At 67.4% G+C, this 114955-nt stretch carries 103 protein-coding genes, 3 tRNA genes and 1 pseudogene (1 of these 107 cut by a window edge); 64 read left to right on the forward strand and 43 right to left on the reverse strand.

What is annotated here, in order from left to right:
- Positions 1-529: 529 nt before the first annotated feature.
- Positions 530-1147 (reverse strand): TetR/AcrR family transcriptional regulator, encoded by a 618-nt coding sequence (locus AC50X6_RS02140; protein WP_494964682.1) that lies wholly within the window; start codon positions 1145-1147, stop codon positions 530-532.
- A 105-nt stretch (positions 1148-1252) separates the two neighbouring features.
- Between AC50X6_RS02140 and sigK the strand changes: the two genes are divergently transcribed.
- Entirely contained in the window at positions 1253-1942 is a 690-nt protein-coding gene (sigK, locus tag AC50X6_RS02145; protein ID WP_494964683.1) for an ECF RNA polymerase sigma factor SigK, read from the forward strand.
- 16 nt (positions 1943-1958) lie between these two features.
- On the opposite strand, the gene AC50X6_RS02150 is transcribed toward sigK, so the two are convergent.
- Both AC50X6_RS02150 and AC50X6_RS02155 read right to left on the reverse strand, forming a co-directional pair.
- Positions 1959-2387, reverse strand: a complete 429-nt coding sequence (locus tag AC50X6_RS02150; RefSeq protein ID WP_326965978.1) for a hypothetical protein — start codon at positions 2385-2387, stop codon at positions 1959-1961.
- 14 nt (positions 2388-2401) lie between these two features.
- On the reverse strand, positions 2402-3073 hold the full coding sequence (locus AC50X6_RS02155; RefSeq protein WP_494964684.1) for a trimeric intracellular cation channel family protein: 672 nt from the start codon (positions 3071-3073) through the stop codon (positions 2402-2404).
- A gap of 62 nt (positions 3074-3135) precedes the next feature.
- On the opposite strand from AC50X6_RS02155, the gene AC50X6_RS02160 reads away from it, so the two are divergent.
- The 12 genes from AC50X6_RS02160 (at position 3136) to AC50X6_RS02215 (ending at position 13698) form a co-directional block, all read left to right on the forward strand.
- A complete protein-coding gene (locus AC50X6_RS02160) occupies positions 3136-3870 on the forward strand; it encodes a sirohydrochlorin chelatase (RefSeq protein ID WP_494964685.1) in 735 nt (244 codons plus the stop codon).
- A 142-nt stretch (positions 3871-4012) separates the two neighbouring features.
- The gene (locus AC50X6_RS02165; protein WP_494964686.1) at positions 4013-5758 is read left to right on the forward strand and encodes a nitrite/sulfite reductase; all 1746 of its coding nucleotides are present in this window, start codon (positions 4013-4015) and stop codon (positions 5756-5758) included.
- Positions 5755-6486 (forward strand): phosphoadenylyl-sulfate reductase, encoded by a 732-nt coding sequence (locus AC50X6_RS02170; protein ID WP_494964687.1) that lies wholly within the window; start codon positions 5755-5757, stop codon positions 6484-6486. The genes AC50X6_RS02165 and AC50X6_RS02170 overlap by 4 nt, the downstream gene beginning before the upstream one ends.
- Positions 6483-7598: a sulfate adenylyltransferase subunit CysD gene (gene cysD, locus AC50X6_RS02175; protein ID WP_494964688.1), complete on the forward strand. Its 1116-nt coding sequence runs from the start codon at positions 6483-6485 to the stop codon at positions 7596-7598. Before AC50X6_RS02170 ends, cysD begins: the two co-directional genes overlap by 4 nt.
- Positions 7598-9034 carry a sulfate adenylyltransferase subunit 1 gene (locus tag AC50X6_RS02180; RefSeq protein ID WP_494964689.1) on the forward strand — a complete coding sequence of 479 codons (1437 nt, stop codon included), beginning with the start codon at positions 7598-7600 and terminating at the stop codon, positions 9032-9034. Before cysD ends, AC50X6_RS02180 begins: the two co-directional genes overlap by 1 nt.
- A 54-nt stretch (positions 9035-9088) precedes the next feature.
- Positions 9089-9388 carry a hypothetical protein gene (locus AC50X6_RS02185; protein ID WP_494964690.1) on the forward strand — a complete coding sequence of 100 codons (300 nt, stop codon included), beginning with the start codon at positions 9089-9091 and terminating at the stop codon, positions 9386-9388.
- A 9-nt stretch (positions 9389-9397) separates the two neighbouring features.
- Positions 9398-9532: a hypothetical protein gene (locus tag AC50X6_RS02190; RefSeq protein WP_494964691.1), complete on the forward strand. Its 135-nt coding sequence runs from the start codon at positions 9398-9400 to the stop codon at positions 9530-9532.
- A gap of 30 nt (positions 9533-9562) precedes the next feature.
- Complete coding sequence (locus AC50X6_RS02195; RefSeq protein WP_494964692.1) at positions 9563-9757, forward strand: hypothetical protein; 195 nt, start codon at positions 9563-9565, stop codon at positions 9755-9757.
- Between the two features lie 112 nt (positions 9758-9869).
- Positions 9870-10670 (forward strand): PIG-L deacetylase family protein, encoded by an 801-nt coding sequence (locus AC50X6_RS02200; protein WP_494964693.1) that lies wholly within the window; start codon positions 9870-9872, stop codon positions 10668-10670.
- A gap of 142 nt (positions 10671-10812) precedes the next feature.
- A complete protein-coding gene (locus tag AC50X6_RS02205) occupies positions 10813-12003 on the forward strand; it encodes an ABC transporter substrate-binding protein (RefSeq protein WP_494964694.1) in 1191 nt (396 codons plus the stop codon).
- 44 nt (positions 12004-12047) lie between these two features.
- The gene (locus tag AC50X6_RS02210) at positions 12048-12773 is read left to right on the forward strand and encodes an ABC transporter ATP-binding protein (protein WP_494964695.1); all 726 of its coding nucleotides are present in this window, start codon (positions 12048-12050) and stop codon (positions 12771-12773) included.
- Positions 12763-13698, forward strand: a complete 936-nt coding sequence (locus AC50X6_RS02215) for an ABC transporter permease (RefSeq protein ID WP_494964696.1) — start codon at positions 12763-12765, stop codon at positions 13696-13698. The genes AC50X6_RS02210 and AC50X6_RS02215 overlap by 11 nt, the downstream gene beginning before the upstream one ends.
- A 96-nt stretch (positions 13699-13794) precedes the next feature.
- On the opposite strand, the gene AC50X6_RS02220 is transcribed toward AC50X6_RS02215, so the two are convergent.
- Positions 13795-13986 carry a hypothetical protein gene (locus AC50X6_RS02220; protein WP_494964930.1) on the reverse strand — a complete coding sequence of 64 codons (192 nt, stop codon included), beginning with the start codon at positions 13984-13986 and terminating at the stop codon, positions 13795-13797.
- On the opposite strand from AC50X6_RS02220, the pseudogene AC50X6_RS02225 reads away from it, so the two are divergent.
- The 6 genes and pseudogenes from AC50X6_RS02225 to AC50X6_RS02250 all read left to right on the forward strand — a co-directional run.
- Positions 13967-14290: pseudogene (locus tag AC50X6_RS02225) on the forward strand (aldehyde dehydrogenase family protein); the annotation flags it as partial. The gene AC50X6_RS02220 and the pseudogene AC50X6_RS02225 overlap by 20 nt on opposite strands.
- Positions 14290-14988, forward strand: coding sequence for an SDR family oxidoreductase (locus tag AC50X6_RS02230; RefSeq protein WP_494964697.1), 699 nt, complete (start codon positions 14290-14292; stop codon positions 14986-14988). The pseudogene AC50X6_RS02225 and the gene AC50X6_RS02230, both read left to right, overlap by 1 nt.
- 130 nt (positions 14989-15118) lie before the next feature.
- Positions 15119-15415, forward strand: a complete 297-nt coding sequence (locus AC50X6_RS02235; protein WP_494964698.1) for a putative quinol monooxygenase — start codon at positions 15119-15121, stop codon at positions 15413-15415.
- A 191-nt stretch (positions 15416-15606) separates the two neighbouring features.
- Positions 15607-16908 carry a uroporphyrinogen-III C-methyltransferase gene (gene cobA / locus AC50X6_RS02240; RefSeq protein ID WP_494964699.1) on the forward strand — a complete coding sequence of 434 codons (1302 nt, stop codon included), beginning with the start codon at positions 15607-15609 and terminating at the stop codon, positions 16906-16908.
- Between the two features lie 68 nt (positions 16909-16976).
- A complete protein-coding gene (locus AC50X6_RS02245; RefSeq protein ID WP_494964700.1) occupies positions 16977-18446 on the forward strand; it encodes an FAD-dependent oxidoreductase in 1470 nt (489 codons plus the stop codon).
- Positions 18447-18630: 184 nt separating this feature from the next.
- Positions 18631-19167 carry a hypothetical protein gene (locus tag AC50X6_RS02250; RefSeq protein ID WP_494964701.1) on the forward strand — a complete coding sequence of 179 codons (537 nt, stop codon included), beginning with the start codon at positions 18631-18633 and terminating at the stop codon, positions 19165-19167.
- Positions 19168-19272: 105 nt separating this feature from the next.
- On the opposite strand, the gene AC50X6_RS02255 is transcribed toward AC50X6_RS02250, so the two are convergent.
- The 9 genes from AC50X6_RS02255 to AC50X6_RS02295 all read right to left on the reverse strand — a co-directional run bounded on the left by AC50X6_RS02255 (position 19273) and on the right by AC50X6_RS02295 (position 37002).
- Positions 19273-19953, reverse strand: coding sequence for a FadR/GntR family transcriptional regulator (locus AC50X6_RS02255; protein ID WP_494964702.1), 681 nt, complete (start codon positions 19951-19953; stop codon positions 19273-19275).
- Entirely contained in the window at positions 19950-21218 is a 1269-nt protein-coding gene (locus tag AC50X6_RS02260; RefSeq protein WP_494964703.1) for an MFS transporter, read from the reverse strand. The genes AC50X6_RS02255 and AC50X6_RS02260 overlap by 4 nt, the downstream gene beginning before the upstream one ends.
- Complete coding sequence (locus AC50X6_RS02265) at positions 21202-22083, reverse strand: 4'-phosphopantetheinyl transferase family protein (protein ID WP_494964704.1); 882 nt, start codon at positions 22081-22083, stop codon at positions 21202-21204. Before AC50X6_RS02265 ends, AC50X6_RS02260 begins: the two co-directional genes overlap by 17 nt.
- Positions 22080-22880, reverse strand: coding sequence for an ABC transporter permease (locus AC50X6_RS02270; RefSeq protein ID WP_494964705.1), 801 nt, complete (start codon positions 22878-22880; stop codon positions 22080-22082). Before AC50X6_RS02270 ends, AC50X6_RS02265 begins: the two co-directional genes overlap by 4 nt.
- Positions 22877-23875 carry an ATP-binding cassette domain-containing protein gene (locus AC50X6_RS02275; RefSeq protein WP_494964706.1) on the reverse strand — a complete coding sequence of 333 codons (999 nt, stop codon included), beginning with the start codon at positions 23873-23875 and terminating at the stop codon, positions 22877-22879. Before AC50X6_RS02275 ends, AC50X6_RS02270 begins: the two co-directional genes overlap by 4 nt.
- Positions 23872-24084: an MbtH family protein gene (locus tag AC50X6_RS02280; RefSeq protein ID WP_326965958.1), complete on the reverse strand. Its 213-nt coding sequence runs from the start codon at positions 24082-24084 to the stop codon at positions 23872-23874. Before AC50X6_RS02280 ends, AC50X6_RS02275 begins: the two co-directional genes overlap by 4 nt.
- A 73-nt stretch (positions 24085-24157) precedes the next feature.
- Positions 24158-34924 (reverse strand): amino acid adenylation domain-containing protein, encoded by a 10767-nt coding sequence (locus AC50X6_RS02285; RefSeq protein WP_494964707.1) that lies wholly within the window; start codon positions 34922-34924, stop codon positions 24158-24160.
- 177 nt (positions 34925-35101) lie between these two features.
- Entirely contained in the window at positions 35102-35377 is a 276-nt protein-coding gene (locus AC50X6_RS02290; RefSeq protein ID WP_494964708.1) for a hypothetical protein, read from the reverse strand.
- Between the two features lie 182 nt (positions 35378-35559).
- On the reverse strand, positions 35560-37002 hold the full coding sequence (locus tag AC50X6_RS02295; protein ID WP_494964709.1) for a PucR family transcriptional regulator: 1443 nt from the start codon (positions 37000-37002) through the stop codon (positions 35560-35562).
- Positions 37003-37143: 141 nt separating this feature from the next.
- Here AC50X6_RS02295 and AC50X6_RS02300 point away from each other — a divergent pair, with 141 nt between their 5' ends.
- The 3 genes from AC50X6_RS02300 to AC50X6_RS02310 all read left to right on the forward strand — a co-directional run bounded on the left by AC50X6_RS02300 (position 37144) and on the right by AC50X6_RS02310 (position 41211).
- Positions 37144-38574, forward strand: coding sequence for a gamma-aminobutyraldehyde dehydrogenase (locus AC50X6_RS02300; RefSeq protein ID WP_494964710.1), 1431 nt, complete (start codon positions 37144-37146; stop codon positions 38572-38574).
- Between the two features lie 81 nt (positions 38575-38655).
- Entirely contained in the window at positions 38656-40020 is a 1365-nt protein-coding gene (gene gabT, locus AC50X6_RS02305) for a 4-aminobutyrate--2-oxoglutarate transaminase (RefSeq protein WP_494964711.1), read from the forward strand.
- Positions 40021-40338: 318 nt separating this feature from the next.
- Positions 40339-41211 (forward strand): universal stress protein, encoded by an 873-nt coding sequence (locus tag AC50X6_RS02310; protein WP_494964712.1) that lies wholly within the window; start codon positions 40339-40341, stop codon positions 41209-41211.
- A 116-nt stretch (positions 41212-41327) separates the two neighbouring features.
- On the opposite strand, the gene AC50X6_RS02315 is transcribed toward AC50X6_RS02310, so the two are convergent.
- The 4 genes from AC50X6_RS02315 to rarD all read right to left on the reverse strand — a co-directional run bounded on the left by AC50X6_RS02315 (position 41328) and on the right by rarD (position 45327).
- On the reverse strand, positions 41328-42146 hold the full coding sequence (locus AC50X6_RS02315; RefSeq protein ID WP_494964713.1) for a class I SAM-dependent methyltransferase: 819 nt from the start codon (positions 42144-42146) through the stop codon (positions 41328-41330).
- A complete protein-coding gene (locus AC50X6_RS02320; RefSeq protein ID WP_494964714.1) occupies positions 42143-43741 on the reverse strand; it encodes a putative bifunctional diguanylate cyclase/phosphodiesterase in 1599 nt (532 codons plus the stop codon). The genes AC50X6_RS02315 and AC50X6_RS02320 overlap by 4 nt, the downstream gene beginning before the upstream one ends.
- Positions 43728-44132 carry a DUF7793 family protein gene (locus tag AC50X6_RS02325; protein WP_494964920.1) on the reverse strand — a complete coding sequence of 135 codons (405 nt, stop codon included), beginning with the start codon at positions 44130-44132 and terminating at the stop codon, positions 43728-43730. The genes AC50X6_RS02320 and AC50X6_RS02325 overlap by 14 nt, the downstream gene beginning before the upstream one ends.
- A gap of 115 nt (positions 44133-44247) precedes the next feature.
- Positions 44248-45327 (reverse strand): EamA family transporter RarD, encoded by a 1080-nt coding sequence (rarD, locus tag AC50X6_RS02330; protein ID WP_494964715.1) that lies wholly within the window; start codon positions 45325-45327, stop codon positions 44248-44250.
- Positions 45328-45514: 187 nt separating this feature from the next.
- Here rarD and AC50X6_RS02335 point away from each other — a divergent pair, with 187 nt between their 5' ends.
- The 6 genes from AC50X6_RS02335 to AC50X6_RS02360 all read left to right on the forward strand — a co-directional run bounded on the left by AC50X6_RS02335 (position 45515) and on the right by AC50X6_RS02360 (position 53832).
- Positions 45515-46993: an FAD-dependent oxidoreductase gene (locus tag AC50X6_RS02335; RefSeq protein ID WP_494964716.1), complete on the forward strand. Its 1479-nt coding sequence runs from the start codon at positions 45515-45517 to the stop codon at positions 46991-46993.
- Positions 46994-47419: 426 nt separating this feature from the next.
- On the forward strand, positions 47420-48808 hold the full coding sequence (locus AC50X6_RS02340; protein ID WP_494964717.1) for a GAF domain-containing protein: 1389 nt from the start codon (positions 47420-47422) through the stop codon (positions 48806-48808).
- A gap of 147 nt (positions 48809-48955) precedes the next feature.
- A complete protein-coding gene (exaC, locus tag AC50X6_RS02345; protein WP_494964718.1) occupies positions 48956-50479 on the forward strand; it encodes an acetaldehyde dehydrogenase ExaC in 1524 nt (507 codons plus the stop codon).
- Between the two features lie 163 nt (positions 50480-50642).
- Positions 50643-51653, forward strand: coding sequence for an alcohol dehydrogenase AdhP (gene adhP / locus AC50X6_RS02350; RefSeq protein ID WP_326966047.1), 1011 nt, complete (start codon positions 50643-50645; stop codon positions 51651-51653).
- A 38-nt stretch (positions 51654-51691) separates the two neighbouring features.
- The gene (locus AC50X6_RS02355; protein ID WP_494964719.1) at positions 51692-52099 is read left to right on the forward strand and encodes a DUF779 domain-containing protein; all 408 of its coding nucleotides are present in this window, start codon (positions 51692-51694) and stop codon (positions 52097-52099) included.
- Positions 52100-52263: 164 nt separating this feature from the next.
- A complete protein-coding gene (locus AC50X6_RS02360; protein ID WP_494964720.1) occupies positions 52264-53832 on the forward strand; it encodes an amino acid permease in 1569 nt (522 codons plus the stop codon).
- Positions 53833-53843: 11 nt separating this feature from the next.
- On the opposite strand, the gene AC50X6_RS02365 is transcribed toward AC50X6_RS02360, so the two are convergent.
- From AC50X6_RS02365 to AC50X6_RS02380, 4 genes are all read right to left on the reverse strand, one after another.
- On the reverse strand, positions 53844-55379 hold the full coding sequence (locus tag AC50X6_RS02365; RefSeq protein WP_494964921.1) for an HNH endonuclease: 1536 nt from the start codon (positions 55377-55379) through the stop codon (positions 53844-53846).
- Positions 55380-55516: 137 nt separating this feature from the next.
- Complete coding sequence (locus AC50X6_RS02370) at positions 55517-56152, reverse strand: DUF2461 domain-containing protein (RefSeq protein WP_494964721.1); 636 nt, start codon at positions 56150-56152, stop codon at positions 55517-55519.
- A gap of 123 nt (positions 56153-56275) precedes the next feature.
- Positions 56276-57796 carry a catalase gene (locus AC50X6_RS02375; protein WP_494964722.1) on the reverse strand — a complete coding sequence of 507 codons (1521 nt, stop codon included), beginning with the start codon at positions 57794-57796 and terminating at the stop codon, positions 56276-56278.
- A 16-nt stretch (positions 57797-57812) separates the two neighbouring features.
- Positions 57813-58289: a Fur family transcriptional regulator gene (locus AC50X6_RS02380; protein ID WP_494964723.1), complete on the reverse strand. Its 477-nt coding sequence runs from the start codon at positions 58287-58289 to the stop codon at positions 57813-57815.
- 121 nt (positions 58290-58410) lie between these two features.
- On the opposite strand from AC50X6_RS02380, the gene AC50X6_RS02385 reads away from it, so the two are divergent.
- On the forward strand, positions 58411-59682 hold the full coding sequence (locus AC50X6_RS02385; RefSeq protein WP_494964724.1) for an MFS transporter: 1272 nt from the start codon (positions 58411-58413) through the stop codon (positions 59680-59682).
- A gap of 333 nt (positions 59683-60015) precedes the next feature.
- On the opposite strand, the gene AC50X6_RS02390 is transcribed toward AC50X6_RS02385, so the two are convergent.
- Both AC50X6_RS02390 and AC50X6_RS02395 read right to left on the reverse strand, forming a co-directional pair.
- Positions 60016-60507: a YajQ family cyclic di-GMP-binding protein gene (locus AC50X6_RS02390; RefSeq protein ID WP_326968650.1), complete on the reverse strand. Its 492-nt coding sequence runs from the start codon at positions 60505-60507 to the stop codon at positions 60016-60018.
- 234 nt (positions 60508-60741) lie between these two features.
- Positions 60742-60948 carry a hypothetical protein gene (locus AC50X6_RS02395; protein WP_494964725.1) on the reverse strand — a complete coding sequence of 69 codons (207 nt, stop codon included), beginning with the start codon at positions 60946-60948 and terminating at the stop codon, positions 60742-60744.
- Between the two features lie 365 nt (positions 60949-61313).
- On the opposite strand from AC50X6_RS02395, the gene AC50X6_RS02400 reads away from it, so the two are divergent.
- The 13 genes from AC50X6_RS02400 to AC50X6_RS02460 all read left to right on the forward strand — a co-directional run bounded on the left by AC50X6_RS02400 (position 61314) and on the right by AC50X6_RS02460 (position 74740).
- Positions 61314-61970, forward strand: coding sequence for a GtrA family protein (locus AC50X6_RS02400; protein ID WP_494964726.1), 657 nt, complete (start codon positions 61314-61316; stop codon positions 61968-61970).
- A gap of 124 nt (positions 61971-62094) precedes the next feature.
- Positions 62095-63249 (forward strand): glycosyltransferase family 2 protein, encoded by a 1155-nt coding sequence (locus tag AC50X6_RS02405; RefSeq protein WP_494964727.1) that lies wholly within the window; start codon positions 62095-62097, stop codon positions 63247-63249.
- A gap of 34 nt (positions 63250-63283) precedes the next feature.
- Positions 63284-63439, forward strand: coding sequence for a hypothetical protein (locus tag AC50X6_RS02410; protein WP_494964728.1), 156 nt, complete (start codon positions 63284-63286; stop codon positions 63437-63439).
- Positions 63436-64227 (forward strand): polysaccharide deacetylase family protein, encoded by a 792-nt coding sequence (locus tag AC50X6_RS02415; protein ID WP_494964729.1) that lies wholly within the window; start codon positions 63436-63438, stop codon positions 64225-64227. Before AC50X6_RS02410 ends, AC50X6_RS02415 begins: the two co-directional genes overlap by 4 nt.
- Entirely contained in the window at positions 64224-65690 is a 1467-nt protein-coding gene (locus AC50X6_RS02420; protein ID WP_494964730.1) for an ArnT family glycosyltransferase, read from the forward strand. The genes AC50X6_RS02415 and AC50X6_RS02420 overlap by 4 nt, the downstream gene beginning before the upstream one ends.
- A gap of 28 nt (positions 65691-65718) precedes the next feature.
- On the forward strand, positions 65719-68391 hold the full coding sequence (locus tag AC50X6_RS02425) for a galactose oxidase early set domain-containing protein (RefSeq protein ID WP_494964731.1): 2673 nt from the start codon (positions 65719-65721) through the stop codon (positions 68389-68391).
- Positions 68388-68906 carry a hypothetical protein gene (locus AC50X6_RS02430; protein ID WP_494964732.1) on the forward strand — a complete coding sequence of 173 codons (519 nt, stop codon included), beginning with the start codon at positions 68388-68390 and terminating at the stop codon, positions 68904-68906. The genes AC50X6_RS02425 and AC50X6_RS02430 overlap by 4 nt, the downstream gene beginning before the upstream one ends.
- Before the next feature lie 232 nt (positions 68907-69138).
- Entirely contained in the window at positions 69139-71166 is a 2028-nt protein-coding gene (locus AC50X6_RS02435; protein WP_494964733.1) for a hypothetical protein, read from the forward strand.
- Positions 71167-71181: 15 nt separating this feature from the next.
- The gene (locus AC50X6_RS02440) at positions 71182-71442 is read left to right on the forward strand and encodes a hypothetical protein (protein WP_494964734.1); all 261 of its coding nucleotides are present in this window, start codon (positions 71182-71184) and stop codon (positions 71440-71442) included.
- 193 nt (positions 71443-71635) lie between these two features.
- Positions 71636-71717, forward strand: a tRNA-Tyr gene (locus AC50X6_RS02445).
- Between the two features lie 251 nt (positions 71718-71968).
- Positions 71969-73330, forward strand: coding sequence for a hemolysin family protein (locus tag AC50X6_RS02450; protein ID WP_494964735.1), 1362 nt, complete (start codon positions 71969-71971; stop codon positions 73328-73330).
- On the forward strand, positions 73323-74363 hold the full coding sequence (locus AC50X6_RS02455; protein ID WP_494964736.1) for a hemolysin family protein: 1041 nt from the start codon (positions 73323-73325) through the stop codon (positions 74361-74363). The genes AC50X6_RS02450 and AC50X6_RS02455 overlap by 8 nt, the downstream gene beginning before the upstream one ends.
- Positions 74364-74518: 155 nt before the next feature.
- Positions 74519-74740 (forward strand): hypothetical protein, encoded by a 222-nt coding sequence (locus AC50X6_RS02460; protein ID WP_494964737.1) that lies wholly within the window; start codon positions 74519-74521, stop codon positions 74738-74740.
- Between the two features lie 105 nt (positions 74741-74845).
- On the opposite strand, the gene AC50X6_RS02465 is transcribed toward AC50X6_RS02460, so the two are convergent.
- The 8 genes from AC50X6_RS02465 to AC50X6_RS02500 form a co-directional block, all read right to left on the reverse strand.
- A complete protein-coding gene (locus AC50X6_RS02465) occupies positions 74846-77068 on the reverse strand; it encodes an FtsX-like permease family protein (RefSeq protein WP_494964738.1) in 2223 nt (740 codons plus the stop codon).
- An 8-nt stretch (positions 77069-77076) separates the two neighbouring features.
- Positions 77077-77790 (reverse strand): ABC transporter ATP-binding protein, encoded by a 714-nt coding sequence (locus tag AC50X6_RS02470; protein ID WP_494964739.1) that lies wholly within the window; start codon positions 77788-77790, stop codon positions 77077-77079.
- The gene (locus tag AC50X6_RS02475) at positions 77787-78314 is read right to left on the reverse strand and encodes a PadR family transcriptional regulator (RefSeq protein WP_494964740.1); all 528 of its coding nucleotides are present in this window, start codon (positions 78312-78314) and stop codon (positions 77787-77789) included. Before AC50X6_RS02475 ends, AC50X6_RS02470 begins: the two co-directional genes overlap by 4 nt.
- Positions 78315-78472: 158 nt before the next feature.
- Positions 78473-78733: a hypothetical protein gene (locus AC50X6_RS02480; protein ID WP_494964741.1), complete on the reverse strand. Its 261-nt coding sequence runs from the start codon at positions 78731-78733 to the stop codon at positions 78473-78475.
- Positions 78734-78797: 64 nt separating this feature from the next.
- Entirely contained in the window at positions 78798-79628 is an 831-nt protein-coding gene (locus AC50X6_RS02485) for a carbohydrate ABC transporter permease (RefSeq protein WP_494964742.1), read from the reverse strand.
- Positions 79629-79726: 98 nt separating this feature from the next.
- A complete protein-coding gene (locus AC50X6_RS02490; RefSeq protein WP_326968657.1) occupies positions 79727-80821 on the reverse strand; it encodes a carbohydrate ABC transporter permease in 1095 nt (364 codons plus the stop codon).
- Positions 80818-82068 (reverse strand): sugar ABC transporter substrate-binding protein, encoded by a 1251-nt coding sequence (locus AC50X6_RS02495; RefSeq protein WP_494964743.1) that lies wholly within the window; start codon positions 82066-82068, stop codon positions 80818-80820. The genes AC50X6_RS02490 and AC50X6_RS02495 overlap by 4 nt, the downstream gene beginning before the upstream one ends.
- A gap of 106 nt (positions 82069-82174) precedes the next feature.
- Positions 82175-83224, reverse strand: coding sequence for a LacI family DNA-binding transcriptional regulator (locus AC50X6_RS02500; protein ID WP_494964744.1), 1050 nt, complete (start codon positions 83222-83224; stop codon positions 82175-82177).
- Between the two features lie 197 nt (positions 83225-83421).
- On the opposite strand from AC50X6_RS02500, the gene AC50X6_RS02505 reads away from it, so the two are divergent.
- Positions 83422-85452, forward strand: coding sequence for a glycogen debranching N-terminal domain-containing protein (locus tag AC50X6_RS02505; RefSeq protein ID WP_494964745.1), 2031 nt, complete (start codon positions 83422-83424; stop codon positions 85450-85452).
- Positions 85453-85474: 22 nt separating this feature from the next.
- Here the strand turns inward: AC50X6_RS02505 and AC50X6_RS02510 are convergent, their stop codons facing one another.
- Positions 85475-86164: a haloacid dehalogenase type II gene (locus AC50X6_RS02510; RefSeq protein ID WP_494964746.1), complete on the reverse strand. Its 690-nt coding sequence runs from the start codon at positions 86162-86164 to the stop codon at positions 85475-85477.
- A gap of 149 nt (positions 86165-86313) precedes the next feature.
- Between AC50X6_RS02510 and AC50X6_RS02515 the strand changes: the two genes are divergently transcribed.
- A complete protein-coding gene (locus AC50X6_RS02515; protein ID WP_494964747.1) occupies positions 86314-86742 on the forward strand; it encodes a MarR family winged helix-turn-helix transcriptional regulator in 429 nt (142 codons plus the stop codon).
- A 42-nt stretch (positions 86743-86784) separates the two neighbouring features.
- On the opposite strand, the gene AC50X6_RS02520 is transcribed toward AC50X6_RS02515, so the two are convergent.
- Entirely contained in the window at positions 86785-87051 is a 267-nt protein-coding gene (locus AC50X6_RS02520; protein WP_326968663.1) for a hypothetical protein, read from the reverse strand.
- A gap of 172 nt (positions 87052-87223) precedes the next feature.
- On the opposite strand from AC50X6_RS02520, the gene AC50X6_RS02525 reads away from it, so the two are divergent.
- Together AC50X6_RS02525 and AC50X6_RS02530 are read left to right on the forward strand one after the other, a co-directional pair.
- On the forward strand, positions 87224-87400 hold the full coding sequence (locus tag AC50X6_RS02525) for a DUF1059 domain-containing protein (RefSeq protein WP_494964748.1): 177 nt from the start codon (positions 87224-87226) through the stop codon (positions 87398-87400).
- Between the two features lie 68 nt (positions 87401-87468).
- Positions 87469-88551: an EAL domain-containing protein gene (locus tag AC50X6_RS02530; protein WP_494964749.1), complete on the forward strand. Its 1083-nt coding sequence runs from the start codon at positions 87469-87471 to the stop codon at positions 88549-88551.
- A 67-nt stretch (positions 88552-88618) separates the two neighbouring features.
- On the opposite strand, the gene AC50X6_RS02535 is transcribed toward AC50X6_RS02530, so the two are convergent.
- Entirely contained in the window at positions 88619-89095 is a 477-nt protein-coding gene (locus AC50X6_RS02535; protein ID WP_494964750.1) for a DUF4188 domain-containing protein, read from the reverse strand.
- 72 nt (positions 89096-89167) lie between these two features.
- On the opposite strand from AC50X6_RS02535, the gene AC50X6_RS02540 reads away from it, so the two are divergent.
- From AC50X6_RS02540 to AC50X6_RS02550, 3 genes are all read left to right on the forward strand, one after another.
- Positions 89168-89806, forward strand: a complete 639-nt coding sequence (locus AC50X6_RS02540) for a MerR family transcriptional regulator (protein ID WP_494964751.1) — start codon at positions 89168-89170, stop codon at positions 89804-89806.
- A 155-nt stretch (positions 89807-89961) separates the two neighbouring features.
- A complete protein-coding gene (locus tag AC50X6_RS02545) occupies positions 89962-90318 on the forward strand; it encodes a GNAT family N-acetyltransferase (protein WP_494964752.1) in 357 nt (118 codons plus the stop codon).
- Positions 90315-90719: a VOC family protein gene (locus AC50X6_RS02550; RefSeq protein ID WP_494964753.1), complete on the forward strand. Its 405-nt coding sequence runs from the start codon at positions 90315-90317 to the stop codon at positions 90717-90719. Before AC50X6_RS02545 ends, AC50X6_RS02550 begins: the two co-directional genes overlap by 4 nt.
- Before the next feature lie 70 nt (positions 90720-90789).
- On the opposite strand, the gene AC50X6_RS02555 is transcribed toward AC50X6_RS02550, so the two are convergent.
- Positions 90790-91278 carry a GNAT family N-acetyltransferase gene (locus tag AC50X6_RS02555; RefSeq protein WP_494964754.1) on the reverse strand — a complete coding sequence of 163 codons (489 nt, stop codon included), beginning with the start codon at positions 91276-91278 and terminating at the stop codon, positions 90790-90792.
- Positions 91279-91415: 137 nt separating this feature from the next.
- Here AC50X6_RS02555 and AC50X6_RS02560 point away from each other — a divergent pair, with 137 nt between their 5' ends.
- Positions 91416-91961 carry an acyl-CoA thioesterase gene (locus tag AC50X6_RS02560; protein ID WP_494964755.1) on the forward strand — a complete coding sequence of 182 codons (546 nt, stop codon included), beginning with the start codon at positions 91416-91418 and terminating at the stop codon, positions 91959-91961.
- A 68-nt stretch (positions 91962-92029) separates the two neighbouring features.
- Here the strand turns inward: AC50X6_RS02560 and AC50X6_RS02565 are convergent, their stop codons facing one another.
- Both AC50X6_RS02565 and AC50X6_RS02570 read right to left on the reverse strand, forming a co-directional pair.
- Entirely contained in the window at positions 92030-92830 is an 801-nt protein-coding gene (locus AC50X6_RS02565) for an ABC transporter permease subunit (protein ID WP_494964756.1), read from the reverse strand.
- The gene (locus tag AC50X6_RS02570; protein ID WP_494964757.1) at positions 92827-93789 is read right to left on the reverse strand and encodes an ABC transporter ATP-binding protein; all 963 of its coding nucleotides are present in this window, start codon (positions 93787-93789) and stop codon (positions 92827-92829) included. Before AC50X6_RS02570 ends, AC50X6_RS02565 begins: the two co-directional genes overlap by 4 nt.
- 189 nt (positions 93790-93978) lie before the next feature.
- Between AC50X6_RS02570 and trxA the strand changes: the two genes are divergently transcribed.
- Positions 93979-94392 carry a thioredoxin gene (trxA, locus tag AC50X6_RS02575; protein ID WP_494964758.1) on the forward strand — a complete coding sequence of 138 codons (414 nt, stop codon included), beginning with the start codon at positions 93979-93981 and terminating at the stop codon, positions 94390-94392.
- Positions 94393-94530: 138 nt separating this feature from the next.
- On the opposite strand, the gene AC50X6_RS02580 is transcribed toward trxA, so the two are convergent.
- Positions 94531-94809 carry a putative quinol monooxygenase gene (locus tag AC50X6_RS02580; RefSeq protein WP_494964759.1) on the reverse strand — a complete coding sequence of 93 codons (279 nt, stop codon included), beginning with the start codon at positions 94807-94809 and terminating at the stop codon, positions 94531-94533.
- Between the two features lie 101 nt (positions 94810-94910).
- Between AC50X6_RS02580 and AC50X6_RS02585 the strand changes: the two genes are divergently transcribed.
- Together AC50X6_RS02585 and AC50X6_RS02590 are read left to right on the forward strand one after the other, a co-directional pair.
- Positions 94911-96587, forward strand: a complete 1677-nt coding sequence (locus tag AC50X6_RS02585; protein WP_494964760.1) for an AMP-binding protein — start codon at positions 94911-94913, stop codon at positions 96585-96587.
- A 145-nt stretch (positions 96588-96732) separates the two neighbouring features.
- Positions 96733-97653, forward strand: coding sequence for a putative endonuclease domain-containing protein (locus tag AC50X6_RS02590; RefSeq protein WP_494964761.1), 921 nt, complete (start codon positions 96733-96735; stop codon positions 97651-97653).
- 94 nt (positions 97654-97747) lie between these two features.
- On the opposite strand, the gene AC50X6_RS02595 is transcribed toward AC50X6_RS02590, so the two are convergent.
- Positions 97748-98728 (reverse strand): DNA-3-methyladenine glycosylase family protein, encoded by a 981-nt coding sequence (locus tag AC50X6_RS02595; RefSeq protein ID WP_494964762.1) that lies wholly within the window; start codon positions 98726-98728, stop codon positions 97748-97750.
- Between the two features lie 172 nt (positions 98729-98900).
- On the opposite strand from AC50X6_RS02595, the gene AC50X6_RS02600 reads away from it, so the two are divergent.
- The 6 genes from AC50X6_RS02600 to AC50X6_RS02625 all read left to right on the forward strand — a co-directional run bounded on the left by AC50X6_RS02600 (position 98901) and on the right by AC50X6_RS02625 (position 105881).
- Positions 98901-99341, forward strand: coding sequence for a VOC family protein (locus AC50X6_RS02600; RefSeq protein WP_494964763.1), 441 nt, complete (start codon positions 98901-98903; stop codon positions 99339-99341).
- Positions 99342-99401: 60 nt separating this feature from the next.
- Positions 99402-100787 (forward strand): cystathionine beta-synthase, encoded by a 1386-nt coding sequence (locus tag AC50X6_RS02605; RefSeq protein ID WP_494964764.1) that lies wholly within the window; start codon positions 99402-99404, stop codon positions 100785-100787.
- A gap of 58 nt (positions 100788-100845) precedes the next feature.
- Positions 100846-102096: a cystathionine gamma-synthase gene (locus tag AC50X6_RS02610; protein ID WP_494964765.1), complete on the forward strand. Its 1251-nt coding sequence runs from the start codon at positions 100846-100848 to the stop codon at positions 102094-102096.
- Positions 102097-102102: 6 nt separating this feature from the next.
- On the forward strand, positions 102103-103380 hold the full coding sequence (locus tag AC50X6_RS02615) for a glycosyltransferase 87 family protein (RefSeq protein ID WP_494964766.1): 1278 nt from the start codon (positions 102103-102105) through the stop codon (positions 103378-103380).
- Between the two features lie 261 nt (positions 103381-103641).
- Positions 103642-105087 (forward strand): glycosyltransferase 87 family protein, encoded by a 1446-nt coding sequence (locus AC50X6_RS02620; protein WP_494964767.1) that lies wholly within the window; start codon positions 103642-103644, stop codon positions 105085-105087.
- A complete protein-coding gene (locus AC50X6_RS02625; RefSeq protein WP_494964768.1) occupies positions 105084-105881 on the forward strand; it encodes an SDR family oxidoreductase in 798 nt (265 codons plus the stop codon). The genes AC50X6_RS02620 and AC50X6_RS02625 overlap by 4 nt, the downstream gene beginning before the upstream one ends.
- A 54-nt stretch (positions 105882-105935) precedes the next feature.
- Here the strand turns inward: AC50X6_RS02625 and AC50X6_RS02630 are convergent, their stop codons facing one another.
- The 3 genes from AC50X6_RS02630 to AC50X6_RS02640 are packed head-to-tail and all read right to left on the reverse strand — an operon-like array spanning position 105936 to position 109359.
- Positions 105936-107462, reverse strand: coding sequence for an APC family permease (locus tag AC50X6_RS02630; RefSeq protein ID WP_494964769.1), 1527 nt, complete (start codon positions 107460-107462; stop codon positions 105936-105938).
- On the reverse strand, positions 107459-108676 hold the full coding sequence (locus AC50X6_RS02635; RefSeq protein WP_494964770.1) for a glutathionylspermidine synthase family protein: 1218 nt from the start codon (positions 108674-108676) through the stop codon (positions 107459-107461). Before AC50X6_RS02635 ends, AC50X6_RS02630 begins: the two co-directional genes overlap by 4 nt.
- 2 nt (positions 108677-108678) lie before the next feature.
- Entirely contained in the window at positions 108679-109359 is a 681-nt protein-coding gene (locus tag AC50X6_RS02640; protein WP_494964771.1) for a Tat pathway signal protein, read from the reverse strand.
- Positions 109360-109507: 148 nt separating this feature from the next.
- Here AC50X6_RS02640 and AC50X6_RS02645 point away from each other — a divergent pair, with 148 nt between their 5' ends.
- The 5 genes from AC50X6_RS02645 (at position 109508) to AC50X6_RS02665 (ending at position 114189) form a co-directional block, all read left to right on the forward strand.
- Entirely contained in the window at positions 109508-110161 is a 654-nt protein-coding gene (locus AC50X6_RS02645) for an MOSC domain-containing protein (RefSeq protein WP_494964772.1), read from the forward strand.
- 535 nt (positions 110162-110696) lie between these two features.
- Complete coding sequence (locus tag AC50X6_RS02650) at positions 110697-112928, forward strand: DEAD/DEAH box helicase (protein ID WP_494964773.1); 2232 nt, start codon at positions 110697-110699, stop codon at positions 112926-112928.
- 243 nt (positions 112929-113171) lie between these two features.
- A tRNA-Thr gene (locus AC50X6_RS02655) sits at positions 113172-113243 on the forward strand.
- A gap of 63 nt (positions 113244-113306) precedes the next feature.
- Positions 113307-113383: transfer RNA gene (locus AC50X6_RS02660), tRNA-Met, on the forward strand.
- Between the two features lie 143 nt (positions 113384-113526).
- Complete coding sequence (locus tag AC50X6_RS02665) at positions 113527-114189, forward strand: SDR family oxidoreductase (RefSeq protein ID WP_494964774.1); 663 nt, start codon at positions 113527-113529, stop codon at positions 114187-114189.
- 458 nt (positions 114190-114647) lie between these two features.
- On the opposite strand, the gene AC50X6_RS02670 is transcribed toward AC50X6_RS02665, so the two are convergent.
- Positions 114648-114955 carry the 3' end of an FG-GAP-like repeat-containing protein gene (locus AC50X6_RS02670; RefSeq protein WP_494964775.1) on the reverse strand. 2221 nt of this gene lie beyond the right edge of the window, so the window shows 308 of its 2529 coding nt (coding positions 2222-2529); the start codon falls outside the window, past its right edge; the stop codon is at positions 114648-114650.

Raw genomic sequence — 114955 nt, forward strand, 5'->3', positions numbered from 1 at the left:
CGGAGGACCAGGTTCTTCCCTCAAAGACGCTTTTTTCCTCAAGGAAGAACTGTTGATCGATGGTGTTTCCATGTGTGTCGCAATTCCCGTTCATAGGGGGTGTTGCAACGATCACTAGAACTCGCCGAAACAGGGCACAATGACACTATGTCCACCCGCTGGCCCCAGCGCGGGGCATGTCCCTTTGGGCGGGTGTCCAGTCCGCGGGGGACATGCCCATTCTTCGGACCCGAAACAGGGCACAATGACACTATGTCCACCCGCTGGCCCCAGCGCGGGGCACGTCCCGGGGTCCGGCCACCGCGCCCAGACCCCCGACGAACTAGCGAAAATGCCAGCTAGCGGCTCTCAGCCCGGGCTCATCCGCTTAAACGGAATGGCCCCGGTTCCTCACAACGTTACGAGTCATCCGTTGTGTCGAACCGGGGCCATTTCTCCGTTCGCATCAGATCCACCGGAGGCATTTAGTGAACCCATGAATGAGACTATGACAAAATTGTCATGTTGTCTACAGGGCAGAGCTGGAACTTCACAAAGGCTGTGACGGAAGGGCGGCTGAGATGAGGACTTCTGCCGCCGCGCGCGCGTGCCGGGCCGGTTCCACGGTGCCTAAGATGGCCGCCGTACTGATGGCGCCCTCGGCCAGAATGGCAAGCTGCGGCGCGAGGCCGGGCGGCGCCCCCGCCTCGGAGGCGAGTGAGAAGACGAACTCCTGGAAGCCGGCCTTCTGCTCCCGGGCGATTTCGGCCACGCGCCCCGATGTGACGCCAAGCTCGCCGAAGGAATTGATGAACGCGCACCCACGGAAGCCCTCGGAGGCGAACCAGCCGGCCAGGAAGTCGTAGATTGCCAGCAGCCGTTCCCTCGGCTCGACGGCCGCATCAACCGCAGCGCCGATGCCGGCAGACCACGCACGCCGCCAATCGAGCAGGACCGCCTCCACGATGGCATCCTTCGACGGAAAGAGGCGGTACAGCCGCTTGAGCGGGATCCCCGATGCCGTCCGCAACTCGTCCATCCCCACAGCATGGATGCCCCGGGCATAGAAGAGGCCGGCTGCTGCCTCGATCACCCGGGCCCTTGCTGCGAGATCCGCCGCCGACGCCGGCAGCCCAGCGGCCGCGACGATGGTTGCGGGATTGGTCATTCCTGATTTCCTCCAGGTCCGGTTTGCGTGGATAACGTTCGTTCTCTATGTTAGTTCATAGGCCTGAGAACGTGCGTTCTCGCCGGTTCCTGAAGCGAGGGCACGATGAACACTTTTGAACTGGACAGGCCGGCCCCGCCGGCGGCAGCCGGGCACCCTGTAGACCTCGACGCCACGGCCGGACACTCCGACGCCGGAGACAAAGAAGCGGGGCACCCGGACGCTGGCGCCGCGTTCGACGCCGATCTCGAGCAGGAAGTCCTCGCCGGGCTCCTCCAGTCCACCGCGCAGGGCGATCAGGATTCCTTCACGGACTTCTACCGGCGGACCTCGGCCCGGGTCTACGGACTGGTGCGCAGGGTCCTGGTGGATCCGGGGCTCAGCGAAGAGGTCACCCAGGAGATTTTCTTGGGCGTCTGGCAGGATGCCGGCAAATTCGACCACGCGCTCGGCAGCCCGTTGGGATGGCTCATGACTATCGCACACCGGCGGGCCGTGGACAGGGTCAGGTCATACCAAAGCAGCACAAACCGCGACGAACGCTGGGCCGCGGCTTCGCACGTTGTTACCCATGACGAGGTGGCCGAGACCGTCGCGGGAAGGATCGAATCCCGAGCCCTGCTGGCGTCCATATCCGCGCTGCCTGCGCTCCAGCGCGAATCGATCGCGCTGGCCTACTTCGGCTGCCTGACGTACCGGGAAGTTGCCGAACGGCTGGCGGCCCCCTTGCCGACGGTCAAGTCCAGAATCAGGGATGGCCTGCGGCTGCTGCGCGTCGAGCTGGAAACTGCTTGAACCGGGCAGGGACGGCCTAGTCCTCTTCTTCGTCGTTGAAGGCCCACTCGAACATGTCGAAGACAAACTCGGAGAAGGTTCCTTCTTCGCTCTTCCACTGGCCACGGGAGTTGTTGCGGCGCCACACAATGGGGTCCGGGACGCTGAGGTCGCCCACGCGGAAGCCCCAGGTGAACTGTTCTTCCTCGTCCTCAAGGAACATCAGGAAGCCCTCGTCATCAACTTCGAGCTCTTCGGGATCCCAGAAGTAGTGGTAGGCCTCCATGAGGTCTTCGCAGCCACCAAGGGCCACATAGAATTCGCGCAATACCAGCGGGACCTGGAACTGGTGCTCGGCGAGGGCCGCATCCAGCTCGCCTGCCGGCAGCCCGTCATCTTCCTGCCATTCGTCTTCGAGATACTTCGGAACAAGCGCGCGGAATTTCTCGAGGAACATGTCAGTCATGGGTCTTATCCTAACTAATCCTTGGCTCCACTTTCCGCCGTGTCCAGTCCCAGGCGGTGCCAGCCGCGGACCGCCAGCGGAACGTGCCAGTGGCGCCGCCAGGCGGTGACGCGGAATGCGAAAACGACGGCGGCCACGGCGCCTGCAGTCACCGCGTTGAAGGTCCCGGTGACGGACAGTAGTACCGTCAGGGCCGCCCCGGCGAACGCCGGCAGCGCATAGAGGTCCTTCGGATCGAACAGCTGAGGCACCTCATTGGCGGTGATGTCCCGCAACAGGCCGCCGCCCACCGCCGTCGTGACCCCGAGGAGTACCGCCGCAATCGGGTGCATCCCGGCGGACAGCGCCGTGAGGGTGCCGGTGATGCAGAACAGCGCCAGGCCGCCGGCGTCGAAGAGGACCAGCAGAGAGGTGTAGCGCTGGAAGCTCGAGAACAGGAAATACACGAGCACCGCGGCGAGCAGCGGAGGCGCCAGGTACGCCGGGTTGGTGAAGGCCGCGGGCGGGCCGGCGTTGATGATGATGTCGCGGATGACGCCGCCGCCCAGGCTGACCACCGAGGCCAGAAGCAGGGAACCGATGATGTCGAACTGTTTCCGCGCCGCGAGGAGGGAGCCGGAGACCGCGAAGAAGAACACACCCGCCAGGTCCAGCCAGACCAGGACAAGGCTAAAGGAAAAAGTCATGAAACGTCCCGGATCGATAGCAAGGGGGCGGATAGGGCGGCTCCAAGGCTACGCTAACGGCTATGAATAGCCCCATCCTGATCGCCTGCGCCCACGGAACCTCCAGTGCCCTCGGTGCCGCGGAGGTCAACGCCCTCCGTGACGGGATCGCCGCCCTGCGGCCCGGACTCGACGTCCGCGGGGCCTACGTCGACGTGCAGGACCCCGATCTGCCCGCCGTGGTGGCGGGGCTCCAGGCGGGGCTCCCGGCGGCGCTCCCGGCGGGGGAGACCGCCGTCGTCGTGCCGCTGCTGCTGAGCGTCGGCTACCACGTCAAGGTGGACATCGCCCGGGCCGTCAAGAGCCGGCCCGGCACCCTCGCGGCTGCCCCGCTGGGGCCTGATCCGCGGCTGGCGGCCCTGCTGGACCAGCGGCTGCGGGAGGCCGGCGTGATCGACAGCGACAACGTGATCCTCGCCGCCGCCGGTTCCTCGGACCCCACCGCCGCGCAGAACGTGGAGGAGCTTGCCGACCAGCTGCGGGCACTGCGGCCCAACCGGATCATTGCGGCGTACGGCGCCTCGGCCAAGCCTTCGGTGCAGGACGCCGTGCACGCAGTGCGCGAGGAGGGCGCGCTGGTGGCCGCAGGCCCGCAAGGCCGGGTGGTCATCGCCTCCTACTTGCTGGCCCACGGATTCTTTCACGACCAGCTGGCCGAGGCCGGCGCGGACCTCGTCACGGCACCCCTGCTGCCCTCCCCGGTCCTCGCCGAGATCGCGCTGGAGCGCTTCGACACAGCACTGGCGGCGCGGGGCTGAACTGGGTCCAGACGAGGAAAATCATGCACAGCGGCCGCGCCGGATCAAGGCCCGCCGACGCTTCGTGACGAAATGTTGCCCTCGGTGACCCCGCGTTTCTGACCCTTTGTGACGGCACTACGGCCCGCCCTACAGTCGATCCATGACTGATACAGCTCTAGCCGGAGCGTCCCCGGACCAGGCTGCCGCAGGCCGCGCCAAACGACCCGCCCGCCCCGCCGCAAAGCCGCACGGGCAGTGGAAGGTGGACGGAACCGCCCCGCTGAACGCCAATGAAACCTGGAAGCAGGAGGACAACGGGCTGAACGTCCGCGAGCGTATCGAGTCGGTTTACGCCAAGCACGGCTTCGACTCGATCGAGAGTACTGACCTGCACGGGCGCTTCCGCTGGTGGGGGCTCTACACCCAGCGCAAGCCCGGGATCGACGGCGGCAAGACCGCCACCCTGGAGCCGCACGAGCTGGAAGACAAGTACTTCATGCTGCGGGTGAGGATCGACGGCGGCGCCCTTACCACCGGGCAGCTGCGCGTCATCGGCCAGATCTCCGTGGACTTCGCCCGCGGCTCGGCCGACCTCACCGACCGGCAGAACATCCAGCTGCACTGGATCCGGGTCGAGGACATGCCGGAGATCTGGCGCCGCCTCGAATCCGTGGGCCTCTCCACCACCGAAGCCTGCGGCGACGTACCCCGCGTCATCCTTGGCTCCCCGGTTGCCGGCATCGCCAAGGACGAGATTATCGACCCCACGCCGCTGATCCACGAACTCGCCGCACGCTTTATTGGCGACCCGGAACTGGCCAACCTGCCGCGCAAATTCAAGACCGCCATCACCGGCCACCCCAGCCAGGACGTGGTCCACGAGATCAACGACATCGGCCTCGTGGGGATGGTCCACCCCGAACTCGGCATCGGTTACGACCTCTGGGTGGGCGGCGCGCTTTCCACCAACCCGATGCTGGGCAAACGGCTCGGCGCATTCGTGAAGCCGGACCAGGCGGCCGACGTCTGGCTCGGCGTCACCAGCATCTTCCGCGACTACGGTTACCGGCGGATGCGCACCAAGGCCCGGCTGAAGTTCCTGCTGGCCGACTGGGGGACAGAGAAGTTCCGCCAGGTCCTCGAGGACGAATACCTCGGCTACACACTCGACGACGGCCCCGCCGCGCCCAAACCCTCCAGCCCGGGTGACCACATCGGCGTGCACGAACAGAAGGATGGCAAGTTCTTCATCGGCGCCACGCCGGTGGCCGGCCGGCTCTCCGGCAGCCAGCTCGTGACGCTCGCCGCCACCCTGGAAGCCCGCGGCTCACAGCGGCTGCGGACCACCCCGCACCAGAAGCTGGTAATCCTCGACGTGCCCAAGGACCAGGTGGAACCGCTCGTGGCCGAACTCGACGCCCTGGGCCTCTCCGCCCGCCCGTCCGTGTTCCGCCGCGGCACCATCGCCTGCACCGGCATCGAATACTGCAAACTCGCCATTGTCGAAACCAAGGTCACCGCAGCCACCGCCGTCGCCGAGCTGGAACGCCGGCTCGCCGACCTGGTGGAGTCCCAGCAGCTGCCGCAGGCACTGTCCCTGCACATCAACGGCTGCCCCAACTCCTGCGCCCGCATCCAGACCGCGGACATCGGCCTCAAGGGCATGATGCTGCCCACGCCCGACGGCGACCCCACCCCGGGTTTCCAGGTCCACCTCGGCGGCGGGCTGGCTTCCCTCGACCGCGAGGAAGCGGGCCTCGGGCGCACCGTCCGCGGCCTTAAAGTCACGGCGGGGGAGCTGCCCGACTATGTGGAACGCGTGGTCCGGAAGTTTGTGGCCGACCGCACCGAAGGCCAGACCTTCGCCGAATGGGCCTTCGCCGCCGAGGAGAGTGATCTGCAGTGAGCAAGCACGCTTTGGGGATTGACCCGGTCCTCCGCACCCACGACGAGCTCAAGGTGATCGCCGAGGCCGGCGCCGCCGAGCTGGGCTGGGACGCCCCGGCCCGCGAAGTGATCGCCTGGGTGGCCCGCAACTTCGACCTGCCCGCCGTCGCCGTCGCCTGCTCCATGGCGGACGCCGTCCTGCCGGCGCTCGTCGCGGACCAGCTTCCCGGCGTCGACGTCCTGTTCCTGGAGACCGGCTACCACTTCCCCGAAACCTATGCCACGCGCGACGACGTGGCCGCGAACCTCCGCGTCAACGTGGTCGATGTGCTCCCGGAGAACACTGTGGAGCAGCAGGACAGGCTCCTCGGCAAGGACCTCTTCGCCCGCGACCCCGCCCAATGCTGCGCGCTGCGCAAGGTGGCGCCGCTGCGCCGCACCCTGGCGGGTTACGAACTCTGGTTCACCGGGGTCCGCCGCGATGAGGCTCCCACCCGTACCAACACCCCGCTGGTCACCTGGGACGACACCAACGGCCTGGTCAAGGTCAACCCGGTGGCGGCCTGGAGCTTCGACCAGCTGGTCCAGTACTCCGACGACAGTCTCCTGCCCGTCAACCCGCTGCTCGCCCAGGGCTACCCCTCCATTGGCTGCCAGCCCTGCACCCGCAAGGTGGCGCCGGGCGACGACGCCCGCGCCGGCCGCTGGGCAGGAACCGACAAGACAGAATGCGGGCTACACATATGAGCAATGTTGAGACTTTCGTGGCCGTCGACCCCGATGCCGCCCGCGCAGCAGATGCCGCACGCGTCACCCCCGCCTCCGCAGCAGATGCCGCCCCCGCCCCTTTCACGACCGAGGAACTGGAGCTGTCTGTGCAGAATCTTGACGCTGGTTCTCCGAAAGCGGCGCATCGCGCGAGCGAGGAACGAGCGAGTGTGTCTAAGCCGCGTGGAGAAGCAGTGGCAAGGCTCTCCAGCCTGGACACGCTGGAGTCCGAGGCGATTCATATCATCCGGGAGGTTGTTGCCGAGTTCGAGAGGCCGGCGCTGCTGTTTTCCGGCGGCAAGGATTCCGTGGTGATGCTGCACCTGGCCACCAAGGCGTTCTGGCCGGGCAGGGTGCCGTTCCTGGTGCTGCACGTGGATACCGGGCACAATTTTCCCGAGGTCATCGAATTCCGCGACCGGACGGTGGAGCGGTTGGGCCTGAAGCTCGTCGTCGGCTCCGTGCAGGAGTTCATCGATTCCGGCGAGCTGGCCGAGCGCGCCGACGGCACCCGCAACCCGCTCCAGACCGTACCGCTGCTGGACGCGATCCGGCGCAACACGTTCGACGCCGTCTTCGGCGGCGGCCGCCGGGACGAGGACAAGGCGCGGGCGAAGGAACGCATCCTGAGCCTGCGCGACGAGTTCGGCCAGTGGGATCCGCGAAACCAGCGCCCGGAGCTGTGGAATCTCTACAACGGCCGGCACACCGTGGGCCAGCACGTCCGCGCCTTCCCGATCAGCAACTGGACCGAGCTGGACATCTGGCGCTACATCGAGCGCGAGGGCATCGAACTGCCCGGCCTCTACTACGCCCACCGCCGTGAGGTTTTTGCCCGCGACGGCATGTGGCGCGCAGTCGGCGAGGTCTCCCGGCCCCGCGACAACGAACCGGTCACTACTAAGACCGTCCGCTACCGGACCGTCGGCGACATGTCCTGCACCGGCGCCGTCGAATCCGCCGCCGCCACCGTGCGCGACGTCGTGATTGAAGTTGCCGCCTCCACCATCACCGAACGTGGCGCCACCCGGGCCGATGACCGCATCTCCGAGGCAGCCATGGAAGACCGCAAGAAGGACGGGTATTTCTAATGAGCACCGACACTTTGCTTCCCGCCGCTGACCTGGATGTCCTCGCCCACGCTTCCCTGTTCCGTTTCGCCACCGCCGGATCGGTCGACGACGGTAAATCCACCCTGGTGGGCCGGCTCCTGCACGACTCCAAGGCGATCCTCGCCGACCAGCTCGACGCCGTCGCCCGCACCTCGGCGGACCGCGGCTTCGGCGGTTCCGCTGGCGGGATCGACCTCGCCCTGCTGACCGACGGCCTGCGCGCCGAGCGGGAACAGGGCATCACCATTGACGTCGCCTACCGCTACTTCGCCACGGACCGGCGCAGCTTCATCCTCGCGGACTGCCCCGGGCATGTGCAGTACACCAAGAACACGGTGACCGGCGCGTCCACTGCGGACGCCGTCGTCGTGCTCATTGACGCCCGCAAGGGTGTCCTGGAGCAGACCCGCCGGCACCTGTCCGTGCTGGCGCTGCTGCGTGTGGCGCACGTGATTGTGGCCGTGAACAAGATCGACCTGGTGGACTTCAGCGAGGCCGTGTTCCGCGGGATTGAAGCGGATGTGCAGGAGGTGGGCCGGGAGCTGGGGCTGGGCCGTGACGATTTAAATGCGGGCGGGGTCACTGACCTGCTGGTGGTTCCGGTGTCCGCGCTCGACGGCGACAACGTGGTGGACCGCTCGGACCGCACACCCTGGTACGGCGGGCCGGCCCTGCTCGAAGTCCTCGAGACCCTGCCGGCCGCGGACGAACTCGACAGCCACCTGGAGGGCTTCCGCTTCCCTGTCCAGCTGGTCATCCGGCCGCAGGGCGCGCTGGCGCCGGACGCGATTGCCTGCGGGCTCGACGCCGAGGCGTACCGCGACTACCGCGCCTACGCCGGTCAGATCACCGAGGGCTCGGTGAAACTCGGGGATAAGGTCAGCGTCCTGACCCCGGGCCAGGCCCCGCGCACCACGACGGTGACCGGCATCGACTTCGCGGGTTCCGAACTCGGCGAGGCGATGGCCCCGCAGTCCGTGGCCCTGCGCCTCGCCGGGGAGTTCGACGTCGCCCGCGGTGACACCATCGCGGCGGCCGGGCCCGCCGGCGGCACAGTACCGGAGGCCTCGGCGGACCTGTACGCCGCGTTGTGCTGGCTTTCGCCGAAGCCGCTCCGCGAGGGCGCCAAGGTGCTGGTCAAGCACGGAACCCGCACGGTCCAGGCGCTGGTCCGGAACGTGACGGGAAAGCTGGACCTCGCCACCTTCAGGCTGGAGCCCAGCTCCACCCTGGCGCTCAACGACATCGGCCACGCCCAGCTGCGGCTCGCCGCGCCGCTGCCGGTGGAGAACTACCTGCACCACCGCCGCACCGGCGCGTTCCTGGTGATTGATCCGCTGGACGGCAACACCCTCGCCGCAGGCCTGGTCAAGGACCACCCCGGCGATCACGAGGACGAGCGCTACTCGATCTGAGGCAGCTGCGCGCTGGCTCTGGGCTTCGCCGCCGGCGTGCGGCACGATGACGGCATGCTAGAGGATGCTCCCTCGCCGGCAGTTTCGGCGGAGCCCCAGTTTCAGAGCCTGCCGCAGGGGCAGGCCACCTCGGTGCGGGCGCAACTTCTCGCCACGGAGCATTGGAGTCTGCTCGCGTCGCGAAGCACCACCCAGAGCGAGGTCCTCACGCGCATCAGCATGTTTCTCACCCTCACGTCGGCCGCACTAGTCAGCCTTGCGCTGGTGGGGCAGACGACGGGATTTTCCGGTGCCTTTCCCGTGTTCGCGATCGCCGTTCTCGGCTTCGTCATCCTGGTCGGCATCCTGACGTAGGTACGCGTCATGAACGTGGCCATTGAGGACCTGATGTATGTGCTCGCAATGAACAGGCTCCGGGGCGCCTACGTCGAGCTCGACCCCGGAATCGGCCGATACCTGATGGTTTCCCACCACGACGACCGGGCAGGTTCGGAATAGACGTACTACTTCCTCGGCAAGCGAACCAACATGAGCCAGGTTCTCGGAAGGGGCGTGGTCTTCATCGCGGCTGTGAACTCGGCCATGGTCGGTCTGCTGATCGCAGCGATCGCAGGAATCCTCTCCGCACCGCTTCCGGTTTCCGTCGTCTTGGGCGTGGTCTTCGGGATCGGCTATTTTGCTATCGCGTTCTTGCGCGGAGGCCGGCGTTATTTCGGCGTCTGAAAGGCCTACACGCGGGCGTTCCCGTCGCCGTCCTCATCGCAGGACCCTTGATCGGACGAGGAGGTGGCGGCCGACCGTTGACCGGCTGTCTAACCGCTGCTATACCGGGGTCATGGACCCCGAATCCAACCTTTCCGTTGCTCTAATCGTCGCCCACCCCGACGACGACGCGTACGGAATGGCGGGTTCGGTGGCCCTGCATGCCCGTAATCCGAACTTCCGCTTCATTCTTATTCACGCGACAGACGGAGACGCCGGCGAAGTCGCCCCGGGGGTTGAAATCACGGCTGGGACGCTGGGGGAGGTTCGGCGCCGAGAAGATGAAGCAGCCTGGCGGGCGCATGGCCGTCCGCCGGAGCGACATGAATGGCTCGGTTACCCAGACGGAAGGCTCGCGACGGTGCCTTTCGAGGACCTCGTGGGGAGGATTTCCAACATCCTGCAAGCGGAACGGCCGCAAGTGGTGTGTACCTTCGGCCCGGACGGAATCACCGGGCATCCGGACCACATCACGGTGGGCTGCGCAACCGATGAGGCCTTCACCCGCCTACGCAATAAGGGCGGTCCGGGCATGGAACGGCTGCTGCACGGCGGCCTGCGCGAATCCACCTTTCTGCGCTGGAATACGTTGCGGCGCGCGCACGGACTGGAGCCCTGGAACCCTGAGCGCATCTACCACCTCCGCCCCGTCCCGGACCACGCCATCGGGGTCGAAGTGGACACACGGCCCGTGGCCACACAGGTACTGGCAGGCCTGCTGGAACACCGCAGCCAGCGGCACGTCCTTTTCGCCGGGACCCTCAACAGGGAACAACAACTGCGCGTGCTCGGCCGGGAATCATACGTAATGGTTTGGCCGGTCCGAACCGCTGGAGAACCGTTGCTCGCGGACATCTTCGAGGGGCTCGGTTGACCAGCCCTGCGGCAGGCCACGCGCCGCGCGCCGGAGCGGTTCCGTGCACGGGAACCCGCGGAATATGACGTCGCGTGAACCCTTGTGACCCCCGGTTTCCCGGCCATTGAGCCCGGCTCCTGACGCTCCCTATGGTGAATGAATGACCACGTCATCCACTCCCGTACCCCCGAAACCCGGCCCGGGCCCCGGCACCCGACCCGGCACCACGCGCATCGTCGCCGGGGAGCCGGCCAGGCCCAGGCGCACGCTGGAGATCAGCCTGGCCGCCGGCCTTGTCCTGCTGATCGGCGCAGGCGCCGCCGTCGCGTCCACAGCGTCGCGCGGCAACGGGGCCGCGGCTGCCCCGGCCGCCGTCGCAGCATCCCCGGCTGCGGAACTCAAGCTCGGCTACTTCGGCAACATCACCCACGCCCCGGCCCTCGTCGGCGTCAGCCAGGGCCTCATCGCGAAGAGCCTCGGCGGGACAACGCTCAGCACCCAGGTCTTCAACGCCGGCCCCGCGGCGATCGAGGCCCTCAACGCCGGCGCCATCGACGCCACCTATATTGGCCCCAACCCGGCGATCAACTCCTACGTCAAGAGCAAGGGCGAATCGATCAGCATCATCGCCGGCGCCGCATCCGGCGGGGCGCAGCTGGTGGTCAAACCCGGGATCAACTCGGCCGCGGACCTGGCGGGCAAGAAGCTCGCGACGCCGCAGCTCGGCGGCACCCAGGACGTGGCCCTCCGCGCCTGGCTCGGCCAGCAGGGCTACCGGACGAACACCGACGGCAGCGGCGACGTCGCAATCAACCCCACCGACAACGCCCAGACCTTGAAACTGTTCCAGGACGGCAATCTCGACGGCGCGTGGCTGCCCGAGCCCTGGGCCTCCCGCCTGGTGCTCCAGGCCGGCGCGAAGGTCCTCGTCGACGAAAAGGACCTTTGGGAGAAGGGCGAATTCAGCACCACCGTCCTGATCGTCAACAAGAAGTTCGCCGCCGAACATCCTGACACGGTGAAGGCTCTCCTGACGGGCCACGCCGCAGCCGTGGACTGGCTTAACGCCGCACCGGCGGCGGAGAAAGCCACTGTCCTCAACGCCGCACTCAAGGAATCCGCCGGCGCGGCCCTGCCCGCCGATGTGATCGACCGTTCGCTCAAGAACATCGTCTTCACCGTTGATCCGCTCGCCGGGACATACAGGAAGCTGCTCCAGGGCGGCGTCGATGCCGGCACCACCAGGCAGGCCGACATCAACGGCATCTTCGACCTCACCGCCCTGAACAGCATCCCGGGCCAGGATGCCCCCGGAAAGAAGACCTCCGCGCAGGGGCTGGGCAAGGACTGACCAGCCCCTGCCGCCGGCCCGCCAACAGAAGTTAGGACGTGAGAATGCCAGCCGTACTGGAACACCTGGGCAAGCGCTTCGGCGACGGCGCCCCGGTGCTGGACGACGTCAACGCCAGCATCGGGCAGGGCGAGTTTGTCGCCCTGCTCGGTGCGTCCGGCTGCGGCAAGTCGACCCTGCTGAACATCATGGCGGGACTGGAGGCGCCGACGTCGGGCGCTCTGGAAGTGCCCAGCGACGGCGCCGCCTTTATGTTCCAGGACGCGGCGCTGTTCCCCTGGCTGACCGCGAGGGAGAACATCGAGCTGGCCCTGAAGCTGCGCGGCGTGGGGAAAGCCGAACGCCGGGTGAAAGCCGACGGGCTCCTTGAACTTGTGCACCTGGCCGGGGCGGGGGACAAGCGCCCGCACGAGCTCTCCGGCGGGATGCGCCAGCGCGTGGCCCTGGCCCGTTCGCTGGCCCAGGACCGGCAGCTGCTCCTGATGGATGAGCCCTTCGCGGCCCTGGATGCGATCACCCGCGACCTGCTGCACGACGAGCTGGAGCGGATCTGGAAGGAGACGGGCCGCACCATCGTTTTTGTCACGCACAACGTCCGCGAAGCCGTCCGGCTGGGCCAGCGCGTGCTGCTGCTCTCCTCCCGGCCCGGCCGGGTGGTGCGGGAATGGCACGTCAGCGAGGAACACCGCACCGACGCCGGGCTGGCCGGCCAACTCACCGGCGAAATCACCGCCCGGCTGCGCGAGGAGATCCGCCGCCATGCCAAATAGCCAAACTCCGCTGGTTGAACCCGCCGAGACCCGGCACCTCACCGCGGCCCTGACCCGGTCCTCCACCGGCACGGAAGACCTGCGCCAGCTCGAGGCCGGGCTGGACTCGCTGCAGTCCGACGCGGTGCACAAGTCGCGGATCGACTGGAGCCGGATCCTGCTTCCCGTCGCGGCGCTGGCCGTGCTGCTGATCGCCTGGCAGGTCTACGTGTCCCTGGGCTTCAAGCGGCGCGACCTCGTGCCCGGCCCGCTGGATGTGCTCAGCCAGGTGGCACTGCTGTGGGGAGAGGGGAAGCTGCAGGAAGCCGTTTGGACCTCCCTCCAGCGCGGCCTCGTGGGGTTCCTGATCAGCGTTGCCATCGCGACCCCGGTGGGACTGCTGCTGGCCCAGGTCGCGCCGCTGCGGCGCGCGTTCGGGCCGCTGATCTCCGGGCTCCAGGTGCTCCCGTCCGTGGCCTGGGTGCCGGCCGCCATCATCTGGTTCGGCCTGACCGACGCCACGGTGTACTTCGTGGTGTTCATGGGCGCCATTCCGTCAATCATCAACGGGCTGATCTCCGGCGTGGACCAGATCCCGCCGCAGTACCGCAGGGTCGGGACCGTGCTGGGCGCCTCGAAGCTCCAGATGGCGCTGCAGATTGTGCTCCCGGCCGCGCTTCCGGGCTACCTTGGCGGACTCAAGCAGGGCTGGGCGTTCTCCTGGCGTTCCCTCATGGCCGCGGAAATCATCGCCGTCGGCGGCACCATCGGGTTCGGCCTCGGCTCGCTCCTGGACCAGGGCCGCGTCCTGTCCGACATGACCACCGTGATGGCCGCGATCCTGCTGATCCTCGCCGTCGGCATCCTGATCGAGCTCCTCGTCTTCGCCCCGATCGAAAAGCGCCTGCTCCGCCGTCGTGGCCTCCTCGCCGGCAGCACCCGCTAGCGCCAGCCGCCCCACAAACCAACGCGGGGTCACTTAGCGCCCATAATCCTTGGGTTTATGGGCGCTAAGTGACCCCGCGATGGTTGCGGAAGTTGTCTATGGTGCGGACACCCGGAGGCCAGGCCGCGGCGCACGTCCGGACACACCGGTCATCTGGTCCAGTGGAGCGCCCAACACGGCAGAGAATTCCAGTGCCACCTCGGCAGCGAGGGCGCCGGCCTGCTCCAGGTGCCTGCCGAACCGCTGCTTGGGCGCACTGACGTTGCCGGCAACCGCGCGGATTCTCAAGGAGGAAGTCTTCGGGCCGGTGGCGCCGGTGGTCAGTTTCAGCACCGAGGCCGAAGCGATCGCCCTGGCCAATGACACGGAGTTCGGCCTGGTGGCCTACGCCTACACCCGGGACCTCAACCGGGGACTGCGGCTTTCCGAGCAGGTGGACGTGGGCATGTTCGGGTTGAACACCGGCCTTGTGTCCAACCCGGCTGCGCCGTTCGGCGGCGTCAAGCAGTCCGGCATGGGCCGCGAAGGCGGCACCGAGGGAATCGAAGAGTACCTCGAGACCCGCTACGTCGGCATCGCTGACCCGTCCTGATGCGGATCCTGGTGACGGGCGGCACCAGCGGAATCGGTGCCGCCCTGGTCCGGGAATCCCTCCGCGCCGGCCACACCGTCTTCACCACGGGACGGGACGCCGGACGGCTGGAGGCGTTCCTGGCCTCCTGCTCCGGACTCGGTGCGGTTCACGGTGCGGTGGCCGGTGCGGTTCACGGTGCGGTGGCCGACGCCGGGGACTGGGAGCAGACCCGCGACGCCGTCGCGGCGGCCGTTAGTGCCCTGGGAGGCCTCGACGTTGCGGTGGCCAATGCCGGGTTTTCCGCCCCCGGAGACCTTGCCGAAGGGGACCCGGAGATGGCGGGACATGGTCCTCACCAACGTTTACGGCCCGGCAATCCTGGCCAAGGCAGCGCTGCCCCAGCTCATTGCGAACCGCGGGCATTTGTCCTGACGGGCAGCACGGCCGGCCGCAAGGTCTCTCCGGGGAATCTGTACACCGCCACAAAATGGGCCGTGACCGGCTACGCCGAGTCCCTCCGGCAGCAGCTCGCGGGGACCGGCGTCCGGGTGCTGCACATCGCGCCCGGACAGGTGGACACCCCGCTGTGGAAGGAGGCTCCCGACGCCGTCATCACGCCTGGGGCCGTTGCAGGAGCCATCCTCTGGGCGCTCACCCAACCGCCCGGCGTCGACGTTTCCGAGATCACGATCCGGGCCACCGGCCAAAGCTTCTAACCACCCACCGCCTTCTAAAGGTTCTGGGGAGCACTCCCCGCGTTGCCTTGTCCGGGCGCCGGCACCGGCCTAAACTCACGGCTATAGGCCGGTGTGCGGTCGATATCAACCCAATTCTGAGGAGACAGCCGTGGCGCCGAAATACGGAGTGCTGGCACTGGTCGAGGCCAAGCCGGGGAAGGAACAGGAGGTCTGGGACTTCCTCAACGGGGGCCGCGGGATTGTGCTCAACGAACCCGGCACCCGGACCTGGTACGCCTTCCGGGCCAGCGAGAACACCTTTGGCATCTTCGACACCTTCGATACCGAGGAGGACCGGCAGGCCCACCTCAACGGCGCCATCCCCGCGGCCCTCGGCGAACACGGCCCCGCCATGCTCGCCAAGGACCCCGATATCAAGCTGGTAGAGCTCATTGCGGTGAAGTAGCCCGCGGCCTGCGGTCCTGCCGGTCGGCGGACGTTGACACGCTCCGGGACCGCGCAGCCGGACACAGCGCCGACATGGCCTCGCGCTGAAGGCCCATTCACGAGAGCAGCCATGTGACGCGGCGTTACCTTGCGTGAACGGGTGTTTCCGGACCGTTGTTCCGCCCCGTGACGCAGCCCTATCGTCGAGGCATGGCAATTCAGGACATTTACCCCACGGCGCTGCGCCTCCTCGGCCGCCCCGTGCTGGTGGTCGGCGGCGGCCCGGTCGCCGCCCGCCGCGCTAAAGGGCTGCTCGACGCCGGCGCCAGCGTCACGGTCGTCGCGCCCCTTGCCTGCCCCGCCCTGACCGGACTTTCCGACGCCGGCCACCTCGCCTGGGAGCCCCGGAGCTACCGCGGATCCGACGTCGACGGCGCCTGGTTCGTCCAGACCGCCACCGGCGACGCTGCCGTCGACGCGCAGGTTGCGGCCGACGCCGAAGCGCAGCGCATCTGGTGCGTTAACGCCACCGACCACGAAGCCTCCGCAGCCTGGACGCCCGCCGTCGCGGTTGTGGACGACGTCAGGATCGCCGTCAACGCCGGGGGAGACCCGCGCCGCGCCATGGCCCTGCGCGACGCCGTCGCCACCGCCCTGGAAACCGGGGACCTCCCGCTGCGCCGGCACCGGGCCCGGCCCGACTCAACGGCCGGTTCCGTGGCCCTCGTCGGCGGCGGGCCCGGCGACGCCGGACTCATTACCGTCCGCGGCCGGCGGCTCCTTGGCCAGGCCGACGTCGTTGTGGCGGACCGCCTCGGCCCGCGGGAGCTGCTCAATGAACTGGCCCCGGACGTCCGCGTCATCGAGGTCGGCAAGACGCCCGGCCACCACCCCATCCCGCAGTCCGGTATCAACCGCATCCTCGTAGATGAAGCCCTACTCGGCCACCGCGTGGTCCGGCTCAAGGGCGGCGATCCGTACGTTCTGGGCCGCGGCGGCGAGGAGGCCGAGTACTGCCGGCAGCACGGCGTCGACGTTGAAGTGGTTCCCGGCGTGACCTCGGCCATCTCCGTCCCGGCCGCCGCCGGCATCCCGGTCACGCACCGCGGTCTGGCGAAGGGCTTCAGCGTGGTCACCGGCCACGAGGAGCTCTCCGAGGTTCCTGCCCGCGCCGACCACACCGTGATCCTGCTCATGGGCGTGGGCCAGTTGCGCCACTCCGTAGCCTCCCTGGCCCGCGCCGGTTTGCCAGCGGAGACGCCGGTTGGCATCGTAGAGAATGGTTACCTGCCCAACCAGCGGGTGACCATCGGAACGCTCGGGACCATCGCGGACCAGGCGGAGGCCGCCGGCGTGGCGAACCCCGCCGTGATCGTGATCGGTGACGTGGTCCGCGTCAGCCCGTTCGCGCCGTCGCACTTCAAGACCGCCGACTACAGCACCACCTCCCCAAACGCGCCCCGCACACCCCGCACAACCCGCACCCCTTTAACCCCGTCGATTGCTCCATAACTGCCGTTATCAAGCCTCAAAAGGGCCGTCATGGAGCAACGGATGCAACAGAACAAAGGAACACAGCCGTGTCAACGAATACTCCGGCAGGAACTGCCGCCCGCCCGCTGCGCATCGCCGTCGTCGGCTCCGGACCGGCCGGCGTGTATGCCGCTGACCTCCTGACCAAGAGCGAGGCCGTAAAGAGCGGCGAGCTTACGGTCAGCATCGACCTCTTCGACCGCTACCCGGCGCCCTACGGCCTGATCCGCTACGGCGTGGCCCCGGACCATCCGCGCATCAAGGGCATCGTCAACGCCCTGCACAAGGTCCTGGACCGCGGTGACATCCGCTTCTTCGGCAACGTCGACTACGGCACGGACCTCTCGCTCGCGGACCTCCGCATCCATTACGACGCCGTCATCTTCGCCACCGGGGCCATCAAGGACGCGGACCTGAACATCCCGGGCATCGAACTCGAGGGCTCGTACGGGGGCGCCGACTTCGTCTCCTGGTATGACGGGCATCCAGACGTTCCCCGCGACTGGCCCCTGGATGCCAGGGAAGTCGCCGTGATCGGCAACGGCAACGTGGCCCTGGATATCGCCCGGATGCTCTCCAAGCAGGCCGATGACCTCCTGGTCTCGGAGATCCCGGACAACGTCCACCGCGCGCTCAGGGATTCCCCGGTCACGGACGTGCACGTGTTCGGCCGCCGCGGACCGGCCCAGGTGAAGTTCACCCCGCTGGAACTGCGCGAGCTCTCCCACTGCAAGGACGTGGACATCATCCTCTACGCCGAAGACTTCGAGTTCGACGCCGAATCGGACCGCCAGATCCAGAGCAACAACCAGACCAAGACCATGGTGGGCACCCTCACCAACTGGATCGCCGAGCAGCCCGAGGACCTCTCCGAACTCACGGCGTCCCGCCGCCTGCACCTGCACTTCCTGCACAGCCCGGTGGAGGTTCTGGGAACAACGCACGAAGCCGACGCCGCCGGCCGCGTCGCCCGCATCAGGTTCGAGCGCACCGAGCTGGACGGCACCGGCAACGCCCGCGGTACCGGCGAGTTCGTGGACTACCCCGTCCAGGCCGTCTACCGCGCGATCGGCTACTTCGGGTCCTCGCTGCCCGATGTCGAGTTCGAGCACAGTAAAGGAGTCATTCCGAACGACGGCGGCCGCGTCCTGGACGCTTCCGGCACCCACGTGCCGGGCATCTACGCCACCGGCTGGATCAAGCGCGGACCGGTGGGCCTGATCGGCCACACCAAGGGCGACGCCCTCGAAACCGTCACTCACCTGCTTCAGGACCGCGACAACCTGCCAACGGCCGCGGCGCCGGCGGCGGAGACGATCGTCGAACTCCTGCAGAGCCGCGGCGTGCGGTATACGAGCTGGGAAGGGTGGCTGGCGCTGGATGCGCACGAGCGAGCCCTGGGCGGGAAAGCGACTGCCGACGCCGGGGCGGGCGGCATCCAGCGCGAACGCGTCAAGGTGGTCCCGCGCGACGCCATGGTGGAGATCTCCCGCGACGGAGTGGCTGCCGAAGTCTAATCCCCCCTCAAAGAGCAACGCGGGGTCACTTAGCGCCCGTCCCGGAGGGGATTATGGGCGCTAAGTGACCCCGCGTTGCATCCGTGGACTAACAACTTTTTACTAAGTGTGCTTACCATAGTTGGGTCGTGGCCTTCGGTGGCCGCTGAACTTCCCGATTCGACTACAGACGATAGGAATCACCATGGCAGGTAATCTCGTTTCCCGATCCATCCACGATCTGACGGCAGGCGCCTGGTTCGGCGGCTCGCTGATGGGTGCCATCGGGCTGAACGGTGCGACGGCGGAGGCCAAGGATCCGGCCGAGCGTACCCGGCTCTCGGCCCTCGGCTGGAAGAAATGGGCGCCGTTCCAGACGGCTGCCTTCGGCGCGCATTTCCTCTCCGGCCTGGCGGTCCTGTGGGAGAACAAGGGCCGGATGGCCAAGCAGGACGGCGTCACGGGCCTGACCGTGTACAAGTCGGCCGTCACCCTGGCCGGTGGCGCCGCGAGCCTGTACGCCGGTGTCCAGGGCGCCAAGGTGGACAAGCTGGCCAGCGAAGGTGCTGAAGGCGCCACCGAGCCCAAGGCCGGTGCCTCCGAGGAACTCCGTTCCGCCCAGCAGCAGTTGAAGATCCTGCAGTGGGCCATTCCGGTCTTCGCCGGCTGGGTCATCGTCCTGGGTGCCAAGCACGGCGAAATGCAGCGCCCGAAGAACGTTTTCGCGGGCCTCGCGCGCTAGCATACGCCTTCGCGCTGGCCGCGCGGCACTCAGTCAGCCACGAGGCAAAGGCCTCCGCGCCGGAACAGGATTCCGGCGCGGAGTCCTTTTGTGTCGGGCGGGCAGCTACTGCTGGATCCACTCCGCACAGGAGTTCAGGTTCCGGTGGACGCTTTCGACGGCGGCCGTCTGGTCGTGTGCCTCGATGGCCTCCACGAGTTGGCCGTGGCCCTCGTGCGGGAGGCCCTGGAAGCCGCCCTTGCGCTGCTGCCGGAGAAGGTCGGCATGGAAGACCTCGCCGAAGCTGACGTACAGTTCGTGCAGCAGCGGATTGCCCGATGCCCGGGCCACCACCACGTGGAAGTCCCAGTCCGCCCGGGCCCAGCCGGCGTAATCCCCGGCCAGCCAGGCGAGACGGCGCGCCGCCAGGAGCCCGCGCATCGCGGCGACGTCCTCGGCGCTGGCATGACGGGCCGCGAGCCGTGCAGCCTGCGTGTCCAGCCCCACCCGCACCTCAAGAATGTGGACCTGCGAGTGGTCCCGGTACATCCGCTGGGCGGCGCCGGAGATCTCGCTGGTGGCACGGACATAGGTGCCGTCACCGCGGCGGACCTCAAGCATGCCGCTGTGCGCGAGTGCCTTGATCGCCTCACGCAGGGTGCCCCGGGAGACTCCGAGGGCGTCCATCAGCTCCGGTTCGGCCGGAATCCGCTGCTGCAGCTGCCATTCCCCCGAATGGATCAGCTCACGCAGCTTGGCGGTAATCTCATCTACCAGGGGCGGCCGGTGTGACGTCGTGAGGCTCACGGCCGGACCTCGTCGGCCGGCGTCCCCGCGGACTGGATTCCAGGCTGCGCCGTGAGCAGATGGCCGACGGCGATCTGGCCCAGGGCTACGGCCAGCAGCAGGAGGAGGGGGAGCGTCCAGGACCCGGTGGCGCTGTGGAGCAGGCCCATGCCAAACGGGCCCAAGGTCGCGAGCAGGTAGCCTGCGGACTGCGCCACCGTGGACAATGCTGTGGTCTCGGCGGTGGTGCGGCCGCTGCGGCTGATCATCACCATGACCAGCGGGAAGATGCCGAGCCCGACGCCGAGCAGGACCGCCGTCAGGGGAGCCCAGGAGACCGGCAGCACCAGCATGGTCAGGACGCCCAGGGTCATCGTCACCGTGGCCAGGTAGAACGCGGTGCGCCGCATCCGCGGGCGTGAACCGATGGCGACCAGCACCATTCCGGCCGGGACGGAGACGAGCTGCATCAGCCCGAACATCACTCCGCTCTCGGACGCGGTGAGTCCGAGCGTGACCAGCATGTAAGGGAACCAGCTGAGCACGGCATAGGCGATAAGTGCCTGCACCGTGAAGCCGGCGGTGATCAGCTGGCCGGTGCGGGTCCGCAACAGCGGCCAGGGGGAAACCCGGCCGGCCTTGACGGCGGGCGCATTGCGGTGGGCGTGAACGGCGATCGGCAGGAAGCCGAGGCAGGCGCAAAGAGCCAGGAAGCCGATGGAGCCCACTCCCGCGGAGGGCGAGCCGAGCTGCTGCGCCACAGGGACGATCAGCACGGCCACCGCGGTGGCCCCCGTCGTCATACTCAGCGTATAGAGGGCCGTCATGAGGGAGGTCCGGTCCGCGAAGTGGACCCGGATGAACGACGGCATCGCGACGTTGCAGATGGCCAGCCCGGACATGCCGACCACCGTGCCCGCGAGCAGCATCCCGGTCGAGGGGATGCCGCGGAGCAACAGGCCCGCAGCGAGCAGCACGAGGGAGAGCAGGATGGCCTTCTCGAGGCCCAGATGCCGGGTGAGCCAGGAGGTCGCGGCGCCGGCCACCGCGAAACACAGGGTGGGGATCGAGGGGATCACGGCGGCGATCAGTGCACCGTAGCCCAGGACCGCCTGCAGATCGTGAAGCAGGGCGGCGGCGCCGGTGATGCCGGCGCGCAGGTTGAGTCCGATCAGCACGATCGCGACGACTCCCGCGATGATGGCGCCGCGGGGTGCGCGCATGCCGGGCAGAGGTGCTGTCTGGGGGAGGGCGGACGCCGTCGTGCTGCTAGGACTGCTTACCATATGTAAAGGTTAGACGTTTGATGTTTGCGCTGGATCCTTTAGTGCTGAATATCTCGGGAAGAGGCAATGGCTGCGCGGGCACACCGGACCGCGCCGACACGGCCGCCAGATAGCCGGGCGGAGCAGGCACGGCACCGACCAGAAGACCATGGACGGCCGGGTTCCCGGGGCTTTCCGCACGGAACACGGCGCGGGCACCTGCCGGGTCAAGCCGCACAGCGGACGGATCCACTGCCAGCCCGACGCCGGCCGCCTTCAGCACGGCCTCCTTCGCCACCCAGAGCCTGATCCGGTCTGCATCCGAAGCATCGGAAGCTTCCGCAGCGCCGGAAGCGTTGGACGCCTCGAGCCCGTGGCGCCCGAGCCCTTCCCCCGGGGCGACGGCAAAATCGTCAAAGCCGGCGTACACCTTGGCCGGCACCTTTTCGATGTCCGCGCCGAGGCTGATTCCGGCGGGGCCGGCGGCGGCCATTACGGTTCCGTGGCTGCGGGACATGCTCAATCCAACGCCGTCAATGGAGGGCTTGCCGTGCTCTGTGCTGCCGCAGCCGCCGCAGAGCCGCCGAACCTCAAGTCCTGCGGCGTCTTCGGGCCCCAGTCCCAGCCACCAGGCGGCCAGGAGCCGGAAAAGGGCGTGGGAAGCGGAGTAGTCCAGCCGGTCCTCCTCGCGGTGGAAACGGAGCGAGGCGTCGTGTTCCTGCGGGGACAGGAATGCGCCGAGGCTGCCAAACGGGCCGCCGTGCAGCCTGTCGCCGTAAAGCCCGCCGTAAAGCCCGCCGCCGGCCTGGACCGCCGCCGCCTGAACGGCGGCGGACGGTACCGCTACGTAGCAAATCCCGGCAGGGCCGCCGTCTGGCGCTGTCACCTCTTGCTGATCCGGCGGTACTGGGCGATTGCCAGTGGGGCGAACACGGCGATGATGCCGACGCTGCACAGCACCGAATAGAGCACGGCATTCTCGGCGGGCCAGCCGCCCGGGATACCGAAGCCGGCAGGTGCCGGGTTGCCGAAGAGTTCCCGGGCGGCCGTTGCCACGGCGGTGACCGGATTCCATTCGGCAATCACCCGGAGCGGCCCGGGCAGGGAATTGACGGACACGAACGCGCCGGAGACGAAGGTGACCGGGAACAGCCACACCAGGCCCAGGCTTTGCGCCACCTCCACGCTCCGCGCCGTCAGCGCGATGACAGCGCCGATCCAGGAGACGGCGAAGGCGAACAGCAGCAGCAGTGCCAGCGCTCCCAGCGCCTCGGCCGGGCCGGTGGTGATCCGCCAGCCGATGGCGAGGCCGCAGAGCAGCGTCACGACGACGGACAGCACGCTCGTGAACAGGTCCGAGGAGGTGCGGCCCAGGATGACGGCCACGCGTGACATCGGCAGGGACCGGAAACGGTCGATCAGCCCCAGCTGGAGATCCTTGGCCAGGTACACGGCGGTGAAGGAGGCGTTGAAGGTCAGGGTCTGCGCCAGGATGCCGCCGATCAGGTAGCTGCGGTACTGGTCCCCGCCGAGCGTCCCGCCGAAGACGAAGCCCAGCAGCAGCACGAACATAACGGGCTGCACAATTCCTGTGACCAGCGCGCCGGGTGTGCGTACAACGTTGATGAGATTGCGCCGGGCAATGACGGAGCTGTCCCGGGCCGCGGCCGTGATGGCGCTCATGCGGCAACCTCGACTTTCGCCGGAGCTTGCGCGGCCGGAGTTTGGGCCGCCTGACCGGCCGCGGCGGCGTGGCCGGTCAACTGCAGGAAAACGTCATCCAGGGTGGGGCGGCGCAGCGAGGCCTCCTCCACCGGCAGGGACCGGGAGTCCAGTTCGGACAGCACCCGGACCAGCATCCGGTGCCCGTCGGGCGCGGCGATGGAGACGCGCAGGTTCTGCGGGTCCAGTTCCGGCCGGGCGTCCGGCCCGGCGGCCTGCTCCAGGACGGCGGCGGCAGCGGTAAGGTCCGCGGCGTGGCGCATCACGACGTCGATCCGTTCCGTACCTGCGCTCTGCTTCAGTTCCGTCGCCGTCCCCTCGGCAATGACGCGTCCGTGGTTGATGACGGCGATGTGGTCCGCCAGACGGTCGGCTTCCTCGAGGTATTGCGTGGTCAGGAGCACGGTGGTGCCATCGGCCACGAGCCGTGACACCACGTCCCAGGTGTCGAGCCGGCCGCGCGGGTCCAGTCCGGTGGTGGGCTCGTCCAGGACAACCACCTTGGGCCGGGCCACGATGGCCCCGGCGAGGTCCAGCCGCCGCCGCATGCCGCCGGAGAACGTTCCGGAGCGTTTGCCGGCGACGTCGGTTAGCCGGAAGCTTTCGAGCAGTTCGTGTGCCCGGGCCGCCGCGGTGCGCCGGTTCATGCCGTAGAGCCGTCCCACCATGTGCAGGTTTTCGAAGGCCGTCAGCTTTTCGTCGACGGCGGCGTACTGCCCGGACAAGCCCAGGTTCCGCCGTACCAGGTCCGGATCGCTCAACACGGAATGCCCCGCAACCCGGGCGTCACCGCTGTCCGGGGACAACAGGGTGGTGAGCACCTTCACGGTGGTGGTTTTGCCCGAACCGTTCGGTCCCAGCAGGCCCAGCACGGTCCCTTCGCCGGCCTGCAGGGAGAGCCCGTCCAGAGCCTTGAAGCTGCCGAAACTCTTGCTGACGTTCTCGACCCGGATCACTGCGAAGCGGCGAGCTCGGCGACTTTACGCGGAGCCATATCCGTCCAGGTCCGGGACACGTAGTCCAGGCACGCTTCACGGCTGTCCGGGCCGAACATGGTGACCCAGCCCTCCGGAGCGGCGGCGAAGGCGGGCCAGAGGGAGTGCTGCTGATACTCATTCACGAGTACGGAGAACGTTGCGGATTTGTCATCGAATGGATTCGTCATGGTGACCTTTCCTGGCTGTTCTGGCATTCGGAAAGCCCCGCGCATGGATCAGGGGCATCACATGCTATTCGTCTCAGCCGCCCAGCTGGATGGCCAGCGCAGGCATGATTGCGTTGAGAGCCCGGTCACTCAGCAGCTGTGAATGCCGCTCGTCCACCGCAATGTCGGTGATGCTGCCGGTGACGAACGGCTGCCAGGACTCGCTTCCGGGCGTGCCGGCCGGTACCTCGCGGGTGGCCCGGAAGAACAGCAGATCGCCGCTGAACAGCTGCGGCTGCTCATCCCGGATCAGCCGAGCCAAGTCCGGGAAGTTCCGCACCATCGCGTTGACGGAATCCAGCGGGACACTGCCAAGGGGGTTGTGGTGCTCGCGCAGGATTTCCAGCGCGCGGGTCCCGTCCAGGGCCGCGGTGTCCTCGTCCGCCAGGTCGTAGCCCTGGGCTTCGAGGTAGCGGGCCCACAGCGCCTGTCCGGTTCCGACGTCGGAATTGTGGTCCTGGTTGCCGGGGAACGCGTCCAGGATGGCCAGGGACGCCACTTCCTGTCCCAGTTCCTGCAGCCGGGTGGCCAGCCGGTGGACGAGGTACCCGCCGAAGGACCAGCCCATCAGGTGGTAGGGGCCCTCCGGCTGGACGGAGCGGAGCTGTGCGATATATTCGTCGGCCAGCTCGGTCAGGGTGGCGGCCTCCACCGGATGGGTCCGGCCCGGCTCCATCCCGGGCATCTGCAGCCCGATCAGCGGACGCTCGGGATCCAGCCGGCCCAGCATCGAGGCATAGCCCCAGCCGATCCCCGAGGCAGGGTGAACCGCGAACACCGGTAACTTGGTCCCGGCCGTCCGCAGGGGAAGCAGCTGACGCAGGCTGTCCGCCGCGCTTTCCTCCGCACCCTTGCCCGCCTCCCGGAGCAGGCCCTCCACGGTGGGCGCCCGGAACAGCGACTGGACCTGGAGGGATGTCCCCAGGGCCGCGTTGACCTTGGCGATGAGCGGCTGGGCGAGGAAGGAGTGCCCGCCGAGTTCGAAGAACGACTCGTCGACGCCGGCGCTGTCCAGCGAAAGGACCTCGGCGTAGATCCCCGCGACGGTCTTTTCCCGCGGGGTCCGGGGGGCCTGCCCGGCGCTGCGGGCCACGCTTCCGGGATCCGGCAGCGCAGCGGCGTCCACCTTGCCGTGCGGCGTCAGCGGCACCTCATCAATGACCACGACGGCGGCCGGCACCATGTAGTCCGGCAGCAGTGCCCGCACATGGTTGCGGACGACGTCGGGCAGGGCGCCGTTCGCCGGACCGGTCTCCGCCGGCACCACATAGGCGATCAGACGCACACCGCCGCTGCCGCCGTCGTGGCCAACGGCACGCACCACGGCCTCCCGGACGCCGGGGGCGCCGCGGAGGGCTTGCAGTACCTCGCCGGGCTCCACCCGGAAGCCGCGGATTTTGAGCTGGTCATCGTTGCGGCCGGCGAACACAATCCGGCCATCGGCGTGCCGGTAGACGACGTCGCCGGTGCGGTACATCCGCTCGCCGCGGCCGGTGAAGGGATCGGCGACGAACCGCTCGGCCGTGAGCTCGGGCCGGCCGCGGTAGCCGCGGGCGAGCTGGCGTCCCGCGATGTAGAGCTCACCGGCCGCGCCGGGGAGGGTGTGCTGCAGCCTGTTGTCCAGGACATAGAGCCGTGTTCCGGCGGTGGGCGCGCCCAGGACGGGCCCGGCGGTGTCGCCGACCCTGGCCAGGACGGTGTCCACTGTTGCCTCGGTGGGTCCGTACAGGTTCCAGGCCTCGACGCCGGGGTGCGGGGCGACGCTGTCCCAGAGTCCGGCGTCGAACGCTTCCCCGCCGAGCGCCAGGCTGAAGCGTCCCGCCTGGCCGCCGCCGGCATGACCGTCCAGCAGCCCGGTGAACACCGGCTCGGTCAGGAGCTGGCGCAGGTAGCCGGGGGTGGTCTCCCAGACCGAGACGCCGTGCTCCGCGAAGTAGGCGGCGAGCTGCCGGGAATCGCGGCGGGTGTGGTCATCGATCACGTGAAGTTCATGGCCGTGCACCATCCACAGAATCGGGTCCCAGGAGGCGTCGAAGCCGACGCCAGTGGTGTGGGCGACCCGCCGGCGGCCGGCGCCGGACATCAGCGTTTCCCGGTGCGAGCCGAGCAGCGCCGCGAGGGCGCCATGGCTGACCTCGACGCCCTTAGGCCGTCCGGTGGAGCCCGAGGTGAACATCACGTACGCCAGCTGGCGGGGGTCCGGGTACGGCAGCAGGGCTGTCAGGTCGGCGGCATCCGCGTCGATTGCCAGCTCGTCCAGCAGCAGCACCCGGGGCCGGACGGGCAGGGCCGCAACGAGCTGCTCGACCCGGCCGGCCACGGCGCGGCTGGTGAGTATCACCGGCGGCGCGGCGTCTTCGATGATGGCGGCGGCGCGCTCGTCCGGGTACTCGGTGTCGATGGGGTTGTAGACGGCCCCGGCGGCCAGGACCCCGAACATGCTTTCCACCGTTCCCAACGATCGGGGGAGCAGCACGGAAACCACGTCCCCGCGGTTGACTCCTGCCGCCGTCAGGGCGGCGGCGATCCGGGCGGCTGAAGCGGCCAGCCCGGCGAAGCTCAGGGACTCTCCGTCCGACACCAGGGCGGTGGCGTCCGGCGTCGCGCTGACCGTTGCGGCGAAGGCTGCCAGAACTCCGGGCTCCGCATCGGCGGCTGCTGCGTCGGCGGCAGCTGACGAGCTGCCTGGGGCGGCCGAGCGTGTTCCGGCGGTGGCGTCCATCAGCCCGCGTGCCTCCTCGTCCCCGATCATCGGGAGCAGCGCGACGGAGGTGTCCGGCGACGCCGCAGCCAGCTCAAGGAACCGGCCAAAGCTGTCCGCAAGCCGCCGGATGGTCTCATCCTCGAACATTGCTGCGTTGTACTCGATGGTGCCGGCCAGTCCGCCGCGGCCGTTGCCGTCGTCGGCCCGGAAAGTGAAGGACAGATCGAACTTGGCCTCGCCCGACGCCGTCTCCGGCTCGGCCGCCACCCGGACGCCGGGCAGCTGCGGGACTGCCGGTGCCTCGTTGTCCACCGTGAGCATGGTCTGGAACAACGGGTGGCGGCCCAGCTCACGCTCGGGATTCAGGGCTTCGACCAGCCTTTCGAAGGGCACATCGTCGTGGTCGAAGGCGGCCAGGATGCTGTCCCTTGACCTGCCAAGCATGGTCCGCAGGCTGGGGCTGCCGGCGGCGTCCACCCGCAGCGGCAGGGTGTTGACGAAGAATCCGATGAGCTCGCGCAGCGCCGGATCCGTACGCCCCGCCGTCGGGGAGCCGATCACGAGGTCATCGCCGGCACCCGTGCGGTGCAGGAACGCTGCCAGTCCGGCGTGGAGGGCCATGAATAGGGTCGCGTTCGACGCCGAAGCGAGACTGCCCAGTGCCCTGACGCCGGCGGGATCGAGCCGGAACTGCAGCTGGCGTCCGGGCTGGCGCGATTCGCGCGGCCGGCGGTGGTCCGCCGGCAGCATCAGTTCGGCCGGAATACCGGCCAGCGTGTGGCGCCAGTGGTCCAGCTTGGCGGTCAGCCCCGCCCCGTCGAGCTGTTGCCGCTGCCAGTTGGCGTACTCGGCATACTGCAAGGGCAGCGGAGCCGGATGGGCAGCAGAATCATCGCCGAGGGCAGCCTCGTAGGCTGCGGACAGGTCCCGGGCCAGCGGAGCGAGGGAGGCGCCGTCGCTCGCGATGTGGTGCATGACGAGGTGCAGGACCCACGCCGTCGCGTCCTCCGCGGATCCGATCCGGATCAGCCGTGCCCGCAGCGGGAGCTCCGAACGCACATCGAAGCCGCGTTCGGCGTCCTCGCGCAGCAGAGCCGGAACCTCCGCCTCCGAGCCGGCGGTGGCCGCGTCCAGCCGCATGCCGGCGGCGGCGCCGTCGTCCGGAGCCAGGATCAGCTGTTCCGGCACGCCGCCGGTGTCCGGGTAGACGGTCCGGAGGATCTCGTGGCGTCGGAACAGCGATCCGACGGCGGCGGCCAGCGCGTGCTCGTCCAGCTCGCCGGTGAGGCGGACGGCCAGGGAGATGTTGTAATCGGCGGCGCCGGGATCCAGCTGGTTGAGGAACCACATACGGGACTGCGCAAAGGAGAGCGCCAGGCGGTCCGGCCGGACCGAATCCGGGCTTTCCAGCCAATCAGCCAGCGAGGTCAGGGCCGCCGCGGGCCCGGCAGCGGGCTCAGCCGCGGGCCCCGCTATGTTCGCGGCGGCACTCGCGGCCGCACCGGCGGCGGCGGAGGCACCCCGGGCCCCGGTCCCGGTCCCGGTCTGCCGGTGCACGGCTGCCAGCAGACCGGCCGGGGTGGGCTCGTTGAAGAGGGTGCGCAGCGGCAGTTCGGTGCTGAAGACCTCCCGGACGCTGCCCATCATCGAGACGGCGAGCAGGGAGTGCCCGCCGAGAAGGAAGAAATCATCGTCCATGGCGACGGTGTCCACACCGAGGATCCCGGCGAAAATCCCGCACATGGCCCGCTCCTCGGCGGTCGCGGGGGCCGCCCCCGCCGCCCCCGTGCCGGCGGAGGGCGCAGGGAGCGCCTTCCGGTCCAGTTTTCCGTGCGCCGTCAGCGGGATGGCAGGGAGCCGCATGAAGATCGCGGGGACCATGTAGTCCGGCAGCATGGCCGCGGCCAGGCCCCGCAGTTCCTCGGGTTCCGCGGTTCCGGCGTAGTAGGCCACCACCCGGTGGGCCGGCTCGCCGTCGGCCACTGCCACAGCGCGGTGAACTCCAGCGTGGGAGGCAAGTACTGCCTCGATCTCGCCGAGTTCCATCCGGAAACCGCGGACCTTGACCTGCTCGTCGGTGCGGGACAGGAACTCCAGTGTGCCGTCCGGCGCCCGGCGGACCAGGTCGCCGGTGCGGTACATCCGGCTGCCGCCGGCCGTGAAGGGGTTGGCGACGAAGCGTGCGGCCGTCTCGGCCGGGCGCCGCTCGTAGCCGTGGGCCATGCCGGGACCGGCGAGGTACAGCTCGCCGGGTACGCCGGCCGGGACCAGCGCCAGGTACGGGTCCAGGACGAAGGTGTCGGTATTGGCGATGCCGCGGCCGATCGTCGGTGCGCCGCCGCTGATTTCGGCTATCACCGAGTCCACGGTGAACTCGGTGGGGCCGTAGAAGTTGTAGGCGGAGACCTCGGGCGTCGAAGCGAGCCGGGTCCACAGCTCGGCCGGGACGGCTTCGCCGCCCAGGGCAAGGATGAGCGGCTGCTCCCGGGCGGTGTCCCTGGAACCGTCCCTGGAACTGTCCCGGGAGCCGTCCAGCAGGCCGTACTGCAGCAACTGGCCGGCGTAGGACGGAGTGGTCTCCAGGACGTCGATCCCGTGGCTGCGGCAGTAGCCGGCCAGGGACTCGGCGTCGCCGCGGACCTCGTCGGCCACCAGGTGCAGTTCGGCTCCGGCAATCATCCAGAGCATGGGATCCCAGGCGGCGTCGAAGCCCAGGCCCGCGATGTGCGCCACGGACACGGTTCGTCCCGGGGCCGCCGCCTGGAAACGCGGGGCGTACAGGGTGCGGTGGTGGTGGTTGTAGAGGTTGGCCAGGGCACCATGGGGCACGGTAACGCCTTTGGGCCGCCCGGTGGAACCGGAGGTGTAGAGCACATAGGCCGGGGCCTCCGCGGCCGGACGTCGGGCGGCGAGGGCGGCGTCGGAAATTTCCGCACCCGCCGCCAGCAGCGCATCGACGCCGACGGTCCGCGGTCCGTCCGAACCGGCAGCGGCGGGCGCAGCGGAGATAACGACGGCGGGAGTGCCGTCCTCGAGGATGATCCGGATCCGCTCAGCGGGGTAGGAAAGGTCCACAGGGATGTAGACCGCGCCGGCCGCCAGCACCGCAAGGGCGGCGGCGGCGGCGTCGGCCGTGCGGGGCAGCGCCACCGCGACCCGGTCGCCGGGTTCCACGCCGGCGGCCATCAGGCCCTTGGCGAGGGCCTGGACCCGGCCGTGGAGCAGGGCGAAACTGGCGGCATTATCCGGACCGGCGGCATCAATGAGCGCCGAGGCGTCCGGCGTCCGCGCCACCGTGGCCCGGAAGGCATCGACGACGGTCTCCGGCAGGAGCGTCCCCGCCGGGAGCGTCCCCGCCGGGGCGGGTTCCGTCTGGTCAGGTTCCGTCTCGGTGTCGGGCGCCGGATCGGCCGCCCGGAAGCTCTGTTCCAGGGCGTGGGCATGCTGCTCCGGGGACTGGATCCGCAGCCGGTCCAGCGTGACGTCCGGGTCCGCGGCGAACTGCTCCACCACGGCGAGGAAGCTGGCCACAAGCTGCTCGGCGGTGGACCGGGAGAACAGCCCGGGGTTGTACGCGAGCGAGCCGCGGATACCGGCAACGCCGGAGGTAAGCTCCGCCGCGGGATCTTCTTCTTCAACGGAGGCAACGGTGCCGCCTTCCACCAGGTCCAGCAGCAGGTCGAACTTGGCGCCGCCCGGTTCCTGGCTGAGGTCGGCCGTGGCCTCGAGGCCGTCCATCGACAGACCGGCGGCCGCCGTGTTCTGCAGCGTGAGCATGACCTGGAAAAGCGGGTGGCGGTGCTGGGACCGGGCCGGATTGAGCTCCTCGACCACCCGCTCAAAGGGTGCGTCCTGGTTGGCGTAGGCGTGCAGGTTGGTGTACCTGACGCTCTCCACGAGCTCCGCGGCGCTGGGGTTCCCGGAGGTGTTGGTGCGCAGCACCAGGGTGTTCACGAAGAAGCCCACGAGCTCGTTGAGCCGGGTGTCCGTCCGGCCGGCGACGGGGGTGCCCAGCGGGATGTCTTCACCCGCGCCGGACTTGGTGAGCAGCGCCGCGAGCGCGGCCTGCAGCACCATAAAGAGGCTGGCGTTGTGGTCCCGGGCCAGCGCGTTGAGCCGGGCGCCGGTTTCCGGGCGGATGGCCAGGGGAACGGACGACGCCGGTCCGGCGGAGCTCCGCGCGCCGCGGAGGAAGTCGAACGGCAGCCGCAGCTCCTCGGGGGCGCCGCGCAGTTCGCGGGTCCAGAACTCAAGCTGGCGGGCGATGGCGCTCGCCGGGTCGTCCTCGCTGCCGAGTTCCTCGCGCTGCCAGAGCGTGTAGTCGGCGTACTGGACCGGAAGCGGGGCCAGCGCTGTGTCCGCGCCCGCCGCCAGGGCGTTGTAGGCCTGCGAGAGGTCCTGCGCGAGCGGGGCCAGGGACCAGCCGTCGGCGGCGATGTGGTGCAGCGTAATGGCCAGCACATGGTGGTCCGGGGCCAGCTGGAAGAGGACAGCGCGGAGCGGCAGCTCACGCGTGACATCGAAGCCGCGGCGGGTTTCCGCAGCGAGGGCGCCGGCCAGGGCTTCGGCGGTGCACTGGACACCGAGCAGTTGTACGGGGCGCTCGCCGTCGGCAAGAATCTGCTGGGCGGGTTCGCCGTCGACCAGCGGGAAAACGGTCCGCAGGCTCTCGTGCCGGCCGGCCAGCCGGTTGATGGCCTCCTCCAGCGCCCGGACATTTAGGGACCCCTTGAGGTCCAGCACCACGGGGATGTTGTAGGCCCCGGATTCGGGATCGAAGCGGTTCAGGAACCACAGCCGGCGCTGGGCGAAGGAGAGCGGAATGACGCCCGGGCGTTCCGCCGGTGCGAGCGGACGGGCATTGCCGGCGCCGAGCTCAAGGGTCTCGGCGAGGGCGGCCACAGTGGCCTGCTCAAACACCGTGCGCAGTGCCGGTGCCACGCCGGTCCTGTCCCGCAGCAGCGCCACGAGCCGGGTGGCCAGCAACGAGTGCCCGCCGAGTTCGAAGAAGTCGTCTTCCAGCCCGACGGCCGCAAGTCCCAGGACTTCCTTGAATGCCTCGGCCACGATCCGCTCCCGCTCGTTGCGGGGCTCCGTGGCGGCCGTTTCCAGGCTCGGGGACGGCAGCGCCCGGGTATCCAGCTTGCCGTTGGCGGTCAGGGGAATGGACGGAATCTGCTGGACGGCGGTCGGCACCATGTAGTCCGGAAGCTGCCGGCGGGCCTGCTGGCGGAGCTCCGAGGTATCCAGCTCGTGGCCGGACGTGACATAGCCGAGCAGCTGGTCGTAGCCTGCCCGGTTCTTTGCCACCGCCACGGCGGCATGCTCGACGCCGTCGAAGGACCGGAGGACCTCCTCGATTTCGGCGAGCTCAATCCGGAAGCCGCGGATCTTGACCTGTGCATCCATGCGCCCCCGGAACTCGAGGGTTCCGTCCGCAAGCCGCCGGACGACGTCGCCCGTGCGGTACATGCGGGAGCCGTCCGGGACGAAAGGGTCGGCTACGAAGCGCTCGGCGCTGAGGCCGGGCTGGTCGAGGTAGCCGCGGGCCAGGTTGATACCGGCGACGTAGAGCTCGCCGATGGCGTTGACGGGGACCGGGTTCAGGCCGGAGTCCAGGATGTAATGGCGGCTGTTGGCTACCGAATCGCCCAGCGTGGGGTCGGAGCCGGGCTGCATGACGGCGGTCAGGGAATCTACCGTCGTTTCGGTGGGGCCATAGAAGTTGTAGGCCACCACTCCCTCCTGCTCGGCAAGGGAGTTCCAGAGCGCAGGATCCACGGCCTCGCCGCCAAGAGCCACCACCGTCGGGTGGGTCTCCTGGCTGAACAGCCCGCCGGCCAGGAGCACCTTGGCGAAGGACGGGGTGGTTTCGATCGAGTCGATGCCGGTACCGGCCAGGTAGCTGCTGAGCGCTTCCGGGTCGCGGCGGGTCTGGTTGTCCACGAGGTGGAGTTCATGGCCGGCGATGAGCCAGAGGATCGGATCCCAGGACGCGTCGAAGGACAGGCCGGCGGTGTGGGAGACCTTGAGTTTGCGCCCGAGTCGCTCCTCCGCGGGACGGAAGATGCTGTCCCGGTGGGAGGTGTACAGGTTCAGCAGGGCCAGGTGCTCGACGCCGACGCCCTTGGGCCGCCCGGTGGAGCCGGAGGTGAAAATGACGTAGGCAAGATCCTGCTGCCCGGCCGACGGTGCCGGCGCCGCCCCGTCCTTGCCGTCCAGGCAGGAGACCATCAGGGCGGAGTCCAGCACGGTGACGGGGACAGTGGTGGCGAGTTCCTCATGGCCTGCGGTGCCGGTTCCGGTTCCAGCATGGCCGGCGTGGCCGGCGGTGAACGCCGCGGAGGTCAGCAGACGGACGGGGGCCGCGTCCTCGAGCATGCCCTCCACCCGCCCGGCGGGGTAGTCGGGATCCAGCGGGAGGTAGGCGGCCCCGGACTTCAGGATCGCCAGGAGTGCAACGGGCAGCAGCACGCTGCGGTCCAGCCGGACGGCGACGGTTTTCCCGGGGCCCGCGCCGTGGCTGCGGAGGAACCGGGCCAGCTGGTTCGAACGGGTTTCGAGTTCACTGAAGGTCAGTTCGCCGTCGGGCGCGACGACGGCGGTCCGGGAGCCGGCGTCGCGGGCGCTGAGCTGGAATTCCTCCACGATGGTGTGCTGCGGAAGCGCCGCGTCGCCGGCGTCGCCGGCGGCCAGCAGCGAGCGTTCCTCGTCGGCGGTGGTCACCGAGAGCGATGCCAGGAGCGCCTCGGGCCGGGTGGTGACGTCGTCGATGAGCCGGACGAAGCGGTCCAGATGGTCTTCCAGCTGCCGCGCGGAGTACAGGGCGGCGTTGGCTTCGAACTGGATCATGGCGGTGCGGGTATCGGCGGGGGCGGCGCTGCCGGCGCCGAGGCCGTGGACGACAATCGAAAGATCGTCGATCGGGCCGGTGGACAGAATGTTCATGGTGCCGCGGGCGGGGCCGAAACTGATGTCGTCCAGGACGGGCAGGATGTTCACTGAGGGGCCCAGATATCCGGTCTGCGTACTGAGGTCCTCGAAGCGGGAGCGCTGGTGGATCAGGGCGCCGCGCAGGGTGGTGCCCATGGCGGTGAGGGTGTCGCGGACCGTCGCGCCGGGATCGACGCCGATCCGGATCGGCAGGATGTTGGAGAGCATCGAGGGCGTGGATTTCGCGAGCTTGCCGCGGCGCGCGGTCACGGGCAGTGCCACGGAGACCTCCCGCTCGCCGGTGATCCGGTGCAGATAGAGCGCGGCGGTCGTGAGGACCAGCGCCGGCGCGGAGCCGGCGGCGGACGCCAGCGCGGCAGCGGCCGTGGCCGGCAGCGGCCGGGCCGCGCGGACCAGCGAGGTGGCAGTGCCCGCGGGCCGGCCGGCCAGTCCCGCCGCCGCCGGGGCGTCCTGCAGCTGCGCTTCCCAGTAGGAGCGGTCGGTCTTGGCGGTGGCGGACTCCGTGTAGTCCGCCTCTGCGGCCAGGAGCTCGGTCAGAGAGCCGAAGCCGGCAGCACCGTGCCGCTCAGCCGCTGCCGGCGAGCTGTCCGAAACCGCACTGTCCGAAACCCCGGTGTCCGAAACTCCGCTATCCAGCAGTCCGTTGTACAGCCCGGCGATACGCTTGAGCACCAGCACCGCCGAATAGCCGTCCAGCATGAGGTGGTGGACCCGCTGGTAGAAGTAGTGCCGCTCGGCGGAGAGCATGATGAGCTCGGTGTGCAGCAGCGCGTCGCGGACGGCGTCGCACGGTAGACCGAGATCAGCGTCCATCAGGGCCCGCGCCTCGGCTTCGGGGTCTTTGGTGACGCTCAGGTCCGTGAAGTCCAGCCCGGCCGGGTTCGGCATATGACGCTGGAACGGGCCGGTTTGGTCCTCCCCGAAGGCCATATTGAGCGCATCGGTCCCGGCGACAGCTTGCGCCACCGCCTCGGCCAGCACGGAGACGTCCAGTGGCCCGGAAATCTCGACGAACTGGCCGATCTGGTACATCGGGTTCTCCGGCGCGAGCTTCTGGGCGTACCAGATGCCTCGCTGCGCTGGGGTCAGTTCGAGCCTGTCGGCGGAGTTGTTGGACTGGGCGTTCAGGGAATTCGAGGACATGTTCCTTCTCGGGTATCTCGAGGGGGCTGCGGACGCACCAGGGCACAGGAATAGGACCCGCGCGTGAGCTCAGGCAGGGCGGGGTCAGGCAGAATGACTTCCGGCAGGACGACCACCGGCAGGCGGCCGTGGGCGGCCGGCCTGCCGGAGGATCAGGGGAGGATTGTCAGGGGAGGGTTACTGGAACTGGCCAAACTGGAACGGTCCGGTCTGGCCGGTGTTCACGAGGGGACCGTCCACGAGCGGGCCGTCGACGAGGGGTCCGTTGACCAGCCCGCCGTTGATGAGCGGGCCAAAGCTGAGCTGGTTGTTCGATGCCGAAGGCTGGGAAACCACGGTGGTTGCGTCGGGCTGGGCGGCGGCCTGGGCAGGCATTGAGGCGACGCCGAGGGCTGAAATTGCCAGGGCTGATCCTGCGGCGATCCGGGTTGCGGTCTTGAAGGTCTTCTTCACTTTTCATCTCCAGTTACGTAGCCGTACAGTTTCCACGCACCAAAAAAGGTGCCATAGAGCCATTCGGAGCTGCCCCGGGCCCGGATGGGAACGAGCCCGCCGGACAAACAACGCGGGGTCACATCGCGCCCGTCCGGGGCCCCAACATGGGCGCCATGTGACCCCGCGTTGCTTTGAAGGGGTCAGCGCGGGTAGCGGGAGCCGAGACGCTGCACGGCCAGCGCCAGCCAGAGCTGCACCCGGTCCGCCGTCTGGGCCGGGTCGTAGCCGGTGAGTTCGGTGATCTGCGCCAGCCGGTAGCGGACGGTGTTCCGGTGCAGCGTGAGCTCCTCGGCGACGGAGGCCACCGAGCCGTTGTTGGCCAAGTAGCTCTCCAGCGTGGCCATCAGCCCGGCCCCGTGGGCGGCGTCGAAGCTGCGCAGCGGATCGAGGGACTCGTTCGCCATGTCCGCGAGCGGCACGTCCTCGCTGGCCAGCAGCAGCGAGGTCAGGCTCAGCCGCTCGGGTTCGTTGACGGGCAGTCCGTGGCTGGCCGCATCGCGGGCCTCGAAATAGCTCCAGCGCAGCCCGTTCGGTTTGGTGTACGCCCCGCCGATCCCGATCGTGGCGTGGATCCCGGCCTCGGCCAGGTGGTCGCTGAGGTTCCGGGCCAGCGCGCCGGCGCCGCTGCCGTCGTCGTGGACCACCGCGATCAGGTCATTTCCGACGACGGCGCTCACCGCCGTCGTCAGCGTCAGCGGCAGCGAGGAACTTCCCAGTTGCTTGTGGTGGGCGGCGGACTCGGCCAGCAGGACAACGTTCTTGCGGGTGCTGTTGATGCCGATGCCGGCGAGCCGCCGGGTGGCTTCGCTGGGCTCGAGCGCCCCGTGAATCACGTCCCCGAGGACCTGCCCGGCCAAGGCGCGCTGGGACTGGCGCTGCTTGACCATGTTATTGAGCTCCACGCTGATCAGGTTCTGCGCGTAACCGACGATGCCGGAGTCCTCGAAGGGCTGCTGGATCCACAGCGTGCACGCGTCCCGGCGGCCGGTGGGGACCGGGTAGGAGGACCAGCCGTCCGCACTGGGCGCGGGATTCCCGGCGACGCTGTTGTAGAGCCGGGCGGTGAACTGGGTCAGCACGATCTCGGTGCGCAGCATGGAGCCGAGGTGCTTCAGAAGCTCCGCGAGGCCACCTCCGGTAAGGAGCGCGCGGGCGAGGATCTGGTGCCCGGCGATCAGCCGTTCAAGTTTGCCGAAGTGGTCCGCTGCCTGGGCATCGGCCACGAGCTTGCCGATCGCGATGAACGGGGTCTCGTAGGGCACTTCCACGATGGGCAGGCCCCAGCGGTTGGCCTCCGCGATCAGGGCCGGCGGCACGGCATCGTGCGTCAGCCCGATCCCGAAGCCGATCCCCACCGCGCCGGCACGCTGGACCTGGCGGACGAAACGGCGTTGTTCCGGGGCGCTCCTGAGCCTCATCCCGGTGGTGAGGACCAGTTCTCCGCCGTTGAGGAAGCGCTGCGGGTCCTCCTGTTCGGTGACGGCAACCCAGCGAATGTCCTGGTGCCAGGTGGTTTCCGCGAGGCCGGCCTTGGTCAGTCTGAGGGACGGCACCCCCAGCAGGGCTGCAAGTGAAATGGCCATGGATTCAGGATAGTCGGGGCTGGTCAAGCGCACTAAAGCATGGCGCCAAGGGTGTGCAGGTGGCTATTCCCTGCCTTGCGTCCCTGGCATAGGCTCGAAACAGTCTCATTGGGTCCTTCAGCGCGAAAGAGGTTGTACACCGTGGTTCGAACCTTGCAGAACTTCATCAACGGCGAGTTTGTCACTCCGGCCGGAACCGGGATGCTGGACATCGTCAATCCCACCAACGGCGACGTGGTGGCCGCGTCGCCGATTTCGGTCGAGGCCGACGTCGACGCCGCCATGAGGGCCGCGCAGGATGCCTTCAAGACCTGGAAGCGCACGACGCCGGGGCAGCGCCAGCTCATGCTGCTCAAGCTCGCCGACGCCGTGGAGGCGAACAGCGACGAACTCGTCGAGGCCCAGCACCGCAACACCGGCCAGGTCCGCTCCCTGATCGCCTCCGAGGAAGTTGCCGCCGGCGCGGACCAGTTGCGCTTCTTCGCCGGCGCCGCCCGCATCATGGAGGGCAAGTCCGCCGGAGAGTACTTCGAGGGGCATACCTCCTACGTCCGCCGCGAACCGATCGGCGTCGTGGCGCAGGTAGCACCGTGGAACTACCCGTTCCTGATGGCCATCTGGAAGATCGGCCCCGCGCTGGCCGCCGGCAACACCATCGTGCTCAAACCCTCGGACACCACCCCGGAGTCCACCCTGGTCCTGGCCCGCCTCGCCGGCGAGATCTTCCCGGCCGGTGTCCTCAACGTTGTCCTCGGCACCGGTGCGACCGGCGCCCTGATGGTGGAGCACAGGGTCCCCGGCCTCGTATCCATCACCGGCTCGGTCCGGGCCGGCATTGCCGTCGCCTCCGGCGCCGCGAAGGGGCTCAAGCGTGCCCATCTGGAACTCGGCGGCAAGGCTCCGGCCATCGTTTTCAAGGACGCCGACATCAAGAAGAGCGCCGCGGCAATCGCCGAGTTCGCCTTCTTCAACGCCGGCCAGGACTGCACCGCCATCACCCGCGTCCTGGTCCAGGACGAGGTTCACGACGACGTCGTGGCAGCCATGGTGGAACACACCAAGACCCTGCACACCGGTTCGCAGAACGACGAGGACAACTACTTCGGCCCGCTGAACAACGTCAACCACTTCAACGCGGTGACCTCAGTGGTGGAGCACCTGCCGGCAAACTGCAGGATCGAGACCGGCGGACACCGTGCCGGGGACAAGGGCTTCTTCTTCGAGCCCACCATTGTCACCGGTGCCAGGCAGAGCGATGACATCGTCCAGAAGGAAACCTTCGGCCCGGTCATCACGGTGCAGAAGTTCAGCACCGAGGATGAGGCCGTGGAGCTGGCCAACGACGTCGACTATGCCCTCGCTTCCAGCGTCTGGACCACCGACCACGGCACCGCAATGCGGGTAAGCCGCGCCCTGGATTTCGGTGCCGTCTGGATCAACACGCACATCCTGCTGGCCGCCGAAATGCCGCACGGGGGCTTCAAGCAGTCCGGTTACGGCAAGGATCTCTCCATGTACGGCGTCGAGGACTACACCCGCATCAAGCACGTCATGTCTGCCCTGGACGCATAGTCCCCACCGGCGCCCTAACCTCGCTCCGCTCGGCCAGGGAACCCTGCCGGCGTGGCCCCAATCAGTCAAGAAGGAAACTCCATGACCACCACCGCCCATGACATCACCTACCGGCTGGAGCAGAAGCGCCGTGTCCTGGCCGACTTCCCGGGCCCCAAGTCACTGGCCCTGACCGAGCGCCGCAAGGCCGTCGTCGCCGCGGGTGTCGCGTCCAGCGTCCCGGTGTTCGTCGCCGACGCCGACGGCGGGATCATCCACGACGTCGACGGCAACTCCTTCATCGACCTCGGCTCCGGCATCGCCGTGACCAGCGTCGGCGCCTCGGATCCCGCCGTCGTCGGCGCCGTCAAAGAAGCCGTGGAGCACTTCACCCACACCTGCTTCATGGTCACGCCCTACGAGGGCTACGTCGCCGTCGCCGAGCAGCTGAACCGGCTCACCCCGGGTGACCACGAGAAGCGCACCGTGCTATTCAACTCCGGCGCTGAGGCCGTGGAGAACGCCGTGAAGGTGGCCCGCCTCGCCACCGGACGGGACGCCGTCGTCGCCTTCGACCACGCCTATCACGGCCGCACCAACCTGACCATGGCACTGACCGCCAAGGCCATGCCGTACAAAACCAACTTCGGACCGTTCGCGCCTGAGGTCTACCGCATGCCGATGAGCTACCCGTTCCGCGAGGAAAACCCGCAGATCACCGGCGCCGAGGCCGCCAGACGCGCCATCACCATGATCGAAAAGCAGATCGGCGCCGAGTCTGTTGCCGCGGTCATCATCGAGCCCATCCAGGGCGAGGGCGGCTTCATCGTCCCGGCCGAGGGCTTCCTTCCCGCGCTGGCCGTCTGGGCCAAGGAGAAGGGCGTCGTCTTCATCGCCGATGAGGTCCAGTCCGGTTTCTGCCGCACCGGGGAATGGTTTGCCGTGAACCACGAAGGCGTCATCCCGGACATCATCACCATGGCCAAAGGCATCGCCGGTGGCATGCCGCTCTCCGCCATCACCGGCCGCGCCGAACTGCTCGACGCCGTCCACCCGGGCGGCCTGGGCGGCACCTACGGCGGTAATCCGGTCGCGTGCGCTGCCGCGCTGGCCGCCATCGGCTCGATGGAACAGTACAACCTCAATGCCCGTGCCAGGCACATCGAGGAGATCGCCCTCGGCAAGCTGCGCGAGCTCGCAGCCGAGCTTTCCGAGCGTTCCGTGATCGGCGAAATCCGGGGCCGCGGAGCCATGCTGGCGATCGAACTGGTCCGGGCCGGCTCGAAGGAACCGAACCCTGAGCTGACCAAGACGGTCGCCGCAGCCTGCCTCAAGGAGGGTGTCATCATCCTCACCTGTGGCACCTACGGCAACGTCATCCGGCTGCTGCCGCCGCTGGTCATCAGCGACGAACTGCTGCTGGACGGCCTCCAGGTCCTTGCCTCGGCCGTCAAGGCCAACGCCTGACGGGCCAACACCTAACGGGCCAACGGAGCTTTAACACGCGCCGCGGACGATTTTCGTCCGCGGCTCCTCCCCTTTGGCCGGGCGCCTCCGTCGTGGACTCCACCGGGGAGGATGTGCCCTGGCCGGTTCCGCCGGGCTGTGGGGCAGCGGGCGTCCCGGCCGTAAGGACCGGCAGGACCATCAGTAGTCCCATCCGGTATTCCGGGCGCCGCTGGGCTAGAGTCGTTTCTACCACTGCACGAACGCAGACCGGCCGATGTCGCCCGGAATCCCCGGAGCAAGGCTGGCTTCTGCCCCAGACCCATAAGGGGTTCATACATGCGATACGTAGTTGGCTACACACCCAACGAGCGCGGCGCCGACGCCGTCGCGCTGGCCGCCGCCATGGCCCACGCCCAGGACGCGCATCTTGACCTGGTCTACGTGGTGGACCGGCGTACCCCCTACGTCGCCATGAACCCGGACGGAAACCGGGTCAGCGCCGCCGAGCAGGAAGTGCTCAGCGCCGAACGGGAGGGCCTGGCCCTCGTCCCGAAGGACCTCGAGGCCCGGTTCCACGTCCGCCAGGCCGATTCGCACGCGGCCGGCCTCATTGATGCCGCCGTGGAGTACAAGGCCGGTCTGATCGTGGTGGGCGCAGCCAGCAACGGACTGTTCAAGCGCTACAGCGTCGGCAGCGCGGCCAACGCCCTGCTTCATGCCTCGCCCGTTCCGCTGGCGCTGGCTCCCCGCGGTTACCGGCGCACGGAACCGATCAGCCGGCTCACCCTCGCGGTGGGCAGGCGCACCGGCGCGGAGGCGGCCATCGACGTCGCGATCGAATCCGCCCAACGCCGCGGTGTCCCGCTGCGGCTGGTCTCCCTGGTGGAACTCGACGTCGAAGGGGACAGCGGCGAGAACATCAACGCGGCACATGTCCACGCCAACACCATCCTCACAACGGCCTCACACCGGCTCCCGCCCGGGCACCACGTCAGCGTCGAAGTGGCGCACGGCCGCACCATCGAGGAAGCGATCGACGACCTCGAATGGGAGGACGGCGAGATCATGATCGTCGGTTCCTCCCGTCTGGCGGAGAAGAACAAACTCTTCATCGGCAGCACCGCCAACAAGGTGCTCCATTCGCTGCCGGTTCCCATGGTGGTGGTCCCGCGCGACTACGAGCGGATCAATAGCAGCCCCGAGGACTAACGCCGGGTCCGGCCTGCTGCGGCGCTTGGCCCGCGGCGGGCCGGCCTGCAGCAGGCCGGCCTGCAGCAGGCCAAGCGCCGCAGCAGGCCAAGCGCCGCAGTCAGAGCCGCCGCGGGCTACTCCTGCCGGCGGCCCAGAGCCGCCCAGTACGCCGGAATCCCGACGCCGGGACCATCCACCTGCATTGGCGCTGTCTCCAGGGTCGTGGCACCTTCCGCAAGCACCGTCCAGCCCCGGGCAGGGAACACCCGGCGCCGCTGCGGAGCACCAAAATGGCCGGGCTTCGGAAGGGCAGCAATGGCCTGCCGCAGGGGTCCGGGGATGCCGCGGCCGGTGGCGCCCAGCCCGCGCAGATAGTTGAGGGCTCCGCCGGAAACATTCGTCTCCACAAGGTAGATCCGGCCGTGGTTTCCCAGCAGCGGTTGGATTGCCCGCGCGAGTGCCGCCTGGCGGCGGGGGCTGAGGACATGGAACACGCCGCGTACAAAGACGTTCACTTCGCCCAACTCCAGTGCGAGGGCAGCGACTGCTTCCGGGTCTGTAGCGTCCAGCACCACGAATGTGACGTGCGGCATCGCTGCGGTTGCTGCCCTCGCGGCGGCTACGGCCGCGGGGGAAACATCGGCTCCCACGACGGCAGGAAATACGCCGGCGAGCCGCCGGGAAACGGCACCGGCGCCACAGCCGATATCCACCACCGCTAGGCCGGTATCCAGGAGGCTGGCCGCCCGCTCAAGATGCTGATCCATCTCGTCCTCCCGGGTAGCCTCCCAGATGACCGCCTCCCGCAGCGAACCCGCCGAAACGCCGCTCCAGAAATTGTCCCAGAGGCCATTAGGGTGCCGGGGGATCCTGACGGACAGTACGGCCACCCGGACTGCGAGCCGGAAGGTGTCGGCGGATCGTGCAAGGGCACCTGGCGCGCGGACCGTCACGTCTGCGCCCCCGCTGCGTGACGTCCCCGGCGAATCGGGCTGCGGCCGACGGTGGTGAATGCGGTGCCGGCCAGTCCGCCGGAGGCAAGAACTGCCGTCATTTCCGCAACGGGCAGAGGCCGGCTGAAGAAATACCCCTGCCCGAACTCGCAGTCCAATTCCCTGAGTTTCTCCGCCTGAGCGTGGTGCTCGATTCCCTCGGCGACGGCTCCCAGGCCCGCCGAGTGAATCAACTGCAGGATGGCACCGACGAAATTTTCCTGTTGGCTGTCCGTTTCCAGACCGTCGATGAGCGACTTGTCAATTTTCGCATGCAGGGCCGGGAGGGTGCGTAGATAGCTGATGGAGGAATATCCGGTGCCGAAATCGTCAATCTCCAGGGGAATTCCCAGCCCGTTGAGCGCTTTCATGGTCCGGGATACTTCCGGTCCGCCACTCATGATCGCCGTTTCGGTAATTTCTATCGCGACCTGCTCCGGCGCCACCCCGTACGTAGTGAGCAACCCCTGGACGTACGGGGCCAAATCGTTGTGGTGGAGTTCCACGGCCGAAAGGTTGACATGGATGCGGAAATCCGGGGGAAGGCCTGGCGCGGTCCGCCAGCGGCCGGCCTGCGCGATGGCTTGATCCAGCACCCAGCGGCCGATTTCCACTGTGAGGCCGCCTTCCTCCGCCGCGGCCAGGAACGATGTCGGCGCCAGCAGGCCCCGCCTCGGATGGAGCCAGCGGATCAGGGCCTCTGCCCCCGCGAGCCGTCCGGTTCGCAGGTCGACGATTGGCTGGTAGTGGAGTTCCAACTGGCCGGCGGCGAGCGCCGCTCTGACTTCCGTCACGAGATGGACCCGCTCCTTCGCGGTCTCATGCATTTCCGGGGTGAAAACCAGCATCTTGTCCCGGCCCTGTTTTTTCGCCTCGTGCAAGGCAATGTTGGCGTCACGGATGAGTTCTTCGGCGCGGAGCCCGGCCTCGCCGAACCGGACCCCGGTTCCTGCGGTTACGGTCACGGCGATTCCGCCGGCCTGTATCCCCGCCTCGATCTCCCGCAGGAGACGGGTGGCCAGTTGCAGCACTGACTCCGGTTCACAGCCCACAACGAGCACAGCGAATTCGTCCCCGCTGAGCCGCGCCACCAGATGCTGCCCGCCTGCCGCAGACCTCAGGCGCCGGGCGACTTCCACCAGAACGGTGTCTCCTGCCGCATTCCCCAGGCTGTCGTTGATCAATCTGAAGGAATCAAGGTCCATAAGAATGAGTGCGGGTGGGTGACCGGCTTCCCCGGCCGCCAGCGTGGCGTCCGAAATCGTCTCTCGAAGCAGTGACCGGCTCGCCAGACCCGTGAGTTCATCCGTGTTGATGACCCGGCGGAGGTCCGCCTTCGCATGTTCCAGCAGTGCTGTGCGTTCAGACACGCGGACTTCCAGGCCGTCGTACATGCTCTGAAGCTCATCGGCGAGCAGATTGATGCCGGTGGTAACAGCGTCAATGCCGTCCCGCGCCGGGGAAATTTCCATGCGGTTCGAGAGATCTCCGGAGGAGAGAACAACTATGCCTGCCACCAGTTGCTCAAGCCGCCAATCGTCGTCACCCGCGAGCATCGGCCTGGGACAACAACCAGCGGACGGCCTCGTCCTGGCTGGTGAAGAACTTCGTCGGAACTGGTGCCGCGTGGACGCCCAGAAAAAAATTGGCAATGACGCGGTCAACGGGGGAGGTGCCGAGCAGTGCAATGGCAGACGCGTCGCAGCGTTTGGAAAACACGGCCCTCGCCGCGCGGCTCACAGAATTTGTCGTGGCCATATCGATCAGGAGCGGAAGCTGCCGTCCCCGGCACAGTTCATTGACACCATCCATGGCCAGCTGGGCACCGGCGCCGTCGATACTGGCTCCCCGCACCCAGACGAGCCGAATGATGCCGCTGGGGTCGAGCTCGAGGGACTCGACTTCGGACCCGCCCGGGGTTTCAAGATCCTGATCAGGCACGGGCAGACCTCAGCTTCCAACTTATTGCGTTCAATGCCACGACACTAACGCACCGGATCGCCCTTCGCGAGCACCGGCACAGCCGCTGCCGGCCCGCGGCGGGATCCCGGGCAGCCGGGAACTACGCGGCCGCGCGGGCCCGTTTCCGTGTCGCGGAGTTCTTCCCCGCGGTCAGCAGCATGTCCACGGTCAGCACCAGCAGCGCGAGCCACACGACGCCGAAGCCGATCCAGCGGTCCGGGGTCATTGTTTCCTTGAATACTGCCAGCGCCACGATGAACTGCAGCACCGGGGCAAAATACTGGAGCAGTCCGATCGTGGTCATCGGCAGCCGGCGCGCCGAGGCGCCGAAGAACAGCAGGGGCACGGCGGTGATGATGCCCGACGCCGCCAGCAGCCAGAAGTGCGCGGCGCCGTTGGTACTCAGCGTCGCTGACCCGCTGACCGCAAGGAAAATCATCGTGGCGGCGGCGAGCGGCGCGAGCACGATAGTTTCGACCGTGATGCTCGTAATGGCATCCGCCCGCGGGCCCACGCGCTTCTTAACGAAGCCGTAGAGCCCGAAGCTCAACGCCAGGGTCAGGGCGATCCACGGCAGTTTCCCGTAGGAAGCCGTCAGCACGCCCACGGCAATGAACCCGATTGCGACGGCGGCCCACTGCAGTCTCCGCAGTTTCTCCTTCAGGACGAAGACGCCCAGCAGTACCGAGACGAGCGGGTTGATGAAGTAGCCCAGCGAGGCTTCCACTGCCTGGCCGGTGGTCACGCCGTAGACGTAGGTCAGCCAGTTCACCGCGATCAGGACCGCGGCGAGAATCAGCGGGACGATCACCGTCCGGTTCCGGAACGCCGCCCCGAGCACCCGCCAGGAACGGGTGATGGTGATGAGCAGGGTGCAGAAGAGCAGGGACCAGATCACCCGGTTGGCTACGATCTCGACAGCTCCGGCCGGCTGCAGCAGGAAGAAGTACAGGGGCATCAGCCCCCACAGCCCGTAGGCTCCGATGCCGAGCAGGACCCCCGCCGTCGTGTCCTTGTCCACTGCCTTGAGGGCCGCCGGCGGCCGGGCCGACGGGCCGCCTCCTGGCGCGGCGGGACTTTCTGCGGCGGCACTGGATGCTGGAGCGGCTGCACCGGCTGCACCGTAGGCGGTCAGCGTGGCTGGGGCATGGGATCCGTCGGGGGTAGGCACAAGATCCATAACACCACCCCGGACGGCCCTATTCCTGCGTTCTGCCTGGGTTTTGACTGTCTTGTGACTGGCGCAGCGGCGGAGATGCCTGCGATCTCCGTCACGGCAGAGCCACAAGGCCCCCGCAGACATTTAGAATAGGGGACTGTGCGGCTGCGTCAACTGGCGAAGCCGCTAAGACTCAGAAGGGCTCCCGGTGTCCAACTCGGCCGAAACCACGTCCAAACGTCCGCTCCGCGTCGCTATTGTCGGCGCCGGACCGGCCGGCGTCTACGCCGCGGACATCCTGACCAAATCCAACGAGGTCAAGGACGGCGACTTCGAGGTCAGCATCGACCTCTTCGAGGCCCACCCGGCACCTTACGGCCTGATCCGCTACGGTGTGGCCCCGGACCACCCCCGGATCAAAGGCATCGTGAATGCCCTGCACAAGGTGCTGGACCGTGGGGATATCCGCTTCCTCGGCAACGTCACCTACGGCCGGGATCTGACGCTGCATGACTTCCGCGCGTTCTATGACGCCGTGATCTTCTCCACCGGGGCCATCAGGGACGCGGAACTGGACATTCCCGGCGTCGGGCTCGAGGGCTCCTTTGGCGGGGCGGACTTCGTCTCCTGGTACGACGGGCACCCCGATGTTCCCCGCGACTGGCCGCTGGACGCCAAGGAAATCGCGGTGATCGGCAACGGCAACGTGGCCCTGGACGTGGCCCGGATGCTGGTCAAGCACGCCGACGACCTGCTCGTCACGGAGATTCCGGACAACGTCTACCAGGCGCTGAAAAGCTCCCCGGTCACGGACGTGCACGTCTTCGGTCGCCGCGGCCCGGCCCAGGTGAAGTTCACCCCGCTGGAGCTACGCGAACTCAGTCATGCCAGGGACGTGGACATTGTCCTATACCCGGAGGACTTCGAGTTCGACGAGGCCTCGGACAGTGCGATCCGCAGCAACAACCAAATCCGGACCATGGTCAACACCCTGACCAACTGGCTCGTCGAGGAGCACGCCGAGGCCGAGGTGCCGTCCTCCCGCCGGCTGCACCTGCACTTCCTGCATAGCCCCGTCGAAATCTATGGAACAACAGCTGCCAGCCCGGGCAAGGTCACCGGTATCAAGTTCGAGCGCATGCAGCTCGACGGCACCGGCAATGTCAAAGGCACCGGGCAGTTCCTCGACTACCCAGTCGGGGCCGTCTACCGGGCGATCGGCTACCACGGCTCAGCGCTGGACGAACTGGAATTCGACGCCCGCCGCGGCGTGATCCCCAACGAGGGCGGCCGCGTGCTCGACGCCGGGGGCAAGCCCGTCCCGGGGATCTATGCCACCGGCTGGATCAAGCGTGGGCCGGTCGGCCTGATCGGCCATACAAAGGGCGACGCCCTGGAGACCATCGGGTTCCTGCTCGAGGACCGGCTGACCCTCCCGCTGGCGCAGAACCCGGACCCGCAGGCCATCATCGATCTGCTCGAAGAGCGCGGGATCGAATACACCACCTGGGCCGGCTGGAACAAGCTCGACGCGCATGAACTCGCCCTCGGCGCGGGGTGGTCCGCCGCCGGCGCAGCCGCAGGGGCGGGGACCGCTGCCCACGACACCGGGACGGGCACCGCCGTCGTGCGTGAGCGCGTCAAGGTGGTGCCGCGCGAGGAGATGGTGAAAATCTCCCGCGGCTAACCGCCCGTCCGCGGCGCAGATTTCCCCATGACGCGCAAAACCGCTGGCGCGCAGGTTATTCCGGCGTCGGCAGCGCTTTTCCGCGTCGCGGAGCCGATGGCGCGTCGCGGAGCCGATTGCGCGTCGCGAAACGGTATGCGCTACGCGGAGCCGTAAGAGCGTCGCCGAGCCGATTGCGCGGCGCAAATTTCCCCATGACGCGCAAAAACGCTGGCGCGCAGGTTATTCCGGCGTCGACAGCGCTTTTCCGCGTCGCCGAGCCGATTGCGCGTCGCTAAACCGTATGCGTGTCGCGGAGCCGATGGCGCGTCGCGGGGTGCCACGGCCACGCAGCGCCAGCTCTGGCGGGTACTACCTCCAGCCCACTAGACTTGGCCGGACCAGGCTGCCTTGGGCACGCCGTCGCGCCCGTCCGGTGGGAGTTCAATGAGGAATGTGGTTAATCCGGCAGCTCTGTTCCCGCCCGACGGCGGGGTCCCGGCGGAGCTGCGCCAGCAGTATGCCAGCGCCGGCCATGAACAGCTCGATTCCCGCGGACTCTTGTTCCCGGCGGACTTGCAGCTGCCCGGCCTCAGCAGCCTGATCCAGGAGTCGTGGCGGCGGTCGGCGCAGCTGCAGGCCAACCCGGACAATCCCGAGGCCCCGCTGGTGCTGGATCGCAAGGAACTGGAAGAGTACCGGCGGCAGCATCCGTTGGCCGCCATCATGCCGGTGATCCATAAGCTCCTGGTCCTGCCGAGCCATGACAGTGGAATGCTGGTGGCCGTGGGCGATGAGGTGGGCCGGCTGCTCTGGGTAGAAGGCGACGCCGCAATGCTGCGCAGGGCCGAGGGCATGATGTTCGTCCCGGGGGCCGACTGGTCCGAGGCCACCGTGGGAACCAGCGCCCCGGGCACTGCCCTGGCGCTTGGCCGCGGCATCCAGATCTCCGGTGCCGAACATTACAAGCGCTCCGTCCACCCGTGGAGCTGCACGGCCGTGCCCTTCCACGACCCGGATTCCGGTGCCCTGCTGGGCGTCGTGGACATCACGGGCACGGCGTCAGCGGTGGCCCCGCATACCCTGTCCCTGGTCGAGGCCACGGTGGCGGCAGCCCAGGCGCACCTTCGGGTGGAACGCCTCCAGCTGGCCGCCAGCCGGCAGACTTCACCCGCACGACGACGAAGCCCGGCCACCGCCTCAGCCGGCCGTGCCGGCGCCGCCACAGCCACCAGCCTCTACCGCAACAGCCTCCAGCTTCTCGGCCGGGACCAGGCCCTGCTCAGCATCGACGGCCGGACCGTGGCACTTTCAGCCCGGCACAGTGAAATCCTGGCCCTTCTCAGCGCGCACCCGGAAGGGCTGAACGCCGAGGAACTTTGCACCCTGCTGTACCCCGGCGATGCCTCCACCATGACGCTGCGGGCCGAGATGGTCCGCCTGCGCAGGGTCCTCCAGCAGCTCAACCCGGATGCGGTCCCGGAATCCCGCCCCTACCGGCTGCCGCTGGATCTGCTCCCGGATTCCGGCCAGGTCCTGAGCTGCCTGCAGCGCGGCGCCCACCGGATCGCCCTGGAAATCTATCGCGGTGCCGTCCTGCCGCGCTCGGAGTCTCCCGGCATCGCCGAACTGCGGAACAGGGTCTCCTCCTTGCTGCGCGAAGCCGTGCTCACGGACGGCAGCGCCGAGTCGCTCCTGAGGTACGCCGAACTTCCCGAGGCGAGGGACGACGTCGAGGTCCGCCTCGCGGCGCTGAAGCTGCTGCCGCCCCGCTCACCCAAGCGGGCCGCCGTCGTCGCCGATCTGGAACGGCTTGAGACGGAACTCAGCGCCTGAACCGCACAGAACCGATGCCGACACGAATTCCGTGACCCGGGTCACTTCGGTTGCAACCTGACTGCAACCTCCCCGCTCCTACGCTGGGTGCAACGGCTGCCGCCATTATCTGGCAGCCATCAATCTTGCACAGCAAAGGAGCTAGCAATGACTGTCTACGCCCAGCCCGGTACCGAGGGCTCCAAGGTCACTTTCAAGGATCGTTACGAGAACTGGATCGGCGGCGAGTGGGTTGCCCCCGTCAAGGGCCAGTACTTCGAGAACATCACCCCCGTCACCGGGAAGGCCTTCTGCGAGGTCGCCCGTGGCACCGCAGAGGACATTGAACTGGCACTTGACGCCGCCCACAAGATCGCTCCTTCCTGGGGCAAGACCTCCGTCGCCGAACGCGCTGCGATCATGAACAAGATCGCCGACCGGATCGACGAGAACCTCGAAATGCTCGCCGTCGCCGAATCCTGGGACAACGGCAAGCCGATCAGGGAAACGCTCAACGCCGACATCCCGCTCGCCGCGGACCACTTCCGCTACTTCGCGTCGGCCGTCCGGGCCCAGGAAGGCAGGTTGTCCCAGCTCGACGACGACACCACGGCGTATCACTACCACGAGCCGCTCGGCGTCGTGGGCCAGATCATCCCCTGGAACTTCCCGATCCTGATGGCCGTCTGGAAGCTCGCCCCGGCCCTCGCCGCCGGCAACGCCGTGGTCCTGAAGCCGGCCGAGCAGACGCCGTCCTCGATCCTGGTGCTGATGGAACTCATCGGCGATCTGCTGCCGGCCGGCGTCCTCAATGTGGTCAACGGCTTCGGCGTCGAGGCCGGCAAGCCGCTGGCGTCCAGCCCGCGGATCCGCAAGATCGCTTTTACCGGAGAGACCTCCACCGGCCGCCTGATCAGCCAGTACGCAAGCCAGAACCTGATCCCGGTCACGCTGGAACTGGGCGGCAAGAGCCCGAATATCTTCTTCAATGACGTCGCGGATTCCAACGACGCGTTCTACGACAAGGCCCAGGAAGGTTTCACGCTTTTTGCCTTCAACCAGGGTGAAGTCTGCACCTGCCCCTCACGCGCCCTGGTCCAGGAAGACATCTACGATTCCTTCATGGCCGACGCCGTGGCCCGGACCCAGAAGATCATCCAGGGGAACCCGCTGGATACCGAAACCCAGCTGGGTGCCCAGGCCTCCAACGACCAGCTCGAAAAGATCCTCTCCTACATCGACATCGGAAAGCAGGAGGGCGCCAAGGTGCTCGCCGGCGGAGCCCGGGCCGAACTTCCCGGAGACCTGGCCGGCGGCTACTACGTCCAGCCGACCATCTTCGAAGGCCACAACAAGATGCGGATCTTCCAGGAGGAAATCTTCGGCCCGGTGGTGTCCGTGACCCGCTTCAGCGACTACAACGACGCCATGGGCATCGCCAACGACACCCTCTACGGGCTCGGCGCCGGCGTCTGGTCCCGCAACGGCAACGTCGCCTACCGTGCCGGCCGCGAGATCCAGGCCGGCCGCGTGTGGGTCAACAACTACCACGCCTACCCGGCCGGCGCTGCGTTCGGCGGCTACAAGTCCTCCGGCATCGGTCGCGAAAACCACTCCATGATGCTGGACCATTACCAGCAGACCAAAAACCTCCTGGTCAGCTACAACGAAAACAAGCTCGGCTTCTTCTAAGCCCTATTGAACCGGGCGGGGCGGATCAGAAAACGATCCGCTCCGCCCGCACCACGTGTGCACCCGGCGAAAGGACGCAGGCTCACCGCACACGCTTTTTAGTCACACCCACGCTTGATGACGCAAGGATTTCGCCATGACGACGACAACGACGACGACGACAATGCAAGCCGCGGTAGTAACCGAATTCGGCAAAGAGCTGCAGATCCAGACCCTCCCCGTTCCTGTCCCGGGCCGGGGCGAGGCGCTGGTCAAGGTGCTGACCACCGGCGTCTGCCACACAGACCTCCACGCCGCGACAGGCGACTGGCCGGTGAAGCCGAGCCCGCCGTTCATCCCCGGCCACGAAGGAGTCGGCGAGGTGGTTGCCCTCGGCGAGGGCGTCACGGATCTGGCCGTCGGAGACCTCGTCGGCAATGCGTGGCTTTGGTCCGCCTGTGGCGATTGCCAGTACTGCCGCACCGGCTGGGAAACCCTGTGTGAAGCGCAGCAGAACGCCGGCTACAGTGTCGACGGTTCCTTTGGTGAGTACATGCTGGTGGATAGCCGGTTTGCGGCCAGGATCCCGGCCGGCTCGGACCCCGTTGAGGTGGCCCCGATGCTCTGCGCCGGCGTGACCGTCTACAAGGGACTCAAAATGACCGAGGCCCGGCCCGGCCAGTGGGTCACCATCTCGGGCATCGGCGGACTCGGCCACATCGCCGTCCAGTACGCGGTGGCCATGGGCCTCCGGGTTGCCGCGGTGGACATCGCCGATGACAAGCTCGCCCTGGCCAAGAAGCATGGGGCCGAGCTGACAGTCAACGCACTGCACGAGGATCCCGCCGAAGTCATCCAACGCGAAACCGGAGGCTGCCATGGAGTCCTGGTCACGGCTGTGCACCCGTCGGCATTCGGCCAGGCGATCGGGATGGCCCGCCGCGGCGGAACGATTGTGTTCAACGGTCTGCCGCCGGGCGACTTCCCGGCGCCGATCTTTGAGATTGTACTCAAGGGCCTGACGGTCCGCGGCTCCATCGTGGGAACCCGGCAGGACCTGGCGGAAGCCCTGGAATTCTATGCCCAGGGCAAGATCCACCCCACGGTGTCCACCAGGGAGCTCTCCGAGGTGAACGCTGTTCTTGACGAAATGAAGCACGCGAAGATCGACGGCCGCGTGGTCATCACTTACTGATCGCGTGGTCATCACCTACTGATGAAGGAGACGCTTTGATGCCACAAACAAAGCTCGACGCCGGCGTGACCCGCCTCGGGGAGGACTTCTCCCGCGTGGCGCTCACCACCGAGGCCGTGGAACTCCTGCGCACGATGTGGATCCGGCACGGGCCGCTGATGTTCCACCAGTCGGGCGGCTGCTGCGACGGATCCTCGCCGATGTGTTATCCCGCAGGGGAGTTCATTACCGGGGACTCGGACGAACTGCTGGGCCTGTTCGACATCTCGGACGGAATCCAGCCCCAGCCGGTGGAATTCTGGATGTCCAAGGAGCAGTTCAACTACTGGAGCCACACCCACCTGACCGTGGACGTGGTCCCGGGCCGGGGGAGTGGTTTCTCCGTAGAAGCACCCGAGGGCAAACGATTCCTGATCCGGTCCACCCTGATGGACTGGCCGGCCTGAGTCCGCCCGGAGCGAAGCGAAGCAAGCCGGAGCGGACTGTGTCGGGAGACCGGCGCAGCCCGCTCCGGCGTCTCACTATGCGGGACGAATCTGGCCGCCCAGTGGATGGACACTACTATAAATAGGTCTGTTTCCAACAAGTTAACGAGATTGTGGACTTTCCTATGAACCTTTTCAGGACCAAATCGATCGAGCAGTCGATGTCTGACGCCGATGAACCCGGACGCCAGCTGAAGCGCTCGCTCAGCTCCTGGGACCTGATGATCATGGGCGTCGCCGTTGCCGTCGGCGCCGGGATCTTCTCCGTCGGGGCCAAGGCCGCCGCCAATTTCTCCGGCCCGGCCGTTACCCTCTCCTTCGCCATTGCAGCAGTCACCTGCGCGCTCGCCATCATGTGCTACGCCGAGTTCGCGACTGCCATCCCGGTGGCCGGCTCCGCCTATGTCTTTACCTACGCCACGATGGGTGAGCTGCTGGCCTGGATCATCGGCTGGAACCTGATCCTCGAACTCTTCACCGCCGGCGCCGTAATCGCCAAGTACTGGGGCATCTACCTCAGCAAGGTGTTCGCGCTGATGGGCGTGGACATTCCGCCCGCCATCAAGCTCGGAAGCGTGGACCTCTACTGGGGCGCCTTCCTGGTTGTGGCAGTCTTCACCGTGCTGCTGGTGCTCGGAACCAAGCTCTCCGCGCGGGTCGGCAACATCTTCACGCTGATCAAGATCGCCGTCGTGCTCTTTGTGATCGTGGTGGGCTTCAGCTACGTCAAGTTCGAGAACTACACCCCGTTCGTGCCCGCCTCCGAGCCGACCGGCGGCACGGGCGCCGCCGACGTCATGAAGCAGTCCTTCTTTGGTTTCCTCACGGGCGCGGCCCCCGCGCAGTACGGCACCCTGGGCATCTTTGCCGGCGCGGCCCTGGTGTTCTTCGCGTTCATCGGTTTCGATGTTGTGGCGACCTCCGCCGAAGAGGTCAAGAACCCGCAGAAGACCCTGCCACGCGGCATCTTCGGCGGCCTGGCCGTCGTCACGGTGCTCTACATTCTGGTCTCCCTGGCCCTGACAGGCATGGTTTCCTACACCGAGCTGGCCGCGGCCGAGAACCCGACCCTCACCACGGCGTTTGAAGCTGTGGGCAACACCGACGCCGCCAAAATCATCGCCTTCGGTTCCCTCGTGGGCCTGACCACGGTGATTATGGTGCTCCTGATGGGCCTCTCCCGGGTGGTCCTGGCCATGAGTCGTGACGGCCTGCTGCCGCGCTCGCTCTCCAAGACCAGCACCATCCGGGCGACGCCGGTCCGCCTCCAGATCATCTGCGGCGCCGGGGTAGCGGTGGTCGCCGGTCTGACCAATGTGGACCTGCTCGAGGAAATGATCAACATCGGCACGTTGTCCGCGTTCGTCACAGTCAGCATCGGTGTGATTGTGCTGCGGAAGAAACGCCCGGACCTCAAACCGGCGTTCCGGGTGCCCTTCGGTAAGGTGTTGCCCATTGTGTCGGCTGTCCTCTGTCTCTACCTGATGACGAACCTGGCCGTCGAGACCTGGATCTTCTTCGCCATCTGGCTCGTCATCGGCATCGTTATCTACTTCTCCTACGGCCAGCGCCACTCCCGGCTTAACGAGAAGTTCGCAGCGGCCAAGGCCTCGGTCAACGGCCCCGGCGACAGGAACGCAGCCAAAGCCGAGGCCGCGGACGAGGAGCGCGAGGACACGCTCACCCGCTCCTGACTGCAACGCAGTCACATACGGCCCGTTATGCCCTGTCGGATGGGCCGTATGTGACTGCGTTGCTGTTGTCGGCGGCGGCGGCGAGGCGGGGGTGGGTCCGGTGACGTTCGGCTCAGACCTGATCTCCGCAGCTTCGTTCCCCGCACCTTCCTCCGGCTCAGACCTGTTCCCGGCAGCGTCGTTCCCGGCGGTGGTGTTTCCGGCGGCTTCATTCCCGGCGGTGGTGTTCCTGGGAGTGGTGGTGCGGTGGAGTGGTAGCTGTGGCCGGTGGGGGTGGTGAGGTCGATGGTGTGCCTGTGATTGGTGGTGGCGTCGGGCCCGGGTCGGGGTTTGGCGGTCCAGCCGGGGTTTTCTTTGGTGTGGTTGCAGGCTTCGCAGAGTCCTGCGCCGTTGGTCCGGGTGGTGGTGCCGCCGTGGTGCCAGGGGATGATGTGGTCGTAGTGGCGGATGGGGGCGTCGCAGTAGGGGGTGCGGCAGGTGTCGTCGCGGGTCTGGATGAAGCGGCGGAGCCCGGGTGGGAAGAGCCGGGCGCGGGAGTCCATGCCGATCAGGTCCCCGGTGCCGGGGGCGGTGTAGAGCCGGCGGAGGAAGAGGTTGAACGCCGCGTCATCGTTGACCGTGGCCCCGGCTTTGGCGGGGTGGTTGAGGATGTTTCGTGCCCAGCCGGCTGGGACGATGCCGTAGCCGGGGAGGCGTGCGGGTTCGGAGTCGCCCTGGAAGAGGGTGCGGTCGGTCATGATGAGCTGAAGTTCGATTCCGGTGATCCCGCCGGGGGTGCCGGTAGTCCGTTCGAGGAGGCCGTCGGCCATGAGCTGGCCGCGGGACCGGGGGTCCCCGGCGGCGCGCAGTGAATCGGCGTGCCGGGTCAGGGCGGTGTACACCGCGACGCCGTCGGCGACCGGGAGCAGCGCGGTGAGGCAGGTCATGGTGTCCGGGGCGGGGCGGAGGCTGACGTGCCGGTCGGTGGCGGCGTGGGCCGCGCGCTGGGTGATGGTGCGGGGGTCGCGGCGGTAGGCTGCGGTCCGGGCTCGGGCGGTGATGGCCCGGTCTCCGGCGCCGTCGAAGGTGCCGGTGTCCGCGGCGAGTTCCTCGTCGACGGCGGCCCGGTCGGCCGCGGACAGGCAGGCGGTTTCCCGCACGAGGAGGGTGGCCCGCCATTCGTTGAGCCGGCCGGTCTGCAGGGCAAGGAACGTGCGCGGCATTTCGGTGACGAGGGCTGTGGCCAGGCCCAGGAGCCGGTTGCCCCGGGCGGGGGATTCGCGCCGGGCCAGCGCGATCTGCGCACCGACCCCGGACCCGTGCCCCGCGGCGTGCTCCGCGCCGGGCCCGGCACCCGGATCTGCGCCGGGCGCCCCGGGGCCGCGCTGCGCGGCGTGCTGTTTCCGGCGCTGGATGAGTTCGAAAGCGACGGCGATCCGGGCCTGCAACGCTGCCGCGGCGGATTTGAGGTCCTCGAGGTCCCGGAGCTGACAGATCAGCCCGGCCCCGCCGTCGTCGTCGTCGTTATGGCAGGGCCGGACAGCGGCCAGTGAGCGGGCCACCTCCATGACCGTCACACCGCCTGCCGAAGTAGCCACCTCGGACCCCCTATTACCGTCCATGGAAAAAGGCTATCGGGCACCACGGACAATTTAGCGAGGTGCCAGAAACCGTGGTGCCAGAGTGCCAGCACGTCTGAGCCCTCTCACACCGGAGCAAAGCGGCCGATCCATTCCACGAGGGGCCGGAGCTGCTCCCAGCGGCGGGCCACCTCCCCAGCTGCGTCCGGGGTGGAGAGCCACCCCGGCCGGCCCAGGTTGACGCCGGCAGTGAGGGACTTGTGCTTAAGCAGCTCCGCCCGCGGATGATCTTTGTCGAATCCCCGGGGGACAGTTTTGAGTCTCTCGCCTTCCACCGCGAAGCCTGCCGCCTTTGCATCCTGCACGATCGCCCGCAGGACCTCGCCGCTGGACGGGGCATCGACGGCGCTTCGGAAGCGCGCCAGCTGATCCGGCGAATGGGTATGGCAGCCACCGCCGAGAAGTAGGCCGTCGGCGCTGAGCTGGACGTAGAAGCCGGTAGCCTCGGCAACGGACGCGAATGCGCCTTGCACGGTCTTGTAGGGGGATTTGTCCAGGGAAAACCGGACGTCCCGGTTGGGACGAAAGATTTTAGTCTCGCCGAACTGCGGCTCCAGCTCGGTAAGCAGCAAGGTCAGCGGACCTTTCACAGCGGCGTCGTAAATTTCCTTGTGTTCCAGCCACCAGGCGCGGTTGTTGTTGTGTTCGAGATCGGAATAGAACCGGAAGGCCGCATCGGGAATCCCTGCAAAGTGAGTCATGAATGAATCCTAGGGACACGGCTGTGCGATGACGATAGATCCGGGGCGTATGTGGAGAAACAAACACAACACCCCGCCACGGATGATCCGTGGCGGGGTGTTGTGTTGTCCGTTGAACGCGAGTTAGCCGATCTTGTTCGCCGCCTCGGCGGCTGAGACGGCTACGGAACCCAGGTTGGAACCCAGGTTGGCGCGCAGCTTGGCGCCGAGTTCGGCGTCGACGTTGGTCCAGTACTGGATGGCGCGTTCCTTGATCTCGGCGTTCTGCACGCCGCCCACGGCACCGGAGATGGTGTCAAGGAAGCGGGCCTTGGCCGCGTCGTCGAACACGTCGCGGTACAGCGTGCCGGCCTGGCCGAAGTCGCTGTCCTCGGAGTGCAGGGTCGCGGCGGTGCGGACCAGGGCGCCGTCGAACTCCCAAGAGCCCTCGCCGGCGCGCGCTGCGTCAGCCACCGGGCCGCCGAAGGAATTCGGGGCGTAGACCGGAGCCGTGGCCGGCTTGTAGCCGTGGCGCAGCGAGCCGTCCTGCGAGTAGTTGTTCACCGGGGAGATGGGGCGGTTAACCGGCAACTCGTTGAAGTTGGTGCCGACGCGGTAGCGGTGCGCATCCGGGTAGGAGAACACCCGCGCCGTCAGCATCTTGTCCGGGGAGATGTCGTGGCCCGGAACGACGTTCGCCGGCGACAGGGCGATCTGCTCGATCTCGGCGAAGAAGTTCTCCGGGTTGCGGTTCAGCTCGAAGCGGCCCACCTCGACCAGCGGGTAGTCGGCGTGCGGCCAGACCTTGGTCAGGTCGAACGGGTTGAAGCGGTACGCCTTGGCGTCCTCGTACGGCATGACCTGCACGTGCAGGGTCCAGCTGGGGAAGTTGCCCTCGGCGATTGCCTCGTGCAGGTCGCGGCGGTAGTAGTCGGCGTCGGCCCCGGCAAGCTGTTCGGCCTGTTCGTTGGTGATGTTGTGCTCGCCCTGGTTGGAGCGGAAGTGGTACTTGACCCAGAAGCGCGCGCCCTCGGTGTTTGTCCACAGGTAGGTGTGCGAGGAGAATCCGTGCATTTCGCGCCAGGAGCGGGGCAGTCCGCGGTCACCCATGAGGTAGGTCACCTGGTGGGCGGACTCCGGGGAGAGCGTCCAGAAGTCCCATTGCATGTCCGCGTCACGCAGGCCGGAGCCCGGGAGGCGCTTCTGGGAGTGGATGAAGTCCGGGAACTTGATGCCGTCCTTGATGAAGAACACCGGGGTGTTGTTCCCGACGATGTCCAGGTTGCCCTCAGGGGTGTAGAAACGGGTCGCGAAACCGCGAACGTCGCGCCAGGTGTCGGGGGAGCCCTGCTCGCCGGCCACGGAGGAGAAGCGGATGGCGGTGCCAACCTGGGCGCCGGGCTGGAAGGCCGCCACACGGGTGTACCCGGATACGTCGCCGGTCACCGTGAAGGTTCCGAAGGCGCCGCCGCCCTTGGCGTGCACGATCCGCTCCGGGATCCGCTCGCGGTTGAACTGTGCCAGCTTCTCGACCAGGTAGCGGTCGTGCAGGGCGGTGGCTCCGTCGGCACCGGTGGTCAACGAGTGCTCGTCCGACGCGACAGGGGTGCCGGTCTGGCTTGTGGTCGCGGTATGCGCGATGGGCGCAGAAAGGTTCGCAGTCATCATTCTCCTTTGTTGATTACTTTGCTTGCTTCGATAGGGAGGGAAGTGTTTGGGTTCGCTGGCAGTCCTGGCAGATGCCCTGGTACATCACGTCGGCAATCTGGATGGTCATCGGCTTGGCGTTCTCATCCCAGTGCGGGGTGAGGCACGGCGCGTGGCCCACGGCGCATTCGACGTCCTCGACGCGGCCGCAGCTGATGCAGATGGCGTGGTGGTGGTTATCTCCCACCCGAGTCTCGTACAGGGCGGGGGAGTGCGGCGGCTCGAAGCGTCGCAGCATCTGCAGATCCGTGAGGTCGCCCAGCACCACGTACACGGACTGCGCGGTCAGCTCGGGCAGGTCCTCGCGGGCGGCGGCAAGTACCGCCTCCGCCGGCGAATGCGGGTGATGTTCGACGGCGGCGAGCACCGCCAGCCGCTGTTTGGTCACCCGGCGGCCGTGGGCACGCAGGGCGGCAGCCCATGCCTCGTGGGTGCCCGGTGAATCCGTCATGGCTTCATTCAAGCATTTATTGTGAACCCGTCATAATAAGGCTGTACTTGCCGCGCCACGGATTGCGCATCCCGTCGCCAGTGCGCCATGGGCACGCGCCCGGCGCCACTAGAGTTGCCGGGTGGGGAAACTACTGGCTGACATCACGCCCTTACGCGAAAGCCCGGCCTTCCGCCGCCTTTGGCTTGGCTCCGCCGTCGCGGCGCTGGGCAGCCAGTTGACCCTTGTGGCCGTGAGCCTCGAGGTGTACCGGCTCACCCAGGACAGCCTCTTTGTTGGCCTGCTGAGCATCTTCGCCCTGGGTCCGCTGGTGGTCGGCGGCCTGCTGGGCGGCTCGATCGCGGACGCCCACGACCGCCGCAAAGTCGCACTGCTGGCCTCCTCCGTGCTGTGGGCGACCGCCGCCTGCCTTGCGCTGCAGGCCTGGCTCCAGCTGGGGAATGTGTGGCTGCTGTACGTCCTCGTCGCGGTGCAGAGCGGCGCGCAGGCCATCAACCAGCCGGCCCGCAGTGCCATCATCCCAGTGCTGGTCCGCAAGGAGTTGTTGCCCGCGGCGAACGCCCTGAGCATGATCAGCTTCGGGCTGACCCTGACGGCCGGGCCGCTGCTGGCCGGGGTGCTGGTGGCGTCGATCGGTTTCGCCTGGACCTACACAATCGACGTCGCCACCTTCGCCTTCGCGTTCTGGGCGTTACTGAAGCTTCCTGCCATGCCGCCGGGAGAACACGCCAGGCCTGCGGGGCTCCGCTCCGTCATCGAGGGCTTCCGTTTCCTCGGCACCCGGCCCAACCTGCGCATGACGTTCATCATTGACCTCGTCGCCATGATCTTCGCCCAGCCGCGGGCCCTGATGCCGGCGATCGGCGCGCTGATGCTTGGCGGCGGCGAAGCCACCGTGGGTGTCCTGCTGGCCTCCACTGCAGTCGGCGCCTTCCTGGCGGGCCTCTTCTCCGGCCCGCTTGGGGCAGTCCGGAGGCAGGGCGCCGCCGTCGTCTGGTCCGTGATGGGCTGGGGCGCCTCGATTGCGGGCTTTGGTCTCGTAGTGCTGCTCGCCGGCCGTTCCGGCGCCGACGGCGTCACGCTGTGGCTCCTTCCCGCCGCGTTGTGCTGCGGGCTGGCCGGGATCGCCGACTCTGTCAGCGCCGTGTTCCGCACCACCATCCTGCAGGCGTCTGCCCCGGACCACCTCCGGGGCAGGCTTCAGGGCGTGTTCATCGTGGTGGTGGCTGGCGGGCCAAGAGTGGGGGACATGCTCGCAGGCGGCACAACCAAACTCTTGAGCGAGGGCTGGGTTCTACTCCTGGGCGGTGTGCTATGCGTAGCCGTGGCGTGGACGGTGGCGCACTGGCAGTCGGGCTTCCTGCAGTACGACGCACGGCACCCCGTCCCGTAGCTGTTTGTTGTCTGCGGGCGGATCCGCGGATTCTGGGCAAGTACTGGCGGATCAAGGTCTTGGAGCCACAAGCTGCTTGGCGGTACAGGTTTCTTGGAGCCACGAGCCTCTTGGAGCCGCGAGCCTCTTGGAGCCACAGTGCACCAGCATCACAACGGCCCGTCGTTGTCTGTCCGGCCGCAGCCGATCTGGCTCCCCGGGGAACGGCTGACGACGCGCAAAACGCCTGGCGACGCGCAAAACGCCTGGCGACGCGCAAAACGCCTGACGACGCGGGAATACCCGCATCGCCGGCCTTTTTGCGCGTCGCAGGAGGCTTAGCGCGTCGTCATGTTAGCTGCGGAAGTTCACGAACTGCAGGTCGGCCTCATCGAAGCCCTTCAGCAGGTTCATGGTCTCCTGGAGATCATCGCGGGACTTGGAGGTCACGCGGAGCTCGTCGCCCTGGATCTGGGACTTGACGGATTTGGGGCCCTCGTCGCGGATGAGCTTGTTGATCTTCTTTGCGAGGTCCTGGGCGATGCCCTCTTTGATGGTGGTCTCGAGCCGGAACTCCTTGCCGGAGGCGTAGGGCTCGCCCGTGTCTAAGGACTTCAACGAAATGCCGCGGCGGATGAGCTTGGACTGCAGCACGTCCAGGACCGCGAGGACGCGCTCTTCGGAGTTGGCCTTCATGAGGATATTCTCCCCGCTGAAATCGACCTCGGCACCGACGCCTTTGAAGTCGTAGCGCTGGACAAGTTCTTTCTGCGCCTGGTTCAGCGCGTTGGCGACTTCCTGCTTGTCTACCTTGCTGACGACGTCGAATGTGGATTCGCCTGCCATGACTGTCCTCCTGATGGTGGCTGGGTGCCCGGTGAAGGGCCGTGGTGTCTGCAATCCAGCCTAGTACGGATGCCCCGGATGTGAAGGCCGGCGGTGAAGCTCGGCGGCAGCCGTCCGGTCCGGTCCGCTCCCAACTGGGTCTGGGCCGAACGAAGTGTCTTGTTGCAGAGTTGCAAGGAGTTGAAGAGTCGTTCGAAAAGTTACGGCCAATGCAGACCAAGGCCGTCAGATACGTCAGCGCTCCACCGCCGCCGCCGGAGGCATCGCCACTGCCGCGACGTCGGTGTCGGCCGCAACGCTGGCCGCCTCGATCATCTTCAGCCAGGCCGCGGATGTCTCGGCCAGGCTCGACGGCCTCCACGCCGATTTGGCCAGGGTGAACAACACGGGAGCGGATGAACGCTCCGCGGTCCTCGGGGGACGGCGGCCAAGTGCAGTCATCAGGATTGGCAGCACCGATTCGTGGCCTCATATCTGCTGAGCAGACGCTTTCAGGTAGAAGCTTGGATCCGTGTGATGTCGTCGAATAACTGCAATTTCCTGTGCGGAGGTTCCGCCCCGAAGGTAACTACTCTCCGCCCAAGCTCCCTAAGCGGACGAACCTTTCGGCGACTCATGGGCGATGACAGAGCGTGTTTGGATAATTGCAGTTGAACCGACGCGCAGTGATCGGCCTACTTGGAAATAGAACTGACCAACCCAGTAGTCGCCGACGGGAATCAGGGTGGCGACTACTCGTGTTCGGCCCAAAAGCCGTCCGTACTGTTCAACGCATGGTCTCAAGTCCAACGTCCCCTTATCCCCCCTTGACTATCAATTGGGCCGCCACCAAGGGCTCCCCTCGCATGCGTAAAGCCGCGGACGGAAGAAGTGACGGCACTTCCAGCAATGCTGAGCTGCTGCCTCAGGAATTCCCTCAGCCCAAAGTCCTGACCGTACCGTCCATCGCATTCCGCAATGTACTTGCTGCCGGCAGCGCGTTCGTTTTTGCCCGTGGCCAGCGCTTCTTCCCTGAGCTCGCCAGCCTGTGGTTCGGCCGGATGCCCAGGTTCGCGGCCGTCGGCGCCTTCGGCGCGGTCCTGAACCTGACGATCATGGCGTTGATGCTCGGGCTGGGGGCGCACTACCTGCTGGCCGCGATCGTGGCCACCGAGTTGACCATCCTGAGCAACTTCCTCATGCAGGAGCGGCTGGTGTTCCGCGACATGCGCGGGGGCCGTCCGTTCTGGCAGCGCATCCTCGCGAGCTTCAGTTTCAACAACATCGAGACTCTCGTCCGGTTGCCGGTGCTCGTGCTCCTTGTGAGCGTCCTGCTCGTGCCCAGCCTCGTCGCCCAGGCCGTGACCCTCGCGGTCGCGTTCCTGATCCGCTTCGCCTTCACGTCCCGCGTCATCTACCGCATCCACCCCGTCGCGAGCCGCACCGTGCTCGTGGCCTCACTCCGAAAGGAGCAGCAGTCATGACTGCCACCATCGATCCGCCCCCTGCTCTGTTGGCCCCCGAGCCGCCGGCGCAGCCTCAGACCGAGCAGGAGTGGCCCACCTTGGGCTGCCGCCGCTGCGACGACGTTCGGCACGGAGGACCGTCGTGCAACTGACCGAGGATCGACCGTCCGGAGCGGGGACTAAACCCCCCGCCTCCGCGTCTGAATCCGGCGCCCTGGACCTGTCCGGCCTGGACCGGCCCGGGCCCCGCATCGTGTCGCTTATCCCGGCACACAACGAGGAGGATGGCATCGTCAAGACTGTCCGCAGCCAGTTCGCCCAGACGATCCAGCCCGCGCTGGTCATCGTGATGGCAGACAACTGCACCGATGACACTGTGCGCCTGGCCCGCGCGGCGGGGGCGCAGGTGGTGGAGACGGTCGGCAACAAGGCCAAGAAGGCCGGGGCGCTCAACCAAGGGCTCGCCCTAGTCATGCCGCTGCTCAATGACGAGGACTACATCCTCGCCCAGGACGCGGATGGCGAGCTCAGCACCGACTTCGTCAAGAACGCGCTGTGGGCCTACGACGTGAAGCCGAACCTGGGCGGGGTCTCGGGCTGCATCGTCGCCCGGACCCCGAACAATTTCATCGAGCGCGCTCAGGCCATCGAGTACGCCCGTGGCACCCGCCTCATGGGGCGGCAGGGCGGCAAGGTTCACGTTCTGTCGGGTGCGGCCTCGCTGTTTCCGGTACTCGTATTCCGGGCCATCGCCGACGCGCGCGGCAAGGCCCTGCCGGGCACCCCCGGCACCGTCTACATGGAGGACTCGCTCACCGAGGATTACGAGCTGACACTGGCGATCCGACACCTGGGCTTCGACTGCACCAGCACCAAGCGCTGCCCGGTGGTCACCGACGTCATGCCGACGATTCAGGACCTGGAAGTGCAGCGCCTGCGGTGGTACCGAGGGGCCATGGAGTCGCTGTGGCTCTACGGCTGGAACAAGATCACGCGCCGTACCTGGGGCGGGGTCGCCTTCACGTTCTTCTCGTCCCTGCTGTTCCCGGCCGCGCTGCTCGCGCTGGTTCTGAGCTGGCTGCTGTGGGACATCGCGCCCAATCCGCTCTACTGGTTCCTGCTGCCCATCTTCATGGCAGAGAACATCATCACGGCGTACCGGACCAAGGACAAGGCGTCCATTAGGACGGCCATCCTTTTCGTCCCGCTGTGGCTCTACGACAACGCCATGTTCATCGTGTACTGGCGTTCCCTGGTAGGAGCCGTGCGCCGCGAGGCGCGTGTGTGGATTACCTGACAAGTGTGAATTACCTGAGAGGAGGGAAATACAAATGTACGGAGCAAACGGAAGTTTAGCTGCGAGCGGCGTAGCGGCTACGTCGCTGGCCGCCACGGGGCTGGATGCGTTTTGGATCATCGTCTCCAGCGTGGCGTTCATCATGGCTGGCGTCGTGCTGACGCGGCTTCGGCCCAAGGAGGAGTTTTGATTCGCGTTGCGGTCCCGCAGATGGGGGCCGCCGTTGCGGCGCTCCTGCTGATCGCCGTCGCGGCCTTCACGAGCCAAGAACCCCCGTCCCCCACCCCTATTCCCCGCGCCGAGACCCGGATCCAGAGCGCGGACCGGAGCCAACTGCCGGTGCTGCCACCTCCTGCCGTCTGTGCCGGGTATGTGGCCCTGACGTTCGACGACGGCCCCACGGAGCTGACCTCGGACATCCTGGCCGTGCTCGACCACTACAAGATCCCCGCGACTTTCTTCAACGTTGGCGCTCAGGAGCAGGCCAGTTCCCGCGTGGTCGAACGGGCGTTGACGGCAGGACATCAGGTGGGCAACCACACGATGACCCACCCCGATCTGCTGACAAAAACCCTGGACGAAGCCGCGGCCGACATCGACGCGGCGACGGTCGTGCACCGCGACCTGGGTCACGACTACCCGACGCTATTCCGCCCGCCGTTGGGCAACACCAGCGCCCAGCTTCGGGCGGCCGTGGAAAGTCGCGGGATGCTCGAGGTCCTGTGGACCGTCGACTCCAGAGACTTCGAAGCCAAGACTGCCGGGCAGGTGGTCGAGGCCTCCAAAGGCATGACCGACGGCGGGATACTTCTCCTGCACGACGGCAAGCCCGTCACCCTGGAGGCGCTGCCGCTGATCATCGAGCTCTACTACAGCCAGGGGCTGTGCTTCGGCCAGGTCGCCGCGGCCGACGCCGAACTGTCCACTAATGTGCCCGGTCTCACCCACCGGGCACGAGCAAGTAAGCAGGAGCCATGACCGCCACTACCTTGACGCGCCCCGAAGCATCACAGATCACCCCACCGGCCCGCCCGCCCATGAGCCGTGCCAGCCGGCAGTGGCTGCTCCTGGGTCTTGTCCTGGCCTACGGCGTCGCGCTCGCGGTCCGCCTCCGCAACACGGCGTTCATCGATGAGGCGCTCTACATCAACGCAGGGAATGCCTACCTCGATCACTGGTTCGAGGGTCGTCCGCTCGGTGACGCCGGTGCCTTCTTCTCCGGCCTGCCCGTGCTCTACCCCGTGCTCGCTGCCCTGCTGGACTCCGCAGGCGGACTCTACCTCGTGCGGGCGTTCAGCCTGCTGTGCATGCTCGGCACAGCCATGGCCCTCTACGGCACGGCGCGCCACCTGTGGGGCAAGCGCGCAGGTCTGCTGGCTGCAGCCACCTTCATATTATCCGGCCCGGTGATCTTCACCGGCTGGCTGGGGACGTTCGACGCCCTGGTGATCTTCCTGCTCGCCCTAGGTCTGTGGGTCGGCCTGACGCGCCAGAGCTATCTCTCGGCCGGCCTCCTCGGCGGTCTGCTGACGCTGGCCGCCATGACCAAGTACACGGCCGGGATATTCGTGCCGGTCGTGCTCGCGGCGACCCTCGTCCTGGGCATCTTGGGGGCGCGCCGGGCGCTGGTTGCCACCGGAGTGGCGCTGGGCACGCTGGCCACCATCTGGGCGCTGTGGGGCGAGGGTATCGCCCGGGACGTCGAGTTCACCACGACCGCTCGCCAGGCGCTGTCCCCGACCGGCAAGGGCGCGCTGCTGTCCCTTGCCGGCGACCACCTGGCCCTCCTGGTGCTGCTCGCAGCGGTATCTCTGGTGCTGATGTTCCGCGCCGGGGGGTGGCGACTGCCGCTCCTGGGCTCGGGTCTCGTGCTAGCCTCGGCGGCACTACCCATCGGCCAGATGATCCTCGGCGAGGCGGTCTCGTTCGAGAAGCACCTGGCCTACTCGGTCATGCTCCTCGCGCTTCCCATCGGGTGGGGCCTGGCGCGTATCTCACGCTACCCGCTGATGGTCACACCCATTGTGATCACGGTGATGATCATGGCGCTGTTCCCTTTGGTCCGCGCCGACGCCATGTACCGCTGGACCAACGTCCAGAGCGTGGTGACAGCGATTGAGTCCGACCCTCAGCGCGGGCTCTACATCAGCTCGGCTACCGACGCGCTCGATTACCACACGCGCGATCTTCCGAACATCGCTTGGGAGACCACATTTGAGCTGTACTTCGAGGGTGAGGACAGCATTCGGACGGCCGTCGAGAATGAGCGTTACCAGACAGTGATTCTCCGCAGCTCCACCGTCGGCAACCGGGAGCAGGACGCCGCGCAGGCCGTGTTCCTGGACGCCCTTGAGGAGAGTGCCGCTTACTCACTAGCCTTCGAGCCATTCCCCGCTTCGCCCAACCCGGGTGACAACTGGCTCATCTACACCCGTGGCTAACCTGTCACAGGGAGAGAAAAGGGATCGCATGAAGTCGCTGCTGGCTCTCAGGGTCCGGACCCTGGCTGTGCTGACCACGCTGCTCCTGGCCGGACTAGTCGGGGTTACTCCCGCGAACGCTGTGCCGTGTCCTTGGGGGACGCAGTGCATCGCTGTCACCATGCCCGCGCCTACCTCCGGTGCCACTCTCAACGGCACCGTGCCACTGGAGGCCACCGCCCGGGCTACCCAGCCCGCGCGCGGTGCGATCGTCAAGGTCGAGTGGTGGCTCTACCACCCCGACTTCGCCCGGCAGGTCCCCGAGAACGGCGAGGGCAAAATCCTGCTCGCCGAGGTGACTGCGCCGGCCGCAGGCACCCGCACGGACGGCACCTGGCGCAGTTCCTGGGTCGTCGCCGACAGGATGACCACCAGGGACGGGGCCTACCAGCTCCCAGGCACCCGGACCTACACGCTGCCGAACACGGCGGGATACTCCCTCGAGGCGCACGTCCTGGACGAGGAGTGGGTACGCACCTGGGGCGGGCCTCCCGGCCGGAGCCCCACGGCCAACGTCACCATCAACTTCGGTGGCACCACCACCCCGCCGCCCACGCCACCCCCGGCCGCCAACGAGGTCCGGATCGGGACGGCCGTCCGAACGTTGAACGGCACAAACATCTACCGCGCCGCCGGGACGCTCGTGCGCTACACCGGCACGCGCAGCCCGGCCAACCAGTACGGCATCGAGGTAGCCGTCGGGGCCGACAACAAAGTCTTAGCCGTCTCGCGCTTTCAGCCTGGCATGGCAATCCCCGCCGGGGGCTATGTGCTCTCCGGACACGGCGAGTCGGCCGACTGGCTGGGGGCGAACGCGCCTGTGGGGGCGACGGTCCAGCCGGGTAGCGGCACTACCGCGCCGCCCCCGCCCCCGCCCACCACCCCGCCGGCCGCGAACGAGGTACAGATCGGGACGGCGAAGCATGTCCTGAACGGGACCAACGTCGCGCGCCAGGCGGACTACCTCGTGCGTTACACCGGCACCGCGAGCCCGGCCAATATTTGGGGCTACGAGGTCGCGGTCGGGACCGACAATAAGGTCGCCTCGATCAGCAAGCGCCAGGCAGGGATGGCCATCCCCAGCGGGGGCTACGTCCTGTCCGGCCACGGGGAGTCCGAGCGCTGGCTGGAACTCAACGCGCCGGTCGGGGCGACCGTCACCCTGCCGGGCGGCACCGCCCCCACGCCGCCCCCCACCACGCCACCCCCCACGCCGCCCCCGGCCACTGGTCTGGCGGCGACGGGGCGCTGGACCATCGCGGACTCGCCGCTGCCCGCCCGGGCCATCCACTCCACGCTGCTGCGCGACGGGCGCGTGCTGCTGCTCGCGGGCTCGGGTAACAATACCGGGGACTTCGACGCCGGGACCTTCAAAAGCGCCGTGTGGAACCCCTCCACCGGAGCCTTCAAAGAGATTCCGGTGCCCTACGACATGTTCTGCGCGGGGCACGTCACCCTGCCCGACGGTCGGGTGCTCATCAGCGGTGGCACCGAGGCGTACGCGGGCCACAAGGCCGCGATCGGGTACGTCGGGTCGAAGCAGTCATACATCTTCGACCCCGGCACCGACAGCTACTCCAAGGTCAACGACACCATCGAGGGCCACTGGTACCCGACGCTGACCAAGCTGGAGAACGGCAACGTCTGGTCGGTCGGCGGCTACGACAACCGCGACGGTGTGGCCAAGGGATCGACGGCCGTCGAGATGTTCAGCGCGGCGACCAACCAGTGGCTGCCGCGCACGGCCACCGCCCAAACCAACCGTTACTGGGGCACCTACCCGCACTTCTTCCTCATGGCCAACGGCAACCTGTTCTTCACGGGTGGCTACACCTTCGGCAACTCGCCGTCGGCCACGGGGTCGGTCATCCACAACTGGCGCAACGCCACCAGCGGCGACGTCCCCGGCCTGCGGGACCGGTCGCTGCGTGATCAGGCCAGCTCAGTCCTGCTCCCCCCGGCGCAGAACCAGACCTTCATGATCGCGGGCGGCGGCTCGACCGACCGGGGCGGGTCGACCAACAGCGTCGACCTGATCAACCTCAACTCGGCCAACCCCGCATGGACCCCTGGACCGGCTCTGCCCGGGCCGGAGGGCCGCATGTACGTCAACCTTACGACGCTGCCCGACCGCACCGTTCTGTCCTCCAACGGCAGCACCGGGCCTCGTGAGGGCAACGTGCTACGGGCGGCGGCGTACAACCCCGCGATCAACGCCTGGACGACCGTGGCGGCGGACCCGGTGGGCCGCAACTACCACTCGTCATCGCTGGTCCTGATGGACGGCCGGGTCGCGGTCTTCGGCTCCAATCCGGCCGACGGCTCGTTCGAAATGCGCGTCTCGATCTACGAGCCGGGCTACCTGTTCAAGGGCACGCGCCCGACGATCACGGCAGCTCCCGGGGCGACCGGCTACGGTGCAGGCTTCGACCTCGGTGTCACCGGGGACGTGGTCAGTGCCTCGCTTACCGCCGTCGGTTCGGCCACCCATCAGACGGACACCAACGCCCGCCTGGTGGACCTGCCCATCACCGGCACCGGCGCGATCCGTCGCGCCACGGTGCCGTCCAACCCCGCGCTGCTGCCGCCCGGGCCGTACATGCTCACGGTTCTGGACGCCAGCGCCGTGCCCTCCGTGGCGAGGATGGTGAACGTCCGATGAGAGCAAGGATCATGGCCGCTGCTGCCGCAGGACTGCTGCTGCTCAGCGGGTGCGCCGTCGACTCGGCGGTAGGTGCCCCCGGCGCGGAGCCGCCCCCGGTGGAAGCTCCTGATGCCCGTCCGGATTCGCAGATCCCCGAAGCGGACGTCCCGATCTCGGACGTCGCCCCCGAAGCCGAGGGGGTCAACGAGCCCGGACACGAGCAGGCCGGGGGCATCAAGATGACCCCCGACAAGGGCCGGGGCCTGGACGCCGGTGACGTGTCCGACACGTCCCTGGCAGGCGGGTGTGTGCCGGGCTACGGCAAGGACGGGGAGTGCCTGCCGCCCATCCCGCCCCGGCTTGCGGCAGAGCACACGGGCCACGCCGGGATGGACGGGCCGGAGATGGCCATGTTCTACAACTGCGAGGACGTCCGGGCACTGATCCCTGACGGCCTGGCCACGGAGGAGGACCCGCTCGGGCTCGACTCCAACAAGGACGGGATCGCTTGCGGCAGGGGCGACAACGGATAGTACACTGGACGCACACGCACACGCACACGCACGAGCGGCGGGAGGTCAGGACATGATCACCCGCCGCTCGTTTTTTCTCGGAGCAGCAGGGGTGGCCGTATTCCCTCATCTAGCTCCGAGGCCGGACGAAGATGGCGGTGCGGGGCCGCGGCGCTACACCGATCCCCCGTATGAGCCAGTGCCCGAGGGCTACCCTTACGACAAGCCCATCCCGGCCTTGAGGAGCCACATCATGGCACCACTTCCGAGTCGTGTAGTCGCGGGCTATTGGACGTACTGGGGTTCGCCGATCCGGCTGAACGACATTCCGTCGGGTTACAACACCGTCTTCCTGTTCCACGCCACCCCGGTCGGCGGCGCGCCTGGCACCACCGGTGCCGTGCAGTGGAACAACCCAGGCAATGGGCGCGGGGGGACGCCCAAATTCAAGGCGGATCTGGCCGAGTTCCGCAGGACGCGCACGGCGATCCTGACGGTCGGTGGCGCCGGAGCGCACGTCGATATCTCCACCCGCGCGCGTGCCCAGGCCTTCCTGGACAGCATCAAGCGCATCTACGGCGAGCTCGGCGGCTTCGACGGGCTCGACTGGAACAACTACGAGGGCGAGCAGCAGCCCGACACCGACCAGATGATCTGGATCTCGCAGCAGCTTAAGGCCGCCTACGGCCAGAGCTTCGCGATCACCAGTCCGCCCGCTCCGTGGCGTCCGGTGGACGTGGCCCACTGCAGGGCAATGATTGACGCGGGCGTCATGGACATGGTCAGCCCGCAGTACTACGACGGCCCCGGCCTTGCCGAGGAAGGCTACATCGTCAACTCCGTCAACGAGTGGGTAGCGCGAATGGGCGACGCCAGCCGCGTCGGGGTCGGCTTCGGCCTAGCCAACGCGGTCAACTTCTCCACCCGCGCCGCCGTCGGGGGCGCGTGGAAGACCTTGGCTGCCCGCCACCCCAGGCTCCGGGGCGCGTTCAACTGGGACATGCCCACCGACGAGGGCCTCGGCTGGCCGTTCGCCAACGACGTCGGCCCTCTGATGATGATCGGGGCCCCCACGACGACCACTCCCTTCGTCATCCCGATGCCTGTGTCTATCACGGGACGCACTCACACCGCGGTGGCAGGGGACACGCTGGCGGGCACCGCGGCGCGCTCCGGCATCGCCGACTGGAAGGAGACGGCCGCCGACCGCAACCTCACACCCGAGTCCCGGCGCGTGGGCCAGCTCTCGAAACTGACCGACGCCGCGACGAAGCCGCCCGCCACGAACCCCACCGCGCCCCAGGCCGACAACCTGACCATTCCAACCACGCCCAGCGGCGCGCGGCTGCCGGACCGGGTCGTGGGCACCTACTGGTTCCACGTCCCGGGACTGCGGCTCAACACGGTGCACCCGGCCTGCAGCGTGGTCTGGATCGCCTTCGCCGACGCGGCGGGCGGTGTGGGCAACGTCGAGTTCGATACGAATACCCGTCCGGACAAGACGACGATCAAGGCCGACATGGCCGAGCTGCGCACGCGGACCGCCCCGCCCAAGATCATCCTGTCCAGCTTCGGCTGCCCGAACAACGGTCCGGACCCGACCTCGACTACCGGTGCGGACGAGTTCGCGGCCGACATCATCCGGATCAGCAAGGACTACGGCTTCGACGGGTTCGATTGGGACCTAGAGCATGCGCCGAAGTTCACAGCCTGCAACCTGGAGCGGGCGAGCCGGGCAATCGTCACCGAGATGCGCAAGACCAACCCCGCGTTCTCCCTCACCGTGACCTCCCGTCCGGGGCCGAGCGGGGAATTCACGCACGACGACGGCCGGATCTGGGCAGATTTCGCCCGTCGCTGCAGGGACATCATCGACCTGGTCCAGCCGCCGTACCACAACCGCGACAACCGGGTCCTGGACATGAACTCCATGCGATCGGAGGTCCAGGCCTGGCTCGACTGCGGGCTGCGCCAGGATCAGATCGGCTTCCTGTGGATGATCACGCCGACGGCGTTCGCGGTCAGCGACAGCCAGCTCGCGACGGTGGCCTACGCCAACCAGGTCTGGGACAAGCTCGCCACAACGTGGCCCAACCTGAGCGGCATGGGCACCTGGTCGATGACCCAGGACCAGGCCAACGACTGGCGCTTTGCTACCCAGGTCGGCCCGAACGTGGTCAACAACGGGCCGCTGGCCGGTGGGCCGAGCATCCTGACGACCGAGCCGACGATCCCCGGCCCGACGATCCCGACGGTCCCACCGGCCAACCCCACAGCGTAGGTCTCGGTCATCACCGTGACCGGCTGCTACCCGCTCACCGGGGCCAGCGCGCCCCGTGATGCCGATCAGTTCGTCATCTGCACCCCGGAGGGCGGCAGGGTCACCATGACGAACCAGTACGGCGTGGAGGCGACCTGGACCGACGGCAAGATCGTGGCCCTGAACGACCGCCAGGCGCCGGCCTCAGCGGACACCGCGCTGGCGGATCCCCCAGATCTCGTTGTCCCTTGTCCTTCTTCGCCGCCCGGGTACTATCCGCCGCGGACTGCTTGGTGATCTCCCTGCGCGCCGACAACGACAACCACTGCACGCACCCCATTGCGTGAGCCCTATTGGTGAGTCTCGTCGCCGATTCGATTCTTCGGCCGAAGTTCTGTAAAGTTGTCTTGCCCGCGGTTACTGGACGCGGAACGGACTGGAAACAGGCGTTCCGAACACAGAGGCCGCGAGTGATCTTCTTATGAAGTTCGGCAGATTACCCGAGCGGCCAAAGGGGGCTGACTGTAAATCAGCTGGCAACGCCTACGGGGGTTCGAATCCCTCATCTGCCACCCTTGAAAGAGTCCCCGGAACCACCAGGTTCCGGGGACTCTTTCTTTTTGCCCAGGTGCCGGGGCCCCAGTCAAAGCGTGACGGTGCGTGAACATCCGGCCCCCGGCACTACGAATTGCCAGATCTGGCAGGGTCCGCCTTTGGACAGCGGCTAAACTTGTAGGCACTATGGACGACCCTCCCTCACATATGCCCATGCCCCTCCATCTTTTGACCGGTTTCCCGGCCATCACGGGAGAGGGGCGCCCGAATGTATGAATGGATCATGATCGGCATCGGTCTCGTCCTCACCGTAGGCACAGGACTGTTCGTCGCCTCTGAGTTTGCGCTGGTAAACCTCGACCGCAATGAACTTGAAGCACGTCACACCCGTGGTGAGAAGCACCTCGTGCCCACCATCAAGGCCCTGAAGATCACCTCGACGCATCTGTCCAGTGCCCAGCTCGGCATCACGCTGACAACGCTCCTGACCGGCTATACCTTTGAACCGGCCATCAGCTCGCTGCTCCGGGCGCCCCTGCTCGCGGCGGGCCTGCCCGGGACCCTGGTTCCCGGGGTGGGTGCGGTCGTCGGCATCTTCACCGCTACGGTCTTCTCGATGGTGATCGGTGAGCTTGTTCCCAAGAATTTTGCGCTGGCGCTGCCGCTGGCCACTGCGAAGGTGGTTATCCCCTTCCAGACCCTCTTCACCGCGGTGTTCAAACCCGTCATTCTGCTCTTCAACAACACTGCCAACAAAATCATCCGGTCCTTCGGCATTGAACCGAAGGAAGAGCTCTCCGGCGCGCGCAGCGCCGAGGAACTCAGCTCGCTGGTGCGCCGCTCCGCGCTGGAGGGCGTCCTTGACCTGGACCACGCGGCCCTGCTGCACCGTACGCTGCGTTTCTCGGACCACAGCGCCGCGGATGTGATGACCCCCAGGGTGCGGATGACCACGGTCCATGCCGATGACACGGCGGAACAGATCGTCAGCCTTACCTCTTCCACCGGTTACTCCCGGTTCCCCGTCATCGGCCGCGACCCGGACGATGTCCTGGGGGTGGTGCACGTCAAGCAGGCGTTCGCCGTGGCCCTGGAAAGCCGCGGACTGGTACCCGCCTCCGAACTCATGATCCAACCGCTCAGGGTGCCCGAATCCATGGGTGTTGACTCCCTTCTGGGACTGCTCCGTCAGCAGGGACTCCAGGTCGCCATCGTCTCCGACGAGCACGGCGGAACGGCCGGCATCGTCACCCTCGAAGACCTGGTCGAAGAGATCGTCGGTGAGTTGGAGGATGAACACGACCGAGCGCGCGTCGGCGTCGTCCGGACCGGCCGCTCCGTCACGTTCGACGCTGCCCTGCGACCTGATGAGCTCCTGGACCGGACAGGCATCGCCGTCCCGGATGGCGAGGAGTACGACACCATGGCCGGATTCGTCACCGACCAGCTTGACCGCATCCCGGAACTCGGTGATGAGGTTGCCATCGACGGCGGAGCGCTCAGGGTCGAGCGGGTGGTGGGGACCCACGTCCAACGCCTCCGGTTCACACCGTCCGGTCCGTTCGACGGGCACCAGAGTGCCCACGACCGGATCATTGACAACCTCACGCAGGAGATGACCCATGAGTGAATACCTTCCCGGCCTGATTTGGCTGGTTGTGCTGCTGATCGTCAACGCCTTCTTCGTGGGCGCCGAGTTCGCAGTGATCTCGGCCCGCCGCTCACAGATCGAGCCGAAGGCAGAAGCCGGCAGCAAGGCCGCAAAAACGACCCTCTGGGCGATGGAGCACGCGACGCTCATGCTGGCAACCAGCCAGCTCGGAATCACCGTATGCTCCCTGGTGATCCTCAACGTCTCCGAGCCTGCGATCCACCACCTGCTGGAGATTCCGCTGGGCCTGACCTCGCTCAGCGGCGAGGCGATCGGCGTCATTGCCTTCATCGCAGCTCTGCTCCTCGTGACCTTCCTGCACGTGGTCCTGGGCGAAATGGTCCCGAAAAACATCTCCTTTTCCATTCCCACCCGGGCCGCGCTGGTCCTCGCTCCGCCGCTGGTGCTGGTTGCCCGGATATTCAAACCGGTCATCTGGACGCTGAACGGCATAGCGAACGCCATCTTGCGCCTGTTCAAGGTGGAGCCCAAAGACGAAGCCACCAGCGCCTACACCCTGGACCAGGTCGCGAACATCGTCGAGCAATCAACGCGCGACGGATTGCTGACCGATACCAGCGGCACACTCACCGCGGCGTTCGAGTTCACAGCGAAGACCGTAGCCGACGTCGAAGTGCCGATCAAGGAGATGGTGCTCCTGCCGGCGTCGGCGACTCCGGCGGACATCCAGAAGGCCGTCGCCCAACATGGCTACTCCCGCTACATCCTTACCAACGACGACGGCGACCCCACCGGCTATCTGCACCTCAAGGACGTCATGGACCTCACCACGCCGGCCTCGTTCAACGAACCGGTACCCGCCAAGCGGATCCGTCAGCTTGCGTCGGCCTTCCGGGGCAGCGAACTCGAAGACGCCCTGGCCACGATGCGGCGCACCGGGACACACGTCGCCCGGGTTTTTGAGGCGCACGGAAACACCACCGGCGTGCTCTTCCTCGAAGACATCATCGAGGAACTCGTCGGCAAGGTGGAGGACGTCACCAGCAGGTGATGCTGGTCGAAGACCTCGATCGAAGATGGACGCAAATCCAGCCCGGCAGGGCTAGAGTCATCACAACTGCATGAATTGGGGGATTGATGGGAATGTCTGAAGTGCACCTGAGACAGGAAACACGCTACAACCGTCTGGCCATAGGTTCTCTGGCCTTGGCAGGACTTGCCGTGATGGGCACCATCTTCGCGGGGGTAGCCGTGATCTCGGTCTTCGCCGTCGGTGCGGGCCACGTAGCGCTTAACCAGATCAAGCTGCTCGGAGAGCGGGGTCGTGGGCTGGCTGTCACTGCCCTCGGAACCGGCTACGCCCTCGCCGTCGCCGCGCTCATCTCCACCGTCTACTCCGCCGTAAGCTTTGCAGTACAGCAGCAGTAACAGGAGCCCGGCCGTGCGCTGTGAACGCCGGCCGCACCGAGCCGGATCCAGCCGGAAAGCCGCGCCCATTGAGAGGTACGTACCCGCTGCGGTGGCGAGGGGGCCTTACTCGAATCGCGTGACGGCGACGGCGGTACTGCCCCGGATGAGACTGAATGTCGCCGCCACCGCAGCGAGGGCCAGGAGCAGGCTCAGGGCCAGGGCAGCGAAGTAGTCGGGCGCCGGCCAGGTCATCTTGTAGGTGTCGTTGATGCTGGTGACCATCAGCCACGCCACGAGGAACCCGAGTCCGATCGAGAGCAGCAGCACGGTCAGGAGCGGGACTGCTGCCTCACGGGTGATGACCCGGCGCAGGACGGACACGGGCATCCCCATCAGCCGCATCAGGCCCAGAACCCTCTTCCGGTCCAGGACGGCGGAGGCGGTGGCGACGGCCAGGGACAGGCCGGCGATGACGATGGCGGCGAACATACCGAGGTAGGCAAGCACGGCCAGGCCCTGGATCAGGCGGGTGGCGGACTGCAACGTGATGTCCGACGCGGAGGTGGCCGGGGTGGCGGTGACGCCTGAACCGTTTAGCGCTGTCCGGGCGCGGTCCATGGCCTCGGGTGTCCCGTCGGTGCCGACCACGATCACCACCGGCACCAGTGCGTCCAGTTTCGCCGCGGGCGCCGGGGCAAGTGGCAGCGGCTGCGTTGTCCAGTAGTAGAGGAACGACGAATCAACGGTGACGGTCTCTGTTGCCGGGATGTCCTCGAATCCGAGGCCGGGAGCATCCGCGGCGCGAAGGTAGATGTCAGGGCCGGCATCCGGTCCGGAGAGGGCTCCCGGGCCGTAGCCGACGACGGCGCTCCGGATACCGGATAGCTTTGCGGCCCGGCGGGCGGCCTCCGCGGCCTGGGCCGGAGTCTGCCCGGTGCCCACGGCCGCGTGGAGGCTGGTGGGCTGGAGCAGGCCGGGCCGGGCCGGCGGCGTCCCGGTGGTCTGGATGACGCTGGATGCTCCGGCGAAGACGGAGACGACGAACACCGCGATCACCAGCCCCGATACGGAACGGAAGGTCGCCACCGGTGTTCGTTGGATCCGGCTGGCGGCAATGACTGCCGCAGCGCTGCGCGCCCGGCGTATCCCTGCCCTGCTGACCAACTGCGTCAGCCAGGGCCCGATGGCCACGATGCCCACGAGGATCAGCACAAATCCACCGATGAGCAGCGGCGATTCAAGCCACGGCAGCCGCACTTGCAGAACCCGGATGATGACGACGGCCGCGGTCATGGCGGCCAGCCCGGTCAGTAGGGGCACGCTCCGCCACATGGTGGGTGTTTTTTCGTGCACGGCCCGCGTCACGCCCAGCGGGCCGATGCCTGCCCGGGCCGTGCGGTGCGCGGCAACGAGCGCCGATGCCGCCACCACCACGGCGACGACGGCGGCGGCAGCCACCGGGCTGGTGGCCAGATCGGCGGCGAACATCCGGGTGCCGTTGACCGGTATCTGCGCGGCGGCCGGCCGCAGCACGGCGGCCAGCGCCACGCCCAGCAGCGCACCGGTCAGGCTGGGGACGGCGGTTTCGACGGCGGCGATCCGGGACACTACCTGCGGGGACGCGCCGATGAGCCGCAGGGTGGCAAACCGTTCCCGGCGCTGGGCAGCACCGAGGCCGGTGATAATGCTGATCAGCAGCAGAACGGGGAAGAACACCGCGATGGCCCCGATGGTCAGCACCGTGCTGTAGGCGGCCGCGCTGCCGCCGTAAGGGTTGGTGGTGAAATCTGATACCAGGGATGCTCTCCCGCTCTGGCGGAGTTCGGCTTCCGTTGCACCGGTGATAACGATCAGGGAATCCAGTCCGGGAAGGGCGGCATCGTCAATCGTCCCGGCAAACTGACCGAACCGGTCTCCGAGCTGGTCCCGGGGGGTCGATTCGATCAGCCGCTGCAGGGCAGGGGAGGCGTAGTAGCGACCCGGCGCCGGCGGGTTGCCGATGCCGGGAATCTGAACGGTCGTCGTCGAAAGTGCAGCGAAGTCGCGGCGGTTGATCAGCTGATCACGGAAGACCTCCACCGGGTCGGCCCGCATGAGCGCCGTGTCCGTGGTCAACGGCACCGGTGTTGCCGGTCCCGAAACGGTCGGATCGCCGGCCGCCGCCGGAACAGACACCGCGGGGCTGCCGGTTTCACGCAGCCAGGCGCCGCGGTCATCGCGGCCGCTCAGGCCGTTGGCGCCGCCCCAGAGCAGCAACAGCAGGCAGACCCCGACGGCGACCCCTCCAGTGATTCCGGCGAGCCTGCCGTAGGCGGAACGGCTGCCGACGACTGCCAGTTTCAGCAATCCGGGATTCATACCGCGACCCGGTGGCCGGCGCCGATGGCGCCGTCGCGCACGATGACTTCCCGGTCGGCGTAGGCTGCGGTGCGCGCGTCGTGGGTGATCATCACCACGGTGGTGCCGGTTTCCCGGACCAGCTCCAGCATCAGCGTCAGCACGTTCTCTGCTGCGAGGGAATCCAGCGATCCGGTGGGCTCATCGGCGAACACCACGGCAGGGGATGTCACCAGGGCCCGGGCGACGGCGACGCGCTGGGCCTGGCCGCCGGAGAGTTCCCCGGGCAGTTTGGCGCCCAGCCCGTCCAGGCCGAGGCGGTCCAGCAGCTCCGTGGACCGGCGGAGCGCCTCGGGCCGCCGGGTCCCGGCCAGGAGCAGCGGGATGCTGACGTTATCCGCCGCCGTGAGCTCCGGGAGAAGCTGGCCGAACTGGAAGACGAACCCGAAATCGGTCAGCCGCAGCCGGGCCCGTTTCGGCTCGGCGAGGGCACTGATTTGCAGCGGGGACCGCCCGGCGGGGCGGTAGGCCACCGTACCGCCGTCGGGGGCAAGAACACCGGCCAGGCAGTGCAGCAGAGTGGACTTACCCGAGCCCGACGGGCCCATGACGGCAAGCACCTCCCCGGGGTGGACATCGAGGTCGATGCCGCGCAACGCCGCGGTCTGCCCGAAGGAGTGGTGCAGGCCGCGGGCGCTGAGGATGGGTGCGGCGGCGTCAGTGGTGTTCATGCGCTCCGGAGCTCCTTCGTGAGTTGACTCAGGCGGGCGCTGGTCAGGTCGATCCAGCGCAGGTCAGCTTCGATGTGGAACAGGCCGTGGTCACATATCAGGACCTGCAGCAGCTCCGCGCCCCGCTTCAGGCGCGTCAGTTCACGCATGCGAACCATGTGCTCCGCGCGCTGCACATCGAGCAGCCGGTCGGCGTCGTCGTCGAGCAGCAAGGCGATCACGGTCTTCGCGAAGAGGTTGCTTTGCAGGGACTCCGAGGGCACGTCGGGGGTGAACAGCCACTGACGGACCTTGTCCCTGCCCGCCACGGTGATCTCGTACTTCTTGCGGTCCGGGCCGCCGCCGGTCTCCTCACCCAGAGCCCGGATCAGCTCATCGCGGACCATCCGGGCCAGGGTGGAATACACCTGCCCGAACGCCAGGGCCTTACCGGCGCCGAAGTAGCGGTCATAGGAATGCTTCAGGTCGTAGCCATAGCTGGGCGCCCGGCCCAGCAGGCCCAGAAGGGTGAGGGAGTTGTCCACACCCCTATCTATACGCTGAGTGCATAGCGAAGTCCAGCTCTGAAAGCGGAGAGACGACACCGTGTTGTAAATGCTCCTGCCGGCGCCCTGGTCCCGGCGTGCAGTCGGCGCGGAGCAGGGGACCGATAGTAGAACTGGCCGGAGGGAGAGGCATCCGATTACGGAAGAGGCCCACCCTCGGCGGTTCTGAGGTGCGTGCCCGGCAGTTTCTCAATCAGCCGCCGGGGCGAAGCGCCCTCCAGCGCCAGCCACATAAAGCGGCCGTCCGCCGTTGCGGCCTCCACTTCGCCCCGGTCAATGAGCTGTCCGTTGTTGTGAACCTCGATGTGTTGTCCGATGAGCAGGGTCCAGTCATCTGCGGGCCGCCAGGGAACGTAGTCATCAGGTCCGCTGTCGCTTTGCAGGTTAAGTCCGGACATGTTCACCACGTTCCCGCCGCGACCGAGTTGCCGCCGGACCGGCGATGCCCTCGACCGGCACCCGCTATTCCTTGACCGCCCCGGCCGTGGCATTCATGATCCGCTTCTGGAAGATAAAGAAAACGATGGCTACGGGAATGGTCATGATGGCGGCGGCTGCCAGTTTCAGCGGATACTGTGTTCCCGAACTCAGCTGGCCCGAGGACAACTGGGCCACGCCTTTCGTCAGAGTGGTCAGTGCGGGGTCCTGGGTTGCGACGACGAAGTGGCTCAGTTCGTTCCAGGAACCCTGGAAGGAGAGGATGACGATGGTCATGACTGCCGGAACGGACATGGGCAGGACGATGGACCAGAAAGTGCGGAAGGTACCGGCGCCGTCCACTTTGGCTTGCTCCTCGACGCTTACGGGAATCGATTCGAAGAAGTTCTTCATGATGAAGACCCCTGCGGCGTCGGCCAGGAGCGGGATGATCATGCCGAAGTACGAGTCGTAGATCCCCAGTTGGTTGATGACCAGGAACTTGGGAATCAGCAGCACCACGCCGGGGACGGCCATGACGGCGATGAGAGCCGCGAAAACGGCGGACCGTCCGCGGAAGCGAAGCCGGGCAAGGGCGTAGCCCGCCAGCAGGTCAAAGAATACCCGTCCGGCTGTGACCAGTACCGTGACCACGATCGAGTTCTGGAACCAGAGCGGAAAGTCTGAGTTCAGGAACAGGCGTTCGTAGGCGGCTGCGGTCCAAGTCGGCGGTATCAGGGACAGCGGATCCGCAGCAGCCGCCGGCTCGGTCTTGAAAGACGTGGCGATGTTGATCAAGAAGGGGAAGATGTACACGATCGCCAGCAGGATCAGGACCACGTAGGTAAGCCAACCCCAGGTTACGGGCTTCCGCAAACGCCCCGTGGTTCCAGGCGCGGGCCGCCGCTGGGGAGTCTTTGGCGCTGCCGGCTGCGGCCCATCGGCGACGGCGGGTGAGCTGGTGTGGGGCACGGTCACGGGGTTCCTCCCTTGGGCGGCGGCGGGTTGAAGCGCTTGCGGCGCGGAACGGTGGTGCGTTCACGAAGGATCAGCCGCTGGATGAGGGCTAGAACGATGATGATGGCGAAGAGCAGGAAGCCGATCGCCGCTCCCTGTCCCCACTGCTGGTTGTTGAAGGCGGTGCTGAAGGACAGGTAAGCCGGTGTGAGGGTGGTCTTTGCCGGGCCGCCCTGGGTGCCGGTGTAGATCTGGTCGAACACCTGCCAGGAGCCGATGAGGCCGAGGGTGACCACGGTGAACAACGTAGGGCGCAGCATCGGCAGGGTGACGAACCGGAACCGCTGCCAGCCGCTGGCGCCGTCGAGCATGGCTGCTTCCTGGAGTTCGCCGCGGAGGTTCTGGAGCGCTGCGATGAAGAGCAGCATAAACGTTCCGGAGGTGGTGAAGACGGCCATCAGGATGAAAGCGGACATCGCCACGGACGGTCCGGACAGCCAGTCCCACCAGCTCACGCCCAGGAACGAAGAGCCGGCCAGGGCCGCGGGCGGGGTGCTGACACCCAGGCTGCGGGCAACCAGGTGCAGCACGCCGTTGGGATCCTGGAACCAGTTGGGGCCGGCAATGCCAACGAGGGCGAGGATTTTGTTGACCACACCGCTGGCGCTGAAGAGGAAGAGCCACAGCACGGTGATGGCCACGGAACTGGTCACGGACGGGAAATAGAACGCGGTGCGGAAGAAGCCCCGTCCCTTGAGGATGCGCCGGTTCACCAGCACCGCCAGCAGCAGCGAGAGTGCCGTCTGCAGCGGAACGGTGAGAATGACGTAGTAGACGTTGTTTCGCAGTGCCGTTCCAAAATCGCGTGCAGCCAGGCCTCCGCCGGAGAGGATGGCATCGTAGTTTTTGGTTCCGACGAAGCCGGTGCCCGAGAAGGGGCTGCCGCGGCCAGTCCAGTCGGAGACGCTGACCCACGCAGCCATGGCTACCGGCAGGGCCAGGAACAGCCCGAGGATGATCACCACGGGCGCTATAAAGAGCCACCCGGTGGCGTTCTGGCGTCCGTGGACACCGGAACGCCGCCGGGCCAGCAGCTGTGGCGCCGCGGTCATTTGGCCAGAACCGCGGTCATCTCGGCCTGGACGGAATCCAGAATGGTTTTCGGGTCGGACGTCTTGAGCGTGGCTAGCTTGGCGTTCAGGTCCTTGATGACGTCGGCCGCCCCGGGCTGCGAAGGCAGCGACTGGGCGTATTCGGCGCCGGCCAGGGAGGCGGCCTGGGCCGGGAACGTTGACTTGAACTCGGCTGCGGCGGACTCAACGGAGGGCATCACACCGAAGGCCTTGGCGAAACCCATCTGGTTCTGCGTGCTGGTCAGCTGCTCCACCAGTTTCTTCGCGGCGGGCTTGTTCTTGCTGTCCGCGGCGATGCCCCAGCAGTTGGTGAACTGCAGGGTGCCCTTGCCCTTGGGGCCGGCCGGGAGCTCCACGGTGCGGTACTTCACGTCCGGGTAGTCCTTGGACAAGGCCCCGCCGATCCAGTTGCCCTCGATGGTCATGGCCGAGAGACCCTTCCCGAAGGCCTCGCCGCCCCAGCCCGCGCCGAGCTCTGAGGAGTACTTCGCGGTTCCGTCGGCGAGCATGGACTTGACGAAGCCCAGGGCCTCGATGTTCTCCGGGCTGTTGATGGTGGCCGTCTTGCCGTCCTCACTCACAAAGGAGCCGCCGGCCTGCGGGAAGAAAGCCCCGATCCGAGCGATTTCCGGGCTGAAGGACAGCCCTGTCGTGGGACCGCTGGTCAGCTTCTTGGACGCCGCGGCCAGCTCATCCCAGGTGGCGGGGATGTCGCCGTCGCCCAGTCCGGCGGCGGTCCATTTGTCCGTGTTGATCACCAGGGAGAGGGTGGAGAAGTCTTTGGGTGCGCAGAAGAGTTTGCCGTCGTAACTGAACGCCTTTGCGAGGCCCGGGTAGAAGTCGGCCTTGTTGGCGAGCGAGTCGCCGTACGGCTCCAGCGAACCGTTGGCGGCGAAGCCTGCGAACTGGTCGGTGGAAACGTAGAAGACGTCCGCCGGTTTGCCCGAGGCGAAACCCTGGCTGAGCTGCTGCACCATGTCGGAGGCAACGCTGACGGAGGCCTCGGTTCCGGAAGCCTTGGACCAGTCGGCGACGGCGGACTTGACCGCCGTCGTTTCCGCGTCACCGGAGCTGCCGATCAGGACACTGACGGGTCCGGATCCGGTGGCCTCGGCACCTCCGCTCGGGGCCGGACTGTTAAATCCGGATCCGCACGCGCTGAGTGTGAGGGCTCCAATGACGGCGGCGGCGCCGCTGACCATTCTCAGTGTTCGTGTTCGTGCCATGGGTCAATCTCCGTTTCAATAGGGGTGCGCCCACCGTTGGACGCGCAGTAATTCATGGATAGTCGGGCAGATCTTCGGGAAATTCGGTGATGCGGTTTGCGGTGGTTCAGCGGGAAGAGGGGCTGGCGAGCGGGCCGCCGCCGTCGCGCAGGACCAGCCGCGGCTTCAGCAGCCGGTGGGCCGCCGGGACCTGCTCCAGCGCTGAGCCGTCCAGGACGTGCCGCAGGATGTCCGCGATCTCGCGGGCAGCCTCTTCCACAGGCTGGGCGACGCTGCTGAGTCCCATGGCGGCCGCCACCGGCGTGTCGTCGAAACCGATCACCGCCGGCGGAGTGCCGGGCGCTGCCGCCCGCAGCTGTTCGGATGCACCAAGGGCCAGCGAATCACTGGCGCAGACCACGGCGGTGGCACCCCTTTCCAGGAGCAGGCGTGCGCCCTCTGCCCCCTGGCGGGTCCCGTCGGCGACGCCGACGGACAGGGACTCAAGGTCTGCCGGCGGAACATTTCCCTCAAGGGCAGACGCCCAGCCGCTGCGCCTGTCGTCCCCGACTCCGGATCCGGCCGGCCAGCCAAGGAATCCGATCCGCTGATGGCCCCGGCCGAGCAGATAGTGGGTGGCCTCCGCCGTGCCGGCCTGCCCGTCGACGTCCACCCAGGAATGGGTGCAGTCCTCGTCCCCGCCGGATTCGCGCCAGGGACGGCCGAAGGTCACGAAGGGGATGCCCCTGGCCAGCAGCCAGTCACTCCGGGCGTCACCGTGGTGTGTCCCCGTGAGGACGAAGCCGTCGAGGTCCGACGCTTCCAGCAGCTCACTGTAGGAGCGGATTTCTGCCTCGTCGTCGCGTGCGGCAAACAGCGTCACCCGGTAGCCGTGCTCCTGCAGGTTCTCGGTCAGCGAATGCAGGAATCGGTCCAGGATCGCCCCGTTGATTCCATCCACGGTGGGCATGAGCCGGAAGCCCAGATTCCGTGACCGCCGGGTGCGCAGCTGCCGCGCTGCGGTGTTGGGGCGGTAGCCCGTAGCCGAGATCGTCTCGTTCACACGCCGCAAGGTTTCCGGCTTGACGCGTTCGGGCGCATTGATGGCGTTCGATACTGTCTGCCGGGACAAGCCCAGCTGTTCGGCCAGGCTGACCAGGGTGGGCCTCGACGCCATTGTTCCTCCGGTTACTGAAGTGCGATGCGGGTGTTGAACGTTCATATTCTGGATGGAACTGTATTTGAACGATCAAAAGAGATATCCTCATCATGGATTGTGGCGCCGGTCACTGTCAACTACCCGGCGCGGATTGCTTCACTATTCTCCCCACTTCGCAACCAGCAGGGTCCCGACGGGCCCCCAGGAGGAACCACATGACCCAACGCCAGCCATTTCTGCACGACCTGGACGTTTTGCTCGCCGCACCGATGCAGGCATGGAGCGGCCATGACGGGCAGCTTCGGCCCGGCGCAGCGCAGGGAATCTATTGCGCCGATACCCGCGTGATTGACGAGGTCATCCTGCGGGTGGGCGGCGAGGAGCCCGAGATGATCGGAAGCAGCCACACGGGAGGCGCAACGGCGTCGTTCCAGGCCCTGGTCCGGACCGTCGGCGGCGAAGGAAGCGATCCTCTGGTCCGGCTCACCCGGACCCGCACGGTGGCGACGGATGGTGCTTCCGAGCAGATCGTGCTCAGCTCCGACCTCTCGAGCGACGTGACCGCCGTGCTGGAGATTGTGCTGGGCACTGACTTCTCGCCCATGGAGACAGTGAAGTCCGGTGCGGCCCCGCACCCGGTCAGTCCGGATGAGCACGACGGCGTGTGGCGCGCCGCCGCCGGGGGAGTCACCTCGGCGGTCACCGCCGCCGGGGCGTCCGCCACTCAGGACGCCCATAGGCTCCGGCTGCGCTGGGAACTCACCGTCCCTGCACATGGAACTGCCGCCGCCGCGTGGTCGGTACGCGCCGCGGACAGCGAGGCGCCCGTGATTGCGGCGCGCCGCCCCGCCCCGGCGGAGCTCCGGGTCCGCGCCGACGACCGTCGGCTCGCGGCGCTGGCGAACCGTGCCATGGCGGACCTTAACGGACTGCGGATGGCCACGGCCCAGGCCCCGGATGACGTCTTCCTGGCCGCGGGTGCGCCCTGGTTCTTCACGCTCTTCGGGCGTGATTCACTTATCGCGGCCCGCATGCTGCTGCCCGTGGACCCCGAGCTTGCGGCCGGAACCCTGCGGACGCTGGCGGCGCGGCAGGGAACCCGGAGCGATCCTGAGACCGCGGAACAGCCCGGCAAAATCCTTCATGAGCTGCGCCGCGGCGAGCTGCGCTTCCCGGAAGGCAGCGATCATGAGGGGCTGGCGCTGCCGCCGGTCTATTTCGGCACGGTGGACGCCACCCTCTTGTGGGTTTCCCTGCTCCATGACGCCTGGAAGTGGGGCATGCCCGCCGCCGAAGTCGAAGCCCTGCTGGGCAACCTGGAGCGTGCCCTCGTGTGGCTCAAGGACTGGGCGGATGCCGACGGCGACGGCTTCCTGGAGTACATCGACGAGACCGGGCACGGCCTGGCCAACCAGGGCTGGAAGGACTCCGGTGACTCCATCCGGTGGAATGACGGCTCGCTCGCGACCGGCCCCATAGCCCTGGCCGAGGTCCAGGGCTATGCCTATGAAGCCGCTGTCAACGCCGCTGACATGCTCGACGCTTTCGGCCGCCCGGACGGGGCTGAATGGCGGGACTATGCCGAGGATCTGGCCGGCAAGTTCCGGGCCTCCTTCTGGTGCGCCGACGACCTCGGCCCGTACCCGGCCATCGCGCTGGATGCGGACAAGCGAGCCGTCGACGGGGTGGCGAGCAACATGGGCCATCTCCTCGGCACCGGCATCCTCAACGCCGAGGAATCCGGGGTGGTGGTGCAGCGGCTGATGCACCCGTCCATGTTCTCCGGCTTCGGCATCCGCACCCTGGACACCCGAAACGCGGGCTATTGGCCGCTGCGCTACCACGCCGGGTCCGTCTGGTCCCACGACACGGCTGTGATCCTGCAGGGCATGGCCAGGGCCGGGCATTCGGGCGAGGCCGCACAGATTGCCTCGGCGCTGCTGAACGCTGCGGAAGGATTCGGCTATCGGTTGCCTGAATTGTTCTCCGGGGACACCCCGGAGCAGGGAGGCCCCCTGCCATACCCGGCGTCATGCCGTCCGCAGGCCTGGGCGGCGGCCTCCGTCGTGCCGATGATGCTGGCCACGCTCGGACTGGAGCCCCGGGGCCCCGGGGTTCTGCCCGTCAGCTCGGCCACCAGCCCGATGCCGTTCGGTGCCCTGCGCGTGGACGGTCTCCGATCGGCTGCGGCTGGATTCAGTGTGCAGGTCGAGGCCGGCGGCCGGGTGACTGTGCTCCCGGCCTGACCGCACCCTGCGGAAGTGACCCTCAGGTCCTGGGCCGGTACCGCCGGCCCAGGGCCGCGGCCAGATCCCTGAGGTCGCCGATGACCAGATCGGGTGCGACGAAGTACGGCGGGTACTCCTCCTGCTTGCGGTTTAGCCACACGGTGCCCAGCCCGGCACGGGATGCCCCGTGGATGTCCCACGGATGCACCGCGACCAGGAGCATCCGGCCGGGATCCGTGCCACAGGCCGCCGAGGCGTAGTCGTAGGCGGCCCTGGCGGGTTTCCAGGCGGCTGCGTCCTCCACGGTCAGCAGCCGCTCGAAGCTGCTCCTGATCCCCGCATCCGTGAACAACTTCTGCGCGAGCCGGGAGGACCCGTTGCTCAGGGTCAGCAGCCGGTATCCGTTCGATTCCAGCCCAATAATTCCCTCGCGGACATCCGGATGCAGGGCCAGGGCGCCCATGCCGTCCATGATGTGCTCCACAGCCTGGTCCAGGGCCATTCGCAGGGACGTGCGCGCGAGGAGCCGGCGCAGAACATGAGTGCCGACCGCCCGGAAGCCGGCATTGTCCCCTGCTGCGGCAAGGGCAAAGCCATCCCGCAGCAGGGTTGCGAACCAGAGCTGGGCCATCTCCTCCGGCGCACCGACGTCCGTGAACCGGGTTGCCATCGGGGACATATCCGAGAGGGTTTCGTTGACGTCGAAAACAATAACGGTCGGGGAACTCAAAGACTCTCCTTCGGTGCCAAAGGCTATATCGGCTGCTATCACGCTATACCGAGGGCTCCCGCTCGGCCGAACAAACCCTTTGATCAGTTAGCCGCTCAGGGAGATCCGCTGGGGTTGCCCGGGCTGGAGGCGCCTGCGACCATGGCATGGTGAACAGGCCTATTGGTTACTGGGTCAGGCGGCTGGATACGTCGCTGGAGATGCAACTCGATGCCACGCTCGCCCGTCTCCGGCTGAGCAGGCGGCAGTGGCAGGTCCTGAGTGCTTTGAGCTCAGGGCCCGTCACCCCCGCGGACGTGGCGGATATCCTGCGCCCTTTTAACACTTCTAACGCAGCCGACGGTGGTGACGCGCAGGAGCGGGACATGGCCGCGCTGGTTCGACAGCAGCTCGTGTCCCTGCTGGACGGTCACCTCGCGCTGACCGATGCCGGCTCCGCACTGCTTTCCGAGGCGTCCGGGCTGTTGGATGCTGCCCGCTATGAGCTCACCGCAGGCATCGGGGCAGATGAGTATGCCATGGCTGTAAGCGTCCTCGAACGTATGAGCAACAATGCAGACCGGCTCGGCATGCGGTGAGCTTCCATACCCACGGCGGTGAAACTCATGGTGGGCTGCCGCTTACCTGGGCATGCCGGGATGAACCGCGACAAACTCGATCTTGTTCGCGGGCTGGACCGTCTTTTTAGGTGCCCGCGAGTAACCCTTCGCATCCAGGTGGTTCTCCGCCCGGTACACGGCCAGGGCCTCATCGTAGATTGTGTTGAGCTGGTGGCCGAAGAATTCCTCTGAGGATCCATCGGTGAACGCGACGGAGATGAGTGTGCTGCCAGGAAAGTGCCGGTTCATGCGGATGAAGCCTTCGGCGTCCTGCTGGAGAGTGATCAATGTGGATCCTGCCTTCTTTGTTGATTCCTCCCAGTCTCCCGCACCTCGACGCGCCTGCATTACCGGCCAAAGGACCAAAGGGAGGGCCCCGACTTGCGGGCGGACAATCGGCGTGTTTGCGGGAACGGCACAGTAGTGTTGTGCCGTTCGCCGTCCAAAATAAGGAGCCGTAGTGAAATCTTTTGCATGTGGTGACGTAGTGCCCGGTTGCGAAGCCCGGTGGGTATGCAGCACGGACGATGAAATCCTGGTCAACGTCGCGGCGCACGCCGCGGCCACCCATGGGCTGGCCGAGCTTCCTGCAAGCCTCGTCCAGTCGGTGCACAAAGCCATCGTCCCGGTTAGTTGAGCGGTCCCGCGGCAGACGGACCGCCTCCCACCAGCTCCGCGTCAGCGGCACCGGACTGGGGAGAGCTTTTGGCGGCCGCCTGCCGCGGTGAAGGCCTCGCGGCGGCGTACCAGCCGATCGTCGATACCTCCCGGGGAACGGTTGTGGGGTACGAGGCGCTGGCGCGTTTCCCGGGATTCGACGAGAAGAACCCCGAAGTGTGGTTCGCCGCCGCGCGGGCGCACGGAAAGTCGGCGGAGCTGGAATCCGCTGCGCTCCGGACGGCCCTCGCGGCCCGGTCTACCCTGCCGCCCAACAGTTTCCTGACCCTCAACGTCTCGCCGGAACTGCTGCCCGCCGAGGAAATCCGGAGTGTCTGGCGGCAGGAAGGGAACCTGGCCGGTCTCGTCGTCGAACTGACCGAGCAGACGCCCATCGACTCCTATCTTGAGCTTGAGCCGGACCTCAACCAGTTGCGCGCTGCCGGCGCGCTGATAGCCATCGACGACGCCGGCGCCGGCTATGCGGGACTGCGGCACCTGCTGGCCCTGCGGCCCGCGCTGATCAAGATCGATCGGGAACTTATCCAGGACATCGACCGGGACGAAGCGAAACGCGCTTTGGTCGGCATGCTCGGCACGTTCGCCAGCCACGTCGATGCGTGGATCCTGGCCGAAGGCGTGGAACGGGTGGAAGAGCTTGATGCGCTTGTGTCCCTCGGCGTCCCGCTGGTGCAGGGCTATTGCCTGGCCAGGCCCGCGCCGCCGTGGGCGCAGATCGACCTTGATCTGGCCCACCGGCTCGCCTCAAAACGCCCGGTCACGCATAAGACCGTGATCCGCGATGTCCTGGAAACCGCGACGACGGCCACCAGCGCCGCTCTCGCCGCGGAAGCCTTCGCGGACAATCCTGCCCTGCAGTCGGTAGTCCTGATCGGGGAGCACATGCGGCCTATCGCGGTGCTGGACGCGGCCGCGGCGGGACTCGGAATGGTCAGCCCCGGCATGCGGGTCAATCTGGATACCCCCATCAGTGAAGCCCTTTCCCGGTCCATGACGCGGCCCCGGTCCAGCCGGTTCGAACCACTTCTGGTGACGGACAACGCCGGCCGGTACACCGGCGTCGCAAGGATGGAACGGATGATTACGGCGCTGACGGCGAGCGGCGGGTAGCTTGAGAAGGCGGGGTCCGGCGGTAGGCTCCGTCCGGGTCCTGGTCGATCATCCGCCGTCGGGATGCCTACTGCGCGCCTGCCAGTCGGTCCTTTGCCCGGTCTGTCCGCGGCCCCACCGGCACCAGTTCGGTGGCTTGCGCGAGTCCCTGAGTGGGCATCGAGACGTACATGCTTTCGGCATGGCTCACCTGGAAGGTCTCGTGCCAGATGCCGACGGCGCCGGGGACCTCCCGTGCGCGGCGGTTGAACGCCGTCCAGGCAGGCCGGTGCCCGGATTCCGGCGCGCTCGCATAGGCGTACAGCTTCTCCACGGAGTCCCAGTACTGCACGATGACGGGACCGCCGGCGCCCAAGCTGAAGCGGTAACCGAGCAGGCCGGAACCGGGTTCGGCGAGAAGCTCGGCCAGCATCTTCGGCATGGCGAGGAAGGCCGGCAGCCACAGGTCCGGGCGCCAGGGGCGGTTGATCCTCATGCCGATGAGGAACACCACCAGCCCGCCGGAATGGCGGTGCGTGAATCGTCCAGCGTTGATGCGTGCCATACTTTTCTCCTCACTAGATACTGTCACTCCCCAATAATGGAGAGTAGTACTATCTAAGTCAAGGAGTATCTTTTGCGCATCTCACAACTGGCAGCGGCTACGGGGGTTCCGGTGGCCACCATTAAGTACTACCGCCGCGAGAAACTGCTGCATGACGGCGCGCTCACCTCGGCCACGCAGGCGCATTACGACGACTCCCATGTCCGCCGGCTGAAGCTGATCCGTGCGCTAATCGGCACGGCAGGCCTTAGCGTGGCGGCAACCCGCGAACTGCTGCAGGGACTGGAGAACCCGCCGGGGCCAGGGCACGATCTGCTCGGACTGGCCCATCGTGCCGTCACCCGTCCGGCGGCGGACGGCGTAGACCTGGCTCCCGCGCAGGAACTGCTGGGCCGCTGGGGCTGGGGCGAGCAGGCCTGCGACCGGAACTTACAGGCTGCCCTCGTGGAAGCTCTCGATGGGCTCTCCAGTGCGGGCTTCGAGCTGCCCGCCGGCATGCTGGACCGCTATGCCCGGGCGATGCGCGACGTTGCGGAGGCCGACGTCGAAAGTGTTCCCACGGACTCGCCGGAAGCCGCGATGCGGTACGTGGTCCTCGGGACCGTACTGGTGGAGCCGGTCCTGCTTGCGATGCGACGGCTCGCCCAGCAGAGTGCCTCATTCGAGCGGTTCGGCGACGCGACGCTTGGCCCGGGGGCAGGGCCCGTCTGATCGGCCGCTGGGGCTCCGCCGGGCAGGTTGGCTCGGCGACGCGCCATTGGTTTCGCGCTGCGCAAAAGAGCTGGCGACACCGGAATACCCCATGCGCCAGGATTTTTGCGCGTCGTGGGGAAATCTGCGCCGCGGACGGGCGCCCGGTGGTGAACGTGACCGGGATCGTCCGCGGGCCGTTTCCTTGCCCCACCTCGGGTACTGGCGGTCCGTTTCCCAGCTCCCACCTCGGGTACCGGGTGGATGAGGACTATACCGGCCGCGGGATCGGCGCGGCGGCGGTCGATTTCGCCGTCGACAAGCCACGGACGGAACTGGGGCTGCACAGGCTGCAGGCCGCGACCCTGCGGCACAACACCGCCGCGCAGAAAATCTTGAAGCGCTCCGGATTCGAGCATATCGGCCAGGCCCCGGCGTATCTCAACACTGCCGGTGCCTGGCAGGACCGCGACCTGTACCAGCGCATCTTGTTCTGGGGTGGGTCGCCCAACCGTGCGAGACTCTCCTGGTGACTGCTGATTCCATCGGTGCCCTGCACCATATCGAGCTTTGGGTCCCGCAGCTCCAACGCGCCAGGGACGAGTGGGGCTGGCTGCTGACCAGGCTGGGGTATGAGGCCTACCAGGACTGGCCCGACGGTTGCAGTTGGCGGCGCGGGGCCACCTACATCGTCGTCGAGGAATCCCAGGCCCTGAGCGGCCGGTTGCACGAACGGACCGCGCCGGGGCTCAACCATTTGGCCTTCGGCGCGGGAAGCCGGGAACATGTCGCGGAACTGGCGGCCGACGCCGTCGGGCACGGCTGGAGGGAACTTTTCCCGGAGCGTTACCCGCACGCCGGCGGCCCGGACCATTTCGCCGCATACCTGGTGAATTCGGACGGCTACGAAGCCGAGCTGATCGCCACCGACTGACCGTGCGCATACCGTCCTCGCACCGTGCGCCGGTTGGGAGCCGGTAGGAGCCCACTGCGTGCCGTCGGGCTCAGCGCACCATCCGCAGAATCCGGACCGGCGTGTCGAGCAGTTCGTGTGACCTGTCGGCACCATCCGGGACGAATCCGTTGCGCCGGTAGAAAGCCAGGGCGCGGGGGTTCTCGTCCGCAATCCAGAGGTAGGCGCCGCCGTCGCCCACGGCCGCGTCCAGGAGCAGTTGCCCGGCCCCCGAACCGTAGCGGCGGGCGAGCACGTAGATTCCAAACAGTTCCCTGGGCCGCGGCCCGTCGTCATCCCGGCCGTCGCCCGCGGACGCCCAGCCAAGAATGTTCGCTCCTTCGCAGGCTAACCAGACATTTGAGGTATCGGCGGCGATGATTTCGCGCCATGTGGCCTCACGCGGGCCCTGTTGCAGTCCCGCCAGGGCCTCCGCGGGCAGCAGATGGGCGTACGTTTCCCGCCACGCCTGGATGTGGACCCGGGCTATGCCGGCGGCATCGTCCAGCACGGCCGCCCGGACGGTCGGGTGTGTTGTCATCCGGCAAGGCTAGTGCACAGGGCGGCGGGCCACGGTCGCGGGTCGGCCGTCGTCGCGGTCCTCACCGCTGAAGTCACGCCGCATAGCCGCAACCCGCACCATTGGCCCTCTTGTTACCCTTGGGTAACATTGCTGTTATGCACCTGCTGCTTCGCACCCTCGTCCTGCTGTTCACGTCCTCCCGGCGCTCGCCGCTGAGTATCTGGGACACCTCGTCCCTGCCGCTCCGGGTCCTGCCTACCGACATCGACATAGCGATGCATGTCAACAACGGCATGTATTTCTCGCTGATGGACCTGGGCCGCTTTGACCTCATGGCCCGCAGCGGAACCTGGAAGGCGATGCGCCGTCGCGGCTGGAGCCCGGTAGCCGCGGGGGAGACCATCGCCTTCCGCCGCTCGCTGCAGCTCTGGCAGCAGTACACGATCGAATCGAAGATCATCGGCCTCGATGCGAAGGCCATCTACTTCGAGCAGCGCATAGTGGTGGACGGCGAGATCTATGCCCGCGCCTACATCGCCACCCGGCTGGTCAGCAAAGGCAAGCCGGTCAGCCAGGAGGAGATTATCCGCGAATTCGGGGCACCTCCGGCGGACTTGGTTCTGCCCGAGTGGATCCACGAATGGCGCGAAACGAACGCGCTGCCCGGGGCGCGGCGTCCCGCCCCGCACGTCTGGAGCTGAGCGCGGACGGGTTAAGTCACGGGCCGACGTCGGGCTCCCGCTTCAGCTGCCGACGTCGGGCTCCCGCTTCAGCTGCCGACGTCGCGCCTGTCCAGCGCGACGGCACTGAGCGCCACGAGCAGCACCGAAATTCCCCACAGCCAGCCGGCGGCCGCCCAGTCCGCCCCATTGGCCACCGGGTTGTTGCCGTAAGCCCAGCTGTAGGGCGAGAGGTCCAGCAGCCACTTTACGTCCTTGCTCTGCCGGCCCACCGCGTTGAACGCGTAACCGAGCACGGCGACGCCAGCCCCGGCGGCAAGCCCGTAGGTTTTCCGTCCGGTCAGTGCGCCGGCAAAGAGGGCTGAGCTTGCACTGAGCAGTGCCAGGCCGGCGAAGATCACCGAGGCCCCGAAGAGGTTGTCGGCGCGGATACTCAGCCGGGAGGAGTCGTTGAGCAGCAGAATCAGGACAAAAACGAGTGCGGCGAGCAGCACCACGCGCAGGACAATGGCCAGGGCCCGCTCCAGCACCACCTGTACCCTCGTCACGCCGTGCGCCAGGGTGAGTTCCAGCTGACCTGATTCCTCATCCCCGCCGACGGCCGCTGCACCCCAGGCGACAGCAGCGATGGTCATCAGCAGGAAACCGATGAGCCCGTAAAAGGTAGCCTGCGTGTAACCGGGGCCGGTGGCGATCTGCTCGTAGTTGAGGGCCTTCGTCAATTCCTGCGGCATCGCGTCGATAATGCCCTGCATCTGGGCACCACCGCCGATCGAGGGGTAGAGCGGGAGGTACAGGAAGAGGGCGGCCGTGAGCCCGATGGCCCAGCCCAGTGTGGAGCGCCAGGGATCCACAAACGCCCTCGTGAACAGCGGCAGCGGCTTTTTCATGCGCCGTGTCCTTGCCGGCGGCGGCTCCGTCCGTCTTTCGGGCCGTCGCCGTTGATCGTGCCGTAGAGCCCGAGCACCGATTCCTCCAGGTCCGGTTCCGCCAGCACCAGGTCGGTGAGCGTCAGCGAGGCCAGGACCCGGAGCAGCGGCTGGATGGCACCGCCGAGGGTGGCAGACAATTCGACGCCGTCGCCCGCGGGCAGCACCTCGAGGTGGCCGATCCCCGGCACCCGTGCCAGCAGCGCACCGGCGTCGGCCGCCGAAATCCCGGTGGCGGTGAACCGCACGTGCCGCACCGCACCCTCCCGCAGGCTGTCCACGGTGGCGACGGTAATGATTCGGCCGTCGCGGAGAATCGCGACCTCGTCGGCGGCCTGCTGGATTTCGCTGAGCACATGGGAGCTGAGGAAGACCGTCTGCCCGTTGCCCTGCGCCTCGCGGACCATGGTGAGGAATTCCTGCTGCACGAGGGGATCCAGGCCGCTGGTCGGTTCATCCAGCACCAGCAGTTCGGGATCGTGCATAAAGGCCTGGATCAGCCCAAGTTTCTGCTTGTTGCCCTTGGATAGTTTGTGGGTATGGCGGTCCAGGTCCAGGCCCAGGCGCTCGGCAAGGTCGTCGATCCTGCCGGGTTTCACGGGGCCGCTGATGGCTTCATAGTGGGAGAGTAGTTTGCGTCCGGTGATCCGGCCCGCCAGGAAGAGCTCGCCGGGCAGGTAGCCGATCCGGCGGCGGAGCCCGGGCCCGGCCGTGCGCGGATTCTCGCCCAGCACCGTGAATCGGCCGGTGCTGGGCCGGATAATGTCCAGCAGGCACCGCATCACCGTAGTCTTGCCTGCGCCGTTGGGGCCGATCACGCCAAAGACGGAGCCCTTCTCGATCCCGAAGCTGACGGCGTGGAGCACTTCGCGGCGGCCGAACTCCTTGGTCAGGGACTCGACGACGATGGCCCTGCTCACGTTTTGCCCGGGTCTGGGTGCATGGCCCCGATGCTAGGCTCCGACGCCGGCCAGGGCTAGAGCCTTACGGCCCGGACCGGGCCGCCCGCGCCACCGAGACCGTTGCCGCGCCGCCGGCCCGGCATAACAGAGGTGTGCCAACAGCGAAATCCAGGGGACAAGCCAAGGCCCCTCGCGTACCGTTGACCCATGGCTACCGTAGACATTACAGGTGAACAGTTCGCATCTACCGTCGAGAACAATGACATTGTCCTCGTCGATTTCTGGGCCGAATGGTGCGGCCCGTGCAAACAGTTTGGACCCACCTATGCCGCCGTTTCCGAGAAGCACCAGGATGTCGTTTTCTCCAAGGTGGACACCGAGGCCGAGCAGCAGCTCGCCGCCGAGGCCGGCATCACGTCCATCCCGACGCTGATGGCATTCCGCGAGAAGGTGCTGGTGTTCTCCCAGCCGGGCGCGCTGAATGCCCAGCAGCTGGAGCAGGTTATCGACGCGGTCAAGGCCCTCGACATGGAAGAAGTCCACGCCCACGTTGCCCGTTCCCAGGCCGAAGCCGCCGCGGCGGCGGCCACACAGGACGGCACCCAGATCCCCGACGCCTAGCCGCCTCTCACCCGTCCGTTCTAACTCAACGACGCCCAACGAACGGCGCTTAACGCAACGCGGGGTCACTTCGCGCCCATCCAGCAGGAGAACATGGGCGCGAAGTGACCCCGCGTTGTTTTGTCCCGAGCCGCGCGGCTAGAGCTTTTCCAGCCTGACCGGCTCGGCCAGCAGGGCGCTGAGGGACTCGTTGAGATCCTGGACGGCCGTGCCCTTGGAATGCTTGTCGAGGTCCGCCTGGGAGGCCCACTGCTCGGTCAGGACAAGCCTGTCCTCACTGGTCTCGGTGAGTTCGTACCGGAGGCAGCCGGGTTCGGTCACCACCTCGTCGATCGCGATGTCCAGGGCGAGCTTCACACGGAAGAATTCGCCCTCGTTGGGGATAAAGGTGGCCTGAAGATCAATGGGTGCACTCATGGTTTTCACCCTACCCGGGACCCGGCATCCGATCCGAAGATTTCGTAGGACTTCCAAGCTTTAGTCTTCTTTTGCCGCCCGAGTGTTGGTAGCGTCACATCATGCTTGCATACACAGCCGGGGACACTGACGTCCCGCTGCTCGAGGAAACCATCGGCGACAACTTCGAACGGATCGTGGCCAGGTTCCCCTACCAGGACGCCCTGATCGAGGCCGCGGCGGTGCCCGGCGAAGAGGCCCGGCGGTGGAGCTACACCAAGCTGAACGACGACGTCGACCGCGTTGCCCGCGCGCTGCTGGCCCTCGGCGTCGCCGCGGGGGAGCGGATCGGTATCTGGAGTCCCAACTGCGCGGAGTGGACCATCCTGCAGTACGCGACGGCGAAGGTCGGGGCGATCCTGGTCAACGTCAACCCCGCCTACCGCAGCCATGAGCTGGAATTCGTGGTCAAGCAGAACGGCATGCGGATGCTGGTCGCGGCGCCGTCGGATAAGAACAGCGACTACACCGGCATGGCCCGGCAGGCGCTGGTGGAATGCCCCGAATTGCGCGAACTCGTGTTCCTGCCTGACGCCGGCCTGCCAGGGCTCACCGCCGGCGTCCCCGAAGCAGAAGCGGAGCGGACCTTTGCGGAGCTGCTCAAGCGGGCTGACGACGTCGCGCATTCCAGCCTCAAGGCGCGCATGGCCGAACTGGACCCGCACGACGCGATCAACTTGCAGTACACCTCCGGCACTACCGGCTTCCCCAAGGGCGCCACCCTCTCGCACCACAACATCCTGAACAACGGCTACTCCATCGGCGAGCTGCTGGAGTACACCGAGCATGACCGGGTGGTGCTGCCGGTGCCTTTTTACCACTGCTTTGGCATGGTGATCGGCAATCTGGCCGCGCTGAGCCACGGAGCCGCCACCATCATTCCGGGACGCGGCTTCACCTCCGCGGCGGCCCTGGAAGCTGTGCAGGACTTTGGCGGAACCTCGCTCTACGGTGTGCCCACCATGTTCATCGCGGAGCTGGCCCTGCCGGACTTTGCCTCCTATGATCTGTCCAGCCTGCGGACCGGCGTGATGGCCGGATCGCTGTGCCCCATCGAGGTGATGAGCCGCGTCATTTCGGAGATGAACATGAGCGATGTGGCGATCTGCTACGGCATGACGGAGACCTCACCGGTCTCCACCATGACCCGCAGCGCCGACACCATGGCCCAGCGGACCGAAAGCGTCGGCCGGACCATGCCGCGGCTGGAGAGCCGGATCGTGGACCCGATGACCGGCGCCGTGATGCAGCGCGGCGAGATCGGCGAACTGTGCACCCGCGGCTACTCCGTGATGAAGGGTTATTGGAACCAGCCGGACAAGACCGCGGAGGCGATCGACGCCGAGGGCTGGATGCACACCGGGGACCTGGCCCGGATGGACGAGGACGGCTATATCCTGATCGAAGGCCGGATGAAGGACATGGTGATCCGGGGCGGCGAGAATGTCTACCCGCGCGAGATCGAGGAATTCCTGTACACCCACCCGGACATCCAGGACGTGCAGGTGATCGGGGTGCCGGACGCCAGATACGGCGAGGAACTGATGGCCTGTGTCATCCTCAAACCGGGCGCAGGGCCGCTCGACGCCGCGAGCCTGGCCGAATTCTGCCGCGGACGGCTGGCGCATTACAAGATCCCGCGCTACGTGGACGTCCGCGAAAGCTTCCCGATGACCGTCTCCGGCAAGATCCGCAAGGTGGACATGCGCCAGGAAGCGGTGGCCCGGCTGCGCCTCTAGCTCCGGCTTCGAACTGCAACGCGGGGTCACTTAGCGCCCATAAAAGGGTCCCGCATGGGCGCTAAGTGACCCCGCGCTGCGGTGATTCCGGCCGACCTGTGGATAACTTCTGCGCCGCGGCTGATCTGCGGTCACAATGGTGCGCATGGTCCGCATTGAGCCTCTCCCCGAAAGCCTCGTCCAGTCGCCGTTCACCGTTTACGAGTCCCGCGCGCTGGGGGTCCCGCCCAAGCGTCTGCGGGCTCTTGACCTGTCCGACGGCGGCCGCCTCATCTATCTGCCCGCCGGCCGGCGCCTGGAGATCGCCGAACGTGCCCGCGTCCTGACCTCCGCCACACCCGGCGCCTGGGTATCCCACGACACCGCCGCCGTCCTGACCCGGCTGGGTCTCCCGCCGTGGCTGGGTGACTGTTACAGCATCCACCTCAGCAAGCCGCATGAACTGCCCAGGGTCCGCCGGGCCGGGGTCACCGGCCACCGCGTGCGGTGCTTCCCCGGCGAGCTGACCGACGTCGACGGCGTCCCGGTGACCGCGCCGCCCCGGACCTGGCTGGACCTGGCCGCAGTGCTGCCGCTCAATTACCTCATCGCCCTGGGCGACCAGATCATCCGCATTCCCCGGCCGGGCCTTGAGCAAAGATCCGAGCCCTACGCCTACAAGGAGGGGCTGCGGCTGCTCATCCGCCAGCATCCCAACATGAAGGGTGTGGAGAAGGCCAGGCTTGCTCTGGACGAGATGCGGGTGGGTGCCGACTCCTTCCCCGAGACATTCCTGCGGCTGGCGCTGCTGGAGGCACGCCTGCCCGAACCGGAGCTGCAAATGCGGCTCGATCCGGACGACAGGCGCTCGCCGGCTGCGGACGTGGGCTACCGGAGGTACCGGATCGCTGTCCAGTACGACGGCGCCCACCACCTCACGCTGCAACAGCAGTCCCGGGATATCCGCCGGGACGAGACTTTCCGCAGGGCAGGTTGGGCTTATTTCAAAGCCAACGCCGATGACCTGACCGACGGCTTCGAAGGCGTCATCGCCCGGATCAAGAGGGCGCGGCCCGGTCGCGCCTGAACCCACTAATCCAACGCGGGGTCACTTAGCGCCCATAAAGTGGCTCCGGATGGGCCGTAGGTGACCCCGCGTTGCTTTAGGTGGGCGGGAGGTGCTAGTGGGCGCGGTGGTCCTGGATGGTCATGCGGGGGCCGAAGGTCGGTTTGCGGAATCCGCTGAGGCCGATCATCCGGACCACGCGCTGCCGGTGCCCGGCCCACGGGGCGAGCAGGCGCAGCATCCCGGCATCGTCGGTCCGGCGGCCTGTCAGCGCCGCACCCACATACGCCGCCAGATGGTAGTCGCCCACCGAGACCGAGTCCGGGCAGCCGTGCGTGCGCTGCACCACCTCGGCCGCGGTCCAGGCACCGATGCCGGGAAGGGTCTGCAGCTTCGCGGAGGCCTCCGCGGCCGGGAGCGAGGCGAGCCGTTCCAGCGCGACGGCGGAGCGCAGCGCGCGCATGACGGTCGCGGAGCGCTGGGGCCCCACGCCGGCCTGGTGCCATTCCCAGGACGGGATGCGCAGCCACTGCTCGTGAGTGGGCTGGACCAGCAGGTTGGCGGGGGCGATGGTGCCGGAGCCGGGGGCGGGCTTTCCGAAGCGGTGCATCAGGTAGCGGTAGCCGCGCCGGGCCTCGATCACGGTGACCTTCTGCTCCAGGATGGCGGGCACCAGCGAGTCGATCATGCGGCCGGTGGCGGGCAGCCGCACAGCGGGGTTCCGGCGCCGGGCCGCAACGACCATCCGGGGGAGCGTGGCGTGGAACGCGGGTGCGTCAAAGCCGGACCAGTCATCGTCGCAGCCCAGCAGCCGCGGCACGGAATCGACGGCGTCGGCGGAGCCCGGGCCCCAGGCCTGCACGTCCACGGCAGGGCCTGCGTGCGGACCGGCAGTGGTCAGCCGGAGTGTGGCCGGACCCGACGGCGTCGTGAACGCCAGCCAGAGGCCGTCCGGCCCGGTGCGGATGGACGGATCACCGTGCCCCCGCAGGAGTGTGCCGACCGTCCGGGGCAAATCGAAGGGACCGCCCGGGTGCCATCGCAGCGAAGAGTCAGCCGCCGCGGCCAAGCCGGCGGGGACGTCTGCAATAGTCATCAGACCATGATTCCACGAAGGCCTGACGGGGCCCGTATCGGCAGGCACCAGCATGGGCCGCAGGGCCCTTAAACTGCAGGGCCCTTAAACTGCCGCGTCGCCGGGAGTAGACTCCGGCTGTGGCGCGGACCGCCCGCGCCCTGCCTTGCAGGCCGATCTTTTGGAACATCAGGTGAGCGCAGTGGCCCCAGGAGTAGTACATTTCGAGATCCCCGCCGACGACGAAACCCGTGCGGGGAAGTTCTACAGCGAAGCGTTCGGCTGGGAAGTCAGTCCCATGCCGGAGATAAATTACGCCATGATGATGACCACACCCACCGACGAGACCGGCATGCCGGCAGAGGCAGGCTCGATCAACGGCGGAATGTTCGTCAGGGAAGGCGAGCTGAGATCACCCGTCATCGTAGTGGATGTGCCGGACATCGACGAGGCACTGGAGAAAATCGGAATCCTCGGCGGGAGCACTGTCCAGGCCAAGAAGGCCGTGATGGACATGGGCTTCGCGGCCTACTTCCGGGACCCGGAAGGCAACATTCTCGGCCTTTGGCAGAACGCGGCGGCGGCGGACGGCCCGGCGGACGGGCTGGCGGACAGGAACGACATCGGAGCTTGAGCGCCCCCGGTTCCGGCGCCGCGGCGGCCCCCGGCGGGCGGAGACGGTAACTTTGTACGTATGAAGTACGCCCAGTCCGTTCTGGACCTCATCGGCAATACGCCGCTCGTCAAACTTAACCACGTCACCGACGGCACCGGGGCCACGGTCCTGGTGAAGCTCGAATACCTGAACCCCGGCGGTTCCATCAAGGACCGCATCGCGGTGAAGATGATCGAGGAGGCCGAACGCAGCGGCAGACTCCTGCCCGGCGGCACCATCGTTGAACCCACCTCCGGCAACACCGGCGTCGGGCTGGCCCTCGTGGCCCAGCAGAAGGGCTACCGCTGTATCTTCGTGGTGCCGGACAAGGTCGGCGAGGACAAACGGTCCGTGCTCCGGGCCTACGGCGCCGAGGTGGTGGTGACCCCCACCGCCGTCGCCCCGGACAGCCCGCAGAGCTATTACGGCGTCTCCGACCGGCTGGTCGCGGAGATCCCCGGTGCGTACAAGCCGGACCAGTTCTCCAACCCCGCCGCCCCGGCCAGCCACTACGAATCCACCGGCCCGGAGATCTGGCGCGACACCGACGGCCGCATCACGCACTGCGTGATCAGCGCAGGCACCGGCGGCACCATCACCGGCACCGGACGGTACCTCAAGGAGGTTTCCGCGGGGCGTCCAGCGGCCGACGGCGGCGTGGTCAGGATCATCGGCGTCGACCCGGCAGGCTCGGTCTACTCAGGCGGCACCGGGCGGCCGTATTTCGTCGAAGGCGTCGGCGAGGACATGTGGCCCGCCAACTACGACAAGTCCGTCCCGGACTCCGTCATCGCCGTCAGCGACGCCGACTCCTTCGAGATGACCCGCCGGCTTGCCCGCGAAGAGGGTCTGCTGGTGGGCGGCTCCTCCGGCATGGCCGTCGTGGCCGCACTGCAGGTCGCCAAAGACCTCCCGGAAGACGCCGTCGTCGTGGTCATCCTGCCGGACTCCGGCCGCGGCTACCTGGCGAAGATCTTCAACGACCAGTGGATGCGCTCGTACGGCTTCCTTGCCAGCGGTGACGACGCCTCCGTGGGCGAGGTGCTCAAGGCCAAGACCGGCGAACTGCCGGACCTCGTGCATATCCATCCCAACGAGAGCGTCCGCGACGTCATCACCATCATGAACGAGTACGGCGTCTCGCATATCCCCGTGCTGTCCCAGGAGCCCCCCGTGGTGATGGGCGAGGTGCTGGGCGCCGTCGACGAACGCACCCTGACCGCCAAGCTCTTCCGCGGCGAGGCGCAACTCACGGACAAGATTTCCGAGCACATGGAGGCCCGGCTGCCCGTGATCGGCTCGCTCGAATCGATCTCGACGGCCCGCGAACTCCTCTCCGACACCGACACCCTGATGGTGACGTTCGTCGGCGCCCCGGTGGGGATCCTGACCCGCCACGATCTGCTCGCCTACCTCAGCAACTGACCCGGCCACAGGGCATGCCGCCGCGGCATGTTCCGGCCGCCGGACGAAAGGACCGCACATGTCTTTGCCAGAAAGCCCTTCCTCGAGAACTTCCGGCTTCAACACCCGTGCCGTGCATGCCGGCCAGGCCTTCGAGCCGCGCACCGGCGCCGTGGTGCCGCCCGTGCACTTCTCTACCACCTACGCCCAGGAAGCGATCGGAGTGCTGCGCGCCGGCTACGAATACGGCCGCGGCACCAACCCCACCCGTGACTCGCTGCAGGAACAGCTTGCGGCGCTGGAGGGCGGCTCCGCCGCGTTCTCCTTCAGCTCCGGGCTCGCCGCCGAGGACTCGATGATCCGGGCCCTGACCCGTCCGGGCGACCACATCGTGCTCGGCAACGACGCGTACGGCGGCACCTACCGGCTGATCAGCCGGGTCCTGGGGGAGTGGGGCATCGGCAATACCCCGGTGGACATGTCCAATCTTGACGCCGTCGCGGCGGCCGTCGCGACCGGCGGCGCGGGCGGGGGCGCGGCCGGCGGCGCGGCCGGATCAGGCGCCGGCAAGACCCGGCTCGTGTGGGTGGAGACGCCGTCGAACCCGATGATGAAAATTACCGACATCGAGGCCCTCGCCAAGCTGGCGCACGACGCCGGCGCCCTCCTGGTGGTGGACAACACCTTCGCCTCGCCGTACCTGCAGAACCCGCTGGCCCTCGGCGCCGACGTCGTGGTGCACTCGACGACCAAGTACATCGGCGGGCACTCCGACGTCGTCGGCGGAGCGATCATCGTCAACGATGCAGGGCTGGCCGAGAAGATCGGCTTCGTCCAGTTCGCTGTCGGCGCGGTGTCCGGGCCGATGGACGCGTTCCTGACCACCCGCGGACTCAAGACCCTGGGTGTCCGGATGGACCGGCACAGCGACAACGCCCAGGCCGTGGCCGAGTGGCTGCTGCAGCGCCCCGAGGTCGAAGCCGTGCTGTATCCGGGGCTGCCCTCGCACCCGGGCCACGAGCTGGCCAAAAAGCAGATGAAGAAGTTCGGCGGGATGATCTCGGTACAGTTCAAGGGCGGCGAGGCGGCGGCACGAAAGGTGGCCGAATCGACCTCCGTGTTTACCCTCGCGGAGTCCCTCGGCGGGATCGAATCCCTGATGAACTACCCCTCGGAAATGACGCACGCCTCGGTCAAGGGCACCGAACTGGCCGTACCGGTCAACCTGATCCGGCTCTCCTGCGGCATCGAGGACGTCGAGGACCTCATCGCTGACCTCGAGCACGCGTTCTCGCAGATTGAATCTGCCACCGGCGAGTCAGGCAGCTAAGCACCCGTGACAACAACCACCAGGGCCATGACCTCCACCGCCCGCGGCTGGCTTGCGACGGCGGCCGGCGCGCTCGCCGTCGTCGCCGCCCTGGTGGTGCTGTACACCGCTTACATCCCGCTGCTGAACGACTTCGAGGTCTACTTCTACGGCGGCAGCCGGGTGCTTGCGACCGGCGAGACCGGCGTCAACGAACTGTACGCGCCGCGCGACGGCCTCCCCTTCACCTACCCGCCGTTCGCCGCGTTGCTGTTCGCCGCGCTCGCAACCCTGGGGCAGGGCGCCGCCGGCCTGGTGTTTATTACGACGGCGCTGCTGGGCGCTGCGATCGTGTCCGCCTGGCTGGCGCGGCACTACTTCCGGCTGGGCACCTGGCGGAACGCCTTCGCGGACTGGCGCTTCCGCTCCGCGGCCCTCACCGGAACCGCCGCGATCCTGCTGCTGGGACCCTGGCGGGATACCTTTGACTTCGGCCAGATCAACATCATCCTGATGGGCCTGATCCTGGCCGACTTCGCGCTCCACACGAAGGTGCGGGCGGGGCGGCTCCGCTGGCCCGCGGGGCTCCTGATCGGGATCGCGGCCGGCATCAAGCTCACCCCGCTCGCCTTCGGACTGTATTTCCTGGTCCGCCGCGACTTTAAGGCCCTCGGCTGGATGGCCGCAGGCTTCTGCGGCTCCATCGCCCTTGCGTGGGCCCTGCTGCCCACGGCCTCGCTGACATTCTGGACCAGGATACTGCCGGACACCGGGCGGATCGGCGGCCCGGCCTATATGGACAACCTCTCCGTTAAGGGCCTCCTGCTGCACCTGGGCATGCCCGACTCCGGCCTGACGTCCGTGCTGTGGCTGGTGATCTCCCTGGTCCTCATTGCTGTGGCGGCGCTCGTGATCAAGTGGGCGGTGGACGCCGGCGAGAACTTCGTCGCCGTGTCCGCGACCGCCCTGCTGATGCTGCTGATCAGTCCCGTGTCCTGGTCCCACCACTGGGTGTGGATGGCCGTGGCCCTGCCATCGCTGGGCTTCGCAATTCGCCGGGTATCGTCCCGGGACGGGAAAATGCGGCTGACCGGCTGGGTGATCGTGGCGTTCAGCGCGGCCTCGTTCTACCTGACGCCCAAGTACCTCGCGGTCATGGCCGGGGCGGACGAGTGGGGCAAGGACCCGCAGACGCAGTGGCAGCTCATCGTGGCAAGCCTGGGCGTGGTGTGCGGCATCGCCATGCTGGTTTACTGGGCCCTTGCCTACCGGCCGTCCCGTGTAGGACTGCGCCCGGGAGCGTAGCGCCACCGCTTTCCCTTTCGTAACGCCGCGGGCCCGGCCGGGTCTTCCCGGCTACCGCCGCCGTCATCCGGGGCTACCGCCGCAACGATTCAGGCACGAAGGAACCGGTTCCGGCCTGGTGCTTCTGTAGGATGGGCTTCGAGGATGGCGCCCGGAGCCCTGGGGCACCTGGTGCCGATGGGCCCCGGCGGACGCGTTGGCCCCGCTGGACCCGGACCAGACGGCCATCCTCGAATCAGCAGTCAATATTGGGGGATACACATGCCACTGCTCGACGCCGTAGACAAACCCGCCGCGACTACGGAGCCCGGGGACGATGCCCGGCCCGGGCGGTCCTTAGTCCCCGCGGTCAGACGGCGGATCGCCGGATACGGGCTGCTGCGGCTTTCCACAGCCCTTGCGGTGGGGGCCGCGGCGTTCCTGGTCTGGACCTGGCTCGCGGGCTGGGCCGCGCAGGGTCTCGATTTCAGCGTCTATTGGTACGGCGGCAAGATCCTCAATGACGCCGGGGCGGCGCCGTCGGACCTCTACGGGCCGTCCGTCGCCTGGGCCGGCGGGCCCGGCCTGCCATTCACCTACCCGCCCTTCGCCGCGACGATCTTCGGCCTCTTCGCAAGGCTGCCCCAGCACACCGCGCTCACACTGTTCAACAGCGCAGGCGTCGTCGTCGCAGTCTGGGTGGCGGGCCGCACGGTCCGCCACTGGAACGCAAAGACAGACTGGCGCAGTACCTTCCGCTCCCCGGCCAGCCGCTGGGCCGCCGTCATCCTGGCCCTGGCCGTCCTTAACCTGGGACCGTGGCGCGAAACCCTGGCTTTTGGCCAGATCAACATCCTGCTTATGGGCCTGATGGCGGCGGACCTCCTGGTGCGGAATCCGCGCTGGAGCAAGGGAATCCCCGGCAGCGGGTTCCTGGTGGGCGTCGCGGCCGGTATTAAGCTGACGCCGCTGGTGTTCGGACTCTATTTCCTGGTGCGCAAGGACTGGCGCGGCCTGCTGAACATGGGCATGGGCTTTGCCTCCACCGTGCTGATCGGCTGGCTGCTGCGTCCGGCCGAATCCCTGCAGTTCTGGCTCGAAATCCTGCCCGACACCTCCCGGATAGGCGGCGCCGGCTACGTCGACAACTTGTCCCTCAAGGGTGCGCTGCTGCACTTCGGCGTTCCGGAAACTTCGGTCACGGTTCCGTGGCTGCTGCTGAGCCTGCTGGTGGTGGGGACGGCAGCCGTGATCATCAGGACGGCCAGTCTCCAGGGCTCCCGCGTCGTGGCCATCTCGACGACGGCCCTCACCATGCTGCTGATCAGCCCGGTATCGTGGTCCCATCACTGGGTCTGGATGGCGGCCGTCCTTCCGGCGTTCGCCTGGACTTTGCGCGAAACCCCGCATCGCTCCCGCGGAACCCGCTGGCTCATGGGCGGGGTGCTGGGTGTCTCCACGCTGGTGTTCCTCTTCTCGCCGAAGACTATCGGCGAGGCCCTGGGCGCGGAGAACCTTGACATCCAGTCTCCCGGGCTTTGGATCATGGCGTCGAGTGCCGGGGTCTTCTGCGCCTTGGCCATCATGGTGTGCTGGCTGGTGGTCCTGCGCCGGGCTCTTCCGTTGGCGGCGGCTGACCTCCGCGGGCGCTGGGTGCGCCCTGGTGCTGAACCGGCCGGCGTCCAGGCGCCTGCCGCGGGCACACCCCCGGTGGGCTGGTCAGCTTGAGCCTTCCTTCTTCCCGGCCCCCGGTGCCTCCGGCCCAGCCCCCGGCCCAGCGCAAGACGGCACTCGTAACCGGCGTGGGCCGGCAGGCGGGAATAGGCGCCGGGATCGCGCGGCGGCTCGCGGCCGACGGCTGGGACCTCGTGCTGACGTACTGGCAGGACTACGACGCCCGGATGCCCTGGGGCGTCCGGCCGGACGACGTCGGACGCCTCACCTTGGAACTCCAGGCCACCGGTGCCGCCGTCGTGGCTCTGCCGGCAGATTTCGAGAACCCTACGGCCGTGGACCGGTTGATGGCCGCGGCCGCGGAGAAGGCCGGGACCCTGCAGGCCCTCGTGCTCAGCCACACCGAATCCGTGGACTCCGGCATCCTGGACACGTCGCTGGAAAGCTTCGAACGGCACTTCGCCGTCAACACCCGCGCCAGCTGGCAGCTGATCGCGGCCTTCGCCCGGCAGGCACCGGCGGAGGGCGGCGCGATTGTGGCCCTCACGAGCGACCACACCGCCTTCAACGTGCCCTATGGTGCGTCTAAGGGCGCGCTTGACCGGATCGTTTTTGCGGCGGCCCGGGAGCTGGGCCCGCTGGGGATCAGCGCCAACGCGCTCAACCCCGGCCCGGTGGACACGGGCTGGATGGACCGGCAGTTGCGCGAAGACCTGGCCCGGCGCCAGCCCGGCGGCCGGCTCGGCACACCCTCGGACGTGGCTGGGACCGTGGCGTTTCTGCTCTCCCCGGCAGGCCGCTGGGTGTCCGGCCAGCTGGTCAAAGCGGACGGCGGCTTCTCGGCCTGAGCCGGGTCTGCCGTAGCCCTCCAGAGGCATGGCGGGTCCGCCCAGTTCGGCGTGCTACACCGCGGCGCCTGCAGGCTTTCGCTCGACGAAGTAGCCCCGGGTGGAGGGGGCGAGGCGACACACTGCGGCCAGCACTGCGCCGAACGCAAGCAGCACGACGCCGCTGACGAAGGTCCCGCCGACGCCCAGGATGGTTGTGTCGCCATAGGCCGGATCCCACATCTGCACCGCGGAGATGCAGAAGGCAGCCGTCAGTGCCAGTGCGCCCAGGAACGGCAGGATCCCGCGGAACCAGAGGTTGCGGGGCGAACTGCGCAGGGTCCCGCGGAAGTACCAGACGCAGGCGAACCCGGTCATTGCATAGTAGAAGGCGATGAACAGGCTGATGGAGCTGATGGAGTCGGAGAGCAGGTTCTCACTGACGAGGCTCATCAGCACGTAGTAGCCGATGGCGGCGGCGCCCATCACCTGGGTGGAGAACCCGGGGGTCTGGTGGCGCGGGTGGACCGCGCCGAACTTCGCGGGCAGCGCCCCGTGCACGCCCATCGACAGGGTGCCGCGGGCCGTGGGGAGGATGGTGGTCTGCGTGGAGGACAGCACCGAGGCCAGGACCGCGACGACGATCAGCCAGCCCCAGGGCCCGAGAACTACGTCCTTCATGGCCAGGAAGATGTCGCCCTTGTTGGCGTCGTTGCCCAGGCCGATCCCTTCCGTGCCGACGGTGGCGTACATCATCACCAGGAGGGCCACGGAAACGTAGATCGCCACCAGCACAAACGCGGAGATGACGGCGCCCCGGCCTGGTGTGGTGGCCGGGTTCTCTGTCTCTTCGTTCACGGCGAGGCAGGTGTCCCAGCCCCAGTAGATGAAGAGCGCCAGCAGCACGCCATGGACGACGGCGCCCGGATCGGCGAAGGCGCCCACCGGATTGAACCACTCAAAGTCGAAAGCCTGGCCGTTGATGGCCCCGGCAGGTGTCCCGCCGACAATCTGGACGACAATCGCGACGGCGAAGATACCCAGCGAGACGTATTGCACGTAGGTCAGGACCCGCTGGACATGCTCACCGAGGCGGATGCCCCGGTAGTTCACCACGGTCATAAAAGCTATGAACAGCACCCCCGTAGCAGTTACCACGACTCTGTTCCCGGCCAGCGAGCCGTCCCCGACCAGCAGCCACAGGTACTGCCCGGCGACCTGGGCAAGGTTGGCCAGCACCACGACGCCGGCCAACGCCACCCCCCAGCCGCCCAGCCAGCCGGCCCAGGGGCCGAAGGCACGGCGGGCCCAGATGAAGGTGGTCCCGCAGTCCGGCATGGCGCTGTTCAGCTCGCGGAAAGCATAGGCGATGAAAAGCACCGGCACGAAGCCCAAGAGCAGGATCAGGGGCGTGTAGTTTCCGTTCACGGCCACGATCAGGCCCAGGGTGGCGGCGAGCGAGTAGACCGGGGCGGTGGACGCAAGGCCCAGCATCACCGAGTCGCCGAGATCCAGTACTCCGGCGCGTAGCCCTTTGGCAGGGATGGCAGGCTGCCCGCCGGGGCCGCCGGGGCCGCCGGCCGTCGTCGTCCTGGTGCTCATAGTGTGATGCCTGCCTTGCTGGAGTGGACGGTCGAGGGAGGGGGGAGCGGGGCCCGGGAATCAATGGTGTTCGGCACAAAGCGGCAGAAGTAGTCGGTGATCGGGCCATCGGATTCGCGGATGCCGCAGCCGACGGATTCGCCGTCGACCACCCAGAGCCCCAGGACCGGATGGTTGCCATCGAAATCCGGCAGGGCGTGGAACTGCTGGTAGCACCAGCCTTCGCGGCCGTAGCCGCCGGGCTGTTCGAGGTTGATGCCGGTGGCGTGGATCTTAATGTTGTCCCCTTCGCGGCCGTGCAGCGGCTTGGCCACCCACTCGGTGAGAGGGCCGGGGCCGTCCAGATAGGCCGGCAGCAGGTTGGGGTGGTCCGGGTAGAGGTGCCACAGGGCTGCGAGCAGTGCCTTGTTGGAGAGGAGCATTTTCCAGGCGGGCTCCACCCAGCGCGGGTTGTGGGCACGCTGGAGCAGGCGGTGGCCGAACGGCTCTTTCATCATCAGCTCCCAGGGATAAAGCTTGAACATGGTGCTGATGATGAAGTTGTCCAGGTCCACGAAGCGGTTGAGGTTCGGGTCCCAGCCGACGTCGGACATGTTGATTCCGATGGTTGTCCAGCCGCCCTGGCCTGCGACGTCCCGCATGTACGCAGCCGTCATCCAGTCCTCGCCGGATTGCTCCGCTTCGGAATGGGCAATATGGAGGGTGCTCATGCCGGTCCTGTACTGCAGTTTCTTCCACTGCCGGATCAGGGCTTCGTGGATGCCGTTCCACTGGTCCTTTCCGGGGAAGACATCCTGCAGCCAGAACCACTGCGCCACCGAGGCCTCGATGAGCCCCGTGGGGGTGTCCGCGTTGTACTCCAGCATCTTGGCCGGGCCGCCCTGGCCGTCGTAGATAAAGTCGAAGCGTCCGTAGACATCCGTGTCACCGGCCTGCAGCGACTCAGCGGCGAGCTCCAGTGCCTGCTGCCCGATTCCGATCGTGCCCATGGCGCCGCTCGCGAGGAACTTTGCCGCTTCCAGGGACATCAGGTGCATTTCCTCCGCGGTCTCTTCGAGTGCCTCCACCTCGTCCATGGTGAACTCGTAGTAGGCGCCTTCGTGCCAGTACTCGACGGTGCTGCCGTCCGGCCGGACAGTGGTGGAGAAGACCAGGCCCTGCTCTTCTATCCGCTGCTTCCAGTCCGGCCTGGGCTCCGAATTAAGTCGTTTCATGCCTAGCCTCCCGTGCTTCCGCCCTTGGAGCTGGATCCGAAGCCACCCCGGCTCACGGTGCCGCCCTTGGGGCTATACCCCGTCGAGGCCTTCGCTCCTGCCGGGACGGTCCTGGTGTAGCTGGGGTAGCTGGCCCGGTTCTGTCCCAGCCCCGGTACGTTCGCGCCGCGGGAGTAGAAGTACCAGGCGTAGACGCCGGAACCGCGTCCCTCGGTGCTGCTGTTGTTGCACTGGGAGTCATCAACGCGCTCGCCGGTGCCATCGTCGAAGCACACCTGAGCGTAGTCGGCGTCTTCCTCGTTGCTGGCCACCATCGCGGTGATGGTGCCGGCCAGCAGCGCCGTCACGCCAAGCGCGACCACCACCGTGCGCCGCTGCAAGCGTTTCTTCCGGTCGGGAGCTGACGCCTGTTGCCGCGCATGTTCACGGCTGGATGGGCCAACGAGGGGGATCGGCTGGGCAGGACCGGCCGGAGCCGGGGCGCCCGGGGGCACGGACATATCCGGCTGGCCCAGCAGCTCGGGCCGAAGGGCCGGCCGGGGCACCTGCCAGGGCGGCTGTTGACCTTCAATGCTCCGGGGCCTTGAAGTGAAGTCCTCCCGGGCAGTTCCCCACGCCGGCGGCGCTTCATCCGTTCCTGCATGGTCCGGCTTCGGTTCCTCCGGATTCTCCTGCTTGTCCATGCTGTCCCCTGCATTCCCCTGGCTTGCGGCCGTAGTGCCGGTGCCAGCCTAACCGCCATCCGTTTCGCCTGCCAGCGAATAGCGGGGCGGCTCTCCGCGTACCGGCCGCAGCGCCCGGCCCCGGGGGACGCAGGCCTACACTGGAGCCATGGACACCGCATCTGTGCTTGCCGTCTGCCGCGTACACCAGTTGCTGAAAGACCCGGGCTCTGTGGGCGTCACGGCCATCGACAAGCGTCCTGTCGACGGACCTGTGCGGGTGCACAGGCTGGGCCTGCACGGCGACATCCAGGCCAGCAGGATCCACCACGGCGGCGAAGACCAGGCCCTCTACGCCTACTCCCAGGACGACGCCGACTACTGGGCCGCGGAACTGCACCGCGAGCTTCCGCCGGGCGTCTTCGGTGAGAACCTCCGGGTCGCGGGCATAGACGCCAGCGAGGCAATCATCGGGGAGCGCTGGAAGATCGGGCTGGATGTTGAGGTCGAGGTGACCTCGCCCCGCATACCCTGCGCCACGTTCCAGCGGCGGATGGGTGTGCCGCACTGGGTGAAGCGGTTCGGCGAAGCCGGCCGGGTGGGCGCCTACCTCCGGGTGATCCGGACGGGCTCCATCCAGACCGGGGACCATATCCATCGGATCTTTGTCCCCACCCACGGGGTCACCATCGGTAAATGGTTCAGCGATCCCACGGTCGAGGACATGGAGGCGCTGCGGGACGCCGACGCCGACGGCGAGATCCGCCTCCAGCCCGAGTACCAGGAATATTTTGAGAAGCTGCAGCGCCGGCTCGGGGTCTAGCGGGCATCTGCTGTAGTTCGTCGGTGCCCGGGCGCGGTGATGCGTTCGGGCTCAGGGACATGCCCCGCGCCGGGGCCAGCGGGCGGACATAGTGTCAATATGCCCAGTACCGGGTGCGAAGAATGGGCATGTCCCGCGCGGAACAGGGCGGGACGGCCCGTGTGCGCAAGCTCACCGCCGTCGTAAGCTGTTTGGGTTACCTTGCGCGCATCAATGCCCTACACTTGGAGTATCCCCCACTCCGGAAATCCCTTATTCCTGCCCAATTCTTGAGGCAGGACTGGCAAGTGTTGGGGCCCGCAAATTGTGATGCGGGCATTTTCATAGGGAGAGCCGGCTAAAGAAAACGCTGTACAGACTGCTGGGATAGCAGCCAAGAGATGCAGCGGGAAGTCCTGCCACGGGATTGCGAAAGCGCCGGACTTCTATGTGACCGGCCGGTCAAAGTATGCCCGGCACTTCCGGTCACGCGTACTGCGGCTCCGCTCACCTCGGGTTGTGCCGCTTGGCCCCTATGGATGAGGAAATTTCACCTATGCCCGAAAATCAGAACAACTCCGCCGATACCGAACTCGCTACCGAGAACAGCCACGTCGACGTCGAGACTTCTGAAACGGCTGCACCCGCAGCCGGCTCCGCCCCGGAATTCACCGAGGCTCCTGCCAACGTTGAGGCTCCGGCTGTTGCCGAAGCCTCCGCGCAGGCCGAAACCACGTCCGCTGAGTCCGCCAAACAGGCTGAGTCCGCCAAGCAAGTTGACACCGCGACGCAGGCTGCGCCGGTCAAGGAGGCTGACTCCGCGACGCAGGCTGCGCCGGCCAAGGACCAAGAGCCCGAAGATGACGGTGTCAAGTTCGTTGACCTCGGCATCGACGCCCGTGTTCTTGCCGCCCTGCAGGATGTCGGCTACGAGAAGCCGTCCCCGATCCAGGCAGCAACCATTCCGCTGCTGCTCGAAGGCCGCGACGTCGTGGGCCTGGCCCAGACCGGTACCGGTAAGACTGCAGCATTCGCAGTACCGGCGCTGTCCCGCCTGGCCGAGCTCCACGACCTCAACGGCCCGTCCCGCAAGACCCAGGCCCTGGTGCTCGCACCGACCCGCGAGCTCGCGCTTCAGGTCGCCGAGGCCTTCACGTCCTACGCCAAGCACATCGACGACTTCACCGTCCTCCCGGTGTACGGCGGCTCGGCCTACGGCCCGCAGCTCGCCGGACTCCGCCGCGGCGCCCAGGTTGTTGTCGGTACCCCCGGGCGAGTGATCGACCACATCGCCAAGGGTTCCCTTGACCTGTCCGAACTCCAGTACCTGGTGCTGGATGAGGCTGACGAGATGCTGCGCATGGGCTTCGCCGAAGACGTAGAGCAGATCTTCCAGCAGACCCCCGAGGGCCGCCAGGTTGCACTGTTCTCCGCCACCATGCCGAGCCAGATCCGCCGGCTGTCCAAGCAGTACCTGAACAACCCGGCCGAGGTGCAGGTCAAGTCCAAAACCACCACCGGCGCCAACACCCGCCAGCGCTACCTGCAGGTCATGGGCCCGCACAAGCTCGACGCACTGACCCGCATCCTCGAGGTCGAAGAGTTCGAGGGCGTCATCGCTTTCGTGCGGACCAAGATGGCCACCGAGGATCTGGCCGACAAGCTGCGCTCCCGCGGCTTCCAGGCTGCCGCCATCAACGGCGACATCCCGCAGCAGCAGCGCGAGCGCACGGTCGAGGCGCTGCGCGACGGAAAGATCGACATCCTGGTCGCTACCGACGTCGCGGCCCGCGGCCTTGACGTTGAGCGCGTCAGCCACGTGGTCAACTACGACATTCCGCACGACACCGAGTCCTACGTCCACCGCATCGGCCGCACCGGCCGTGCAGGCCGGTCCGGTGACGCGATCCTGTTCATGACGCCGCGGGAGAAGTACCTGCTGCGCTCCATTGAGAAGGCGACCCGCCAGCCGGTGGAGCAGATGCACCTGCCCACCGCGGAATCGGTCAATACGCTGCGCCTGGGCAAGTTCGCCGAAAAGATCACCGAGACACTTGCGTCCGAGGATGTAGCGGCGTTCCGCGACCTCATCTCCTCCTACGAGGAAGAGCATAACGTCCCGGCCTCGGAGATCGCTGCTGCACTGGCCGTCATGGCCCAGGGCGGTCAGCCGCTCCTGGTCAAGGAACTGCCTGCGGCTCCGGAATTCCAGAAGCGCGAGCGGGCCAAGGACGGCTTCGGCTCACGCGGGCCCACCCGCTCGCTGACCGAGGGCAACGCCACCTACCGGATCGCCGTCGGACGCCGTCAGCGCGTTATGCCGGGTTCCATCGTTGGCGCCATTGCCAACGAAGGCGGAATTTCCTCGGCCCAGATCGGCGGCATCGACATCCGTGCGGACCACTCCCTCGTGGAGCTCCCTGCGGACCTGAGCGCCGACCAGCTGAAGGCTCTGTCCCGCACCCGGATCGGCGGCGAGCTGATCCACCTCGAGCTGGACAACGGCCGTTCGCCCGCAAGCGACCGGGGCGGCTACCAGGGCGGCAGCCGCGGCGGCGACCGCGGCGGGTTCTCCGGCGGCAGCGACCGTGGTGGATACTCGGGCGGCGGCGGCAACTTCAAGGGCAACGGTGGCTTCAAGCGCGAGTTCCGCAAGCCCGACGGCGAGCGGTCCTCCGCCGACCGCGGCGGACGCTCGTTCAGCGACCGTGCCGAGCGCGGCGTTGGTACCGACGCGGCCCGCAAGCCCCGCACCGAAGGCGGCTTCAAGCCCCGCAATAAATGGTAACCACCGCTGCTAGGCACTGAATCACCCTGAGATCGGGCCGGCTCCTGAGCCGGCCCGATCTTGTGTGAGTTCCTTTGGTCACATCCGTGGCCCAGGGGCTTCCTGCAGGGCCCCGGCCGGGCATCGGCCTGCGCCTTTTGGACACCCCGGAAGCCCGGATTTCCGCCGGATTCGTGGCCTTCGTAAGCCCTCCCGGCGCCGATTTGTTGGGAGCGGAATCTTCCGGTAAAGTATTTACTCGTTGCCCCCCTAGCTCAGTGGTAGAGCGCGTTCTTGGTAAGAACGAGGTCACCGGATCGATTCCGGTGGGGGGCTCTGAATGAGGGCCTGTGTCAAGGCGGTTTTTTGACCGGCTTCGCACGGGTTTTCCTCATTTGTGGCGGTGTAGCTCAGTTGGTTAGAGCGCACGACTCATAATCGTGAGGTCGGGAGATCGAGCCTCCCCACCGCTACCAGATAAGACCCCGCAGGCCAGCCTGCGGGGTTCTTTTGTTTTACCCCGTTTACCCTGTCACTTGGAGTGCCTCCGGCCGCCCGAAAGCAACCAAAAGTGATAGCGCAACGGGCGCGGGCCGAGGTTTTGGGACAGAATGGTGTCATGACTCGAATCGCAATCATCGGCGGCCACGGCAAAGTGGCTCTGGAACTCTCCCGCATCCTCGCAGCAGAAGGGCAGGACGTCACGTCCTTTGTCCGCAATCCGGACCACCAGTCCGACGTCGCCGCCACCGGCGCCACGCCGGCCCTGCTCGACGTTGAACATTCGACGACGGCGGAGATCGCCGAGGCGCTGCGGAACCACGACGCCGTCGTGTGGTCCGCCGGTGCCGGCGGCGGTGGCAGCCCGGAGCGGACCTACGCGGTGGACCGTGACGCCGCCGTCCGTTCGATGGACGCTGCGGCCGAGGCCGGCGTCGGACGCTACATCATGGTCTCCTACCTCGGGGCCGGGCCGGACCACGGGGTCCCCAAGGATGACAGCTTCTACGCCTACGCCGAGGCCAAGGCGGCCGCGGACTCCTACCTGCGCGGCACCGCCCTGAACTGGACCATCCTAGGCCCCGGAGCGCTCACCGACGGGCCTGGCAACGGACTGATCGATGTTGACCCCGCCGACGCGGCAGAGGCCCAGGGAACGGCACGGGACAACGTGGCCCTCGTTGCCGCAGCCGTGCTTGGTCTCCCCTCGCTCGCCGGCCGAACCATCGAGTTCCGGGACGGCACTTTGCCGCTCGCCGGTGCCCTGGCGGCGCTGGGATAGGGCATGTCTGATGTGCCGCTGATGCGCGAAGTCCTCATTCGCAGGTAGTGCGGAATGCGCGGCCTGAAAACGCTGGCACCGGCCGGCGTGGGGCCGTTCTCGGCGGGGGAAAGGCTCATTGTGATCGCCTGCGCGCTGCTACTGGCCACGCTCGCACAGCGGTCGGCTATTGCGGCGCTGAAGAGTGACGAGCTAGTGAACCAGGCGAGACCTGGCGGTCGCTGCGCAGTAAATTGCCCTCGACGCTAGCCGCCAGGAAGTCGTGGGGGTCCGCAACGAGCCCGATATGGACCCCGAGGTGGCAGGCAGGGTGCTCCGGCAGCTGGACCTGCGCACCATAATTATTCCGGATGAGCCCGCCCGTGTGATGACGGAGGGAAGGCAGGAAAGGGCCGGTTGTAGACGGACCGGCCCTTTCCTGTCTTCTGCTTGGGCGCCTTGAAGATCAGCTCTCCTGCCTACGACACCGAAGCGGCGAAGGTACGGGCGATATAACCCTCGTTCGGCTGCATGCCGGTCCCCGAGTAGGCCCAGAGCGAACCGTTCGGTTGCCGGGCAACCAGGTCGGGGAAACCGTCGGCGTTCAGCTTTCCGGCTCCCAGGACCGTGTCAAAAACGTTCCAGCCTGTTCCGATCCTGCGTGGGGTGGTGAGATTTCCTCTGCCGTCCCCCGGGTACATCCAGAGCATGCCATCAAACGTCCTGGCGATAATGTCGTTCTTGCCGTCCGCGTTGAAGTCCCCGGTCCCGGACAGCTGGTCAAAAG

Source organism: Pseudarthrobacter sp. HLT1-7 (assembly GCF_059383435.1).

What these genes read in the sequence shown, in the direction of transcription:
- AC50X6_RS02250 (WP_494964701.1), top strand. Translation starts at nt 18,631, where the DNA reads ATGGCAGGTAATCTCGTTTCCCGATCCATCCACGATCTGACGGCAGGC.
- AC50X6_RS02195 (WP_494964692.1), top strand. Translation starts at nt 9,563, where the DNA reads ATGAGCCAGGTTCTCGGAAGGGGCGTGGTCTTCATCGCGGCTGTGAAC.
- AC50X6_RS02425 (WP_494964731.1), top strand. Translation starts at nt 65,719, where the DNA reads ATGAAGTCGCTGCTGGCTCTCAGGGTCCGGACCCTGGCTGTGCTGACC.
- AC50X6_RS02565 (WP_494964756.1), bottom strand. Translation starts at nt 92,830, where the DNA reads ATGAAAAAGCCGCTGCCGCTGTTCACGAGGGCGTTTGTGGATCCCTGG.
- AC50X6_RS02310 (WP_494964712.1), top strand. Translation starts at nt 40,339, where the DNA reads ATGCGATACGTAGTTGGCTACACACCCAACGAGCGCGGCGCCGACGCC.
- AC50X6_RS02210 (WP_494964695.1), top strand. Translation starts at nt 12,048, where the DNA reads ATGCCAGCCGTACTGGAACACCTGGGCAAGCGCTTCGGCGACGGCGCC.
- exaC (WP_494964718.1), top strand. Translation starts at nt 48,956, where the DNA reads ATGACTGTCTACGCCCAGCCCGGTACCGAGGGCTCCAAGGTCACTTTC.
- AC50X6_RS02160 (WP_494964685.1), top strand. Translation starts at nt 3,136, where the DNA reads ATGAATAGCCCCATCCTGATCGCCTGCGCCCACGGAACCTCCAGTGCC.
- cysD (WP_494964688.1), top strand. Translation starts at nt 6,483, where the DNA reads ATGAGCAATGTTGAGACTTTCGTGGCCGTCGACCCCGATGCCGCCCGC.
- AC50X6_RS02605 (WP_494964764.1), top strand. Translation starts at nt 99,402, where the DNA reads ATGAAGTACGCCCAGTCCGTTCTGGACCTCATCGGCAATACGCCGCTC.
- AC50X6_RS02585 (WP_494964760.1), top strand. Translation starts at nt 94,911, where the DNA reads ATGCTTGCATACACAGCCGGGGACACTGACGTCCCGCTGCTCGAGGAA.
- AC50X6_RS02270 (WP_494964705.1), bottom strand. Translation starts at nt 22,880, where the DNA reads ATGAGCGCCATCACGGCCGCGGCCCGGGACAGCTCCGTCATTGCCCGG.
- AC50X6_RS02230 (WP_494964697.1), top strand. Translation starts at nt 14,290, where the DNA reads ATGCGGATCCTGGTGACGGGCGGCACCAGCGGAATCGGTGCCGCCCTG.
- AC50X6_RS02140 (WP_494964682.1), bottom strand. Translation starts at nt 1,147, where the DNA reads ATGACCAATCCCGCAACCATCGTCGCGGCCGCTGGGCTGCCGGCGTCG.
- AC50X6_RS02360 (WP_494964720.1), top strand. Translation starts at nt 52,264, where the DNA reads ATGAACCTTTTCAGGACCAAATCGATCGAGCAGTCGATGTCTGACGCC.
- AC50X6_RS02260 (WP_494964703.1), bottom strand. Translation starts at nt 21,218, where the DNA reads ATGGTAAGCAGTCCTAGCAGCACGACGGCGTCCGCCCTCCCCCAGACA.
- AC50X6_RS02375 (WP_494964722.1), bottom strand. Translation starts at nt 57,796, where the DNA reads ATGACTGCGAACCTTTCTGCGCCCATCGCGCATACCGCGACCACAAGC.
- AC50X6_RS02185 (WP_494964690.1), top strand. Translation starts at nt 9,089, where the DNA reads ATGCTAGAGGATGCTCCCTCGCCGGCAGTTTCGGCGGAGCCCCAGTTT.
- AC50X6_RS02630 (WP_494964769.1), bottom strand. Translation starts at nt 107,462, where the DNA reads ATGAGCACCAGGACGACGACGGCCGGCGGCCCCGGCGGCCCCGGCGGG.
- AC50X6_RS02470 (WP_494964739.1), bottom strand. Translation starts at nt 77,790, where the DNA reads ATGAACACCACTGACGCCGCCGCACCCATCCTCAGCGCCCGCGGCCTG.
- AC50X6_RS02365 (WP_494964921.1), bottom strand. Translation starts at nt 55,379, where the DNA reads ATGGAGGTGGCCCGCTCACTGGCCGCTGTCCGGCCCTGCCATAACGAC.
- AC50X6_RS02390 (WP_326968650.1), bottom strand. Translation starts at nt 60,507, where the DNA reads ATGGCAGGCGAATCCACATTCGACGTCGTCAGCAAGGTAGACAAGCAG.
- AC50X6_RS02280 (WP_326965958.1), bottom strand. Translation starts at nt 24,084, where the DNA reads ATGACGAATCCATTCGATGACAAATCCGCAACGTTCTCCGTACTCGTG.
- AC50X6_RS02505 (WP_494964745.1), top strand. Translation starts at nt 83,422, where the DNA reads ATGACCCAACGCCAGCCATTTCTGCACGACCTGGACGTTTTGCTCGCC.
- adhP (WP_326966047.1), top strand. Translation starts at nt 50,643, where the DNA reads ATGCAAGCCGCGGTAGTAACCGAATTCGGCAAAGAGCTGCAGATCCAG.
- AC50X6_RS02190 (WP_494964691.1), top strand. Translation starts at nt 9,398, where the DNA reads ATGAACGTGGCCATTGAGGACCTGATGTATGTGCTCGCAATGAACAGG.
- AC50X6_RS02450 (WP_494964735.1), top strand. Translation starts at nt 71,969, where the DNA reads ATGTATGAATGGATCATGATCGGCATCGGTCTCGTCCTCACCGTAGGC.
- AC50X6_RS02480 (WP_494964741.1), bottom strand. Translation starts at nt 78,733, where the DNA reads ATGTCCGGACTTAACCTGCAAAGCGACAGCGGACCTGATGACTACGTT.
- rarD (WP_494964715.1), bottom strand. Translation starts at nt 45,327, where the DNA reads ATGGATCTTGTGCCTACCCCCGACGGATCCCATGCCCCAGCCACGCTG.
- AC50X6_RS02490 (WP_326968657.1), bottom strand. Translation starts at nt 80,821, where the DNA reads ATGACCGCGGCGCCACAGCTGCTGGCCCGGCGGCGTTCCGGTGTCCAC.
- AC50X6_RS02495 (WP_494964743.1), bottom strand. Translation starts at nt 82,068, where the DNA reads ATGGCACGAACACGAACACTGAGAATGGTCAGCGGCGCCGCCGCCGTC.
- AC50X6_RS02355 (WP_494964719.1), top strand. Translation starts at nt 51,692, where the DNA reads ATGCCACAAACAAAGCTCGACGCCGGCGTGACCCGCCTCGGGGAGGAC.
- AC50X6_RS02560 (WP_494964755.1), top strand. Translation starts at nt 91,416, where the DNA reads ATGCACCTGCTGCTTCGCACCCTCGTCCTGCTGTTCACGTCCTCCCGG.
- AC50X6_RS02155 (WP_494964684.1), bottom strand. Translation starts at nt 3,073, where the DNA reads ATGACTTTTTCCTTTAGCCTTGTCCTGGTCTGGCTGGACCTGGCGGGT.
- AC50X6_RS02285 (WP_494964707.1), bottom strand. Translation starts at nt 34,924, where the DNA reads ATGTCCTCGAATTCCCTGAACGCCCAGTCCAACAACTCCGCCGACAGG.
- AC50X6_RS02650 (WP_494964773.1), top strand. Translation starts at nt 110,697, where the DNA reads ATGCCCGAAAATCAGAACAACTCCGCCGATACCGAACTCGCTACCGAG.
- AC50X6_RS02150 (WP_326965978.1), bottom strand. Translation starts at nt 2,387, where the DNA reads ATGACTGACATGTTCCTCGAGAAATTCCGCGCGCTTGTTCCGAAGTAT.
- AC50X6_RS02420 (WP_494964730.1), top strand. Translation starts at nt 64,224, where the DNA reads ATGACCGCCACTACCTTGACGCGCCCCGAAGCATCACAGATCACCCCA.
- AC50X6_RS02555 (WP_494964754.1), bottom strand. Translation starts at nt 91,278, where the DNA reads ATGACAACACACCCGACCGTCCGGGCGGCCGTGCTGGACGATGCCGCC.
- AC50X6_RS02665 (WP_494964774.1), top strand. Translation starts at nt 113,527, where the DNA reads ATGACTCGAATCGCAATCATCGGCGGCCACGGCAAAGTGGCTCTGGAA.
- cobA (WP_494964699.1), top strand. Translation starts at nt 15,607, where the DNA reads ATGGCAATTCAGGACATTTACCCCACGGCGCTGCGCCTCCTCGGCCGC.
- AC50X6_RS02500 (WP_494964744.1), bottom strand. Translation starts at nt 83,224, where the DNA reads ATGGCGTCGAGGCCCACCCTGGTCAGCCTGGCCGAACAGCTGGGCTTG.
- AC50X6_RS02645 (WP_494964772.1), top strand. Translation starts at nt 109,508, where the DNA reads ATGGACACCGCATCTGTGCTTGCCGTCTGCCGCGTACACCAGTTGCTG.
- AC50X6_RS02610 (WP_494964765.1), top strand. Translation starts at nt 100,846, where the DNA reads ATGTCTTTGCCAGAAAGCCCTTCCTCGAGAACTTCCGGCTTCAACACC.
- AC50X6_RS02430 (WP_494964732.1), top strand. Translation starts at nt 68,388, where the DNA reads ATGAGAGCAAGGATCATGGCCGCTGCTGCCGCAGGACTGCTGCTGCTC.
- AC50X6_RS02580 (WP_494964759.1), bottom strand. Translation starts at nt 94,809, where the DNA reads ATGAGTGCACCCATTGATCTTCAGGCCACCTTTATCCCCAACGAGGGC.
- AC50X6_RS02595 (WP_494964762.1), bottom strand. Translation starts at nt 98,728, where the DNA reads ATGACTATTGCAGACGTCCCCGCCGGCTTGGCCGCGGCGGCTGACTCT.
- AC50X6_RS02410 (WP_494964728.1), top strand. Translation starts at nt 63,284, where the DNA reads ATGTACGGAGCAAACGGAAGTTTAGCTGCGAGCGGCGTAGCGGCTACG.
- AC50X6_RS02340 (WP_494964717.1), top strand. Translation starts at nt 47,420, where the DNA reads ATGAGGAATGTGGTTAATCCGGCAGCTCTGTTCCCGCCCGACGGCGGG.
- AC50X6_RS02180 (WP_494964689.1), top strand. Translation starts at nt 7,598, where the DNA reads ATGAGCACCGACACTTTGCTTCCCGCCGCTGACCTGGATGTCCTCGCC.
- AC50X6_RS02590 (WP_494964761.1), top strand. Translation starts at nt 96,733, where the DNA reads ATGGTCCGCATTGAGCCTCTCCCCGAAAGCCTCGTCCAGTCGCCGTTC.
- AC50X6_RS02320 (WP_494964714.1), bottom strand. Translation starts at nt 43,741, where the DNA reads ATGCTCGCGGGTGACGACGATTGGCGGCTTGAGCAACTGGTGGCAGGC.
- AC50X6_RS02635 (WP_494964770.1), bottom strand. Translation starts at nt 108,676, where the DNA reads ATGAAACGACTTAATTCGGAGCCCAGGCCGGACTGGAAGCAGCGGATA.
- AC50X6_RS02455 (WP_494964736.1), top strand. Translation starts at nt 73,323, where the DNA reads ATGAGTGAATACCTTCCCGGCCTGATTTGGCTGGTTGTGCTGCTGATC.
- AC50X6_RS02295 (WP_494964709.1), bottom strand. Translation starts at nt 37,002, where the DNA reads ATGGCCATTTCACTTGCAGCCCTGCTGGGGGTGCCGTCCCTCAGACTG.
- AC50X6_RS02620 (WP_494964767.1), top strand. Translation starts at nt 103,642, where the DNA reads ATGCCACTGCTCGACGCCGTAGACAAACCCGCCGCGACTACGGAGCCC.
- trxA (WP_494964758.1), top strand. Translation starts at nt 93,979, where the DNA reads ATGGCTACCGTAGACATTACAGGTGAACAGTTCGCATCTACCGTCGAG.
- AC50X6_RS02370 (WP_494964721.1), bottom strand. Translation starts at nt 56,152, where the DNA reads ATGACTCACTTTGCAGGGATTCCCGATGCGGCCTTCCGGTTCTATTCC.
- AC50X6_RS02200 (WP_494964693.1), top strand. Translation starts at nt 9,870, where the DNA reads ATGGACCCCGAATCCAACCTTTCCGTTGCTCTAATCGTCGCCCACCCC.
- AC50X6_RS02395 (WP_494964725.1), bottom strand. Translation starts at nt 60,948, where the DNA reads ATGACTGCACTTGGCCGCCGTCCCCCGAGGACCGCGGAGCGTTCATCC.
- AC50X6_RS02205 (WP_494964694.1), top strand. Translation starts at nt 10,813, where the DNA reads ATGACCACGTCATCCACTCCCGTACCCCCGAAACCCGGCCCGGGCCCC.
- sigK (WP_494964683.1), top strand. Translation starts at nt 1,253, where the DNA reads ATGAACACTTTTGAACTGGACAGGCCGGCCCCGCCGGCGGCAGCCGGG.
- AC50X6_RS02640 (WP_494964771.1), bottom strand. Translation starts at nt 109,359, where the DNA reads ATGGACAAGCAGGAGAATCCGGAGGAACCGAAGCCGGACCATGCAGGA.
- AC50X6_RS02380 (WP_494964723.1), bottom strand. Translation starts at nt 58,289, where the DNA reads ATGACGGATTCACCGGGCACCCACGAGGCATGGGCTGCCGCCCTGCGT.
- AC50X6_RS02165 (WP_494964686.1), top strand. Translation starts at nt 4,013, where the DNA reads ATGACTGATACAGCTCTAGCCGGAGCGTCCCCGGACCAGGCTGCCGCA.
- gabT (WP_494964711.1), top strand. Translation starts at nt 38,656, where the DNA reads ATGACCACCACCGCCCATGACATCACCTACCGGCTGGAGCAGAAGCGC.
- AC50X6_RS02535 (WP_494964750.1), bottom strand. Translation starts at nt 89,095, where the DNA reads ATGGCACGCATCAACGCTGGACGATTCACGCACCGCCATTCCGGCGGG.
- AC50X6_RS02435 (WP_494964733.1), top strand. Translation starts at nt 69,139, where the DNA reads ATGGCACCACTTCCGAGTCGTGTAGTCGCGGGCTATTGGACGTACTGG.
- AC50X6_RS02215 (WP_494964696.1), top strand. Translation starts at nt 12,763, where the DNA reads ATGCCAAATAGCCAAACTCCGCTGGTTGAACCCGCCGAGACCCGGCAC.